Below are 115343 nucleotides of genomic sequence, written 5' to 3' on the forward strand. Positions count from 1 at the left end.
AACTTTACACAGTGCTGGATACGGTGAGTGGTACCTAAGCGATGCATCATCGCTATCGTTATTTGTCATTTAACCGAGCGTGCACAATCGGTTGTGCAATATGTAGGATTGATCTATTCCTTCATCACGTCAATGCTACTTTTATCTAATCGCAAGGAGCTGCCCCGTGGTTAGCGACTCTTCATCCAAGCGGCTGACTATTTACGACTTAGCGAGGTTGGCAGAAACGTCGCCTAGTACCGTCAGTGCCGTGCTCAACGGCACTTGGCAGCGCCGTCGCATCAGCAAAAAACTGGCTAGCAAAATTCTTTCCTCGCCCAAGCGGAAGGCTATTCAGCCAACATGCAGGCCCGTGCGCTGCGCCGGGAGCGTTCGGGGATTATTGGCATGATTCTGCCGCTCTACGACAACCGCTATTTCAGCTCGATTGCCAACATTTCGAAGCCCAGGCGAGGCGCCGTGGGCTGTTTGCGATTGTCGCTTGTACCAACGCGACCCGACCCAAGAGCGCGAGGCGGCGCGCATGATGCTCGCCTACCGGGTCGAATGTTTAGTCAGTACCGGGGCCACTGATCCCGACACGATTTCAGCGATGTGCGATGAGAGCGGAGTGGCGAGTATTAACCTGGATTTGCCCGGCGGTAAGGCCCCCTCGATTATTTCSAATAACAGGSAKGGCGCGCAACAGCTGACCCACSCATTCTCGATCAGCTAGCCAGCCAAGCGCCAAGTGACAACGCCATCCTGTTTATTGGTGGCCGTGCGGAGGATCACAATACCCGCGAGCGGATTGCCGGATTTACCCAGGCTCGCGCTGAACGCGGGCTTTCCACCTCGGAGGCAGACATCATTCCCTGCGACTATGCCGCCGATAAGGCCCAGGTCGCGCTAGAGGCGTATATGCGCCACCGCGCTACGCTTCCCAGCGCGATGTTCGTCAACTCAACGATTTCGCTTGAGGGAATCGTGCGCTGGCTACAGCGGGGCGGCTATCAGCTTGACGATATGATTGTTGGCTGCTTTGACTGGGACCCGCTGGCCGCTGCGTTTCACCCTCACCTGATCATGGCACGACAAAACGTGGGCGAGATGATCGACCGCGTCTTCGAGGTGATGGWACGCCATCGCCGGATGCCAGTCTGCTTATTGAGGTGCAGCCAGACATCATGGGTGTTTGATTTCCGTACTTTGGCTCAGTATTCAACGTATCGAATAAATAGACGCGTCAATTCAAAAAGAGTGTTAGCGAATGCTCTACACTTCCAACACGCTAATCTCTCTACAGGTTTTTCCATGACGCACAGCATGACTGCCTTCGCCCGCACCGAGCAGGCCGCCCCCTTTGGCACCCTGCAGGTCGAAATTCGCTCGGTGAATCAGCGTTACTTAGAGCCACATTTTCGCCTACATGAAAGCCTACGGGATTTAGAACCGGTGCTGCGCGAAGCACTGCGTACTCGCCTGGCCCGTGGCAAAGTGGAGTGCAGCGTGCGGTTCGAGAGCGCCGACACCGCTCAAGCGCCGGCGGTGAACGTCCAGCGGTTAAAAGAGATTGCCGACGCCCTAGCCGCCATTCAGCAGCAGGTGCCCAGCGCCGTGCCCACCACGCTCGCGCTTCTCAATCAGCCGGCGTAATGGAAACCCAGCACCTGGATCAAGACGCCATCAAAGCCGCCGCCAAAGCGCTGTTTGACCAAGCGCTGGATGAGCTGATTGACGCCCGCGCCCGTGAAGGCGACAAGCTGGCCGAAATGATCACCACCCGCCTGGCGGCGGCAAGTGAGCAGGTAGCCACAGTGCGCAGCCTGTTACCGCAGATCCTGGAACGCCAACGCGCCCAACTGCTGGAACGCTTGGAGGTTGCCAAAACTGAACTCGATCCCCAACGCCTGGAGGCCGAACTGGTGCTGGTGGCACAAAAAGCTGATGTGGATGAAGAACTAGACCGCCTGACCGCGCATATAGAAGAAGTGAGCCACCAGCTCGCCCAGAAAGGCCCCAAAGGTCGCCGCCTGGATTTCCTGATGCAGGAACTCAACCGCGAAGCCAACACGCTCTCGTCAAAATCCGTGGTGGCAGAGACGACCCGCTGTGCGGTGGAGTTGAAGGTGTTGATCGAGCAGATGAGGGAGCAAATCCAGAATATTGAGTGATGTTTTCAGCTACTAAAAACCGCTGTTAACCGCCAAGCAGACGAAAATCAGTATGGAGACGCTGCCAATGTTCACGCAGTGCCTGCTTATGAGGTTCATGCATTGGTAGCTCCGCCAGTGCTTGAGGCCACAAGGAGCGGGCTTTATCAAGCGTGTCATCTAGGTGGGGCTTGATTAAACGCCAAGGAATGTCGGCTTTTTTAGCCCACTGCTGATAGCTTTCCATGGAGGTTTGATACCACGCTTTTTGGCCAGCCAAATTAAGCGCAGTAGTACGTTCGTTGTCCATATATACGCTGGTGGTCACAATATCGTAAGCGGGTGATAGCCGTGGCGTGTAGCGATCAGAGTACAAAAGGCTCCAATTTTTTAAGTGAGCATCGCCGTTGGCAAGCAAAATGTTTACCAGCAGGCGTCGGGCAAACTGCTGGGCATCCGCAATGGCATCACCGGAAAACTGGTACAGAATACGGCCGATTTGATCATAGCTAGCCGAGCCATACTTTTCATGGGGATATTTCGCCAAGACTTGAGCAAAATCCTCCATGTGAACGCGCTCGGTACCCTGCAAGCCGCGCTGGCGATCAAAACGCTTGATACCAAACGCCATGGGCTCTTCTGGCAATCGGATAGCAGGCAGATTGTCTAACGTATCGAGTGCGACCAAGCGAGTTTCCGGCATATCGATGCCAGCAAGGGCCGCCAGTTGCATTGCCGAAAATTCGTTTAAGGGAACGTAAGCATGCTGGGTGGAGGGCGTTTTGATGATCCACTCACCCAACTCCTCATTGCCATCACTAACGGCGCTATGGATCAGGTTATAACGGCCATCTTTCTCCTTCATAGAGAACTTCATCTGTACGCCAGCCAACGAGAACTTATTACCGGACGCTAGTACCGGTGGATACTCAATTGTTTCAGGTCGTGCGTGTGGCAACCGAGACAGTACCTTCGCCGGGATGTTGTCTGGTGAGAGTGGGCGTGCGATGAGAGCGCCGGAAGGTCAAGACCAAGCCATGCTAGAAGAGAGAACTCATGGTCAATATGGGTTTTCAAACTATGCGCGAGCAGTTCACGCAGCGCACCTTCAGGCAGCAGATTAGATAACAGAGGATGCAACCGTTGGTGCCTCGACCAGTCTCTCGCTAAAATCTCTTCAGATTTAGGGAAATTAGGGTGCGTAATCAGACTAAGCGTTGGCCGCTCAGGGTTGTGGCGAAACTCATCATCGAACAGCAGGATATTCTTGCCATGGGAATAACCCGCAAGATGACCCACCACGCTCCCATGCAAAGAGAGCTGCAGAATGCTCAATCGATCCATTTAGCCCCCTTTGTACGGTTAATCATCCTCTAGTAAGCCTTTCCACGGGTCATCAATGACGCTATCGCCGTTATCCTCCATATCAGAGGAAGGTGTGCCCACCGTATGACCTGCGAGCAGGGCCAACACCGCGTCGCGCTTCTCTTGGGGGATCAACATAATCTCGCTGTTCAACCCCTTAGCCACCAGTTCTAACGTGTTAAGGCGCGGGTTGCCACTGGCTTCAAGCCGTTGATACTGCTGGCGCGACATTCCCACCCGCATCTGCATGTCACTTTGTTTGAAGCCTAGCGCAACACGGCGCTTTTTGATCTGATCCAGTAACGGCATGGCGGTGTCATCAAATAAGTTGCTTTTTAGTTTACAGCAACACATTAGTTGCTATTTTTATTAAAAGCAATTTATAAGACGACAAGCTCTGTGTGTCAGGTAGGGAAGGTCAAAGGGCTGGCCAGAGACGAGAGTAGATTCAGTTTGGACACAGAAATTGAGCAAAGCGCTCTATTTTACTAGGTTTGACCCCGCCTAGCAGGTCGCTCGCTTCGCGTAACATCAACTGACCACTCAGTGCTTCACTGACCACCGCCCTAGAAAATGATTGGCTGATTTGGGATTTCTTAGTCTGGTAGTAGGTTGGCCCGCCACTGCTCTCATTTGCTTTGTGCTGCGCCTGCTGTTCAGCAATATAATGGCCGTATTGCGCTTGAGAAATAAAATTGAGCGTCAACGCACGGCGCGCCAATGCCCAGGTGCTGACGTGAAAGTGGGCTTCCAACGTCGGTAAGTTATCTTGCCAGTGCACTAAATCGTGTTGCCAAAGAGAGCTGAATTCTTGTTCTGGTACTAAAAACTCTGCCGCGACGGCATTACAAAGCACTTCTTGTTGGCGGTGCGTATTAGCGTTTCCATCGGAAATGCCAGACTGCCCAATCCAAATATGACAAAGCTCATGGATCAGAGTAAATAAGCGCGCACCTAGCGCATCGCCATGATTGACGAAAATGATAGGCGCATAGTCATCTACAATGGCAAACCCGCGGAACTCTTCAACTCGCAAAGGGCGTGTGTAGTGGCCCATATCGCCTTGGCGCATCACCAGGATTCCCTGTGCTTCGATTCGCTGGGTTAAATCGCGGTAATAGTCATCCCATTTACCGCGCTTAGGGTGATCCTCAACGCCTAACTGGGAGCGCATGTCGGCGACGATTTCAGCGACAGAGTGATTGGCAGAAAAGCGGCCAACATTTGGATTGGGCTCGGCAAAGTGCTGCTTTAAATAGTCCCGGTACCACTCCTGGCGCTGAAGCATTAGCTTGATCAGATCAAGAAGCTCAGCGCTCGGCCGAGTAACACCTTGGCCTTCCAGCGTTCGAAGATCGGGAATGGGCAACACTTCTTCGGGCGGCTCTGTAAGAAACAGGTACCCAAAAGGGACGTAGGCTTTTTCGGCAAACTGCATCGCTTGGCGGAAGGTGATGGGCTTTTCACCCGCTTCCCATGCCAGCAGTTTTTCTTCATTCACCCCGCACTTATGTGCAAATTCAGGCACCGGGATGCCGGAGCGCTCGCGCGCCCAGGTCAGCATCTGGGTGTTGATATTTGCCTTGGTCATACGGGGGCTTTCCTAGTAACGATTTGCGTAGATCAAGTGAGTCTAGCAGCACCGTGCACAGCACCCAATATGTTATAGGCCGATCAATCGGCTATAGGATCGGGTTGCTTGCTAAACTGAACGGTGGGTAAAACCACTCGCGGTAAGCGCAAGCGTTCGCATTGTGAGCTCAAGAATTCGCGCCAATAGGGCCAAACGTGATAACTGGCGTTTTTAAGCGCGTACTCATCTATTGCTTCTTGCTCTATTGAGTCGGTTACTAGGTACTCTGCAATAAACTCCCCTTCTATAAGCGCTTTAATATCAGGCTCTTCATCCTCTTGTTGTTGTGAAACCCAACGAGCCCCAAGGCGAATATAGATGCGTACCAGTTGGCCGTCGCCATCCACTTGTATCACTTCACTTTTACGCACAATGTGCATTTGCTGCACCGACAGCACTTCTAAACTATCGGCTGACTTGGGATCAAAATCGTCTTCGCACTCAGCTTGCGCGGACTTGAGATAAACGTCGTTGATGACCAAGCTGTCAATCGCTTGTTGCAGCTTTTTGCTGACTTTAGCTTTAGCCATAACAGACCTCGCGCTCGATCTCATGAGACTGGATCACCTTAGTATTTACCTTGCGTGGGAGTGAGCGTAGCCCAACGATAGAGGTCGTTTTCCAAAGGCGAGTTTCTCTGTTTGTTACTCCAGCATCGGCTTTCAGCTTCTCCAGCGCGGCTGGCACCTGATCGGCGACGCGTAACAGCTTATCCATAGCATCAGATTGCATGACATCATCTGATTCGTACTTAGAGAACGCCACAGGGCCACCGCCAAAGATGCGAGCAGCGTCTTGTTGATTTAATTGCCAATGCTTACGTAATGCGAGCACTTCTGCGCCAGTGAGTAGCCCCTGCGCTTGTTTCTTAAAAGCAGTCATTGCGCGCTTATTATCACGTGCTTCTTTTGTTCCTGCCTGCTCGCTACCACAGCCATCACAAGCCAAAAAGTGGCTTTCAATGCGGCTATGTTTGCCCATGTGCTCAACGTCTATCCATTCGCTACGGGCATGAAGCTGCCCAGATTCGCAGATCGGACAAATGTGATTAGCCATGACACTCCTCGGTACTAAGTATGGCAAGAAACCAGCAGCAGTAGCTTGCCTGTTTTACCAATCGCAAATTTTACGTAGTATTCTATGTGCATTTCTTTGTGTGCATGCTCTATCCACTCGATTCGCTGCAAGCGGTAGCTATCGCATGCAGCCCATGGGCCTGTTGGCTTCTGCACACACCATTCAGATTTTAAATACTGACCACCGGTAAGCGCTTGTTTCAGCAATGCGCGGACGTCTGATATTTCATAAGCAAGCTGTTGAACATCTGCTATGCACTTGCGTGTCCATAGCACCGTCTGTTCGTCACCTGCGTCCAGCAGCGCTAGTACGTCAGTTACGGCGTACAGCGGCTCGTCTTCAATGTGAATTCGTTTGCTACCGGCCTCGCTAGGCGGTTGCCCTGAATAGACGCTAACGTTGGTTGTATTGTTTACCATAATGGTAATTTTTTCCAATCAATTTGATGTGCCCACCGCTTAAAAGTTCATGTTTCGCTTTCTTGCCTAACCTTTGTCACTTCTAATTGATAATGGAGTCAGCCGCTTATGCACTACGTTTGCGGCGTTTTGCTGGCGCTTTCACCGCCCGTTCTGCTTTGATCCTTTCCAGCAGCGCCTCTGCGCTGTTCTCGCCGGTGATCAGGTCAGGGTTGTCTTTACGCCACTGCTCGGTGAGTTCGCCTCGGAAAGCTTTGGCGAGAATGGATTGGGTGAGGTTGTTCACCCGCGCCAGCGATTGATTCACCTGATGCTCGATACGGTCGGCGTGGGCAAAGAGTCGATCCACGCGGCGGACGATTTCGATTTGTTCTTTGAGTGGCGGCAAGTATATTTCGTGGTCAATTATATTACTTTTCGTCAAGCCAGGGATTAACCCCTTAGCTTTTAAAACAACATCTGCGGCGGAAGCCTGAATGGCAAAAAGAATGTAGGTGTAGTTCATCTTTTCGTTAGGGACAAACGCATACACATCACGACCGATCGCTGCATAACAGCCCGGAAAAGTAGTTCCCACACCAGCACCTTTTACTGTGACAAATATCGAGCCATCCGGGGCCATACGTTTAGGGTACTCTGTCCACTTATTATGTAATATTTTTCTTCCATCCCATTGTTCAGGACCGGTTACATACGGTTCGCCTTTCCCATCAAAGTTAACCTCTGATCTACTGGGAGATTGTCCTGCAATTATTTTTCCTGCTACAGATAATGGCTTCACATCTCCAATGTTTTGGTGATTAGTGGCTCGCCACTCTTTCGTCAACCGCCCACTCATCGCCCCTGCCAGTACGGATTGACGAAAGCGCTTGAGGATCTTGGGAATAGGCTCAAGGCGGGCTTTGGTGTTGTCCACCTGCGCCAGCAGGGTGTCGAGTTTGTCGGCGATGATTTTTTGTTCGGCAAGGGGGGGAAGCGGAACCTTAAACCTAGACAGCTTCTTCTGATTTATGGACGATTGATTTACTGCATGCTGAGCATTTTGTGAGAAGATGCCAGCCTTCCTCGAAAACTTGCAATGATAATTAAAAAAGCGCGCAATCATACACTTTTTATTCACAACTAACCGAAGTAAGTTTATTCCATGATAAAGTTCGCGATTCTTATCGAAAATGGCAGTCTTTCCAAGGTGGGTCGGGCTGTTTATATGGCTAAATAAGATGTCGCCCTTATTAATTTTATATTTTTCAACTTTATTAGTATCGTATATCTCTATGAAACCAACCCGACTAAAGTTGATTGTTTCATGAGCAATAGTTTCAATACGACTAACAGGAATACCTGAGCCATCTTTGTTTTGTTTTCCTCCTATACCATTTGATACGGAGGTCAACACATCACCATATTCGATGACAGCCCATTCATCGGGGATCGATACTTCCATCATTTATTTATCCCCACCCATCATTTCCTTCAACAATACCCGTTGCCCATCGGCCTCTTCCTCAGCTCCTAGTTCACGCATCAGCCCGTCCAGCTCGCCCAGAGCTTGCACCAGCTCGCTCATGGCCTCGCCGGCCAGCACCTCGGGGTCAGGCATGTCAGCAGCATCCACGCTGTCCTTGTCCTTGAGCCAGCTGATATCAAGCGAGTCGCCCTTGGTGTCGCGAATCCACTCGCGGGAGAAGCAGCGCCAGCGGGATTTGGCGAGTCGGTCATCGATCACGCCCTGGTTTTCGTCCGTGGCGTCAGGATCAACGGCGATCTCGTCAGCGTTGAACGACCACTCGCCTTCCTGCCGCGGGCTTTGACCGTTGGGGTCGTCACCAAATACGGTCTCGAATGGTTCAAGGTATTTGTCAGTAAAGGGCGTGCGCTTGCCGAAGCTCGGCATGTTGGTGCGCAGGTCATAGACCCAGACGTTTTGCGTGTTGCCCTTGTCCTGGGTGGGGTCTTCAGGCTTGGAGAAAAACAAAACGTTGGTTTTAACACCCGCGGCATAAAAAATGCCGGTGGGCAGGCGGAGAATGGTGTGCAGGTTGCACTTCTCCATCAGGTCGTGGCGTMCCTGGGCACCCTGGCCGGCCTCGAACAGCACGTTGTCCGGCAGCACCACCGCGGCGCGGCCGCCGGGTTTGAGCATCACGTGATACATCAAATGCAGGAAGGCCTGCTGCTTGTTACTGCTGTAAAACAGCAGATCATCCCGGGTCGGGATACCGCCGCCTTGTTTGGTGCCAAAGGGAGGGTTGGCGAGCAACAGCGACGCTCTGGGGAGCTGCTTACCTTCATTACTAAGGGTGTCGCCAAACAGGATGCCAGCGTGATGATCATCGATGGCGATGTCGTGCAGCATCAGGTTCATCAATGCCAGACGGCGGGTATCCGGCACAAATTCCATGCCATAAAAGGTCTTGTGTTGGTAACGATCATAGGCCGCTTCATCCAATGCCTCGACATCGTTATTGGCACCAATATGATGGTGGGCGCTGATCAGAAACCCACCAGTACCGGCCGTCGGGTCCACAATCACGTCGTCCAGGGTCGGCTTCATCAGCTTGACCATGGCATTGATCAGTACACGCGGAGTGAAGTACTGACCTGCGCCGGATTTCTTCTCGCTGGCATTGATTTCCAGTAGCCCTTCATACATATCGCCTAGGCCTTCCTGGCGGGCGCTGTACCAATCGAGCTTGTCGATTTCAGTGATCAGTTTATCCAGCGTCGCTGGCTTGCGGATTACGGTGTGGGCATTGTTATAGATCGCCTGCGTGATCCTTGAGCCGTGGCCGCCAAGATCGACCAGCATTTTCTTGTAGAACTCCAGCCGGCTGGCCGAGTTCTGGTTCTCCAGATCCGTCCAGGTATTATTGGCCGGCAACAGTTCATCCTGCCCGGTCTCTTCCACCATCTTGAGAAAGACAAGATACGTCAGTTCGGTAATGTATTCGTGATAGGTCACGCCATCGTCACGCAACAGATTACAAAGGTTCCAGAGTTTAGCGACGAGGTTCGGGGTGTTCATGGTTGGTGTCTACTTCATGTGGTTGGCGCTCTGGGTCATGCCCAGAGCGCTTGGTTAAACTGTGTGAGGATATCGGTAACGGGCTGATCAAAGAGCTTGTTAGCGCGTTTGATACCGCCCTGGGCCTTGAACGGCCCCTGATTCAGCGCGGCCTCATCCACAATGATGGTGGCCTTCATCTGCTTGGCGATCAGCTTAAGCCAATCACGCTGGGGGGTCTTCCAAGGCTGGCTCTGGAGAATCGTTTCCAGCGCATTATCAACTCGTTGATCCCAAGGGACCAGAGGCTCGCCTAGCGCTGCTTGCCGAATAAACCCAATGATCTTGGCAGCGATCTCTTCCTGCGTCAGTTCACGCCAAGCGACCTGAAGGTCCTGCTCACGAAACTGATTGCGCTCAAGTTCGACGGCGAGCTCTCTCAGACTTTGACGGGTGAGCTCCCACGGGCGGTTGATCACGGTCTGAAGCGCCGCCAGACGGTTACTGTTGGCGTTGATATAGGCTTTGAAGGCTTTCAGATAATCTTCCGGTTTTTGCCCCTCGCCATAGCCCGTAGTGATACCCGCTATCTTATCACTGCCATCATGAATCACTACATTAGGTCTCCAGCCCCCACCACCATTGGTAACGGTGGTATCAAGCAATTCACCGAGTCCAGGATTGTTAGTAAACCATTCGGCGAGTTGCGAGACAGGCATGTTCTTGAGCTCACGAGCGAACTCACCGGGAGACTTGCCTGCAATGATTTCAAATTTGTCAGCCTGCTCTGGCAGCAGGTAGTTCTTTTTGACCTGAAGCTTTGAAATAAACTGCTTCCTGGCAAGGTCCTGGAGCTCTGGAGCGCTCTCTTGCTTCATGTCGTCTTCAAGACCCTTGAAGGCAAGGTCAACCTTGGTGACCACCGGTTTCATGGTGTTCACGTGTTCCAGCTGCGTGTAGATATCTACGGCGTCATAGATTCGGAATGGCCCCTTGCCGATATCAGGGCATAGCCGAGTGGCGCGCCCCAGCATCTGTTCAAATAGAATTCGACTGTTCACTCGACGTAGAAACACCAGATTACAGATGGCGGGAACATCTATTCCTGTCGTCATCAAATCAACGGTGACGGCAATGTTAGGCAGTCGATCGTTTTTATAGCTGCGAATCTTTTCCAGCGGCTTGTCACTGGCACCAGTGATCTTTTGTACGGCGTCGTCTTCAACTTCACCATGATAATGCTCAATGGCGGTCTTGAACGCTTCAACTACATCATCGGCGTGCTTGTCTGTTACGCAAAAGACCAGTGTTTTCGCCGGTGAATAGGGATTGATCGAATCGCTTTCGATCAACCATCGGGTGACAACGCTCGTGAACTCAGGAGCAATCACCTTGCGGTTGAAATCGCTAACATCAAAGTTCAATTCATCGGGCGTGTTATAGGTATCGATCGTGTTATTGGCGACGTCGTAAACCGTTACCTGTTCATTTACCTTGTAGGAGATACCCTCTTCAGAGAGCTTTGTACGTATCCGAATGGGTGGAAGATGGTCATTGAGATAGCCGTCCAGCACGGCTTCTGTGTAGCTGTAGGTAAAAACAGGGGCGCCAAAAATCTCGGTCGTGTGCAGGGCGGGCGTAGCGGTCAGTCCGATCTTGAAAGCATCGAAGTAGTCGATGACGCTGCGATACTTTGACTGGTAGTCCTTCTGGTCACGAAACATTTGCTCGGTATCGCTAAGCTCACGATCCAGCAGATAGCCCCGGTGGCATTCATCGACAATGATGCAGTCATACTGGCCAACGCCGGGCCGCGCCGTGCCATCAGTCGGGTAAAGGATTCGCTTGACCAGACCCTGCACGGTGGCAACGTGAACCTTGGTGGCATCATCCGGTGTCGCCTTGGGAGTCTTGTTTGGCGCCATACCGATGACATCAAAGGTTTCTGCAAAGGTATTGAGGTTTTCCAGCCGAACCTCACCGAAATCATCGGTTGCCTGTACGCCCAGTGCAGAGCGATCCACCAGAAACAGGATGCGGCGAAAACGCTCAGCCTTGAGAAATCGATAGACCATGGCGATGGCTGTTTTGGTCTTGCCTGTCCCGGTTGCCATGGCTATCAGGGCCGCGGTTTCTCCTTGCTTGATACGGGTTTCAGTCGCTCGAATGGCCTCGATCTGGTAGTCGCGCAAGGCAAGATGATAATCAAACCCCATGGCCTCCAGCTCATCTTCAGCTTGCTGAGGGGTTTGCCGGAGATAGGTTTTTATTTCCTGTGGCGAATACCAACCGTTTAGCGCTCGACGTCGGTTGGTATCGTCGCGCACGTCCAAAAACCAGATACCACTTTCCTGCTCCAGCTGTTTCAGGTAAGGACGGCCATTGGTTGCGAAGGCCAGCGGCACACGAAACTCTCCATAAAGCTCTTCAACGGTAAACGCACCTTTCTCCTGTAGACCCTTGGCATAACGCTTGGCCTGATCGATGCTGCCATAAACGTTTCTGGCGCTCTTTTTGGCCTCTACAACGGCTACAGGCATCAGGCCAATGAACAGGACATAGTCGGCGGGGCCGGAAGCTGTTGGCCATTCAGCAATAGCCCGGTTTTGATTGGGAATTGGCCGTGCGCCAGCGGAATATTTGAGATTGACGCTATCAGCTTCCCAGCCTGCCTCAATGAGTTGCTCGTCGATTAGGACACGTGTTTCCGCTTCGTTGAGCTGCAGTGTGGACTTTTCAACGTTACTGATTTGTACTGCCTGCGCTTCAGGGGCCTGCTGAGTAAATGATTGAAAATATAGAACGTTTGCTTCATTCATTTTGGCCCGATATTTCTCAAGGGTCGCTTCATGCTCGGTTGCCAACTCTTCCCACACCTTGCTTTCGGTCGACATACGCTCAGCACGCTGTCTTTCCGCTTCGGCTTTCAGAGCTTCGGCTTCTTTCAATGCTTCAGTCTTGGTAAGACGGTCTGTCGTTGAATGGTGCTGTTTGTGCAGCTCCAGAATCTTTTCTTCAAGATCACGGACTCTGGAAGAGGGATCTTCGGGCTTTATGAAAGCCTTGGTTTTAAAGCCCAGGGCCTTTGCACCGCCAAATTGGAGATGAAACCACATGGCCAGCGCATGTCCCAACTGAAGCGCTTTCAGCGCATCCCGGTGATTAGACGAGGTCAAATCGTGGGCAGCGCAATTACCCAGCTTTCTCAAACTGTGAAAAGCATCTTTTATCTGCTGATCCAGACGGAGAGTATTATCGAGCTCTCGCAGTAAATCGATCTGTTTCACATCACTTCCTGATGCTACCCCCAGACGTGAAGCGATGGTTCTCGCCAATTCTTCACCAAGCTGGCGCATTTTAATCAGCGTGGTGTTGGGATCAGAAACAAAGCAGGCTTCAGCGGTCTGTGCCAAACGCACCAGAAGCTCATCGTGATGTTTCAGGAAATCGAAGTTACTGCTGGCCACGTGTAATTACCTTTTGTCATTAAACAGTGTGACGCATGTTTCCGCTAGGCTACCTGAAATGACGAAGGGTAACTAATATTAGAACTCGTCATAAACTGTTTTCTAAAACTGCATATCTAGCGGCTTATAACACTTTATGGATCGCCGCACTGATGCCACTTAGCCTTCTCGCTTTTCCCTTCAGCATCCGGGGCTTCATCGCCTCCGCCACAGCCTGAAACACTGGCACGATCACCGAGCTGCCGAACTGGCCATAGGTTTGAGTGTCGCGAAGCGTCTTTCACCAAGGGCGTCAAAGTCCATCAAAGGTGGTGTCATCTGAACCTCACGGCCATAGCGCTCGGACTTGAACGTCAAGTTGACGTCCTCTTTTTGGCTTCCACCACGGCGATAGGCGTCAGGCCAATAAACAGCACGTAATCGGCATGCTCTTTTTTGCCCACGGGCTTGGTGCCGGGCGGTACAAAAGGGCCGGGGTTGAAGGCGGTGCCTGCCTTGCCAAACGAGCTGTGAAACCAGATAGTCAGTTCGCGGGCCAGCTTTATGCCATCCAAGGCTTCTTTGTCGCGAATGCTTTATTACCACCCATACTAATGAAATAGGGTGTGCTTAGCTAAGTCTACTTTTGGGTTGTGGCCTCGGTCACTCATTGCCCAGTGCTTGCTGCTGAAGCTGTTCCACTGCTTGAGCTCGCTCACGCTCTAGCTCGCGCTTGAGTTCATCCTCTGAGGGCAAATAAGGCAGATACTTCGCCGCAAACAGCTGCTTTTGTTCGGCCAGTACCGAGTACTTCACTACGGCCTCGCTTTTTTCACTGCACAGAACCAAGCCGATGGTGGGGTTATCGTCGCTGCCTCTGCGCTGTTCATCGTATAAGCGCACGTAGGTATCCATCTGGCCAATATCCTGATGCCTGAGCTTGCCGAGTTTTAGATCCACCAGCAAAAAGCACTTCAGTTTGAAGTTGTAGAACACCAAGTCGATGTAGAAATCTTCGTCGTCAAAGCGAATACGCTGCTGGCGCTCAACGAAGGCAAAGCCTTTGCCCAGTTCTAGCAGAAACTGCTGCAGGTTGCTGATAATGGCCTGCTCTAACTGGCTTTCTTGATAGGTTTTGTCTTGTAGATTTAGAAAATCCAGAATGTAGGGATCACGCAGATAGTCTTTGGCGGTTTCCGCCAACGGCTGAGTGTTTTCTTTTGCTTCCTGTTCAACCGGCGTTTTGTTTTGGCTAGCCAGCAGGCGCTCGTAGTAGAGGGTGCTAATCTGGCGCTCTAGAGCGCGAACACTCCAGCTGTGCTGTTCCGCCTCTTGTTGATACCAAGCTCGCGCACTTGGGTTTTCTACCTTAGCTAGCAGGTTGTAATGCGACCAACTCAATTCGAGAGACACTGTCTCCCGAATTGGAAAGGCTTGATAAAAGCGGCGCATATTGCGCAAGTTGGTGACATCAAAGCCCTTTCCCAGCCGCTCGGTAAGCTGTTTTGAGAGTTGCTGTAGCTGCTGCTTACCATACTCAGCACGACGATTGCCTTGCTGTTCGTGCTCGACAATTAAACGGCCTATTTCCCAGTAACTTTGTACCATGGCCGTATTCACGGCTTGGCGAACCTGCCCGCGTGCCTACTCTATCTGTTGGGTAATCGCGCTAACAAGGCTGCTAAAGGCGATTGGGTTTTGCTCCGTCATCGGCTTAACCCCTGGTGTCATAGAGTAGTAATGGCAGTTGGCTTAGGCCTAACGAAAGCAAATTTTGCCGATTTAAGGACGCCTCCCCATGCCCACCCTACGCCACATCACCTTAACCCTACTGCTCGCTGTGCTGAGCAGCCTGCCCATCAGCACCCAGGCAAACGAAACAACCTGGCAAGCACTGCAAGAAGGCAGCTTGGTAATTTTCATGCGCCACTCCCTGGCCCCTGGCATTGGTGACCCGCCGGGCTTTGAACGTGGCCGCTGCGAGACTCAGCGCAATCTTTCTGCGAGTGGCCGTGCTCAGGCGCAAGCCGTTGGTCGTGCATTTCGGGAGAGGGAGATCCCCATTGCGGCGGTGTATTCATCAAGCTGGTGCCGGGCAATGGATACCGCTGAACTGATGGCGCTGGGGCCTGTAGAGCCTACACCCTGGTTAGACTCCTTCTTTCGCGGGCGCGGTGATCAAGCGTCAATCACCCAAACCGCCCAGCAGCAGATCGCCGCATGGAAAGGGCCGGGCAATTTGCTGCTGGTTACCCATCAGGTGAATATCACCGCGTTGGTTGGCAGCGGCGTAGGCTCTGGCGAGATGATTGTGGTGCGTCCCACGGATAATTCGTTTCAAGTAGTGGGGCGGTTAAATGTTAGCGGTGACTAATTCGCTTCTTAACCCTTTAAACAGTTATAAAGTAAAAACAGCAATACGGTTTAGGAGACCTTGATGAAGGCCGTTGTTTTTGAGCAGTTTTCCGCCCCGCCGAGTATCCAGCAGTTGCCCGATCCGACGCCTGAACCTCACGGTGTGGTGGTGAAAGTGATGGCTAATGGGGTGTGCCGTAGCGATTGGCATGGCTGGGTGGGGCMTGATACCGATATCCAGCTTCCCCATGTGCCGGGCCATGAGCTGGCAGGCGTAGTCGAAGCCGTTGGTAAAGATGTAACGCAATGGCGCATTGGCGACCGCGTTACGGTGCCGTTCGTGGGTGGCTGTGGCACTTGCCCAGAGTGKCACTCGGGCAACCATCAGGTGTGCGATAGCCAGTTTCAGCCCGGCTTCACGCACTGGGGCTCATTTGCTGAGTATGTGAGTATTCACTATGCCGATGTGAACTTGGTTGCGCTGCCAGAGACACTCGACTTCGCGACGGCGGCCAGCCTGGGGTGTCGGTTTGTCACTTCCTTTCGGGCGGTCGTCGATCAGGGCCAAACATCGGCTGGGCRGKGGGTGGCCATTCACGGCTGCGGAGGTGTTGGTCTATCCGCCGTAATGATTGCCAACGCCATCGGTGCCAACGTCGTTGCCATCGATATTTCGGAGGAGGCGCTTACTCTGGCCCGTCAACTGGGCGCCGTTGCCACTGTGAATGCCGCCAAGGTGGCCAATGTGGTTGAAGCAGTTGCGGAAATAACCCGAGGTGGTGCTCACGTGTCGTTGGATGCGCTAGGGCACCCGACGACCTGCTTTAACTCGATCAGCAATCTGCGTAAACGCGGCAAGCATATTCAGGTCGGGTTGATGTTGGCTGAGAACAGCACACCAGCTATTCCCATGAGTAAGGTTATTGCCAACGAGCTTGAAATACTCGGCAGCCATGGCATGCAGGCGCATCGTTATGACGCCATGCTGGCGATGATTCAGTCTGGAAAGCTGGCGCCTGAGCAGCTTATCGGCAAACGAATCACCCTTGAGCAGTCGATTGATGCGCTGATGAACATGGATAAATTTGAAGGGGCGGGTGTGACTGTGGTGACCAAATTTTAAGGAAACCGCTGAGCCGTTTAATAACAATTTCCTGCAATGAAACGTGGCAAATTATTCGCTCCTTATCCGCGGCTGTAGGTTTTACGCTATACATTATTGATAAGGAGTAAATGATGACAATAGACACTACCCAGKCAGTGCGCCGCGTGATCGCCCAGCACCCGGCCAAGCGCGATGATATCGGTGATTTAACTACTCGTCGGCCGCTGCCAGGGCCTGGTTTGGATCAGCTCGACCCGTTTCTGTTTTTGAATCACCACGGCCCGCAAACGTACCCGGCCAACAACCGTGGCCTGCCGTTTGGCCCGCACCCGCATCGCGGGTTTGAAACGGTGACGTTTATCCTGGAAGGGTCGCTTGCCCACGCTGATAGCGCTAGCCATCAAAGCATCATCCACAAAGGTGGCGTGCAGTGGATGACCGCGGGCAGTGGCATTGTGCATGCGGAAATTTCGCCGCCGGAGTTTCTGCGCGACGGTGGCCCGCTGGAGATTCTTCAACTGTGGGTCAATCTACCGGCGCGTTTGAAGATGAGTGAGCCGCGCTACGTGGGACTACAGGAAGCGTCCATCCCCGCTATTGCACTACCGGGCGGCGGTGAGCTGAACCTGATCGCCGGGCAGTGGCAGGGTAGCGTTGGGCCAATTGACACGCTAACCGGCGTATTTATGTCGACCCTGCAGCTGCCTGCGGGCGCGTACGCGCATCTGCCCGTCTCACCTGGGCGGCAGGTGTTTCTTTACGTAGTGAGTGGTGACGTCGAGATAGGCGGTGAACCCGTTCAGCCTCACCATTTGATCGAAGTAGACCGTGATGGCGAGAGCCTCGAAATCGAAGCCAGCAGCGACGCACGCCTGCTGTTTGGCCATGGGGAAGTAATAGACGAACCTGTGTATTCCCACGGTCCCTTTGTGATGACTACCCGCGAAGAGATTGTCCAGGCGGTTGATGACTATCAGAACGGCAAATTTGGCGGGCTCGACGCCTAAGATTATTTAAAGACAGGGGTTGTTTAAAGACAGGGCTTGGGTAAAGAGAGTTGCTATAACGGCTCGCCGCGGTAGTAGTGCCACAAAAACAGTGACCCCACCGTGCGCCAGGGAGCCCAGGCTTCCACCAACTGACGGGCTTGCTTGGGCGTGGGCTTGTCGTCCATGCCTTTTAAACGGCCCAAGGCTACCCGTAGGGCAAGATCGTCGGCGGGAAAGATATCCGGGCGTTTCAGCGAGAACATCAGGTAGATTTCGGCGCTCCAGCGGCCAAAGCCGCGCAGCTCAGTAATCGCGGCAATCGCCTCGTCGTCGCTTAGCTGCTCAAGCCCATCAGCGCTAAATGTGCCTGCCAGCTCCGCTTCTGCTAGGCCCTTGGCGTACTCAATTTTACGCCAGGAGAGCCCAGCATCGCGCAGCGCTTGGCCCTCTATCTCCATGACCGCTTTAGCGTGCAGCTCGGGCAGCAACGTATTGACGCGGCCCATAATCGCACGAGCGGCCTCGGTGGAAAGTTGCTGGCTGACGATAGTGCTGAAGAACGTCGCAAAGCCCGGGTCACGTTCCCGGGGCTGGGGGGCGCCCACCAATGGGTATGCGCGCGCGATATCCGGGTCTGCCTTAGCCAACGCTTGCATGGCTTGGTCGATTGTTTCGGGCGTCATTATTGCCTCACGTGTCTTGGTAAAAGCGCCACACTAGCAAAGCGCGAGTGAAAGCGTGAAACCTTGACGACTAACTACTCGGGTGCCTTCTCAATTATCTTCTTTGCCCGCTAACTTTTTAAACACAGCTGGTTTCTACTTTCGTCTAATCCTGCGATCATTTAGCGCTAATCGAGATACCAACAGGGCGGTATCCCAAGGAGATAAGCATGCAGGATTCGACAGCACCGTCGTCTCAAGGGCTAGCGCGCAACCCGCGTTTGGCCGAATTTGTGTTGGCGCTGGGTGGCTTTGGGATTGGCACCAGCGAGTTCGTCATTATGGGCTTGATGAACCGTGTCGCGGGTGATTTAGACGTGACGGTGCCTCAAGTGGGTTATGCCATTAGCAGCTACGCCTTGGGTGTCGTGGTCGGCGCGCCGCTGATTTCAGCGCTGGCCGCGCGGGCGCCCAGGCGGATGCTGTTGATTATTCTGATGCTGGTGTTTGCCGTGGGTAATATCGCCAGTGCTATGGCGCCGGGTTTTTGGTCATTTGTGGGCCTGCGTTTTCTGGCGGGTCTGCCCCATGGCGCCTATTTTGGCATCGCGGCGCTAGTGGCGGCGGGGGCGGTACCGGTTGACCAAAGGGCGCGGGCTATTTCTCGGGTGATGATGGGTTTAACCGTGGCGATTTTGATTGGCGCACCGCTAGGCACCTGGACGGGCAATCTGTTTGGCTGGCAGATCGCCTTTGCCGGCGTTGGGGGCATTGCGTTGCTTACCGCCGCGTTGATTCGCCTATATGTACCGGTGCAGCCCGTTGATGACCTCGCAAGCCCAGTACGTGAGCTAACAGCGCTGCTTAAGCAGCGCGTCTTGGTCACGCTGGCGCTCGCCTGCATCGGCTGCGGCGGCATGTTCGCTATTTTTAGCTATGTGATGCCGACATTGACCCAGCAAGCCGGTATGAGCGAAGCCCTGGGGCCTTTGGTACTGGTGATCTTCGGCCTGGGCTCGATTGCCGGTAATTTAATCGGTGGGCGCATGGCTGATAAAAACCTGATGCGCGCGATTCCGACCATCCTGCTCTGGTGTGGGGTAGTTCAGGGGCTGTTTTACTTTGCCGCTAATAACGTTTGGACAGGGCTGCTGTTTGTTGGCTTGGTGGGCACCAGCATGGCGCTGGCGCCTTCGCTACAAACACGCTTAATGGATGTGGCAGAGGATGCTCAAACCATGGCGGCCTCACTGAACCACGCGGCCTTTAACGGTGCCAATGCGCTAGGGGCGTGGCTTGCAGGCCTGGCAATCAGCGCAGGCTTCAGCTGGTCGAGCACGGGCTTGGTCGGTGCTGGGTTGGCGCTCTGTGGCTTGGTGATTTTTGCCGCTGGGCGCTGGTTGGAAAAGCGCACCTATGGCGCCGTGGCCCAGCGCGCCTAGCGCTGTATCGCTATTGATCAGTTKCCTAGTTATCGAACAGTGATAATTAACATAGCTAAAAAGTCGAATTCTCTCTACTGTGTAAGAGTAGTAACCCATAAGGAGATGACCATGCACATTCAGGTATTGAATTCGACACGTATATTGACCCTCGGCGCGGTGGTGGCATTAACCATTGGCTTGGCGGGCTGCGGTACTTCCACGGGCGAGCGCGCTACTAGCGGCGCGGGTGTCGGGGCTGCCATTGGCGCGGGTGCCGCRGCCGTAACCGGTGGTAGCGTCGTTCAAGGCGCCGTCATCGGCGGTGGCGTTGGTGCTGCCACCGGTGCCGCCACGGATGCAGATGACATCAACCTCGAATAAGTAATGGTTGATCTCTTAGCGGCACAGCCTAAATCCGCGCATGCCCATATGAAAGTGATCGGCATGCGCGGCGTTGTAATCGGGGCCCAATACATTTCCGAAGGTGTCGCAGGCGCCATCCCGCGCAGCGCGTAAAAACTCCCTAGCCTTGCCTTCATCATCCCAATCATTGATTAGCGTGATGCGCTGGCCATTATCAAACTGAAACCCCACCACATCCAGCGCTTCGGCGGTGGCGTGTTCGCTGCGTCTGCCGGTTTCTCGGCCGTAAACGTTACGGCAGGCAAAGCTACCCACATGGTTAACCTGGCTTACCCGGCTGCCCATAATCTCCTCGGCGGCAGGCTGTAACGTATGCCGCTCATACATGACCCAGGCCAGCGCCATGGGGCAGGAAGCCACGAAGCTTTGGTTAAACGCGACGTCGCTTGATTGCATGCGCACGACATTGGAAAGTGGACAACTCGCCGTGGGGCTGTAATCGGCTAGTGGCGTGTAGCGTAATTCGCCTTCGGCAGCGGTATCTAACGCAGCTAAACAGCCTGCTCGGTCATCCGCCAAGCGGCTTAACTTAAGTTGCGTGACTGGCGTGATGGGGTCATCAATATGCAGCGGTGCCCAGGGCGCCCAGTGGCGGGGAATCTCTATAAGGCCTTTTTGCAGGGCTACGCCCAGTGCGATCAGGGCTAAAATAAATAGCGTACTGCGCATGTCTACCTCCCTGTATGTCACCGCCAACGCTACAGTCGTCGCGCTGGGTGTGCGATACTGCGCAGCCTTGCTGCTCTGCTGCAGTCACTTTACTAGCGTTTACTACGTTTTCCGCTGCTTATTTTCGCTAACTGAAGGGAAAGTACTTCATGTCCCAAGGTACGCTGTTTATCGTTTCTGCCCCGTCGGGTGCTGGCAAGACTAGCTTGGTGCGTGAGCTAATCGAAAGCCTGGATGGGATTCAAGTGTCGGTGTCGCACACTACGCGTGCCAAGCGCGAGGGTGAGGTGGATGGCGTGAATTACCATTTCACCAATGTGGCCGAGTTTGAAGCGATGATCGCGCGGGGTGAGTTCTTTGAGTATGCCAAAGTATTTGATAATTACTACGGCACCTCACGCCAGGCGGTAGAGGTATTGCTGGCGGCAGGGCAGGACGTGATTCTGGAAATCGACTGGCAGGGCGCTCATCAGGTGCGCGAGCAAATGCCGGATGCGGTATCGATTTTTATTCTGCCGCCGTCGCGCAACGAGCTTGAGCGACGCCTTGCTAGCCGCGGTACCGATGAGCATGCAGTGATTGCTCGTCGCATGCGCGATGCGGTTAGTGAAATGTCCCATTACCACGAATATGATTACCTCGTTGTTAACGATGACTTCACCACGGCGCTGCAGGAGKTACAGTCGCTGGTGATCAGTCGCCGTTTGAGTCGACCGGTAATGAGCGAGCGCCATGCGCCGCTGTTGGCTGCGCTCTTGTCACAGGCGCCTACGGTCGAGTAATCTATCTGGTTCTACATCTTTTTTTCACTGGGTCGRCGCCGTTTTCAACGTTTAAACGGCGTCGGCCCGGTTCCGTCATAACAGGAAGGCTCCCATGGCTCGCGTAACCGTTGAAGATTGTCTTGAAAATGTTGAAAACCGTTTCAAGCTGGTAATGATTTCCMCCCAGCGTGCTCGCCAGCTGGCGCGCGGCTCCCGCGATGCCCTGCTACCTTGGGAAAACGATAAACCCACAGTGATGGCGCTGCGTGAAATTGCCGCAGGTCTGGTCGATCACACCGTGCTCGACGAACCCGTTGAAGCCGCTGTCCGTCCGCGCCCGGCTATGGCGCCTACTCATATCGACGACTAACGTTTTCAACGAAACCGATAGAGGCGCGGTAGATGTTCACCATTGATGACCTGGCCGATAGACTCGGCGGCTATTTACCCTCGGATGAAATCCAGCAGGTCAAACGCGCCTTTTACTACGCTGAGCAGGCTCACGACGGCCAGCGGCGCCGTTCCGGTGAGCCTTATGTTACCCACCCGCTGGCGGTGGCGAATATTCTTGCCAATATGCACATGGATCATCAAAGCCTGATGGCCGCCATGCTGCACGATGTTATCGAAGACACCGGCGTTTCCAAAAAAGCCCTGGAGTCACAGTTTGGCAAACCGGTAGCCGAATTGGTGGATGGGGTATCTAAACTTACCCAAATCACCTTTGAAGACAAAGCCGTTGCTCAGGCGGAAAACTTCCAAAAGATGGTGCTGGCGATGTCGCGGGATATTCGCGTCATCATCGTTAAGCTGGCCGACCGGCTGCACAATATGCGCACCCTGGGCGCCCTACGCCCGGATAAGAAGCGCCGAATTGCCCGTGAAACCCTGGAAATATATGCCCGTATTGCCGGGCGGCTGGGTATTAACACTATTCGCGTTGAGCTTGAGGATCTCTCCTTTCAAGCGATCCACCCCATGCGTTCCGAGCGCATTAAGCGCGCTGTCGCAAAAGCGCGGGGGAACCGGCGCAGTGCCATGCGTGAGATTCAGTCGTCGCTGCAAAAAAGCCTCGACGACGACGCGCTTAATGGCACGGTAATTGGGCGCCAGAAGCATCTGCTGTCGATCTATAAAAAGATGCGCGACCAGCGTAAGCCCTTTACGGAAATAATGGACGTGTTTGGGTTTCGCATCATTACCGAAGATGTGGCCAGCTGCTACCGTATTTTGGGCGTGGTGCATAACCTTTATAAGCCAGTGCCCGGGCGCTTTAAAGACTATATCGCGATTCCCAAAGCCAACGGCTACCAGAGCCTGCACACCACCCTCTTTGGCTCCCGCGGTATGCCCATTGAAGTGCAGATACGTACCCGCGAAATGGAAGCCATGGCCAATAACGGCATCGCCGCCCACTGGCTTTACAAGGCGGGTCAGACCTCGCATCCGATTGCCGAAGGCAGCCACGCCCGGGCCCGCGCTTGGGTAAAAGGTCTGCTGGAAATGCAGCGCCACGCCGGGGATTCATTGGAATTTATCGAACACGTCAAAAACGACCTGTTCCCCGATGATATCTACGTGTTCACGCCTAAAGGCGACATTATGGAGTTGCCACAAGGCGCGACCGTGATCGACTTCGCCTACACGGTGCACACGGATATTGGTAATAACTGCATCGCTTGCCGTATTGACCGCCATTTGGCGCCGCTCTCGACGCGCTTAGAGAGCGGCCAGACGTTGGAAATTATCACCGCCCCCGGTGCCAAGCCCAATCTTGCCTGGTTGAACTTTGTGACCACCGCAAAGGCGCGTTCGGCGATACGCCACGCGCTGAAGTATCAGCAGCAGACCGAAGCGGTCATGTTAGGGCGGCGCTTGCTCAACAAAGCCCTGGCACCGTTTGATACCAGCCTGGAAGAGCTGGATGAGAGCGCCCTTAAACGGGCCTTCAAAGAGCTGGATGTCTCTTCCGAAGAGTCACTCTTGGAGTCGCTGGGGCTAGGTAACCGCATGACCCATGTGGTGGCACGGCGGCTAGTGGCTGCCGCTCACGGCGATACTTACGAGCATTCAGTGGACGTTGAAGGCAGCAAAGCCGTGATGATCAGCGGCAGTGAAGGCATGGTGGTCAACTTTGCTCGCTGCTGCCATCCGCTGCCGGGCGACCCGGTGGTCGGCCATCTCTCTACGGGTAAAGGCTTGGTGGTGCATCGCGCCGAGTGTAAAAACGTGATTGATAAGAACTTTGCCGATAAAAACGACCCCGATAAGCTGTTCGCGCTGGAGTGGTCGGATACCATTGATGAAGACTTCCCGGTTGCGCTGCGCATAGAAATTGAGAGCCGGAGAGGGCTGGTCGCAGAGCTTGCCGGGCTGGTTACCGATGCCGATGCCAACATTGAACGGATTGGCATTGAAGAACGCGATGCCCACCTTTCCACCGTTAACCTGACGCTTTCGGTGAAAGGCCGCGTGCACTTGGCACGCATCATTAAACGCATCCGTAATCTTCCCAACGTTGGCAAGATAACCCGACTCGCCAATTAACGGCGACTATCACGATATGCCGATAAAAATCGGCAGCGATCGCTATTTTTCAGTATCAAATAATTAAGTGTTACCTACTACAGGAGCGAACCAACGTATGAGCAATAAGGCTGTTATCAACACCAGCAAAGCCCCTGCGGCTATCGGCCCATACTCCCAGGCCATTAAAGCGGGCAACACGGTGTATCTTTCCGGCCAAATTCCGCTGGATCCCGCCACCATGGCGATTGTCTCTGAGGATTTTGAAGCCCAGGCGCGCCAAGTCTTCACCAACCTGCAAGCGGTATGTGAAGAAGCGGCGGGCTCACTCAGCGATATCGTCAAGCTGAACCTGTATCTGGTGGACTTGGATAACTTTGCAATTGTTAACCAAGTGATGGAAGAGTTCTTCACCTCTCCTTTCCCCGCCCGGGCCGCGGTCGGCGTGAAAGCGCTGCCCAAAGGCAGCCAGGTGGAAGCAGAAGCGGTCATGGTCATCGGTGATTAAGGTTGTTTCTTAAACCTTATTGAGCTCTAGAAAACCACCCTCTTTCAGCACCTGGGCATAACCTTCGCGGTAGCTGGGGAAGCGGAACTGATAGCCAGTGCTCAATATGCGCTGGTTATCGCAGCGCTTGCTAGTTCGCCGGCGTAAAGGTGACTGCATGGTCTCAGTAGCCTCTACTTTAAGCTGCTCGGCCAGCCACATCATGACGTTATGCATGGTGACCGGTTCGCAGTCGCTACCCAGGTAGATATCTGCCAGCGTTTCACCACTCTCCTGATAGCGAATCAGGTGGGCAAGAATGCCGGTGCAATCGTCGCGGTGGATGCGGTTGGAGTAGACCMCAGGCGTGATTGCAGCCACACGACCTTCAGCCACCTGATGAATCAGCCGGTCGCGGCCTGGGCCGTAAATGCCGGAAAAGCGCACCACTGTACCGGGTAGCGCATGATTGATCAGCGCCTGTTCGGCTTCGCACATTAGGGTGCCAGAGAAGCTGGTCGAATCGGGCGGGGTCTCTTCGTTGACCACTTCGCCTTCCTGCTGGCCGTGTACGCTGGTTGATGAGACAAAAAACACCCGACGCGGCGGCGTTTTGTGCTGCTCCATCACGCTCAACACGCGCTTTAAGCCGTCAGGATAAGCGCTTTGATAGGCGCTCTCTTCGAAACGGTCAGCGCTGACGGTATACACCACATAATCAGCTTGGGGCAAGCTTTTGGCATCGGCGTCTTCAAGGCTCTCCAGGTCTAACGCTAGCGGTTTAATCCCGGTGCCTTGTAAAGCTTCTACGTTGCGACGTAAGCCAATCACCTGGTGTCCTTCCTCAAGCAGTTCGCGCCCAAGGTTGATCCCAATATCGCCACAGCCGATAATCAGTACGGTTAGCTTCACCGTGCTTACTCCTCTTGATTAATATTCCCTATTAGATACAAAGTCTCTACCAAATATGAGATTGTCGATGAGAAGACCGACGGCAGAGCTTGCTTGTCCTTTTCCATCCCGCTGACGGTCATGATGCTAGGTCTTGCATACACATCCTATTTTATACAAACCCTAGTCACGAGCTGCTACGAGAGGATGCCACTGGCACCGCTATGACTTTAACAGAACTTCGCTACATCGTAACCCTTGCCCAGGAGCGTCACTTTGGCCGGGCGGCAGAACGCTGCCATGTTTCGCAGCCCACGCTCTCGGTGGCGGTGAAAAAGCTGGAAGAAGAGCTCGAAACGCCGCTATTTGAGCGCTCCAAGTCCACTGTACAGGTTACCCCGCTGGGTGAAAAAATCGTTGCCCAGGCCCAGCGTGTGCTGGAGCAGAGCAGCCTGATTTTTGAGCTCGCAAGCGCAGGTAAAGATCAGCTGGCCAACCCGCTGCGCATTGGCGCGATTTACACCATTGGGCCCTATCTGTTTCCCCATCTGGTGCCAGCCCTGGCTAACGCAGCACCGCAAATGCCGCTGTATATTGAAGAGGGTATGACCGGTACGCTGCGCGCCAAGCTGAGAAGCGGCGAGCTGGATGTGATTATTGTCGCGCTGCCGTTTACCGAAACCGATGTGGTAACCAAACCGATCTACGACGAAGCCTTTGAAGTATTAATTCCCGCCAACCACCCCTGGGTCGAGCGGGAAGCGATTAACAAAGAGGACTTGCTTGAAGAACGGCTGCTGCTGCTTGGCGAAGGTCACTGCTTCCGCGATCAAATTTTGGAAGCCTGCCCGGCGATTACCCAAAAGCTCAATAGTCCCAACAATACGCTGATCGCCGAAGGCGGCTCGCTGGAAACTATTCGCCATATGGTGGCCTCTCGTTTGGGTATCACGGTGCTGCCGCAGTCAGCGCTGGGCACCGACCAGTATGAAAATGCCATGCTGGTCAGTCGACCGTTTGTTGACCCAGCGCCGTCACGTACCGTGGCGATCGCCTGGCGGGCGAGCTTTCCCCGGCCCAAAGCCATTGAAGCGCTGATTCAGGCGATCAGCCATTGCCGCCAACCTACCAAAGCCGTGAAAAGCGCCCCATGAGCGATCTCTCCGCGCCAATAACCGCGCTGAAGGGCGTGGGCGAAGCGCTGGCGCTGAAACTTGGCCGGTTGGGGATCGAGCGGGTGAGCGATCTGCTGTTTCACCTGCCGCTACGCTATCAGGATCGTACCCGGCTGACGCCCATAGGCCTCCTTCGTGCGGGGCAGGAGGCGGTGATAGAGGGCGAAGTGACCGCTTGCGACGTGGTCAAAGGTCGACGCCGCAGCCTGCTGGTGCGCCTGCGCGATGCCAGCGGTATCTTAAGCCTGCGCTTTTTTCACTTCTCACCGGCCCAGCAGCAACAGATGCGCCCTGGCGCCACGGTGCGGGCTTTTGGCGAAGCGCGGGCTGGGGCGACCGGTTTAGAGATCTACCACCCGGAATACCGGCTCATTGGCGGTAGTGAAACCCCGGTGGAGGAGTACTTCACGCCCATTTACCCCACCACCGAAGGCTTGAACCAGCCGCGGCTACGCGCCCTGGCGCAGCAGGCGCTGGGTTTACTGGACGACGCCCCCGAGGCCTTGCCCGATGTAATACCCGATGCCCTACTTCAGCGCTTTCAGCTACCGGGCCTCCACGCCAGCCTGCATTTACTGCACCAGCCACCGCCCGATGTGAATATCGAGCAGTTAACCTTCGGTCAGCACCCGGCCACTCGGCGGCTGGCGCTGGAAGAGCTGCTCGCCCATCAATTAAGCCTGCGCGAAGTGCGCCTGCGTATCCAGGCGGATGGCGCGCCAACGCTGCCCTCTGGGCGCAGCCTGCAGGCGCGCTTCTTGGCCCAATTGCCGTTTGCCTTAACCGGTGCCCAGCGCCGCGTGTTGGAGGAGATCGGCCACGATTTAAGCCGCCCGGCGCCTATGCTGCGGCTGATTCAAGGCGATGTCGGCTCGGGCAAGACCGTGGTGGCCGCCATGGCCGCGCTGAGCGCCCTGGCGGGCAACTGCCAGGCGGCAATCATGGCGCCGACGGAAATCCTCGCAGAGCAGCATTACCGCTCGTTTAAAGCCTGGTTTGAGCCACTGGGCATCGAAGTGGCGTGGCTGGCGGGCAAGCTCAAAGGCAAAGCGCGGCTGGATGCCAAGGCGGCGATCGCCGATGGCCGCGCGCGCATGGTGGTGGGTACCCACGCGCTGTTTCAAGACGATGTGCACTTCCAGTGTTTGGGGCTGGCGATTATTGACGAGCAGCACCGCTTTGGCGTGCATCAACGCTTGGCGCTACGCGAGAAGGGCGAGGCGGGTGGGCTGACGCCGCACCAGTTGATTATGACCGCCACGCCGATCCCCCGCACTCTGGCCATGAGTGCCTACGCGGATCTGGATGTTTCAGTGATCGATGAGCTACCCCCCGGCCGTACGCCGGTAAAAACCGTGGTAGTGCCCGACGAGCGCCGCCCTGAAGTCGTGAAACGCATACAGTTAGCCTGCAGCGAAGGCCGCCAGGCCTACTGGGTATGTACCTTGATTGATGAATCCGAGGTGTTGCAGTGCCAGGCCGCCGAGGTCACCCGCGACGAGCTAACTGTTGCCTTGCCTGAGCTGGCGGTGGGGTTGGTTCACGGGCGGATGAAATCAAGCGAGAAAGCCGAAGTCATGACCGCCTTCAAAGCGGGCGAGCTAGACTTATTGGTGGCCACTACGGTGATCGAGGTAGGGGTGGATGTCCCCAACGCCAGCCTGATGATTATCGAAAACCCCGAGCGGCTGGGGCTTTCCCAGCTGCACCAGCTACGTGGCCGGGTAGGGCGTGGCAGCACAGAGAGCTTCTGCGTACTGCTCTACCATCCACCGCTGTCGAAAAGCTCCCGCCAGCGCTTAGCGGTCATGCGCGAAACCACCGACGGCTTCCGCATTGCCGAAAAAGACCTGGAAATTCGCGGCCCCGGCGAAGTCCTCGGCACTCGACAAACTGGCTTGGCGCAGATGAAAATTGCCGATTTGGAGCGCGATGCCGATTTGTTAGAGCGAGTCACAGCGCTCGCTCAAACGCTACAGGGCAACGCAGACATCACCGCTGTGCTGGTGCGTCGTTGGCTGGGCGAAGCGGCAGGGCGTTATGGGCAGGTTTAGGCGTTAGCGGTGGCACTGTTTGGCGTGTGATCTTCATTGCCGCTTCCCACCAATCGATTAGCGGCTTCGCCCAGCGGGGCCAATTGCTCGGTAATCAAACGTAGCTGGCTCTGGATAGGKCGGTAGAGAGTGACCGCTTGTTCGTCTGCTGCTACCGCATTCTGCTCTTCTAACTGGGCTAACAGTTCAGCGGCTTGATCCGTTAGCGCCTCAACCGGCTGGCGCTGGCGTAATCGTTCCGCAATCTGACCCAACAGCTCACCGATACGTTTTGCTACCGGCACCAGTGTGGCGTCGTCTTCATCGTCTGCTAACTGGTGGCGATGGGCGCCCAGGGCAGAGAGGTGGCTAAGCAGGGTGTTGGAGAGCACCAGAAAGCGTAGGCCGTTGTCTGCATCCAGCTTTCGGTAGTGTCCTGGTTCGTGGAGCATATTAGTGAGCAAGGTGGAGAGCGCCGCGTCGGCGTTATGGGCATTGCGCCGCGCTAGGCGATAGGCCAAGTCATCCTGCTTGCCCTCCTCGTACTGGTGGATGATCTCGTCCAGGTAGCGGCGGTGATTGGTCAGCGCGTTGGCGGCCTCCCGGTAAAGTCTCCGGCCCTGCCAGTCGGGTAGGATAAAAAACACCGCCAAGCCCGCAATCAGCGAGCCCAGCAGGGTATCGAGTAGGCGCGGCAGGATTAGGTTATAGCCGTCGCCCACTTGGTTGAAGCTGCACAGCACCAGCAGGGTGATGGACGCCGTGGCGATCACGTAGTGTTTTTCGCGGTTGGCGAAAAACGAAACCCCGGCGGCCACGGCGATTATGCTTTGCACTAGCGGATGCGGAAAGAGACTGATCGACGCCCAGCCCACCACCAGGCCTAATACCGTGCCAATAATCCGCTGTGACAAAAATCGTCGCGTGGTAGCAAAGTTGGGCCGACAGACAAACAGCGTGGTGAGCAGAATCCAAAAGCCCTGCGCCGGGTCGATCCACTGCATGATCCCGTAGCCGGTCATTAGCGCGATGGAGAGCCGCACCGCGTGACGAAAGGKGGGCGAGCCTAGGGTAAAGTTCAAGCGCACCCGCTTCCACGCTTCCAGCAAGCTCGACGGCGAGCGATCAAACAGCGAACTGTCACGCCGCTCATCGCTGACGCCAGGGTTGTGGGCGCTGGCGAGCTGGTTTTCCAGCGTGGCCAGGTTGTCAGCTAGGGCGCTTAAGGGGTATAGCAGCGGGCGCCATTCGGGCTTGCCCCGGTCGCGCAAGTTCTCAATTGAAGCGTGTAAATCAGCCAGCGCCTCTTCGCTCTGCTGGTGGTCGAACGGCCTATTGAGTAGCAGCGATTTGGCCAACTGACGGCATGAGCGACCCTGCTGATCCAGCAGCCGCTGACAGCGAAACAGTACATCGTGGTGAAAGAATGCTTTGCTGAGCGCGCTGTAGGGGTAGTGGGTGGAGCTGGCGCGTTCGTGAATATCTTGGGCGATAAAGTAGATGCGCAGGTAGCGGTTGAGTTTTTGGTCGCCGCGCTGGCCCTCTAAGCGTCTGAAAATCATCTCTTTAGCTTGGTTGAGCGCATCGACGACTTTGCCGTTCTGGCGCGCCAGGGCCACCCGGCGGGCTTCCACATCCACACCGCGTACCGGTTCAAATAGCGCTGATTTGAGTATCAGAAACTCGCCCAGCGCTTTGTACACCCGCGCCATGCTCTGCTTGACCGGCTGGCGGGAGAACAGCGCGCACCACACCACCGAAATTAACCCGTACCACACCGCACCCGCCAATAGCAGCAGTTGGCGTGCCGCCACGTCTTCATCGACCCCGCCGTGCTGCTCGATATTGATCATCGAGTAGATCGACAGTATCAGCGTGCCAGAGGCAATAGTGGCGTACCGTTGGCCGATGGCGCCGAGCATAATCAGGGTAAAGGTCGAAAGGCCCAGCCCGACTACAAACAGCCACGGCCAGGGAAACAGCCACTGGACAATAAATGATGCCGAGGTAAAACATACCAGCGTTACCAACAGGGCTTGCAAGCGGCCTTGCCAGCTGTCGTCAGTTTCAGACAGCGCGCAGGCAATAATGCCCAGGAAAAGKGGAATCACTAGCGCTACATCGCCCATCAAGCCGCTGAACAACAGAGCTCCGCTGAACGCTATAAAAACGCGCAGGCTATAGGCGAATTTATCCAGCGTCCAAAGGCGCCGTAGCGGCAAAGTAATCGGCATAGAGGCTCTTATGAATGGTTATTAGACTTTAGTATATAGGCGTAGGCGTTGGATGTCGCTACTCGGCTATCAACGCTTGACCACTTTGGCGGTGCTGCACAGATTCCTCTATAACCTACAACGTTTAAGTGTTCTAAAAAATAGCGCACTAAAGCCCTATGATTGAAACAGTAACCTTTCGATACTCAGAGTGACTCTAAAAAAAACAGGGACACTCCTATGGATCTCAAACTGCTGCTGGACTGGCGTCTTCATCTCACGGTGATTGTGACGTCAATGTTTGCCGAGTGGATCGGCATCGTGCGCATCCCCCTCGGGCCTGGAACACTACTGTTACTACCGCTGCTCTACGCCTTTGTGATTGGCGTTTTGTTTAACCCTCACCTTTTTTCGGCCATGGGTAAGGTCATTCCCAAACCGGTCAGCAATGCCGCAGGGCCTATCATTCTGATCGCTATCCTGCCGTTTATTGCCAAGTTCGGCTCCACCATTGGCCCCGCCATTGAGCAAATTATCGCCGCTGGCCCAGCGCTGATACTCCAGGAATTGGGTAATTTGGGCACCATGCTGATCGCGCTACCCTTTGCGGTATTAGTGCTCAAAATGGGCAGGGAAGCGATTGGTGCTACCTACTCTATCGCCCGCGAACCCAATATTGCCATTATTTCAGACCGTTATGGCCTCAGAAGCCCTGAAGGTATCGGCATTATGGGCGTTTACGTCGTGGGCACCATGTTCGGTACGCTCTACTTTGCCTTAATGGCGGGCTATATCGCCTCGCTGGATATTCTCGATATTCGTGCTCTGGCCATGGCCTGCGGCGTGGGCAGCGGCAGCATGGTGGCGGCGTGTTCGGCAGCCTTAGCCGAAGCGGTACCGGCTTCCAAAGATGAACTGCTCGCCTTCGCCGGGGCTAGCAACCTGCTTACCTATGCCACCGGCCTGTATATCTCGCTGTTTATCGCGCTGCCGGTCACTGAGTGGATGTACAAGCGCTTAAAAGGCTCACGTCAGGAGGTTAGCCATGAAAACTCATGAGAGCACGGTCGATCAGTTTGATGCCGAAGCGCTGAAAGAGCTGCGCCCGGAAAACCAACTCGGTAAAACAGCTTTAGTTCTGGCAGCGGTATGTATCGCTGCGTGGTTTAGCAATATCGTCAACGGTTCGCCGCTGCTAGACGCGCTGCCCGGCATGCTGATTTTGTATGTGATGGTCATCATCGGCTTGGTGATCGGGCGTTTTTGCCCCTTTTATTTGCCCAGCGTGGCGTGGGTGTCGCTGATTAGCATTATCGCCACGCTGCCGTTTTTTCCTGGCAACGGCTGGATCATTGCGCGATTAGCCGAGGTGGATTTCCTGGCAGTGGTAACCCCCGTGTTGGCCTATGCAGGGCTAGCGCTTACCGGGCGCGAGTTTGCTATGTTCAAGCAAACCGGCTGGAAGCTGGTGATTGTTGCCCTGCTGGTCTTCACCGGTACCTTTATCGGCTCTGCCGTTGTCGCCCATGTAATGCTTTAAGGATAGGCCGATGGCTACCCCAGTTCATTTACCGGATAGTTCAGAATTAACCGCGTGGCGCCACGATTTTCACCAACACCCGGAAACCGCGTTTGAGGAGCACCGCACCAGCGCGCGCATTGCCACGCTGCTCAATGAGTGGGGCTTTGAGGTGGCTAGCGGGATTGCCGGTACCGGCGTAGTGGCGACCTTGGATGGCCGCTTGGGGGAAGGCAAAACTATCGGCCTGCGGGCTGATATCGATGCCCTGGATATCCGCGAGGAGACCCAGCTGGCGTACGCCTCGCAAACGCCCGGCAAGATGCACGCCTGCGGCCACGATGGCCATACCACCATGCTATTGGGCGCCGCCTGGGCGTTAAAGCAGCAGCCGGATTTCAAAGGCCGGGTGGTGTTTATCTTTCAACCTGCCGAAGAGAACGCCGGTGGCGGGCGGGTGATGGTCGAAGAGGGCCTGTTCGAACGCTTCCCCATGGATGCGGTTTACGGGCTGCACAACTGGCCGGGCCTGCCCGTCGGTGTCGCAGCCGTGCACGATACCGACGTAATGGCTGCCTTTGATATCTTTAGCCTGACGCTGACCGGTAAAGGCTGCCACGCGGCGATGCCGCACTTAGGGACTGATACGGTATTGGCGAGCTGCCAACTGATCAGCCAACTGCAAGGATTGGTGAGCCGCGAAACGCCGCCGGATAAATCCGCGGTGTTGAGTATTACCAGCATTAATGCGGGGGATACGTTCAATGTGATTCCCGAACAGGTAGCGCTGCGTGGCACGCTGCGTTGCTTCGATATGGCGCTTAAAGAGCACTTAGAGGCACGCTTTAAGCAGGCGATTGCCAGCTTAGCTGAGTTCCACGGTTTAACTGTTGAGTTGGACTACCAGCGCTGCTACCCCGCCACTATCAATACGCCGGAACATGCTCAGCACTGCGCCACGGTGCTGGAAGACTTACTCGGTAGCGATAACGTGCGGCGTAACCCACCGCCGAGTATGGCCTCAGAAGATTTCTCGTTTCTACTTGCCGAGCGCCCAGGTGCTTATATCTGGATGGGCAACGGCGAGGAGTCCGCTTCGTTGCACAACCCGCGCTATGACTTCAACGACGCGCTGCTGCCACTAGGGGCGCGCTATTGGGTGGAGCTGGTAAGGGCGCTGCTCGCCTAAATCGAACGTTAAACCTAAACAACCAGCGTTATTCGCTCTCTGATGCCCAACGGGTAGGGGAGCGTCTACGCCAAATATCTATACCAAACATAGCGTCTCGTTATCAAAAAGGCGCTTAGGGAGTTTTAGGATGTCTTTAATAACTGAGCCTTTAACCATTACCGTCATCGGGCTGGGGCAGATGGGTGGCAATATGGCGCTCACCCTTAAAGCAGCAGGGTTTGAAGTAACGGGTAGCGATCTATTTGAGCCAGCGCGTTTGCGGCTTGCTGCCCAAGGCTTAGCCGTAGTGGCACCCGAAGAACTGCCTGCAAGCGATGTGTACCTGCTGTCGCTGCCTACTTCCGCCCATGTGCGCGAAGTGATTGAGAAATCACCGGGCTTACTTACGCTGGCGCCAAAAAGCAGCGTGATTGTTGATACGTCGACAAGTGATCCTCAGGTTAGTCGAGAACTGGCCGAAAAAGTAACCGCAGCGGGCCTTCAATGGCTAGACGCGCCGGTAAGCGGCGGCCCGAAAGGTGCTGCCAGCGGCAAGCTGGGCATGCTGTTAGGGGGCGATGAGGCCACTATTGATCGGGTGATGCCGATGCTAGAGGCGATGTCAGCCAAGCGCACCCATGTGGGTGGCCCAGGCAGTGGCCATGTGGTCAAGCTCGCCAATAATTACCTGTGTGCGGCGCACTTGCTGACCACCGCCGAAGCCGTTGCTATGGCAGCCAAGGCGGGCGTTGATCCCACTGCCTGTTTGGCGGGCATCAATAGCGGCTCGGGGCGCAGCGCGATAAGCGAGGTGAATTTCCCCGAGTGGATAGTGAACGAGCGTTTTGATTCAGGTTTTACCACCGGCTTGATGCGAAAAGACCTGCGCTTAGCGCGCGATGCCGCCGAGCAGTTGGGAATTCCGGCGATCCTGTTGCAAGCCGTAGTTGATGCCTGGCACGCCAACGCCGATAACCCCGCCGATAGCGACGACTTTAACCATATCACCACGCCGATTTTAGCGCGCGCCACTCAAGCGGAGGGCAACCAATGAACGCACTCAGCCAACACGCTAGTGATCATCTTACCGAACTGCTCGAAGGTTTCGGATTAGCCGCTGCCACGCCACTGAGTAATTGGGTTAACGGTGAATTAGTCGCGGGAGAAGGGGAATCGATCACCCTGACTAACCCGGCCACAGGCGAAACGCTGGTGAGCTACCGCGATGCGGGGGCTGCGTTGATTGAGCGAGCTACTCACGCTGCCCAGCGAGGCCAGCGTGAATGGATGACATTAACCGCCAGCGAGCGAGGGCGACGCATGAATGCGGCACTTCGCGGCCTTGAGGGCCATGAAGAGGCGCTGGCGCAGCTGGAAAGTGTCGTTGCCGGTAAGCCGGTTCGCGACTGTCGGGCCGAAGTTGGCAAAGTGCGCGAGATGTTTGAATACTATGCAGGCTGGTGCGACAAGCAGCACGGCGAAGTGATTCCAGTGCCCMCTTCGCATCTTAACTATGTGCGCCACGTGCCCTATGGCGTGGTGGGGCAAATTACCCCCTGGAACGCGCCGATGTTTACCTGTGCCTGGCAGCTGGCCCCGSCCATTGCCGCAGGTAACGCAGCCGTATTGAAGCCCTCTGAGTTAACCCCGTTCTCATCAGTGGTGATTGCCAAGTTACTTGAAAGCGGCGGGCTCCCTAAAGGGCTKATCAATATCGTCAACGGGCTGGGCAAAACGACTGGTGCGGCGCTGACCGATCACTCCACCATCAGCAAGCTGGTGTTTGTCGGCTCGCCCCAAAGTGGCCGCCTGATTGCCGAGGCGGGTGCACGACGGTTGGTGCCCAGCGTGTTAGAACTGGGGGGCAAATCAGCCAACATCGTATTTGCCGATGCCAAGCTGGATGAGGCCGTGGCAGGAGCCCAGGCGGCGATTTTTGCCGCGGCCGGCCAGAGCTGTGTGGCGGGTTCGCGGCTGCTGATTGAGCGCGCGGTATTTGAGCAGGTTACCACCCGCCTAGCGCGCGCAGCAGAACAGATTCCGGTCGGCCTGCCCAGCGATGAAGCGACGCGTATGGGCCCTCTGCAGAATCGCCGTCAGTTTGAGCAGGTAACGCGCATGATTGACGCGGCGGTAGCCGCTGGAGCGCGGCTATTGACCGGCGGCAAGCGCCCGGTAGGACTGCCTGACGAGGCCCAAGGCTACTTTATCGCCCCTMCCGTACTGGTCGATGTCACCGCAGATATGGAAATTGCCCAGCAAGAGGTGTTTGGCCCGGTGCTGGTAGCCATGGCCTTTGACGATGAAGCTGAGGCTATTCAACTCGCTAACGAAACACGCTTTGGTTTGGCCGGTGCGGTATGGAGCCAGGATGTGGCCCGGGCTCATCGTGTCGCCGGGCAACTGCGTGCGGGTACCGTGTGGATCAATAGCTATAAAGCAATCAGCGTCATGTCACCGTTTGGTGGCTTTGGCGATAGCGGCTTTGGTCGCTCCAGCGGCTTGGATGGCCTGCGCGAATATACTGTGCCACAAAGCGTCTGGGTGGAAACGGCGCCAGAGGCCAGCGTGGCGTTTGGTTACGGTAGCGGCGTTGGTTGATCGCTTACCGAACCGGGTTCTCGGAAGGCCTGCATCCAGCGCTGCAAGTGGCGTAGCAACAGTATGCAGGCCTTGGGCTGCTGGCGGCCTACGCGGGTGACCATATGCGCATGGGAACGCTGAAAGAGCGGGTTGTCCACCGGGCGTGCTACCAGTGTGCCGAGCTCTAAATCATGGGCGACGGCAAAGGCGGGGAGCAGCGTGATGCCCATCCCGCTGCGCACATACTGCGCCAACACCACCATGGAATTGGTGTTCATTGCCAGACGTGGGGCAATTCGAGCCTGCTGAAACGCTTGATCGACCATTTGGCGCACCCCGTGGCTGGGATCCCACATGGCCATCGGCTCGGCGCTCAGTTGGGTAAGCGTAAGTGGCGTGGCGTGGTTAGCCAAGGGGTGGTCGGGTGCCAAGATCGCCATCAGCGGCTGGGGGGCTGGAGGCCCAGAAGCGAAGCTGAGGGTGGGTTCGTTCGTGGAACATTAAGCCGATATGGCTGTGATCATCAACCACGGCTTCAATAATGCCCGAGGTGCCAGCGATATGAATATTGAGCTGGATGCCCGCATAAAGKTGGGTAAATTCGTGCAGCGGGGAAGCCACTAAATCACTGACAAAACCCTCACCTACGGTGAGTGATATTCTGCCGGTTTCCAGGCGTTGGTAGGATTCAAGCGAGGCGATAAAGCCTTCATCAAGGGCACCGCGCCGTTCGCAGTACTCAAGCAGCATTTCGCCTACAGGGGTAGGCGAAATGCCATCGCGCTGACGCTCCATGAGGGTGGCTCCCAAGGCTTCTTCCAGCAGCGCAATTTGCCTGCTCACTGCCGAGGGAGCAATGTCCAAGCGCGCCGCTGCGCGGCGCACTGAGCCAGACTCCAGGGTAACGCGGAAGTACACTAAGCGTTGATGAGGTATGTCCATCGATAGTGAGGCGCTACAAATACTTGAGCAGTTTTTGCAGCTTATTCATATCGGCGGAATCACCCACCAAGCGCACGCTGCCATTCATCATACCGTCGAGAAAGGCCTGCTGAGTTGGCTTTTTKAGCACTTTCAAGGCGGTATCCTGATCACGGAAACGTAGCTCTAGATCTAAGTCGACGGGCAGCCCTTTACCGGTACTGACACTTTTCGGTGTCATCCGGTAGTGGCGGGCAATACTTAGATCTTCCGTGGCMATCCCCCAGTCCAAGCCGCGCATGCGCTCTAACTGTTCACGAAAGCGCGGCTTKCGGCGCAGGGCACGTTTGAGCATTACGCCCAGCAGCCACAGCGTCAGCTTGAGCTTCATTAGGAAACGGCGTCCTTAAGTGCTTTGCCAGGCTTAAAGGCAACGTTTTTGCTGGCCGGAATTTGCAGTGGTGCACCGGTCTGCGGGTTTTTGCCGGTACGCGCTGCGCGCGCGCGAACGGTAAAGGTACCAAAGCCAATCAGAGCGACATCTTCGCCCTTAGCACAACTGTTGGTGATCTCATCCAGAATCACGTTCAGCACTTGGCCAGCTTTATCTTTAGAAAGGTCGGCATTTTCAGCGATGGCTGCAGCGAGTTCAGGTTTGCGCATAAAGGAATCTCCCCTTTTGAAAAGAAATCAAACATCAAATAAATGCATGTTGTTGAGTGCGTAGCCGATTAGGTTAGCTTTTCTAGCCTAGTCGTGAACGCGACGAAAATCAGCCTAGCAGCGTAGGGGCTGCTCTGGAAAGCTCCMCTTTCCTTCTCACGCAGCCCCCTGTCAACGCAAAACCAATCAAACGACCGTATTTATTTTCAGCCAAGGCACTGATATCACCGCCTTCGCCTTCAATTCGCCAACGCTCGGGGGTGGTCGCCGGTGGGTAGGCAACCACTGGCAGCAGCGGCGTTTTAACCACCACCGGCCAAGCGCCAAAGCTAACCGGGGTGTGGGTGCCTGAAAGGGTTGCCGCCAGCGCTTTAGCGCTGGCTTGCAGCGGCTGAACGTACATGGCATTAACGCCGTCTACGCAGGCTACATCGCCCAGGGCGTAGATATTGGAGTGCGAAGTCCGCAACTGACGATCAACCGCTATGCCGCTAGGCGACACGCTTAAACCAGCAGCTTCGGCGAGCGCTGTGCGGGGTGCGAGGCCGGTGGCCATTAGCACGAGATCAGCGTTGACGGCCTCGCCGCTATCCAACCGCAGAACAGTATTTTCACCGCTGCTGAGCGCTATAGACTCAATTGAGCGGCCAAGGTGAAGATGGATACCCGCTTCGCTAAAGGCATCACCCAGGGCGTTCCCTAAGGGTGGTGGCAGCAAGCGAGGAAGTAGGGATCCCTCGGGGGCGACGATGCTGACTTGATGACCGCCAGCGTGAAGATCATTGGCAAATTCACAGCCCACTAGTCCCCCGCCAATAATCGCTACCTGTGCGGGGCCGTGGCCTAACGCGGTATAAAAGCGGCGGTAGTCGTCTAGGTCGTTGATCGTAAAGCAACGTGGGGCCACGCTGGCGTCGATGCTGAAGGGCACCCGTGGCGCGGCGCCAGTGGCTAATACCAGTGTGTCGTAGCCGAGCACCTGGCCTTCTTTGAGCAGTATTGATTGGTTATCCACATCCAGAGCGCTTACCTGGGTGTGGATAACCACCTGGGCGTTGAGCTCTTCGCCAAGCTGCGCTGCGCTGCGCTGGGCTAATTGATCCGGCTTCAGGCCCTTGGCGAAGCCGGTGGAGAGCAACGGCTTGCTATAGTCATCGCCGCTGTCMGCGCTTACCAGCGKAATCGAGCGTTGGTCGCCCAGGCGGCGCAAGGCGCGGGCAAGGCCAACCCCTGCCATGCCAGTGCCAATAATCACCAGCGCAGCGTGTGAAGATGTTTTTTGTGCTTGGGTGGCGGGCATGCAGACACCAAAAAGTTGCTAAGAAAGAGGCGCTAAACTAGAGCTGCTAAAAAAGGTGTTGAAACAAAAGCCTTTCATTGCCCCATGTTACACTAGCTGACCCGTTTATTGCCCTGGAGAACTTGGTGACGCCTGCTGCTTTTCGGCAAACCCCTCTATTTTCGCGCTGGCGCCAGATTGATGCGGCCCGCCCGGCGATGAGTGCCCCCTGGTGGCAGTGGGTTGCCTCTACCGACTCATTAACCGCCCGTTTAATGGCCGCGGGGGGCGATAAGCCTTTTCGAGTACGGCTGCTACGCCAGGGCGTCGGTTGGCCGCGACAGGATGAGGCTCAGGCGCTGGGCATTGGTGCTAAGCGTTACGCTTGGCTGCGGGAAGTGGCGCTGTGTTTAGATGAAACGCCGTGGGTGGTGGCGCGCTCGGTCGCCCCGCTCACGCAGGTAAAGGGCCAACGGCTAGAGAGCTTGGGCGAGCGCTCGCTAGGTAGTTGGCTATTTCGCCAGCCGGGTTTAGTGCGTGGGCCATTGGAAGTAACGACGCATTCCCCCCAGTTTGCTAGCGTCAACGGCATACGGGAAGGCTGTGCCTGGGGAAGGCGCTCCGTTTTTTATCACGGCTGCAAGCACGGCAGTCTGTCGTTATTAGTGCAAGAGTATTTTTTGACGGCGATGGCGGATGATCTTGGCCTGCCTTCGCGCTAGGCTAGCGCCTGCATCTTATTCTTCGTGAGGTAAGCATGGATCGTTCACTGTTGCGGCCGAAGGGATGGGCTCGCGTGGCAGATTTTTTACAGCTGATGCGCTTGAATCGGCCGATAGGCACATGGCTTTTGATGTGGCCGACGCTGTGGGCACTTTGGGTCGCTGCAGAAGGCGTGCCCGGGCGAAATGTGCTGCTGATTTTCGTGGCCGGTGTTTACGTGATGCGTGCCGCGGGCTGCGTGGTCAATGACTATGCGGATCGCCMCTTTGACGGCCATGTGAAACGTACCAAAAACCGTCCATTAGCCACGGGCCGGATCAGCGAAACCGAGGCGCAGCTGCTGTTTATTGCCCTGGTGGCCGCGGCGTTTATTCTGGTACTACTAACCAACTGGTTTACGGTGCTGCTCTCGCTGGGCGGGGTGCTGCTGGCGATTATTTATCCGTTTATGAAGCGCTATACCCACTTTCCCCAGGTGGTGCTGGGCGCGGCTTTTTCCTGGGCAATTCCGATGGCTTTTGGCGCCGTGCTTGGCCACGTGCCGCTGGAAGCATGGCTGCTATTCTGCGCTAATGTGTGCTGGACAGTGGCCTATGATACCCAGTACGCCATGGTCGATCGCGACGACGATTTAAAAATTGGCATTAAATCGACGGCCGTGCTGTTTGGAAACGCGGATCGTTTGATTATCGGCCTGCTCCAGTTAGCCACTCTGGGGTTGTTGGCCTGGGTAGGCTGGCGGGTTGGTTTAGGTGGATTCTTCTGGTTAGGGCTTGCGGCCATGGCGGCGACTTTCCTGCATCAGCAGCGCTTAATTCGCTATCAGGAGCGGGATCCCTGCTTCCAGGCGTTTCTCAATAATCACTGGTCGGGGCTACTGATTTTTGCCGGTATCGCGCTAAGTTGGTGGCCTATCACTGGGTAATCTCGGCGGTTGKCATGTAACTGTCATCAAGTCATGGTGTTATCGTCATTGACATGTCATTKAACTGTTTTTCTTTGAATTCGCTTTCTTTGAACTAGTTTTTTCGAACACCGTGAGGCTCTGGTATGACCGCCAAGACCGTTCTGATTGTCGATGATGAAGCGTCGATTCGCGAGATGATCGCGGTAGCGCTGGAAATGGCTGACTATCGCGTGCTCGAAGCGGATAATGCCCAAGATGCTCATGCTATGGTGGTTGACCACCAACCCGATCTACTGCTGCTGGACTGGATGATGCCGGGCACTAGCGGAATTGAGCTGGCAAGGCGCTTAAAGCGTGAAGAAGCTACCGCCGAAATTCCTATTATTATGCTCACCGCTAAAGGCGAAGAGGATAATAAAATTCAAGGGCTTGAAGCCGGTGCCGATGACTATATCACCAAGCCCTTTTCACCCCGGGAATTGGTGGCTCGGTTAAAGGCGGTGCTGCGCCGTGCGACCCCGCGTGGGGTTGAAGACCCGATAGAGATTAACGGTCTGCTACTTGATCCGGTAAGCCACCGGGTCAGCGCCCACGGCAAAGCGCTGGAAATGGGGCCTACCGAGTACCGTTTGCTGCAGTTTTTTATGACCCATCAAGAGCGCGCTTACACGCGTAGCCAACTGCTTGACCAAGTGTGGGGCGGCAACGTCTACGTCGAAGAACGCACGGTCGATGTGCATATTCGCCGCTTGCGCAAAGCGCTGGGCGACGTGCATCAAAACCTGATTCAAACGGTTCGGGGTACCGGTTACCGTTTCTCTGCACGGGTGTAAATGTGCGTTTATGGAGTCGTGAGCTGTGGCGAATAGCGTGGCTGTCCACGCTGGGTACTTGCTTAGGTTGGCTATTGGGCTCGGCTGGGCTAGGGCTTTCGGCAGGGCTAGCGGTATGCCTGTTTTACCATTTACGTCAGTTGCGCGAGCTCTACCAGTGGCTCACCCTTCACCCACACGATGAGCCGCCTGCTGCTCGCGGAATGTGGGGCGAGKTATTTGACCGCTTATACCGCTATCAAAAAAGCCAGCGTATTACCCAAAGCCGTCTGCGCGCTACCTTAGCGCGTATTCAAGAGTCGTCTGAAGCGATGCGCGACAGCGTGGTCATGCTTGACCGTCACGGTGATCTGGAGTGGTGGAACAGCGCTGCCACCGCCATGCTAGGGCTACAAACCGCCCATGACCGTGGTCAGCACATTACCAATCTGCTGCGCGATCCAAGCTTTATCAGTTACTTTAATGCGCGTAACTACAGTGAGCCATTAACGCTAACCTCGCCGATTGATGAACGGCGAATTCTGCAGTATCAAATTACCCTGTACGGTGACGATGAACGCTTGGTGATGGCGCGCGATATCACCCGCTTGCATCGCCTTGAGCAGATGCGGCGCGACTTTGTTGCCAATGTCTCCCACGAGCTGCGCACTCCTTTGACCGTGCTCTCCGGCTATTTGGAAACCTACAGTGATATTGCCGATCAGTTGCCGCCGCGATTAGGTCGTAGTATCCAGCAAATGCAGGAACAGACCCAGCGGATGCAGAATTTGGTCAATGACTTATTGCTGCTTTCGCGTCTGGAGATTGATCAGGGCGGTAAAGATCATCACCCGCTGCCACTTGGGCCTTTACTACAAAGCGTTTGTGATGATGCGCTGGCCCTGTCGCATCAGCGGCATACCATCACAGTGGCGCTTGAAAGCGATGCGCGGCTGTTAGGTAGCGAACAGGAAATTCGCAGCGCCGTCTCTAATCTGGCCTTTAATGCGGTGCGCTACACGCCAGCAGGCAGCCAAATCACACTGCGCTGGAAAGCTAGCGCTACTGGCGGGGGCTATATAGATGTTGAAGACAATGGTGAAGGGATTGATCCCGTTCATATTCCCCGCTTAACCGAACGCTTTTACCGAGTCGATAAGGGGCGCAGCACTGCGACCGGTGGTACAGGCTTAGGCTTGGCGATCGTTAAGCACGTGCTATTGCGTCACGATGCACAGCTGCAAATTGAATCTCATCCCGGCAAGGGCGCGCTGTTTCGCTGCTCCTTCCCCTCCTCGCGTCTGGKTTAATTAAGCAAAGGATCCAACGCACAACATTTGTAGAAGTGTGCAATATTGGCATGCAAGGTTGGTAAAACTTACTCATGTGTCATTTTTATACAGCTTTAAGCGCCAATTGATGGCTTGGGTAGTATTTCTTTGGTATAGCGGTTATTTGTTAAGTCATTGATTTTATTTGTTTTATATTTTTATTGTGACTTTTGGCATGCCAGCTGCACTTTATTAAGTAAGGAAGATGACCGCAGGAATTGCTGGCTACTGGTTAGCCTTTCTTTCTTAACCAAGCGGTAACAAACAGCGATCGGAGGTGGAATATGATGTCCAAGGATTTTCTCAAGAAAGCTGGTATTTTAGGTGTATCTTTTGGCCTGATGGCAAGCCCATTGGCGTTTGCACAAACAGATGAAAACACTGCAATTGATGAGAACCAAGGCATCACGGCTGATGAGCAGCCAATGGATGCACAGGGTACTGGTAGCTCTAGCAGTGATAGCATGAGTAACGATTTAACCCATGACGAAGGCGATGATGCCAGCGACATGGAGCCTCAATCAAGCAGTCACTCAGATGACGCTGAATATGACGAAGATGAACTTGTTGAAGAAAATGGCGGTAGCTAATTATTGATGATTTTTTAGATATCATTGAATGCTTTTTCATAGGATGAGGAAGCGATCAACAGGATGTTATACAGACAAGGATGTGCTTCGGATTCAAGGATGAATCAATAGGAAATCAAAACGTTAGTCAGGGTAAATTCCAGGGTTGGAATCCCGCACAAGGAGTGGAAGCTAGCGTTAGTCATTACCTATAACCTATTCTGATATCGGGCCCCGCTGTGCGGGGCCTAATTTTTTGCTGTCTGCTTTTTCGCCTCCTGCTTTTTCCTTATTACTTCTGCCCACCCGCCTTCGCTGCCACTCCCTTTACAGTACTTTTTTCGTTTTTCTATAAACGCTAGCGTCTAGCGGCCTATTAGCTGTGCCTGGGTTGCTTTGCTGAGTGTGTCATAAAGGCACAGACAATTTTGCGCATGTGTCATTAGTGCACATGTAATTAGCGTGCTTTTGTTTTTATCGGCATATGATTGCGCGCAATTTAAATTGTTTAAGTATTTGATTTTTGGTTATTAACTTTTTAATTTTTGTTTTTGGCATTGCATATGCAATCTCAAGGCAGTGAAGCTAACCGCAGTGAGATATCAGCCACAGTGCCCCTCTCACTTCACTTCAGCGGTATCAAACAGTCGCCAGGAGTAAATAGTATGTTTAACGCATTTGTGAAAAAAGCAGCCGTTGTAGGTCTTTCATTTGGTTTGCTGGCCAGCCCGCTAGCCTTTGCCCATATCTCCATCGATGCCAATCAAGACTTCACGGTTGATGACGAGCCCATCCAGGCGCAGTCTCATCACACATCCGGCCAAGCAGATTTTAGCCCATCTGATCTAATGTATGACGAAGGCGACCGCCCTAATGTCGTCAAGGCAGAGTCTCATCGCACTAGTGGTCAAGCGGACTACACCGCTAAAGATTTGACCCAAGACGTAGGTGATGGAAACGTTTGGTAACAAAAGTTTGCAATTTCGAGAAAATATATTACGATTAGGTTGTGAGCTAAAAGCGTAAAAACGTGTCACACCGATAGGGATGCACGTCGATTCAAGGAATGAATCAAACGACAATCAGAGCGCTGGTCAGGGTTAAATTCCAAGGTTGGAGTCCCGCAAACGGAAAGGAAGCTAGCGCTAGTCATTGTCATAATCTTGTGTCCTTAGACCCTGCTGATGCGGGGTCTGATTTTTTGTGACACTTAAAACGCTCTTAAGCTACTATCCTCTTCGTTTGGGTGCTGTTTTCTAACGGCTCCTATCTCCATCAGCGCCGCTATTTTTCCATCAGCTCTCCGGAAGGCATGTCTGAACCAGCCGTATTGGCTATAAATAAATCGTCACATGTGTAATTGTTGCACAATTATATTTTGCAAAATAAGCTAGTGCTGCTTTTTTTTGTGCGCAATTTTATTTTTTATGTGACTGATTTGTAAGTTCTTATTGTTTATATATGAGCTTTGGCATTCAGTATGCCTTGTTAAAGCAGTAATGACCGTTCTTATTGTTATTGAGCGGTATCCAAAAATATTGAGGAGCACGTCATGTTATTGAAAGAAACGAGCAAGAAGGTTGCTATCGTAGCGACTGCTTTTGGTCTAGTCGCGAGCCCGCTGGCAATGGCGAACTCGTCCATTGAATTGAACCAAGACCGTTCCGCTGGTCAAGGKGTCATCGACAAGCCTGAAACGCATGCAACGTCACATGCAGCTCACGTATCGGCTGACGATTTGAACCGTGATGATGGCGATAGCCTGGATTTCTCGCCATCTAGCAGTGCTTCTGATAAAGGGGAAAGAGKGCAGCGTGGTGCTAATATCAGCCCAGAAGATCTGACCCGAGATGAAGGCGATAGCACTGACTGGTAACCGATAAAATAAGTGTAACTGCTAATTTAGCCGTTTCTCGTTGAAACCCCCGCTTCGGCGGGGGTTTTTGCTTTGCGTTAAAAGCAACGGTCATCAGTGGTGGTGCCCATCAGCGGCTTCACTGCCTTCTTGAGCGTTTTKGATCCAGACCTCAATCTCCACATCGCCTTGTTCAGCAAAGGTTAGCGTGAGGGGAAACTGCTCGCCCTCTTTTAGCGGTTCGGTTAAACCAAGCAGCATTAAGTGAAAGCCGCCGCCAGGACGCATGCTATAGGTTTCCTCAGCCTCGACACGAATCTCATCCMCATGCCGCATCTGCATCATATCGCCGTCCATTTGCATGTCGTGCAACTCAACGTTGCTGCTTGCCGGGCTACTGGCGCCAATCAGGGTAACGGAGTCTGAAAAGGCGGTGATATCTACATAGGCAGCGCCGTTTTCAGCACCCGGTGGGGTGGGTGTGGCGAAAGGGTGCGCAATGCGCAGAGCGTCTGTTTTTACGTCGTGGGCGAGKGCCCCAGACGCCATTGAAATAGACATGGCGCCAATCACGAGCACGCCACCCAGCCAAGCCATCGGTTTTAACATGCGTTTATTCCTTATTGTTTATTGAATGAAGGGAAATATAGCTAAAACGTAAAGGTAGCAAAGCGGCATAGCCTGGGTAATAAGCGTCTACTGCGGCGTGATGCCACGTGCCTCATTACATGCGTCATTACATGCCGTCCCTATAGTGGTCATCCCAAAGCAGCACGGCACCCGCTACAGCGCCGGGAATCAGAAATAGATTGGCGAGCGGAATCCAGGTGATTAGCGTGACCAGCCCCCCAAAACTGAGGCTTTGCCACCAGCGCTTAGCGAGTCGTTGCCGCATATCAACAAACGTTACCTTGTTGTTATCCATGGGGTAATCCAAATAGGTGATGGCCATCACCCAGGCAGAAAACAGCGCCCAGAGTAGTGGGGCAACGATATTGACGCCTGGAATCCAGCTGATCACAAACAGGCCAGCGGCACGCGGCAGAATATAGGCGAGCTTAACAAACTCTCGACCCAGGGCATCAATGGCTGTTTTAGCCAGATTTCGGTCATCAATAGGCTCACGGCCAGTAGCTTGGATTTCAACTTTGGCGGCCAAAAAGCCGTAAAAAGGGGCTGCAATCAAGCTGGTCACCAGCGTGAAGGTAAAAAACACTACTACCAACAAGCTAATCACAAACAGCGGCCAGATAAGCCAGGATAGCCAATCCAGCCAGGCGGGTACCATKCTCATCCAATGAGCTAACCAGCCATCGAAGCGGKTGAGCACAAAGCTGAACATACTCACGTAGACAATCAGGTTGACTAAAATCGGCAGGAAAATATAGCGGCGCATACCCGGCTGATACACACAGCGTGTACCTCGGCTAAGCGCAGTGACAGCATCCAGCATGTGGGGTGAACTCCTTGTGATTCAAACGTCCAGGCCGCTTGGCAGCCTGGACGTATTGCAGGAGGAAACCCTTACCAGGTCAAGACTTTTTTAGCACCTTCGGATCGAGGTCGTCGGTGTCGCTGTGGCGAATATCCAGGCCTTTGACGAGATAAACCACATACTCGGCGAGATTGTCGGCGTGGTCGCCAACCCGCTCCAGCGCGCGCAGTACCCACATAATGCTGAGTACTGAGGTAATAGAGCGCGAGTCTTCCATCATAAAGGTCATTAACGAGCGCATCGCGCTGCTGTACTCGTCGTCTACCAGCTCGTCTTCGCGCMCAACCTGCATGGCAAGGTCGGTATCGAAGCGGGCAAAGGCGGTTAGCGCATCGCGGAGCATTTTACGCACGTGCTCGCTGATGTGGCGCACCTCTACCAAGCCGCGAATAGTGCTGGAATTTTCGCTGAGTAGCAGCGCGTTGCGGGCAATTTTGCTGGCTTCATCGCCAATCCGCTCGAGGTCTGAGGTGGCGCGGATAACGGCCAGCACCAGACGTAAATCGGACGCTGCAGGCTGACGGCGCGCCAGTACCCGGGTGCATTCGTCGTCGATTTGCAGCTGCAGATCGTTGACCTGACGGTCATTATCACGCACCTGTTCGGCCAACCGGGTGTCGCCTTCCAGTAGGGCAAAGACGGCGTCCTGCACTTGCTTCTCCACCAGACCGCCCATGGCCATCAGGTGGGTTTTCAGCTCTTCCAGCTCCTGGTTGAACTGGCGAGAGATATGCTGGCTGTGGGTATCGCTCGTAATATCCATGGAGCACTCCTGACGTTTCAGTCGCTAAGGCCTAGGTGATGCGGCCGGTGATGTAGTTTTCGGTGCGTTGCAAACGGGGATTGGTGAAGACCTGATCGGTAGGCCCGTATTCAACCAGCTCACCTTGATGCAAAAAGGCGGTGTAATCCGATACACGCGCCGCCTGCTGCATATTGTGGGTGACCAGTACCAGCGTCAGCTCTGACTTGAGGTTACGGATCAACTCCTCAATTTTGAGTGTTGATATGGGGTCGAGCGCTGACGCAGGTTCATCCAGCAGCAGCACATCGGGCTGTACGGCTAAGGTGCGGGCAATTACCAGGCGCTGCTGCTGGCCACCAGAAAGCTGCCAGGCGGAGCGGTGCAGGCGATCTTTTACTTCATCCCACAGCGCGGCGGAGGTTAATGCCCACTCAATAATGTCGTCCCTTTTGCGCTTGGGCAGGCGCTGCTGCAGTCGCAGGCCAAAGGCCACGTTTTCATAGATCGACATGGGGAAGGGGTTAGGCGTTTGAAACACCATCCCGACACGTCGCCGCAGCTCAGTGACATTCATTTTCGGATCATGAATATCCTGCCCTTCCAGGGTGATTTGACCGCTGTGGGTCGCCGACTCATTGAGGTCGTGCAGCCGGTTAATCGCCCGTAATAGCGTCGACTTACCGCATCCCGACGGACCAATGAAAGCGGTTACACGATGACGCGGAACGCTGAGGGTTAAGTCGCGCAACGCCTCTTTCCCCGCGTAGGCGAGGCTAAAGTGATCGATACTCAGGCAGCTGTGCTCGGACGAAAAGTGCGCCACTGGTGCCTGAGAGGTATTGGCTGAATGTAATGACGCTAGCATTCGTTTCCCCGTTGACGCCTAAGATAATGACGCAGAAATATGGCAGTTAGGTTAAGCACCAGCACAATTAACACTAAAAGTAGCGCCGTAGCGTAAACCAGTGGAATGGCGGCCTGCACATCTTCGCCGTGAAAGGCGGTATCAAATAAATGATAGCCAAGGTGCATAAACTTGCGCTCTAAATGTAGGTAAGGAAACTCACCATCAATGGGCATCTGGGGCGCTAGTTTGGCGACACCCACGAGCATCAACGGCGCCACTTCCCCGGCCGCGCGGGCGACCGCTAAAATCACCCCTGTCAGCATGGCGGGGGCAGCCATGGGTAGTACGATGCGGGTGAGCATCTCTAAGCGCGTAGCGCCAAGGGCCACGGCACCTTCCCGTTGAGCATCGGGAAKGCGCGCTAGGCCCTCCTCGGTTGCCACAATCACCACCGGTAGGGTCAGCAGCGCGAGGGTGAGTGACGCCCATAGCAGGCCGCCGGTGCCAAAGGTGGGCGAGGGTAGCGTATCGTTAAAAAACCACTCATCCAGCGAGCCGCCAATGCCGTAAACAAACACCCCCAAGCCAAATACCCCATACACAATCGACGGCACGCCCGCCAGATTACGCACGCCGATGCGCACGAGGCGAGTCAGTCTTCCCTGGTGGGCGATTTCATTAAGATAAATGGCCGCCAGCACCCCAAACGGAGTGACGATCACCGACATTAAAATCACCATCAGAACGGTGCCAAAAATAGCGGGCCATACGCCGCCACCGGTATTGGCCGCCCGTGGGCCTTCGCTTAAAAATAGCCAAACACCCTCGCCCCAGGCGCGGGTTTTCTGCCATCCGCTCATGGCATTGGGTGCTTGAGCGCTAATCACGCTGGCGAGTGGTTGTCGCAGGGTTTGGCCGTCCACGGTACTAAGCAGCAGTTGTCCCGTCTGGCGCTGGTTAGCGGGAAGTGCCAAGAGAGCCGTCAGCTGCTGCCAGGCCGCATCTCCCGTCCAGCGCTGGTCGCCTTGCTCAATGGCCACCAAGCGGCCGATAAAATCCCCCCAGGGGCTGCGCTCGATGCGGATCAGGTCCTTGGGTTGGGTGCGCTCGACAATTTGCTCAATGGCCACCCAGTGCCAGCGAGCGCCATCGATATCCTGATTGCCGGTGAAGTAGAGGCGCTCATCTCCCGCCTGCTGTGGCAGTGCGACCTCGCGTACGGCTTGGCCTGCAAAGGTTTCACCCGAGCTAAGGGTGATCTCTTCCAGCGTGGCGGGCCAGAAGTGCCCTAGGCCGCGCACCAGCAGCAGCGTCAGTAGGGCGCCCAGCATCAGCAGGGAAAGCGCTACGCTGGCCGCACAGAGCCAAGGCCATAGCTCATTGAGCCGGCTAAAACGAGGGCGGCGAGAGGCGGCGTTGTGCAAGGCAGAGGTCATCCTGTACCCCCTATCTGGTGGTAACGGCGGCGCAAACGCTGGCGGACGACCTCGGCGAGGGTATTGACCAGAAATGTAAATATAAATAACACTAGCGCGGCCAAAATCAGCAGATGGTAGGTTTGTCCACCGGGTGACGCTTCAGGTAGCTCAATGGCGATAGCCGCGGCCATGGAGCGCATCCCCTCAAAGGGGCTGGCGCTAAACAGGGCGGTATTGCCGCTGGCCATCAGCACAATCATGGTTTCGCCCACTGCCCGACCGGCACCAATCATTACCGCCGAGAAAATACCTGGGCCCGCCGCCGCCAGTGCCMCTCTCCACAGTGCCTGCCAGCGGCTGGCTCCCAGCGCCTGGGCGCCCTCTATCAGGGTCGGGGGCACATCGGCCAGTGCGTCTTCTGCCAGTGAGTAGATACTGGGGATAACCGCAAACCCCATGGCAATGCCAACAATCAGCGCGTTACGGGTGGCGTAATCCATGCCAAAACGTTGGTCGAGCAATTGGCGCAGGTCACCCCCTAGCCACTGCTGCTCTATCCATGGCGCGAGCCATAGCGCTATCGCCACCATGAAGACAAGCCAGGGCACTAACCACAGGCCCGCCCAGGAAAGCGGTAAACGGCGACGAAGGTGTGTTTGAGCCCGCTGCCAGAGTAAGCCGGCAAGCGCGGCACTAAGCGGCAGCCAAATGATCAGCACTAAAGCGCTGGCGAGATGACGCTCTACCCAGGGTGCCAAAATAAGCCCGGCAATAAAGCCCACCACCACCCCGGGAATAGCCTCCATCATTTCGAGCGCGGGCTTGATACGCGAGCGCAGGCGCGCAGACATAAACAGCGCTGAGTAAATGGCGGCCCCCAAAGCAACGGGAATGGCGAACAGCAACGCGGCTAACGCGGCTTTGAGGGTGCCCCACGCCAGAGGAGAGAGTTTAGCCAGGGCAAAGGTATCGCCAATCGCCAGCAACGGGAGCGTTTCCCACACCAAAAAGATGCCGATAGCCAAAATTGCCAGCAGTACACCCACGCCGCCCGCGGTAATTAACCCGGTGGCCACGCGATCCTGCAGCAGCCGCAGCGGCTGTCGAGAAGAGGTTAAACGAGGTGGGATCATGTCGCTATCATGACAAAAATAGGCATGGCAAAACCGAGGTGATCATAGCGCTGACCGATAAGTAGTGAAAAACAGTGCATAGATAGGTTCCCTACCCTAAGACAATTATGTGTCAGTTAGATGACAGTGATTGACCACCTTTATTGAGCGTTAAGGGCGCTTTTGCTGCTCGCGAAGAACCTTCTGAGTTAACGGAACAAAGCCGGACGCACGAGCAATCTGTTGACCTTCCGCGGATAGAATCAGCGTTAAGAGTGCCTGCTCAGGTGGTGGCAACGCCTCGCCCGGCGGCAGGTTTACGTAGAGATAAAGGTAGCGCGACAGTGGGTAATCACCGCTTTGAATCGCCGCTTCATCGGGCGGTATGGCGGTGCCGTCATCGTTATAGAGGCTCACTGCGTGCACGGCTGGGGTGAGGTGGTTAAACCCGGCGTAGCCCATCGCATTGGCGGACTCCCCTACCGCGGCGACCACCGCCGATGAGCCTGGGTGTTCGCTGATATCGTTGCGAAATTGACCGCCGCATAATGCCCGCTCTTGAAATAGTCCGTGGGTACCCGAGGCAAGGTTACGCCCATGCAGCGCGATACCGCCAAATGACCAGTCACGGGTTGCTGGCAGTTGCTCCCAGCGCCTGATCGGTGCTTCGCCACCGCAGGCACGAGAGGTGGAGAAGATCGCGTCGACCTGCTGGCGGGTTAGTGCACGCAGTGGGTTATGGCGGTGTACGACAACGATAAGCGCGTCACGGGCGACCTTTAATTCCAGCGGCGGATAGCCATAGCGCTCAATAAAGTTATCACGCTCGTCAGCCGTCATTGGGCGAGACATTGGGCCAAGCCGTGTGGTGCCTGCTACCAGGGCGGTTGGCGCACTGGCCGAGCCGCTGGCTTGAAATTGCAGCTTTACATCAGGATAACGGGTGGKGAGGGTTTCGCCCCAGCGTAACATTAGCCCCGCCATGGTGTCTGAGCCCACAGCGCCCAAGGTGCCACTAATCGCGGCAGGTTGCCCCCAGGCCTGGGGCGCTATCAGCACCATAAGCAGCATTACCAAGCGTAATAAGAGGCGCTGTAGAGGTAAAGAGGCGCCCCTGTGAGTTGAAAGAGTATGCAAATGAGTATTCAAACAAGCGTCCTCTTATGGTTAACTGAATCCATTCTCTGGTGTTGCGATGCAGCAACAGCCATTAACAACGCAGGCGCCCTGCAACGTTTACAACAATAAACTGACTAAGCGACGAACTCATGACTCTTCTGGAAACCGATTTGGACGACGCTCCCGCCCCACAAGGGCAGCTTACTTTAAAATTACTGGCTTCCCGCCAAGATACCAATTTTTATGGCGATATACCCGGGGGGTGGCTGGTCAATCAAATGGATCAAGCGGCTGAGCTTGCTGCCGGGCGTGAAGCGGGTGGCCGCACGGCGACGGTGGCCATTGAGGCCATGGACTTCCTAAGCCCGGTGCGCGTGGGCTCGATGGTCAGTGTTTACACCCAGGTACAAGAGATTGGCCATAGCTCAATCAAAATTGATGTAGAGGTCTGGGTGCGCCCGCCCCATGGGCAGCGCATAGAGGAGCGCCAAAAAGTGACTGAAGCACGCTTTGTGATGGTCGCCCTGGACGATAACGGACGCATTCGCGCGGTGCATAGCGACTAGTTCATCCATCCAGATCCTGCCTCAAATAGCAAAAGGGCGCATAGTGCGCCCTTTTGCTGTGCTTGTCGTTTAGCCTAGCGCTTTAGCCATCGACGTTATCGCGGTTCTTGAGATAGGCGAATTCACCCACATCGCTGAACGGGCGCAGCAGCTTCTGGAAGGCCGAGTAAGACTCATACACGCGGCGAGACTCCTCGTCGCTGTCGACCTGGCGCTGGATGGCTTCCAGGGAAGAGGTGTAAAGCGCTGCCATGACGTCTTCGGGGAAAGTACGCAGTTGAACGCCATGCTCATCGACTAATGCTTCCAGTGCCTGGGCATTACGGAAGGCGAATTCGCTGATCATGGCAAGGTTAGACGCCCGTGCGGCCTCGCGGATCACGTCCTGCAGGTCTTCCGGTAGCTCATTCCAGGCATCCAGATTGATCGTGCCTTCCAGTACCGCCGAGGGCTCGTTCCACGCCGAGGTGTAGTAATAGTCAGCCACCTGATGCAAACCAAACGCCAAATCGTTATACGGCCCCACCCAGTCAGCGGCATCCAGTGCGCCGGTTTGCAGCGAGGTGAAAATTTCCGAGCCCGGCATATTCACGGTGCTGACGCCAATGCCGTTCATCGCCTCGCCGGCTAGGCCTGGCAGGCGAAGTTTTAGCCCCTGCATATCGTCTAGCGAGTTGATCTCTTTCTTGAACCAGCCTGCCATCTGGGTGCCGGTGTTGCCGACGGCAAACGGTTTCAGGTTGTGATTGGCGTAGATCTCATCCCACAGCTCCTGGCCACCGCCATGGTACAACCAGGCGTTCATTTCGGTGGTGGTCATGCCGAACGGCACGGCGGTAAAGAACTGCGAGGCAGCCACTTTGCCGCGCCAGTAGTAAGAGGCAGAGTGGCCCATTTCAGCGGTGCCAGCAGCCACCGCGTCGAACACTTCCAGGGCGGGAACCAATTCACCCGCACCGTGGACGCGAATCTGCATGCGGCCATTGGAAAGCTGCTCTACCCGGCGGGCGAAATCATTCGCACCGGTGCCCAGGGCGGGAAAGTTTTTTGGCCACGAGGTGACCATGTCCCAGGTATAGGTCTCTTGAGCGCGCGCGCTAGAGGTTGTGACAAAAGGGGCAGCAGCGACACCGGCGGCACCCAGGCCGACGGATTTGAGAAAGTTACGGCGTTGCATAGTGAGCGAAACTCCAGAGTTAAACGTACTGTTGTTATAAGGCGCTGAGTGCGCGGTATTCGCTAGTTAGTATGCTGTATAGCGAATTTAGCCCGCAAGCTTGATTAATCATCTGCTGCGTCTTTCATGCTGTTGCCATGGCGTACCAGCCAATAGCAGCCGCCTAACGCTAAGACCGCCATCGAAAGCGCGCCAATTTGCCAGGGGTCGATGACTTCCATATCCAACACCATAAACTTACGCACCAGCGCCATAATGGCAATGAGTACGACGATCTCAACGTGAATGAAACCTTTACCACTGGTCATCGTGCGGATGATGGAGTTGTTGAACTCCATGGCAATCAAGACGGTAAGAATCATGTCGAATAAAGCTTGAAACACCCGGTAGTCAAACGGGTCGCGGCTTTGAATAAACAGCAGTTGCACCACATGAATGACCAGATAATACATGGCGACGAGCACAGCGCCGCCAATGGCGAGCGTCAGAACCATCGATACCAAGCGTTCAAAACGCTGGTAACCGCTGAGTGTCTGCCAGCCGTTACTAACTTCGGGGAATAGGCGTTTTAAGCGTTGTTTCATGATCGTCTACCTGTTGAGTGACAGCGTTGGGCTTAAAGCGGCGTCAACTTGGCAAAGCCGAGGACTAGCCATTTGACGCCTTCGCCTTCAAAGCTGACCTGAACCCGGGCACGCGCGCCTTCGCCTTCCGCGTTAAGGATAATCCCTTCGCCGAATACCGGGTGCTCAACCCCCTGGCCGACGTGCAGGCTGGGTATGTCGCCGTCGCTTTCGACGCTTTGCTGAGCAAAGGAAGTGCGCGATGCCGTCACCGGGCGGGAAATATGCCCGCGCAGGCGGACTTCTTCCAGCAGGTGCGGGGGCAGCTCGCGCAGAAAGCGCGAGGGGCGTGGAAACACCTCTTTGCCGTGTAGGCGGCGGGTTTCGGCGTGGGTCAGGTAGAGCTTCTGCATGGCGCGGGTGACACCGACGTAACACAGTCTGCGTTCCTCTTCGAGCCTGCCCGGTTCCTCAAGGGACATCTTATGCGGAAACAGCCCCTCTTCGACACCGGCAATAAACACCACGGGGAATTCCAGGCCTTTGGCGGAGTGCAGCGTCATCAGCTGTACGCTGTCCTCAAACTCTTCGGCTTCATGGTCGCCAGCATTAAGCGCGGCTTCTGAGAGAAACGCTTCCAGTGCGGCCATGCCTTCGCCCGCTTCAGGGGCTTCAAAAACGTCGCCTTGGGTAAAGGCGCGGGCAGCAGTGACGAGCTCTTCCAAGTTTTCGACCCGCGCCTGGCCTTTCTCGCCGCGCTCACTCTTGTGATGTTCGATCAAACCGGTATGAACCGTGACGTGATCGATAATCTCGTGCAGCGCCATGCCGGAAGCATCGTTATCGAGCTGCTCAATCAGGTTGGCGAAGGTTTGCACTGCATTGGCCGCTCGGCCTTTCAAGGTGCCGTCGTTAATTGAATCGTGGAGCGCCTGCCACAGCTGAATGCCTTGTTCACGGGCGCGCAGGCGGACAATCTCCACGGTGCGGGTGCCGATGCCGCGGGTGGGCACGTTAATCACCCGTTCTAGCGAGGCGTCGTCATCGCGGTTAAGCATCAGGCGTAGATAGGCCAGGGCATTTTTGATTTCCAGGCGCTCATAAAAGCGGTGACCGCCGTAAATACGGTAAGGCATGCCTTGGCGAATCAGCGTCTCTTCCAGCAGCCGCGATTGGGCGTTGGAGCGGTAGAGAATGGCGACATCGCGGCGGTTGAAGCCTTCGTCGACCTTCTCCTTGATGGTATCGACGATATAGCGCGCTTCTTCCAGGTCGTTAAACCCGGCGTAAATCGAGATCGGTTCGCCTTCGATGCCGTCGGTCCAGAGGTTTTTACCCATCCGCTCGCTGTTGTGGCTGATCAGCGTATTGGCAGCTTCAAGAATCGCGCTGGTGGAGCGATAGTTCTGCTCAAGCCGCACGGTATGGGTTTGCGGAAACTCCTGCTCAAAGCGGCTGATATTCTCCACTTTGGCGCCGCGCCAGCCGTAGATCGACTGGTCATCATCGCCTACTGCCGTCATCGGCGTCTGCATGCCGGTCAGCAGTTTTAGCCATGCATACTGCAGGGTGTTGGTATCCTGAAACTCATCCACCAGTACGTGACCAAAGCGCTCCTGATAGTGTTTCAGCAGCGCGGGGTTATCGCGCAGTAGCTCCAGGCTTCTCAACAGCAGCTCGCCGAAATCGACCAGTCCGCCCCGCTCGCAGGTGAGCTGGTAGCGTTCGTAGAGCTCGACCATCTGGCCCATGTAGGCATCGCCATCCACATTGACCTGATGCGGACGCAGTCCCTCTTCTTTACAGCCGGAAATAAAGTGCTGCACTTGGCGCGGCGGGTAGCGTTCGTCGTCGATGGAGTAATCTTTCAGCAGCCGTTTGACCAGGCGTAGCTGATCGTCAGAATCGATAATCTGGAAGTGTTGCGGCAGCTTGGCATCCTGCCAGTGGGTGCGCAGCAGGCGGTGGGCGATGGAGTGAAAGGTGCCTACCCACACATGGCGCATCGAGATGCTAAGCAGTGCCTCAAGGCGGGTGCGCATCTCTTTGGCGGCTTTGTTGGTAAAGGTAACCGCCAGCAGAGCGTAGGGAGACAACCCTTCGGCCTGCATCAGCCAGGCGATGCGATGCACCAGCACGCGGGTTTTACCGGAGCCTGCGCCTGCGAGCACCAACAGATTACCTTGAGGGGCGCTCACTGCTTCGCGCTGGGCGGAGTTGAGCTGATCGAGAATCGCCGTGACGTCGTCCATAATAGCCGCTGCCGGATCAAAAAATAGGCGGCTAGTCTAGCACAGCCAGCGAACTGGCTGTGTATACAGGTGTAGTGATTGCAGTTATTCGCAACTGCTACCTTTAAAAACTTTCTAACAGGGGACGAGGGCAGGCTGAAGCGAGGGTCTTTTGCCATGGATGGCAAAAGTAGCGCCCAAGGACGGGTTTACAGCGCCCTCGCGTAAGCCTGTCCTCGGCACCGAGGCTTATAGCTATGGCAGCGCTAAGAAGCTAATTATTCTTCAGGAAAGCGCAGCGTATTAAGGCTCTTTTTAACCGCTTTGAGCTGTTCGGCGAGTTTCGGCCCGCGGGTTTTGGCCACGCCGACGGCAAGTACGTCAATCAACACTAGATGGGCAATCCGCGAGCTAAGCGGGGTGTAAATCTCGGTGTCTTCATGGACATCGATATACAGCGGCAGGCTAACCTCTTCGGCGAGCGGCGAGCCGCTGGGGCACAGGCCAATGACTGTCGCGCCCGCTTCACGAGCCAGGCGCACACTGGCGACTAACGCTTTGGTACGGCCTGTTTGTGAAATTGCCACCACCACGTCGCCATCATTCAACGTCACTGCCGACATATTCTGCATATGTGGGTCGGCGTAGGCAGAAGTGGAGATCTGCAGGCGGAAAAACTTGTGCTGGGCATCAAAGGCCACGGCACCGGAAGCCCCAAAGCCATAGAACTCGACCCGGTTGGCCATCGCCAGGGCGTTAACTGCACGGCCCAGGGCGTCGTTATCAAGCCGGTCGCGCACTGAGAGCAGCGTGCCCACGGTCGAGTCAAAAATACTGTGGGAAAMCTCAGCGACCGAGTCGCTATCATTCATGGAAAACTGCGCGAACTGACTGCCGCTGGCCAGCATTTGCGCCAGCTGTAACTTGAAGTCCTGAAAGCCATTGCACCCCAGTGCACGGCAAAAGCGCACCACGGTGGGTTCGCTCACGGTGGCTTCGGTGGCTAAATCCACAATACGCATGTGGATAACCTCTTCTGGGTTGCGCAGTACAAACCGCGCCACTTTTTGCTCGGAGCGTCGAAAGTGCTCCATGCGGCGTCTCATTTCATCGAACAGGGCGCGACTCACGTTCAGCTCCTTGGGTGCTCAGCCAGCAGGTAGTCAACAGTACGCCAATATACGATCGTTTTAAACGACCGTTTCTGCCTATCTGCTCACTGTAATGCTTCGTAGTGCTTCAATGTGGTATTTACAGTATGCCTCAATGAGTCCATAGGGCCACGAACTATTAGGCAGCGTTCCAACAGCGTTTAAAGGTCGTTAGTCAGTTTTTTTAAGATTGGTCATCATTTTGTCAAGTAGGGTATAGTAATAATTGAAGTGCCGCACTGCATCATAACAGTCGTCACGGATGCAGGTGGACGAAGGCATATTCATCTGGAGGAACGTCGATTATGAGAAACGTCGAACGAATCACCTCGGTTAAAAGCGAATTGCTCGACATCTTTATGAGTATGGAAGTCGATGAGCACGCTCAACGCCAGCGCAGCGCTGCCCAACGCAGCTTAAGAGCGCGGCGAGGTATTGAGCTTCATCGTGAGTTTCAAAAGTTATCGCGGGATATCGCCCCCTTGCCCGATGAAGATCGGCAAGAGAGCGAATTGCACTAAGTTTTAGGATGCCAAGAGGTTAGGGGCGCAACTATTATCTGCGCAGAACCACGCTGCCCTGCCGGTTAGTTAGCAGGGCCTTGGTGGCTTAGATTAGCCCTGTTACGAACACAGCAATAACGCCAGCGGGCGCTACATAGCGTGCGATGATGTTCCATACACTCTTGCCGGTCGCTGAAAGGCCCAGCTCGTCTTCCACGCTGTTGCGCTCCAAGCACCAAGCGGTGAACAGAATCGCCCCCAGCCCCGTTAGCGGCAGCATAATTTTKCTGGTCAGCGTATCCAGTAGGKCAAACACACCTAATCCAAACAGCAGCGGTTCGCTCCACACGTTAAACGATAGCAGCGCCGCAATACCCAATAACCAAGCACCCACACCGGCCACAATGGTTGCGGTGACACGGCTTAGCGGCGTACGCTCTTCAATAAACTCCACCACTGGCTCCAGCAGTGAAATCGCCGACGTTAATGCCGCAAACGTCAGCAGTAAAAAGAACATCAATCCCAGCAGTAAACCTCCATCTATATTGCCAAAGGCCAGCGGCAGGGTCACAAAAATCAGCCCAGGGCCCGAAGCGACATCCAAATTATTAGCAAATACAATCGGGAAGATGGCTAAACCAGCGCCTAATGCGATCACGGTATCCATAATGATGACCGTGCGGGCGGTTTGTAGCAGGTTGATATCTTTGCCCAGGTAAGAGCCGTAAGCCATCATGATGCCCATGCCCAGCGAGAGCGTGAAAAAGGCATGGCCCAAGGCGGCTAGCACGGTTTCTGCTGTGAGCTTGCTCCAGTCCGGGTTGAACATATACGTCAACGCCTCGCCAAAGTGGCCGGTTGTCATGCCGTAACCGATCAGCACGACCAACAGCAGTGCGAGGACTGGCATCAGAATGCGTACAGCGCCTTCAAGGCCTTTGGTAACGCCGCGGGCGACAATGCCAATGACCAGCAGCATAAACACGGAGTGACCCAGCAGTAGCAACCCAGGGTTACTCAACATGCCATTAAACAGCGCACCAATGCCATCGGCATCTTGACCGCTAAAAGCGCCACTCACCGAGTTAACGGTGTAATAGAGCGACCAGCCACCAATTACGCTGTAAAACGACAGGATCAAAAAGGCCCCAACAATCCCGCTGATGCCCACGATGGCCCATGCTTTAGGCTTTTTCGCCGCGCGTGCCAGTTCAGACATGGTGCTGGCGGGGTTCTTCTGGCCGCGACGACCCAATAGCCACTCGGAGACGAGAATGGGCAAGCCAATCAGCGCGATACAGAGTAAATATACAAATACGAAAGCAGCKCCGCCGCTTTCACCCACCATATAGGGAAACTTCCAGATATTCCCCAGACCCACCGCTGAACCAGCGGCGGCCAGCACAAAGGTCATCCGCGATGACCACTGCGCATGTGCAAGCTTCGCCATACATCACCCATTAAGTCGATTGTTGTGTAAGTCACTGCGTGCGGTGCACGCTAGTTTTCGGAAAGAAGCGTTATTGCCAGCGTACTTTTCCGAAAGTAAGCGCAATTTATCCGATCAAAAGCCTGCATGCCAGTTAGCTGACCTAAAAAGGTGGGTTAAAACAGCTGGCTTTGCTTTTCTTCGGCGAAGGGGCCAAGTGGGGGTAAAGGCGTCACTTCTCCGAGCGCGTTATAGAGTAAACGGGCCAAGTGGGGAGACTCGCGATTATCCGCAGTATGCACAAATAAGAAAGGGGTTTTCCCCTGATTTATCCACAGCTTTAGGCGGGCTTTCCAAGCAGTGAAGTAGCTGCTATTAATCGTTTTGTCAATATGGCCAATAAAGCGAATCACCGGATAATTTGCCGTGGAAAGCACGTGTAGCGGGAGTTTCGGCTTTTCTTGCTGAGCGTGGGCCAGGCCCATATGACTATTGGCCGGGGTTGAGAAGAGCGGGCGCACGTCGAGCATTACGCGGTTGGCCGAATAAGTTATCAACAGGCGGTTAAGGGCTGTTTCGGCGGCTCCTTTGTGGAAAAACTCAGGGTGGCGAACCTCGACTGCACAAGGTAGATGGGCAGGCCAAGCCGCGAGCAGCGCTTCAAGCTGAGGAAGCTCTTGGGGGCCGAAATCCCGCGGTAGCTGCACCATGGTTGGCCCCAGGCGATCATGAAGCGGTTCAAGCGCGGCTAAAAATGCCCAGGCATCCGCTAATCGCGTTAGCCGTTGATCGTGGGTTACGCTGGCCGGTAATTTAAAACAGAAACGAAAGTGGGGTGGAGCCTGGCGCGCCCAGGCGGCAATGGTCTCCGGCTTTGGGGTGCCGCTATAAAAGGTTGTATTGCCCTCAACGCTGGAAAACACAGCCGCGTAATCGCTTAACAGCTCGGTTTTGGCATGGCGTGGGKAAAGGTTGCCCAGCCAGTCTTGATTGGCCCACATGGGCAAGCCTAGGTAAAGTGGAAGCGTCATGGGAGCCAGCCTACGTCAACAAAATCAAGCACTAATGTAACAGGTTCAGAAGCTTGCCCGCTAAGCGCAGAGGGGGCTTTTGAGCAGTTAAAGATGCGCCAGTAAGCCTTGCGTGAACAAGCGCTGGCGCACTAGGCGAGTTAGCAGCTAATAGTGGTGCGGATAAGACGTGCTTTGGACTGAAGCAGCGGTAAGTACTCTTTGAGCAGCGTGTCTAAATCGATACGTGCCGCATTGGTACTAATGTTGATGGCGCCCAACAGTTTGCCGTTGGCATCAAACGCCGGTACCGCCAGTGAGCGCAAGCCGGAATCAAGCTCTTGATCGGCAATGGCGTAGCCTTGCTGGCGCGCCTTGTGAATACACTTTTTAAGCTCGATTTTAGAGGTAAACGTTTTACTGGTATAGCGTTCTAACGTTAGACGCTCTAAGTAGGCATCCAGTTCTGCTTCTGGAAGCTGAGCGAGCAGAACGCGGCCCATTGAGGTATGTGCTGCTGGCAAGCGCGTCCCTACCGATAGCGTAATGGCCATCAGTCTATGGCGCGCCGCTGAACGGGCTACATAGATAACTTCATCGCCATCCAGTACGCCTAAGGAAGATGACTCACCACACTCGTTGGTGATCTCCTCCAGATACTGCTGAATAGCGCTGCGGTAATTATTAGCAGACAAAAATGAGTAACCCAGTTGAAGCACCCGCGGCGCTAGCTCAAAGTAGCGCTGCTGTTTGCGTACATAGCCTAACGCGTGCAGCGTGAGCAGAAAGCGCCGGGCCTTGGSCCTGTTCATGCCAGTGCGCGCGGCCACTTCGCTAAGCGTCATGCGTGGATGGCTTTCATCAAAGGCTAAAATCMCTTCCAAACCGCTTGCCAGCGCTGTCACGAAGKCGCGGTCATCGGGGGTTAACATTTCATCCAGAAGCTGCTCTTCCATCGGTGTCCACTCATCGGAATAGGCGTAAATTTAAAAGACCAATATAGCATATTGTTCGAATAGCGAACATATATGCGCTGATCGCTATAGTAGGTTGAGAGCTTGAACCAATGTGCAGAGGTCTTTAATCGTGACAACATCGTTTGGGAAGGGAGATTGAGCGGGATTCGCCGTGACACCAACAAACAGCGTTCCATTTGATCGTGCGGCGCGATAGTCATTATACGAATCGCCAATCATTACGGCGGCTTTCGGTGCCAGTTGGTGCCGGGTTAGTAAGTTGCGCAAGCCTGTGGCCTTGTCCGGGGGCGCCCCCACTACCTCTTTAAAGTAAGGCGCCAGCTGACGCTGCTCCACAATGGCCGTGAGTTCCTGCTCGGGTGTGGCAGAGAGTAGATATAGCAATCGGCGGTGGTGCCAATCGCTTAAAAATTCTAGCGCTCCAGGAATGGGCGGTGCGGCCAGTAAGCGCTCTTCGACACTATCTTTAAATTGCCTGCAAAGCGCCTGAATACGCGCGTCACTGGCTCGTTTGCCCAGGATGTGCTCTTCAATATGGCGAAACTTGACCTCTCTAGGCTGGCCGCCGCGACGGCTAAGGTAGGCCACGATGGCACGGTAATCAGCTTCCGGCGCTTGACAGTATACGTCGGCAAACGCCTGGCGTTTTAGGGTTGCTGAGTCGAGAACAACACCATCGAAGTCAAACACCAATGCATAAGAAGGGATCGTATTGTCATCACTCACGGAACTACTCCGCTGGCTCGGTTCCAAGCAAAAAACGGCACTATACCCAGGCGGTAAGTACCGTTATACGAACGTTAGCTACGTTTGAAGCGTGAATATAACCAACTTTTGAGGGGAGTATTACCTAGTAAAACCAGCACAATAACGGAGGTAAGTACCAACGAAAGCGGATTGATCACCAGCGCGAGTAGGAAGTCTGCACTGCTGTCACCGACCGATGACATGGCCTGCCGGTAAGACTCATCCAGCAGCGGGCCAAGGATGACGCCTAGAATAATCGGGCCCATCTGAAAGCCAAACATCTTCAGCCAGTAGCCCAATATGCCAAAGCCTAGCATCCAATAAACTTCTGTCATGCTGCTGTTAAGCGAGTAGGTACCTACCACACACAGCACCAATATCAGCGGGATCATAATCGCTTTGGGCACTTCAACAATCTTTGAAAAAAGCTTAATACCGGTTAGTCCAAAGATGAGCAAAAAGATATTGGCCAATGCCAAATTGCCGACGGTAAACCAAAAGATATAGGGTGTTTCGATCATCAGCATCGGACCTGGATTCAGGCCATGAATAACCAGGGCACCGATAATCACGGCGGTGACCGCGTCACCCGGCATGCCGAGGGTAAGCATAGGTACGTAAGCGCCACCCACTGCGGCGTTATTGGCGGTTTCAGGTGCCACAAGCCCTTCATAGGCGCCTTCGCCAAAAGGCACTTCAGGGTTTTTAACGGTGCGCTTGGCGTGATCATAAGCAAACAGTGACGCAATATCGCCACCGGTACCGGGGAGCGCGCCAACCACGACGCCGATAATAGAGGTACGTAAAGAGAGCGGTAAGAACTTGAGCACCATATTAAGAGGCGGAACGATCTTATCGACGTTCTGTTTAACGGGCACTTTGGCCATATTGTGCAGCTGGTAAAACGCTTCCGCGACGCCAAACAGGCCAATCATGACCACCACGTAATGAATCCCGCCCAGCAGTTCCATACTGCCCATGGTGAGGCGTGGCTGGGCGGTTACCATGTCCATCCCGACCAACCCAATAGTGGCACCCAGGGCGACAGAGAAAATACCCCGTGCGAGCGATTTACCTGATAGCGAGCTGACCAGTAGCAAGCCCATGACGGCGATTAAAAAGTAGTCGCGGGGGGCAAATTTAAGCGCAAGGTCGGCAAGGTGTGGGGCCGTGGCTGCGAGTACGGCAACACCAATCAAGCCACCGATCACCGACATTACGGTACTCAGGCCGATTGCTTTGCCCGCTTCACCTTTTTGGGCTAGCGGGTAGCCGTCGAAAGCAGTGGTGACCGCTGATGGGGCACCAGGAATATTGAGCAGGATGGCCGTGCGCGAACCGCCGTAAACGCCGCCGACGTAAATGCCCACCATCAGCGCTAGCGCGTTATTAATGTCCCAGGAAAACGTAAATGAAATCAGAATGGAGACGGCCATCGTAACCGAGAGGCCGGGAATAGCGCCGATGTAAATACCGGCGATAACGCCCAGGGCAGTTAAGCCCAATAGACCTGGATCAAGCCAAGCCATGAGCAGATAGGAGAAGGTATCACTCATTGGATGCCTCGGGGTTCATTATCAAGGAAGATAGACACGAAACACTATCGTGAAAAGTACATAAATTACCGCAATGGCAAGCGAAGCAATCACTAAAGAACTAATGATTTTTCCTTGACGATAATAAATGAACATAGCGGCTAAAAAGATAAAGGTGCTGACATAGAAGCTTGTCCATACGATAGCTACCAAATAGAGCATCGATACTATCGAGAACACCACAATATGAGTTTTAAAATGCTCATGTAAAAACACTTTAAACTCTTGGCTAGCGCTGTGAATTTGGGGATCTCGCTGCTTGCGCCGATGGCTGAAGAGAATGGCTATTGAGGAAGCGAGCATTATCAAGGCGAGCCCGACAGGAAATGAGCCAGCGGAGTTCAGCTGCACCCCATTATCGATACGATAAGCCTCGTAGAGGACGCCGACACTAAACAGCAGAAGCAACCAGTCAAAGACCTTTTCTCCCGCCCGAACGCGCTCAATTTTTTTAGTCATACAGAGACTCCAAGGGGACAGGTGGTAATCCTGTCCCCTAAGTCATAGGAAGATAGCGTTAGGGGCGTGGAATACCTAACTCTTCTGGAGATTTTTCGACCGCATCCGCTTCGAACATTGACCACGCTGTGACGGATTGCCAGTTATCCAGGTATTGCTGCGCTTCTTCGCCGTTGAGGTTGAGCGATTCGCCACCAAAATTAGCCAAGAACTCTTGGAAACCATCGCTGGCAACGGCCTGCTCGTAAGCATCTTCCAAGGTAGCTTTTACGTCATCGGGTGTATCTTCACGCACAAAGACACCCCAGAACGGGCCCCAAGGCAAGAATGAATCAAGCTCTGGGATAGCATCGGTGATCGGCGGAACGTCCGGCAGATCCTCCAGTTCTTCACTACCCAGCACGGCCAGGCCCTTCAGGCGGCCCGCGCGGATTTGTTCGGCCACAGCAGAAAGACTTAGCGGCATAAAGTCGATATGTTCACCCAGCAGTGCCGTAACACCAGGTCCATCTCCACCGAAGGTCACTGTGCGAACATTAAGTTCGTCGACAGAGTTGATCATTGCGTGAATCGTACTGGGCAAGCCACCGGCACCGGTACCGCCCATTTTGAGCTCGTCGGGGTTTTCGTGGGCGTACTCAAGCAGCTCAGCGAAAGTATCGAATGGGCTATTAGGATGGGTAGCGATGACAACCCGGCCCTGGCCGATAATGTTGATAGGGTACATATCATCGTAGGTGAAATCGGCTAAGCCCATCAGTGGGTAGAGCTGGGGGTTCTCCGCACCAAAAAGGAGGTTATAGCCGTCAGGGCGCTGGCGCATGACATGGTTCATGCCAATCACGCCGGTACCACCAGGGCGGTTGGTGAGAACAATAGTGGTATCCAGAACCTCTTCAACATGGGGTGTCAGGCTGCGTACCACGTTATCGGTGGCGCCCCCGGCTCCCCACTGAATCGTGCCTTGAATGTTACGATCAGGGKAATCGGCGAGGGCTCCACTAGCGACTGCCAAAGAGCCGATAGCGATGGCCAACTGGGTGAAAAGTGGCTTAGTCATTATGTTTATCCTCCAACAAATTATTATATTAGTGCTGCTATTGGCGATATTAGTTCGCCTTACGAACTTAAGTGCTTAGGGCGAACACTAGAGGTCGGTATGGCGGCTGTCAATCAACAAGCCTTCGTATAAGACCAAGGTTGAATAGTGTGCGATGGCTGATACAAAGCAATGTGAAGCGTGCTTATTTAGCCGGTGGCAATAGCAGTATGAATGCATTAGCCGTTGTGTCTATTCACAATAAACCCCTCTAGCATTCGCATAGTAAAGGAGTGCGCTAGGCGTATTATTAGTAGTATAGCGAACAGGTTGCCACACACCCTACGTTATCGTGCATAATGCGAACTAAAGAACGCTATGCGAACAATTGGCACCTGCACTGAAAGCCATTGGCTCAGTTATAGCGACACATAATATCGTCGTAGTGCTAGAGCGCATTTGCTTGAGAGCACTACCTGGGAGGATGCTATGCGCGCAATTGCTACTGTTTGTCTAAGCGGGGACCTGCGGACGAAGCTGGAAGCCATTGCCCGTGCCGGTTTTGATGGCGTAGAAATATTTGAAAATGATCTGCTCTCCTTCGATGGCTCACCGCAAGAAGTACGTGCGCTATGTGAGCGTCTTGGGCTGGCGATTGTTGCCTTTCAACCGTTTCGCGATTTTGAGGCAATGCCAGAACCTCAGCGCAGCCGTAATTTGAAGCGCGCCGAGCGTAAGTTTGAACTGATGGAGCAGCTAGGCACGGATTTTTTGCTGGTGTGTAGCAATGTATCCCCCCAGGCCATGGACGATATGGATCGCGTAGTGGCCGATTTGCGCGAACTTGCTGAACTGGCAGCAAAGCGTAATATTCGGGTGGGGTTTGAAGCGTTGGCCTGGGGGCGCCACATCTCGGACTATCGCGATGCGTGGGAAGCCGKGCGCCGCGTTGATCACCCTAATTTGGGCATAGTGCTCGATAGCTTTCATATTCTCTCCCGTGGTCACGATCTCTCAGCCATCGGCAAAATCCCTAAACAAAAAATCTTCTTCGTCCAGGTGGCCGATGCGCCGCTACTGGATATGGATGTACTCCAGTGGAGTCGCCACTTCCGCTGCTTCCCCGGMCAGGGGCGCCTGCCGCTGAAAGCCTTTATGGCTGAGCTTGCCAAAACCGGTTACGACGGCCCGCTGTCGCTGGAAATTTTTAGCGACGCCTTCCGCGCAGCGCCAACTGAAATCACTGCTCTAGATGGTCTTCGCTCGCTAATTTTGCTCGATAACCTTATTGAGGATGGCCCCTGGGCAAGCCCTATTCCCCCGGCACCCAGCTATAACGGCATCCATTTTATTGAGTTTACCCTTGATGAAGAGAGCGCCGCGCCGCTGGGCGAGTTTATCGATGCACTGGGCTTTCGCCATGTGGGCCGCCATCGCTCCAAAAATGTCGAACTCTGGAAGCAGGGCGAAATTCACTTAGTGCTCAATTTTGAAACGGACAGCTTTGCCCATACTTTCCGGCTGCTTCACGGTACCTCGGTGTGTGCGGTAGGTTTCCGTGTTGATGACGTTGAGCGCGGGCTGGCCCGTGCCAAAGCCTTTAAGGCACAGACATTCCGTGGCCAGGTGGGCGAAGGCGAGATGGAAATCTCAGCGCTTCGGGGTATCGAAGGCAGCCTTGTGTACCTAGTGGATGACCAGGCCGCTGAAGACTTGCAGTGGCGAACCGATTTTGAACTGTTTGACCAAGAGAGCCGCAATGAGGCTGGTCTTGCCCGGGTCGATCACCTCTCTTACGTACTCCCCGCGACGCAGCTACTCAGTTGGCAGCTCTTTCACCGCACTGTGTTTGGTTTCAATGCGGCCACGGAGAACGAGATTATCGACCCAAGGGGCATGATGATCAGCCAAGCGGTGATTAGCCCAGAGCAGAGTATTCGCATCCCGTTGACGGTTTCACAGGCCCAGGATACCCAGCCAGGGCGTTTTCTGAGCGAGTTTCGCGGTGGCGTGCAGCAGATCGCCTTTGAGAGCCACGATATCTTCGCCACGGTGGATGAACTCCAAGCGCGGGGTTTGCCGCTGCTGAAGATTCCGCAGAATTACTACGACGATCTTGAAGCGCGTTACGGGCTGGAAGAAGAGCTGTTAGAGGCAATGCGTAAACGCAATATTCTGTTTGACCGCAACGACGAAGGCGACTTCTTCCACGCCTATACGGAAACTTTCTCGGGCCGATTTTTCTTCGAAATCGTTGAGCGGCGTGGCGCCTATCAGCAGTTTGGCGCCGCTAACGCGGGCATTCGCTTGGCCGCTCAGGCCGCCCAGCGCTAATTAGCAACACGAAATCATCGTGGAGAACAGTGACCGAATTTATTTGCGCGGTAAAGCAAGCGGGCACTACGGCGGTTAGCGGTGTTAGCCTATTTGTGTTTCAAGGCGTCGACGCCTCCAAGCGCGCAGCGGCTGATCAGCAGTCCGCTACGCTATTTGCCCACTACCATCGTGAACTGCTCAAGGAAAACGATACATGAGCCAAGGTAAAGTGTTAGTGCTGCACGGCCCTAATTTGAATCTGCTCGGCACTCGCCAGCCGGAAATCTATGGCTACGAGACCCTGGAAGACGTCAATAACGCGCTGCGGGAAAAAGCCGTTATGGCTGACTGGGAGCTTAACTGCCTGCAGAGCAACCATGAAGGCGCGCTGATTGACGCTATTCATGCGGCACGGCTGGATGGCACTCAGGCGATTATCATCAATCCCGCTGCCTATACCCACACCTCGGTGGCTATTCTGGATGCGCTTAACGCTTTTGAGGGCCAGGTTATCGAAGTGCATATTTCTAATGTGCACAAGCGCGAAAGCTTCCGCCACCACTCCTATGTATCGCTGCGCGCCGATGGCGTTATCGCTGGGCTGGGAACACAGGGATATCAGGCGGCTTTAGACGCCCTTATGAAGTCGGCAAGCACTTCATAAGGTGAGACTTCAATAACGGGGAAAGTTGTTATGGCGTAGCCGGAAGCTGTCAGCGATGAGAATCCTGCTGCGCCCTATGAACATCTGCCAACTCTAATATATAAAGCAGTGTCTGTTGATTAGCCTATTAAGTTAAATACACTTTAGTTTCAGTTATTTATACTAAAGTCGTGTTTTTTATGACTAAAGTAAAAGAGTAATCTCGTTGTATGTAGCGCGAATAGATGTACGAAATGCGAACATAAAAACAAAGCAATAATAGGAAGTTAAAATGAAAAAAATCTTTGCCGCAMCCTGTCTCGCCGTTTGCAGCAGCGCCTTGGCTCTCGGTCTCACTGTTTCCTCCGCTAGCGCCAATGAGTGGCCGACTAGCGATATTCGCCTGGTCGTTCCTTATGCGCCGGGTGGCACTACCGACGTCTTGTCCCGTCGTGTTGCTGATCTCCTTCAGCAAGAACTCGATGCCAATGTCATTGTAGAAAATCGCCCAGGCGCGGGCTCCACTGTCGGCACTGGCAGGCTGGCCCGCGGTGGCCGTGATGCTGACCACACCATCCTGATGGCATCCCCAGGACACACGATTGGTGCCGCGATTTACCCAGACCTGGCCTATGACCCCGTTGAAGATTTTGTCTTTCTACAAAATATGATCGATATCCCCAATGTCATGGTGGTGCCCGCAGACAGCCCCTATGAGAATGTTATTGAGTTTATCGAAGCTGCGAAAGAAGACAACATGACCTTCAGCCACAGCGGTGTAGGTAGCTCCATTCATATGTCGGGTGAGTTATTCAAAACGCTGACCGAAACGAATATGACGGCAGTGCCTTTTGCGGGTAGCGGCGCGGCGCTTCCTGCGTTGCTGAGCGGCGATGTGGATGTTTCGTTTGAGAACATGCCAGCGGTGCTCTCGCACATACGTTCAGGTGATCTACGTGCGCTGGCGGTTACTTCTGCCGAGCGTTCCGAGTACCTTCCCGATGTCCCGACGTTGTCAGAAATCGGTGAATATAACCTCGACCAGTTCATCACGACTGCCTGGTTCGGCCTGATTGCGCACAGCTCCTTCCCTGAAGAGGCCCAGAGCACAATGCGAGAAGCGCTAGCCAATGTCATGGAGCGCGAAGAGTTTCTGGATTTCGCCGAACAGCTGGGTGCTGAGCCGGGCCAAGTGGCCGGTGATGAGTTCAAACAGTTTATCGCCGATGACCTGCAGCGCTGGGAAGAGGTTGCCGAGCAGGCTGGTATCAGTCAATAAGTTCAGTAACCCCCAATAAGTTAAGGCGAGGGCTATGTCCTCGCCTCTCTTATTTGTTAGGAGAAGGCAGCGATGACGACATCGGATTCCCATCGCAGGGTGAAGATAAAGGACATCGGCGATGTTATAGCAGGCGTTGTCCTGCTGGGATTTGCCCTTGTGCTGGTCTTTTACCTGGTACCCAACTACATCAATGAGCCGCCCATTCTGCAAAACCCGATGATGTCGCCCCGCTGGCTGCCTACGATCGTGGGTTGGTTGATTTTGCTGTTTTCCATTCTGCTCATCCTCCAAGGCTTACTGGTAACAGGTGCTCGCGAGGAAGATGAGCGAGCGATTGAAAAGGGCTCGCCGCGGCGTTTCTTTATGATGGTCGTTGCGTTAGTGATCTACGTTGCCCTGTTTGAAACGATGGGCGCGGTGTTCTGTGGCATCCTTGCAACGCTCGTCTTGTTTGTGGCCCACCCTGTGCGCACATGGTGGGTGTATAGCTTGGCCTTCCTGTTTCCCATCGTCGTTACATTCTTATTTGTTGAAGTGATGAATGTACCGCTTCCGATAATGCCGTTTTGGCTCTGATTGACTGATTCTCGTACTAGGTGAGCTATGGAAAATTTTTCGGAAGTCATACACCTATTCTTTACCCTGGAGAACTTCCTGGCGATCGCCGTGGGGGTTGTCATCGGTGTGGTGGTGGGTTCGATCCCAGGATTAACCGCGACAATGGCGGTGGCATTAGCGCTGCCCTTTACCTTCTCAATGCAGCCGATTGCCGCCATCTTGCTGCTGGTGGGGATTTACAAAGGGGGGATGTACGGTGGTTCGATTACGGCGATCTTGATACGCACGCCAGGCTCTCCTGCTTCTGCCTGTACGCTGCTTGACGGCTATCCCATGGCCCAGCAGGGGCATGCGAAGAAAGCCCTCAAGGCGGCGCTATACTCTTCGGTTATCGCCGATTTTATCTCCAACATCGCGCTTATCTTCTTTGCCGCTTATCTGGCTAAGATCGCGCTTAATTTCGGCGCCCCGGAATTTTTCTGGCTGATCTGCTTCTCGCTGACCATTATTATTTCCTTGGCCAGTGGCTCGATGATTAAAGGCTTAATGGCGGCTTTGCTGKGCATTCTGCTTTCCATGGTAGGGCTTGACGATGTCTTTGGCTCTCAGCGGTTGACCTTTGGCAGCTACAACTTAATGGATAGCATCTCCTTTATTCCTTTGTTGATTGGCCTGTTCGCCATACCGGAGATTATTGAGTTTTATCGCAAAAAAGCGGTGCCGCATATTAAAGCTAAGGCCAGTGGTGCTGGCTTGGCGTTTTCCGAACTGAAGCGCTGCATGTCGAGCATCGTACGGGGCAGTTTAATTGGGGTCATCATCGGCGCGATACCGGGTACTGGCGCCACCGCGGCGGCGTTTATTTCTTACAGCGATGCGCGTAGGCGCTCGCCTAATAAGGCTAATTTCGGTAAAGGTGAAGTCGAGGGTGTTGCGGCCGCGGAGGCGGGCAATAATGGCGTCGCGGGCGCTMCCATGATCCCTCTGCTCTCGTTAGGTATTCCTGGTGATGTGATTACCGCGATTATCCTCGGCGCCTTTATGGTGCATGGTTTGACGCCTGGCCCGCTGATGTTCCAAGAGAACCTATCACTGATCTATGCGCTGTTTATGGGCATCATGCTCAGCTCCGTTATTTTGCTGGTGGTGGGTAATGTGGCAATTAAGTACTTCTCATTAATTGCTGATATTCCAAAGCCGATTCTGTTTCCCATCGTCCTGATGTTTTGCGTATACGGCGCCTATGCGGTCAATAACGATACCTTCGATGTTGGGTTGATGTTGGCCTTCGGTGTGCTGGGATATATCTTCAATCGGGCGGCGATACCCGCAGCCCCTTTTCTGATCGGTTTTATCCTGGGTCCGATGTTTGAAGATAACCTGCGCCGCTCCCTTTTAATCGGCTCCAATGACCTATCAATTTTTGTACGTGGCCCGATTACTTGGTTCTTTATCGCCCTGACAGTGGGCTCGATTGGCTTGGCGTTTTATCGCTTTTGGGAGGCGCGCAGGAAGCGCCCTATAACGTCTAAGACCTCCTAAACCGCTAAGGCTTTACAAACATTTGAATGTGACAAGAGAACAAGTCAATGAGTGACCACTTTTATAGTGCCGATCGTATCCGTGACCGCTTTTCCCAAGCGATGTCCGATATGTATCAGCAAGAGGTACCCCAGTACGGCACGCTGCTCTCGCTGGTGGCGGACGTTAATCGAGAGGTCATTGAGCGCGATGTCAGGCTAGCGGACACGCTCACTGCAAACGGTGAGATGGAGCGGTTGCACGTTGAGCGACACGGCGCTATCCGGGTGGGCAGCCCCGAAGAATTGGCGCTGTTGCGCCGCATGTTTGCCGTTATGGGCATGTTCCCGGTGGGTTACTATGACCTTTCAGTCGCTGGCGTGCCTGTTCATGCAACGGCGTTTCGTCCCATTGACGATGAAGCCCTGAAGTTAAACCCTTTCCGTTTGTTCACGTCGTTACTCCGGCTTGAGCTCATTGCGGATGCCGAGCTGCGCGATCGGGCGGCGGCGATTATAGCGTCGCGAGAGATCGTCACCCCGCAGGCCGTCGCCCTGATCGAACGCTTTGAGGCTCAGGGTGGGCTCAACGAAGCCGAGGCCGAAACCTTTGTGGTTGAGGCGCTGGAAACCTTCCGCTGGCACCGCGATGCCACTGTCGATTTAGCGACGTATCAAGCGCTACACCAAGAGCATCGCCTGATCGCGGATGTGGTCTGCTTCCGCGGGCCGCATATCAACCACTTGACCCCGCGAACCCTGGACATAGACGCGGTGCAGCAGCGTATGCCGACAAAAGGTATTACCCCGAAGGCGATTATTGAAGGGCCGCCTAGGCGCCACTGCCCGATTCTATTACGGCAAACCAGTTTTAAAGCACTGGAGGAGTCCATCTACTTTGCGGATGAGGCAGAAGGCCAGCATACGGCGCGCTTTGGTGAAATCGAGCAGCGCGGGGTTGCCTTGACCCGTAAAGGGCGAATGCTTTACGACCAGTTGCTGGCTGCCTCACGTCAGGGCGAGCCAGCCGTTTCTAATGCTGACCATCAAGCTCATTTAGCCCAAGCGTTTGTTGAGTTTCCTGATGATCAAGACGCGCTGCGCCGCCAAGAGCTGGCCTTTTTCCATTACCGTGCAGTGCCGGGGGCTACCACGGCAGAGGACGCCACTAGCGATAACATCGAACGGCTTTTAGCAACGGGTGCGCTGGTGGCAACGCCCATGATCTACGAAGATTTTCTACCGGTGAGTGCGGCGGGCATCTTCCAGTCTAACCTGGGCGATGGGACGCGCGATGAGTACAGCAGCCATTCCAGCCAGCAGACGTTTGAGCAGGCCCTGGGCACCGCCGTGACGGATGAAATTGCGCTGTATGAGCGTCGCCAAGCCAACTCGCTGGCCCAGGCGCTTGCCGAGCTGGGCGGCGCATAAGGGGGAGTATTCCTGCGCTGAGCGCGCAGCCCTTGGTTGGCCTATCCGACCGTAACACCGCCGCAAACAAACAGCGTTTGGCCGGTCATAAAGCCGCTTCGGTCGTCGCAAAAGAAGCTGACGGCCTGGGCTACGTCTTCGGGCTGGCCCATACGCTTTAACGGAATATTATCGATGATGCGACGGGCGCGCTCAGAATCGGGAGGATTATTCTCCCAAAAGGCACTGGTAGCGATGGGCCCTGGGGCAACGCAGTTAACCGTAATGCCGTGTTCCGCCAGCTCCAACGCCCAGGTTCTCGCCATAGACTGCAGCGCTCCTTTCGTGGCGCTGTAAATGGTGCGCGCCTCTTTGCCGAGCACCACGCGGCTGGCATTGATGACGATGCGCCCCATACCGGCTGCTTTCATGGAAGGCAGCAGTGCCTGTGTGCATATCMGCGCCGAGCGGACGTTCAGGTGCATTAATGTGTCGAAGTCTTCAAGCCGCGTCTCTTCAAGCAGCGCGGGGGCGACAATGCCTACGTTATTGATCAACCGGGTCACCGTATGGCGCTCGGCTATTTTCGCCATCACCCGGCGAGAGGCATCGGCATCGGCAAGGTCGACCAGGACGGCATCAGCTTGCAAAGACGCTGCTTCCGGCTCAACAATATCCACCACGATAACCTGGTAACCCTCCTGCTGGAGACGCAGGGCAATGGCTTKGCCGATGTTTCTAGCCCCGCCGGTCACCACGGCGCAGTGATGCTGAGATGTTCTGCTTTGATCAGAGTGTGGATGCATTTTTGTTATCCTTGGCGGTCATCAATCTTTGTTTTTGTATAAACCCAAACGTTAAAACGTCATCAGTCCCGACATCGTCATCAACCAAATTATTAGGCTAAGCGTAAAGAAGGAGGCGATAGTCGCCACCAGCAGAGCCGCCGCGCTCACCCCGGCTAAGCCATAGCGCTGGCCGAGTAGGGGGTAAATGCTGATCAACGGTGCGGCAGCAAACAGCAGCGCACCGGCCATATAAAGTGGGTCGATACCTGGGACAAGATAAAAGGCGATGAATATAGCCAGCGGGTGAAAGAGGAGTTTGCCGGCCACTATTTGGCCAACGTCCCTGGCCATTCCTTTTACCTGCAGGCCAAATAGCGCCCCGCCAATGACGAAAAGCGCCGCAGGGCCAGCTGCATCGGCTAGCATATCAATGGCTTTAAACAGCGGGCCAGGTATCTGTACGTGGGATACCGCGAGACTAATGCCGACCAGTAAACCAATCAGCACCGGATTTTTGATTAGGCTAAGCGCTGTGTGTTTGACCGTCTTCCATACGCTGGAACCTTGATGGCTGCCCATTTCAGCTAAAATCAGCGCGGCGGGAATAATAAGCAGGTTTTCAATGACCATATTCAGCGCCAAGAGTACCGCCGCTGGGGAGCCAATGACCATGGCCGCCACCGGGTAGCCGACAAAGCCACTGTTGGACGCAGCCATACCTAGGGCCTGCATGGCACTGGCGTTAAGGGGCTGGCGCTGTCGTTTTAAGCAGAGCAGCAATCCCCCACTGAACACGGCGATAGAGCCCAGGCCGTAAGCCACCAGGTAGTTGAGCTTGAAAATCTCTTCCAGTGATTGCTGGTTTAACGCACGAATCACTAGCGCAGGCAGTGCGCAGTAGAGCACGAATACGCCGACTCCCTGCATCTGCTCACGCTGGATAATGCCGCTCCATCTCGCTATATACCCTAAACCAATCAGTAGGAATATGGGGGTGGTAATACTAAGAATAGCGAGCATCTGTGCCTCTTCAGCGCATGAAGACAAATAGTTATGTTCGAATGGCGAATAACTGTACGTTATTTTGCCAGAACTTTACGATAAGAGCTTCACGATCAGAACTTCACGACAAGCGCTTCGAGGCCCGAACGTTATGATACGGAGCGAGCAGAAGGCGTGACGAGCTGTTCTATGTAGTGTGTACGTAGCGGTATCACATGCGGGTCGATCTGTTCGGGGGCGATACAATCCGCGGTGAAAAAGCGAAATGCATCCACGCCCTGAAACACAAACAGATCAACACCCGAAAGCGTTTTGGCGCCCGCCTGGTGGGCGGCGTTTAACAGCTCGGTGKGAGCGGGGATGTAAACCGCATCAAAGACCCAGTGCTGATCGCTAAGCCCGCTGGTATCAATGGGGCAGCCAGGGTGGTTGATGTGGCCAATGGGTGAGCAGTTGACCACGCCCTGCCAATGCGGCAGTTCTCGCTGTGCCTGTTCAGCCGTTACGCATGCCGCGTTAATACCCATGGCGTTAAGGTCATGGCAAAGGCTTTCTGCTCGCGAGGCATCGTGTTCGAGAATGTGGATATGACTCACGACAAGCTCCCCCAGCGCACACGCCACTGCGCGGCCCACGCCCCCGGCGCCGATCAACAGCACATCGCCTGCGGACTGACTGCCGAAGGAGTGACGGTAGGCGCTGATGAAACCGGTGTAATCGGTGTTTTCAGCGCGCAGACCGTCAGCGTCAAACAGCAGTGTGTTGGCGGTGCCTACCCGTCGTACGCCTTCGCCGCGAATATCAGCCAACTGCGCGGCTTGTTCCTTGAAGGGAAACGTAACGTTGGTTCCCCGGTAGCCCTCGGTACGCAGCTTTTGTATGGCGTTGGGAAAGTCAAAATCTGCTACCCCCAGGCTATCAACTAAATCGTAGCGTACTGGCTCGCCTAACGAGGCACCCAGGCGTTCGTGTAAATCCGGGGATTGCGATTTGGCAATKCCTTCCCCTACCAGKCCGAGTTTGATCATGCTTGGCTCTCTCCTGTGTCATGGTTTGGCGTTTTTTGAGCAATGCCATCAATTTCTGCTTCTAGACGCTGCTGCGCGGTGACGCGCACAAAGGCATTTGGCGCGCCAAGCCCTTGGTAGCCATCACGCTGCACTAGCTCAAAGAAGAACGCCTGGCGGCCGGGCTGGGTATATAACTGATAGAAGTCGCCGTTGCTGTCTTGATCAAAGAGTATGTGGTGCGCCTGCATCCATGCTTGGGTTTGCGCAGGAAGGTCAACGCGTGCGGCCAGGTCGCGGTAGTAGTTACCGGGAATCGGCAGCACCGGAGTGCCCGCCTGCTGAAGCGCTGCACTGGTGTCGCGCATGGAGTTGGTGCGCAGGGCGACATGGTGAATCCCCGAGCCGCCGTACTGGCGCACGAAACGGTTACTGGCAGTATCCGGCGAGGCACTGGCGTTAAGTGCCAAGCAAAAGCGGCCATTGTAGTTTTGCAGCACCTGGCTCTGGATCAACCCGCGGGGGTCGGTGACATCGAAGGAGGGCGTTGGCGCCAGCTGAAAAATAGCGCGGTACTGCAGCATCAGCGAGAGGTAGTCGTGGTAAGAGAGCGCTACGCTGATATGGTCGATATCCACCAACGCCCCCTGGGGGACGGGCTGAACATCGACAGTGAACTCACGATCCCAGGTACGGCTTATTTGTGAGTCGTCAATAATATAGGAGAGGCTGCCATCCACATTGCGCAGTGCACTCATACGGTGGCTGGCACCCACCTCTTCGGGCTCGACAATATCGTAGCCCAGCTTGTCTGCCCGCTTAAACGCTTCATAGGCGTTGCCCACACGCAGGCCAATGGCGGTGATGGCAGTGGCATCGCGACCCGGTACTCGGCCAGTGAAGTTCGACTCGGTGTTGAGCACCAGATTAACGTCGCCCGCGGCCCAACGCTCGGCGTTGAGCGTATGGTGGCGCCCCACGCAGGCCATACCCAGTGCGCTGAGCAACTCGCGCAGCGGTGCTAAATCGGCAGGCTCAACGGCGATTTCCAGAAAGGCGACCGACTCAATCGGCTGGGGCGCGGGAATGCCGCTTTCACTCTGCATGCTGCGCAGCAAATTGTACGAGCGCAGACCGTCGCGGGCGGTCTGGTCGCTGTGGCCCATGCGGAAGACATCGTTAAAGATTTCGTGGGAGAGCGGGCCGTCGTAACGGGTCTCCTCCAGCATGGCCATAAACTTATCCATCTGCAGCTCGCCCTGGCCGGGGAAGCAGCGGTAATGGCGGCTCCACGACAGGTGATCCATAGAGAGACGCGGCGCATCAGCGGTCTGAACTAGAAAGATGCGATCCCCGGGGATGCGGCCAATGGTGCCCAGCTCCGTCTGGCGGGAGAAAATATGGAAAGTATCCAGTACCAGCCCCACATTGGGGTGTGCAGCGCGGCGCACCACTTCCCAGCTGTCGCGGTAGTCGTGAATGTGGCGGCCCCAGGCCAGCGCCTCATAGGCCACGCGCAGGTTACGCCGCGCGGCACGCTCGCCGAGCTCATAGTAGTCATCGGCGGCGCGGCTTAAACCCGGGAGTGAATCAGGGTGGACGGTACTGCACGCCATAAGTAGATCTGTGCCGAGCTCCTCCATCAGGTCAAACTTATGCTCGGCTCGGTCGAGSGCCCGCTCCCGGGCGCGCCCCTGCAGGCCTTCAAAGTCCCGAAACGGCTGTAGGGTGACCAGCTTAAGGCCGCGGGAGCGAATCAGCTCGCCGGCCTCCCGTGGAGTGCCAGTAAATGCCGTTAGGTCGTTTTCAAATAGCTCAAGCCCCTCAAAACCAGCCTGGGCGATGGCGTCTACCTTCTCTTCCAGCGAGCCGCTTAGGCAAACCGTAGCAATGGATGAGTACATGGCATCACGCTCCTTGCATTGAGGAATATCAGTARCCCGCCAGACGCGGCAGGAAGGTGACCAGCGCGGGGACGAAGGTAATCAGCAGCAGGATCAAAAACTGCACGCCCAGCATCGGCAGAATGCGGCGGATAATCGGCCCCATACCCACGCCGGAGACGGAGTCGGCGACAAATAGGCAGAGTCCCATGGGCGGCGTGATCAGCCCCATCATCAGATTGAAGATCACCACGATGCCGAAGTGCAGCGGGTCGATACCCAGCGCCATGGCAATGGGGTGGAGGATCGGCACGAGCACCAAGATGGCCGCTATACCCTCTAAAAACAGTCCCACCACCAGCAGGAGCAGAATCACGGCGATCAGGAAGGTCCACTGGGTATCGATGCTCATCAGCGCCCACTCGGTGAGCATGTTGGGTACGCGCTCGAACGTTAACACCCAGTTGGCCGCAGCGACCGCGCCCATGATGACCATAATCACCGCGCTATCGCGCATGGCGCGGGCGAAGATAGCGGGCAGATTAACCAGTTTGATATTGCGGTAGAGCACCACACCCAGAAGCAGCGCGTAGACTACGGCAAAGGCCGCCGCTTCAGTAGGCGTGACAATACCAGCAAGAATCGCCCCGACCACAAATACCGGCATGAGGGCCGGCAGCAAACCATGCAAAAGGGCATGGCGGCGTGACTGTTTCTTGGTTTGTGCAGCGCCAAGGTCACCGGCAAAAAAGTAGACGTAGATGGAAAGCCCCAATGCCAGCAAAAAGCCCGGCACGATACCAGCCAAAAACAGCCCCGGTACCGACACCCCCGACACCGTCAGCGCGTAGATAATCACCGGAATACTGGGTGGAATAATCGGGCCAATGACCGAAGAGGCAGCGGTGAGCGCAGCAGCAAAATCCCGGGGATAGCCCTCTTTCTCCATTGACGGTATAAACACCCGCCCAAGCGCGGAGGTGTCGGCAATCGCCGAGCCGGAAAGGCCAGCAAAAATCACCGAGGCCCAGATATTCACGTGTGCCAGTCCGGCTTTAAGACGGCCGACAATGGCGGTGGCCAAGTTAATAATCCGGTGCGTGATACCCGCCTCGTTCATCAGCTCGCCAGCCAAAATAAACAGCGGTATGGCCAGCAGCGGGAAAGACTCCATCCCGCCGAAAAACTGCTGAGAGACGATACGGATGTGGTAGGGCAAATCGCCGGTGCTCATCAGCACCGTTAGCGAACCGAGGATGGCAAAGGCAAACGGCACACCAAGCAGAATAAGGGCTAGAAGCAGTATAAAGATCATGCGGATGTCTCCTCGTCCTGTTGATTGCTCAGACGCAGGCCCGCCATCACCAGTGCAGAGAGGCTGAGCAACCCGCCGCCAATTAGCATGGAGGCTTGAAACAGCCACATCGGCATCCCCGTGCTTGATGAGGTGCGGCCTCCGCGGGAGGCGAGGAATTCAACGGCTGACCACATCAAGCCAATGCCCACCACAAGCACTACTAGGTCAACGGCCACGGCCTGCCAACGCACCCAGCGCGGCGGCAGTAGACGACGAATAAGGTCAAAGCCGATATGTTTGTCCTGCAAGTACGCCCAGGACATGCCAAACATTAGGCCGTAAATCATCAAATAGATGGCGGTATCTTCTCCCCAGGTAATGGAGCCGCCATAGGTGTAGCGCGCAAAGGCATTGCCCGCGACCAGCAGGAAAATAAGCACCATGGCAAGCCCTGCCAAGCTGCCATTGAACAGGATCAGGCCGCGGTGTAGCCGGGCGAGAAGATGAGACATAAGAGCACCTTCGATCGATAGTCAGGCACGCAGGGTCGCGAGTGGGCCACCTAAGGCCCACTCGCAACGCGCTTTGTTTAGGCAGGGGTTAGAAGCGCGCGGACGCCTCTTCCACAGCGGAAGAGAGACGCTCGATCCACTCTGCATCATCGCCAAGCTCTTCGGTCAGGTACGCCTGCACCGGCGGCTGGGCGGCTTCGCGGAAGGCCTCCATCTGCTCAGCGGTGGGCTGGGTGATCTCCATGCCCTCTGCTTCCAGTTTGGTGATCCCCTCAGCCGAGTTGAACTGCTGAATGGCACGGCCGGTGGTACCCGCAACCACGGCGGCACGCTTAACGGCAGCTTGCTCTTCCTCGCTTAGCGACTGAAAGATCTCATCGTTAATCAGCAGGTGATCGACGCCGTAAACGTGGCGATCCAGGGTCAAATAATCCTGAAACTCATAGAAATTATTGCCGTAGATCACGGAGATCGGGTTCTCCTGGCCATCGACTACGCCGGTAGCCAGCGCTGTGGGTACTTCACCCCAGGCAATACCCTGGGGCTCGCCACCCAAAGCGCTAACCATTTCCAGGTAGAGCGGAATGGTTTGAACGCGGAACTTCAGGCCTTCCATATCCTCAGGCGAGTTGATCGGGCGCACGGAGTTGGTGAAGTGGCGGAAGCCCGTTTCGCCGTAAGCCAGCGTGCGTAGGCCGGTTTCCTGCAAGCAGTGTTCGGCGAGTGCGGTACCGAACTCGCCGTCCATTACTTGCCAAGCAACGGGCGCTGACGGAAAGGTGTACGGGATATCCGTGACAGCGACCGCCGGGCAGAAGTTGGCGTAGGCACCGGAGACCATCGCAATGCTGATGGTGCCATCCTGAGCACCTTCAATAAGCTCGGTTTCACCGCCGAGCGAGCCAGCGGGGTAGAGCTCTACGGTGAGATCCGTTTCGGCTTCCACCAGATTTTTAAACACCTGACCCGCTGCGCCTTTTTTGGAGGTGGTCCAGTCATCGGGGTCGACGTGGGCAAAGCGTAGCGTTTGGGCAGAAGCATTCGCTGCGGCAACCAGCGTAGCCGTCGCGAGGGCCGCCGTCAGCGCGCGTTTCAAAGGCAGTTGCTTCAATGTAAACCTTGGGGTCATAAACTTGGGGTTGGTAAACATAGGGCTTGTAAACATAGGGCTTGTAAACATAGGGGTCAGAGACATTGTTGTTGTCCTCTTGTCGGGCCGTTGTTATAAGGTTTGGAAAAGCCTAAAGCAGTGGCGTGTTTAGCCGTTCCATCCTGTCACAATCAACAATGTACGAAATGGTACGTTCAGTCAAGCTATGGCATACTAGACCAAAGACGACCACGACAATAAAAGGCATGCTCTATGACAGCTCCTTCTACCAAGGCCAGTCCCCCTGCCGCAGGGCGACGGCGTAAAAATGACCCCGAATCCGTACGCGCCGATATTCTTGCGGTGGCCACTCGCGAGTTTTCCGAAAAAGGCCTCTCAGGGGCCCGGATTGATGAGATCGCCGAAAAAACACGCGCCTCCAAGCGCATGATTTACTACTACTTTAATGATAAAGAGACGCTCTATCTGCACACCCTGGAAGCCGCCTATCAGAAAGTGCGCCTTCAGGAAGCCGAGCTTGATCTTGACCACTTAGCCCCCCTTGAGGCGCTTAGCCGACTAGTGCGGTTTACCTTCTGCCATCACGCCAAAAACCCCGATTTTATTCGCCTGGTAATGATCGAAAATATTCATCATGGCCGCTTTTTGGCGCAGTCAGAGTTGATTCAATCACTCAACGCCGGGGTGATTGATGCGCTCACCAACGTCTATGCTCGCGGTTTAGAGGTGGGCTGTTTTCGCGAAGGCTTGGATCCACGGGAACTGCACTGGCTGATTAGCGCGCTGTCGTTTTTCAATGTCTCAAACCAGCACACCTTTTCGCGGATTTTTGATTGGCAACAAGCCGCGCCTGAGAACCAGCGCAAACTAGAAGATCACGTTACCGAGATGGTACTGCGCTACGTGGGCACTGACGCTACGCTGTCGCAATCGTAAGTACCGGCCTATTTAGCGTATGGTTCGAATGACGAACATATGTACAATTCTGTTCTGAGTCGTGCCTTTATGAACTGTTTTGCTGGTTCTGAACAACGTTAATAGGAGGCGTAACGCCCATGCCTGCTGGATTTTTAAAGCATCCTTTTATGAGCCAGCGCGCCGTCGCTGAGTGTGACGATGACGCCATGGTGAATGCCATGCTGGCCTTTGAATTAGCCCTGGCCGAGGTACAGGAAACCAGCGGCGCGGTACCTGCTGGGGTTAGCCAGCAAATGCACGAACAGTTGGAAAATGCGGCTTTCAATAACGAAGAGATCGCGGCGGGCATTGCCAGCGGTGGCAATGTGGCGATTCCGTTTGTAAAGCAGAGCCGCTCGCTGCTTTCCGATGACATCAAGCGTTACTGGCATCAAGGGGCGACCAGCCAGGATGTCGTCGACTCCGCGCTGATGCTCCTACTTAAACCACGCTTGGCAGCGCTGGATGAACTGTTGGTGCGCTGCCGTTCAGCGGCGCTCACGTTGATGAACGCTCACGCTGATACGCCCATGGTGGGTCGAACGTTAATGCAGCAGGCACTCCCCATTACTTTTGGGGTGAAGGTGGCCCACTGGGCAATCGGCTTGGAGCAGAGCCGCCGCCGTTTGGGTGAGGTGGAACTGCCCGTTCAGTTTGGTGGCGCGGTGGGCGTGCACTCGGGCTGGGACACTCTAGGGCTTGAGTGGATGGACGCCTTGGCTGCGCGGCTAGGATTGGCGGTGCCAGTGCTGCCCTGGCATACCGACCGCTACCCCATTCATGCCCTTGGCACGGCGTTAGATGCCGTCGCGGGGGCCGCTGAAAAAATCGCCCTGGATGTGTCGCTGCTCACCCAAACCGAAGTCGGCGAAGTGGCGGAACCCTCGGCGCCGGGAATGGGCGAGTCTTCCTCCATGCCGCATAAGCGTAACCCGGTGCGCTGCGCGCTGATTCGCGGCGCCGCTCGGCAAGTGCATGGGCATGCGAGCGTGTTGATCAACGCTGCCGCCCAGCCCCTTGAGCGCGGGTTAGGTGAGTGGCATGCGGAGTGGGCACCGCTAATGGAGAGTGCTCTGCTGGTGGAGGGTGCCTTGGAGCAAGTGGCCGTGCTGCTCGAAGGGCTTGAGGTCTATCCCGAAAAAATGCAGCGCAACTTAGCCGCTACCGGCGGTGGCATTATGGCCGAGCCTGTCGCACGTTTGCTGGCGCCTAAACTAGGCGTTGAGAGAGCCAAAGCGATTAGCGCGGAAGCGGCAGAGACCGCACGCCGGGAAGCACGCCCCTATTCAGAGGTGCTTGCCGAGCATCCTGATGTGAAAGGAACCGTAGACCCTGATGCGCTGTGTAATGCCTGTGACCCTGCTTTATACCTTGGTAGCAGCGCAGCCCAGGTAACGCGTGGCAAAAAATGGCTGGAAGCGCAGTAACCCTATTTAAAAACAAAACGTTATGTTCAGCTTTGGAGTGGGTAGTGGGCTCGGCAGGGGCGTTTGGTGGTCGTCGATGCGTTTGACCCCAATAACGTTCAGCAGTAGATTGTTCGTATAGAGGATCTATGTTCGCTTAACGAACATCCTGCTAACCGTTAAGAGGCACCCATCATGGCCGAGTTTCTCAGCTTGCATGACGCGGTAGCGCGCTACGTCGAAGACGGCGCCACCGTGGCCATGGAAGGTTTTACCCACCTGATTCCGTTTGCTGCTGGTCACGAAGTGATCCGCCAGAAAAAGCGCGACCTGACCCTGATCCGCATGACCCCCGATATCATCTACGATCAAATGATTGGTGCAGGCTGCGCGAAAAAAGTCATCTTCTCTTGGGGCGGTAACCCCGGAGTGGGCTCGCTGCACCGCCTGCGCGATGCGGTTGAGAAGGGCTGGCCGCGCCAGATCGAGATTCTTGAGCATAGCCACGCGGCGATGGCCTGCGCCTTTGAAGCGGGCGCCGCGGGGTTACCGCTGGCGGTTTTTCGCGGCTACATCGGTAGCGAACTGCCCAGCGTTAACGATCAAATCAAATTCATCGAGTGCCCCTTTACCGGCGAGCGCTTAGCCGCAGTGCCCTCAGTGCGCCCGGATGTCTCGATCATTCACGCCCAGCGCGCGGATCGCCAAGGCAATGTACTGGTAGAAGGCATTGTTGGCGTACAGAAGGAAGCCGTACTCGCCGCCAAGCATAGTATTGTCACGGTGGAAGAGATTGTTGATGACCTGGGGGCTACCCCCAACGCCTGCGTGATTCCTAGCTGGGCCATCAGCGCCGTTGCGGTAGCGGAGAAAGGCGCGCTGCCTTCCTACACCCACGGCTACTACGGCCGCAGCAACCGCTTTTATAAAGAGTGGGATGCGATTGCTCGCGACCGCGACACCTTCACCCAGTGGCTCGATGACAACGTCTTTAACGTTGCCCAACATCATGCAGGGGAGAAAGCCTAATGAATCTGGAATATACCTCTTCTGAAATGATGTCGGTGACCGCTGCGCGGGCACTTGAAAATGGCATGACCTGCTTTGTGGGCATCGGCCTGCCCTCGGAAGCCGCCAACCTGGCGCGGCTGACTCACGCCCCTGATGTGGTGCTGATTTATGAGTCCGGCACGCTGCAAACCAAGCCCGATACGCTGCCGCTCTCCATCGGCGATGGTGAGCTGTGTGAGTCAGCGCTGACCACCGTGGCAGTGCCCGAAATGTTCCGCTACTGGCTACAGGGCGGCAAAGTGAGCGTGGGCTTTTTAGGCACCGCGCAAATCGACCGCTTTGCTAACCTTAACACCACGCTGATCGGCGATTACAAAGCGCCTAAGGTGCGCCTACCGGGCGGCGGCGGCGCGCCGGAAATTGCCACCAATGCCGGTGAAGTGTTTATCACCTTGAAGCACTCCAAGCGGGCCTTTGTGAAAGATGTCGACTTTGTCACCACGCTAGGCTTTGGCCGCGACGGCAAAGGCCGCGACAACGTGCCCAATATCGGCAAAGGCCCCACCCGGGTGATTACCGACCTGTGCGTGATGAAGCCTGATCCGGAGACTAAAGAGCTGGTGGTGGTATCGCTGCACCCTGGCGTTACCCGCGAAGACGTTATTGACGCGACCGGCTGGGAAATCCGCTTTGCCGAGCAGCTTGAGAGCACCCCAGAGCCCAGCGAAAACGAGCTGACGATTTTGCGCGAGCTCAAAGCCCGCACCGAGCGGGCCCACGCGGGCGAATAAGGAGTTTGCTATGAGTGACGTTTATTTATGTCATCCCCGCCGCACCGCAGTAGGCCGCTTTGGCGGCACCCTGGCCAGCGTGCGCCCGGATGATTTCGCCGCGACAATCTTTAAAGCCGTATTAGCCGAAGTGCCGAATCTTGACCCAGCCGCCATCGAAGAGGTGTTTATGGGCTGCGCCAACCAGGCCGGTGAAGATAACCGCAACGTGGCGCGTATGTCGTCGCTGCTGGCGGGCATCCCGMCCTCGGTACCTGGCACCACCATGAACCGCCTCTGCGGCTCAGGTATGGACGCCGTCGGCACGGCGTTTCGCGCCATTAAAGCCGGTGAGATGGAGCTGGCACTGGCAGGTGGCGTGGAGTCCATGTCACGTGCGCCCTATGTGATGGGCAAGGCCGACAGCGCCTTCGCCCGCGGGCAAAAAATTGAAGACACCACCATTGGTTGGCGCTTGGTCAACCCGCTGATGAAGAAAACCTACGGCATTGATTCCATGCCGGAAACGGCAGAAAACGTCGCCGAGCAGTTCGCTATCTCGCGGGAAGATCAGGACGCTTTTGCCCTGCGCTCCCAGCAGAAAGCCGCGGCCGCTCAAAAGGCTGGGCGCTTTGCCCAAGAGATCACTGCCATTGAGATTCCCCGCCGCAAACAGGATCCACTAATCTTTGATCAGGATGAGCATTTACGGGAGACCACTCTCGATAAACTGGCAGGTTTGCCTACGCCCTTCCGTGAAGGCGGCAGCGTGACCGCAGGCAACGCCTCGGGCGTTAACGACGGCGCGGCGGCGATGTTGGTGGCCAGCGAAGCGGCGGTTAAACAGCACGGTCTTAAACCGATGGCGAAAATCATCGGCATGGCGACCGCAGGCGTAGAGCCGCGCATTATGGGCTATGGCCCGGTACCGGCGGTGCAGAAACTGCTTAAGCGCACCGGTATCGCCATGGACGATATCGATGTGTTTGAGTTTAACGAGGCCTTTGCCGCCCAGGCGCTGGCCTGTATGCGCGACCTCGGCCTTAAAGACGACGACCCCCGAGTGAATCCTAACGGCGGCGCGATTGCCCTGGGTCACCCGCTGGGCATGTCCGGTGCGCGTCTGTTAATGACCGCTGCTCATGAGCTGCAAAACAGCGGCAAGCGCTACGCGCTGTGCACCATGTGTGTAGGTGTTGGCCAAGGTATCGCAACGCTGATTGAGCGGGTTTAACGGAGGCTTTATGGCATTTCACACAATCAATGGCCGCAGCGTGGCCTACCGGCTGCTCGGCGCTGAAAGCAATCCTCTGGTGGTGCTGGCGCACCCCCTGGGCATGAGCCAAGCGGTGTGGGATGACGTGATTCCCGCGCTGCTGTCTCGTTACCGGGTATTGACCTGGGATCTGCCTGGCCACGGTGCCAGTCAAGCGGTAAGCGGTGAACAAATCACTCCCCCAGACCTAGCCGCCGAGGCCTTGGCATTGGTGGAACTTGCGGGCGCACAGCGCTTCCACTTTGCCGGGACTTCAATCGGTGGCGTTGTAGGCCAGCAGTTGATAGCCGAGCATAGCGAACGCCTACTCTCAGTCACGTTGACCAACACTGGCGCGGTGATCGGCAACCCGGATCTCTGGAACACTCGCGCAGGGCGGGTGCGTCAAGAAGGCTTGGCGGCGATGTCCCAAGAGATCGTGCCGCGCTGGTTTGCTCCCGCGGCCTTTGAGGCAAGCCCCGCGCTGAAAGCAGGCTGGTGCACCCAGATGGGCCGTGGTGACGATGAGTCCTACGCCCAACTGTGCGAAATGCTTGGCCGAGATACCTTCACTGGCAAATTAGCTGCTAAGCAGGCCAAAGTGCAGCTATTTGGCGGCAGTGAGGATATGGCCACGCCGCCCGCAACGTTGGAAGCCCTGTCTGCGGAACTCGACGGCGCACCTTTGGAGATATTTGACGGTGTGGGTCATGTGCCTGCGGTAGAAGCCCCAGGGCTATTTGCTGAAAAACTACTCGCCGTATTGGCGGCTGATTTAGGCGATGTGGCGAACCACGGTGTGGCTTACGCCACCGGTCTTGAGACCCGCAAACAAGTATTGGGCGAGGAGCATGTGGCGCGCTCCACCGCCAACGCCAACAGCCTGGATGCTCCCTTCCAGCAGATGATTACCCGCTTAGCCTGGGGCGAGCTGTGGAGCAATGATGATCTCACGCGGCGTGAGCGCAGCATGATCACCACCGGCATTCTCGCCGCGCTTGGCCGTGAAGAGCTAACGCTGCACTTGAAAACCGCCAAGCGGATTGGCCTAACCCAGGCTGAGCTGCGCCAAGTGCTGATGCATGTGGCGATTTACGGCGGCGTTCCGGCTGCCAATCACGCCTTTGCCCTCGCCAAAGAGCTTGGCTGGGGCGAGTAGCGAATCAACATAATTGATAAGAGGTAAGGGCGATGACCCACGATAAMAAACGCTTTGTGGCACGCGACCGCAACTGGCATCCGCCCGCCTATGCGCCGGGCTATAAAACCTCGGTAGCGCGTTCCCCCCAGCAGGCGCTGGTAAGTATGCAGCAACCGACAGTGTCTGAACTGACCGGCCCGGATTTTAGCCACCTGCGCATGGGCCCCCACGATAATGACCTGCTGCTAAACTTCCGCCAGGATGCGAGCCTGGGCGGGTTACCCCAGGGCGAGCGGATTATGATGTTTGGCCGAGTCGTCGACCAGTTTGGCAAGCCAATACCGCACACCCTGGTAGAAATGTGGCAGGCCAATGCGGGCGGGCGCTACCGGCATAAAAAMGACAAGTACCTAGCACCGTTAGATCCCAACTTCGGTGGCGTTGGCCGCTGCTTGACCGATGACCAGGGCTTTTACCGCTTCCGTACTATCAAGCCTGGCCCTTATCCCTGGCCGAATGATATGAATAGCTGGCGGCCTGCGCATATTCACGTCTCGGTAACTGGTCCTTCAATCTCCACCCGGTTAATCACTCAGATGTACTTTGAAGGCGACCCGCTGATCCCGCTTTGCCCGATCGTGCATACACTGAAAGACCCGCTCGCGGTTGAGACGATGATTGGACGGCTGGATATGGCCCACAGTAAGCCGATGGACTTCCTTGCCTATCGTTTTGATGTGGTGGTGCGCGGTGAGCTGCAAACCTTCTTCGAAAACCAATAAGGGCAGGGGATAAATCATGAATCAGCCTAATAGCCAGCCGACCAGCGACCTGATGCTGCGGGAAACCGCCTCGCAAACCGCGGGCCCCTACGTGCATATTGGTCTTGCCCTGGCCGCTGCCGGTAATCCCGTGCGGGACGAAGAGATCTGGAATGAGATGGCCAAGCCTGACGCCGAGGGTGAGCATATCGAAGTGGTCGGCATTGTCATCGACGGCAACGGCGATCTGGTGCGCGATGCCTTTATTGAGGCGTGGCAGGCCGATGCTAACGGTGACTACCAAGCCGATTACGACCTTAGCAAACCGTTCAATAGCTTTGGCCGCACCGCGACGACGTTTGATCACGGCAGCGAGTGGTCGTTGACCACCCTCAAGCCCGGTGCGGTGAAGCACCCCAGCGGGCATTTAATGGCGCCGCATATTAACCTGACGCTGTTTGCCCGGGGTGTGAATATCCACCTGCAAACGCGGCTCTATTTTGACGACGAGACAGAAGCGAACGCCCAGTGCCCGGTGCTCACGCGCATCGAATCACCGGCACGCCGCCAGACCCTGATCGCCAAGCGCGAAGAGGTCGATGGTAAGGTGCGTTATCGCTTTGATATCCGCCTGCAGGGCGAAGGCGAGACGGTGTTTTTTGATTTTTGATCTGAGCATGCAGGGKTTTTAACACAGCTATAAAGGCAGCCAATCGGTTGCCTTTATAGTATGTCGATAGCGATGGTTACTTCTATTTCTTAACCTAAGCCGAGCAGCTTTGCTGTAAATCCATCGCGGCTTTGTAGATGTCGTTGGCAGAGCCGCCAATGTCATCTAAGTAATCATCAATGGTTTGCTGCAACACAGGGCCCCATTCAGGATCTTCGAGCGCGTCTTCGATGACGACGAACTCATGTCCGGCTTCGACGGCTTCTTCACGGCCTTGGCGTATCATCTCGTCGTAAACCTCCGCCGCGCGAAGCGACCACTCCAAGCCGCTGTGGTCATCAATCMCCTGCTGCAAATCGGCTGGCAGGCTGTCGTAGCTGCGCTGGCTCATGGTGGCGAACAGGGAAAGGTCATACAGGGGGACTTCGGTGTGGTACTGCGCCAGTTCATTCAGCCGGAAGGTCTTCATGCCTTCCCAGTTGAAACTGAGACCGTCGACGACACCACGCTGCATGGAGGTAAACACATCCGGCGCTGGCATACCCACCGCTTGTGCGCCAAGGCGCTCGAACATATCGCCCACCACCGGCGTGGGGCGGCGTAGGCGAAGGCCCTCAAGATCAGCTGGTGTTTCAATCAGCTGATCTTTGGTATGCAGATAACCTGGGCCGGTAGTGAACAAGAACAGAGGGCGCGTGTCGGCGTACTCCTGTTCAAAGTATCCCTGATCGTAAAGCGACTGGAGTATGCAGGCTCCTTGGCGGGCGCTGGATGACACSCCCGGTAGCTCGACGACTTGCGTGAGGGGAAAGCGGCCCGCCGTATAACCTTGGGCAGAGGCGCCAATATCGGCGATACCGCTGACAGCMCTTTCGTAGGTTTGAGCCGATTTCGCTAGCGTCTGGCTGGGAAAAACTTCTACTGTCAGCTGCCCATCTGACGCCTTCTCGACGCTTTCAGCCCAGGCTTGAAACAGCTCACGATCTATCATTGAGCCACCCGGCCAAACGTGCGCCACTCGAAGTGTGGTACTGGCTTCCACGGCGGGGGCCGCGAATGAAACGGCGAACACGCCAAATAGAGTCGCCTTGGCTAGATGTGTGGGTATTTTATTCATTGTCGTTATCCTGATGGCTAGTCAACGGGGTACGTTTTTGTAACTGTTTTTATGTTTATTTAAAGATCCAACACAAGGGTTTTGCTCTTGGCTCTGGAGCAGCAGGGCGTGAACTGGTCGTTGGCCGCGTGCTCATCGTCATCCAGGTATAAATCCCGATGGTCGGGTTCGCCTTCGAGCACACGGGTGAGGCAGGTGCCACAGACCCCCTGCTCGCAGGACACCATGATGTCGATGCCGTTTTCAGCCAGCACTTGGTAAACCGTTTTGTCGGCGGGCACGGTAAAGGCAGCGCCGCTGCTGGCGATACGCACCTCGAAACTGCCGTCGTCTTCGCTGGCTGTTTCCGCGCCTGCAAAGTACTCGGTGTGAAGTTGGTTGGCTGACCAGCCACACTGCTTGCCGGTGGAAAGGACGGCGTTAATAAATCCGCTAGGGCCGCAGACGTAGACCAGGGCGTCAGCCTCTGGCTCACTAAGCAATTCTTCCAGGTCGAGAGTTGGGGCCGCGGTGTCGTCGTCCAGGTAGAAGTGCGCTCTATCGGCAAAACTTGATGTCTTGATACGTTCGCGAAAGGCCATGCGCTCGGCGGAGCGCGCACAGTAGTGCAGCTCGAAGTCTGCCTCAGTGCGCGCTAAACGCTCTGCCATGCACAGCAATGGGGTTATACCMATCCCACCCGCCAGCAGATAAGTTCGTTTAGCTGGCTTGAGCGGGAAGTGATTTTTAGGGGCGCTAATGAGTAAGAGGTCACCCTCTTGAACCTCATCGTGCATGGCGATGGAGCCTCCTCTGGAGGCCTCATCACGCAAAACGCCGATCAAGTAGCGATCCCGCTCTTCAGAGTGGTTGCACAGCGAGTATTGCCGGATTACCCCCTCTTTCACCTGCACGTCAATGTGGGCGCCAGCGCTAAAGGGGGGCAGCGGTCGACCATGCGGGTCGGCAAGTTCAAAGGTGGCAATGCCAAGCGCCTCCTCATGGCGAGCTTTTACCTCGACAATAAGCGATAGAGAGGGGTGGCTCATGCCGTTGCCTCCTGGGGTTGCTCGGCCTGCTCCTCTTTTAAGATGCGATCAATAATGCGGCGCGCTTGTACGCCGCCGCCGTCGATATTGAGCTTCAACAGTTGGCGGTCGGGATAGCGAAGTAGGTTACGCTGCTGTGCCTCGAGCATCTCAAGGTCTTCTTCGAAGATCTTTCCCTGGCCCTCGCGGATCTTGTCGGTGAGCGCCTGGTCTTCTGGCTTGAAGTTGCGGGCCATTCCCCAGAAGTACCAGATAGAGGTGTCGCTCTCAGGAGKGATAAAGTCGACCACGATGCTGGACGCTCTCACATCCGCCGGTGCTTTAGCGCCGCCATTGCCCGCGTGGGCCACGCCGACTTCGATTAAGACATGGCTGGGRGGGGTAAAGCGGCAGATCTGCCAGCGGTCTACAGGGACGTCGTCGGCAAGCCCGTTCCCCCTAAGGGCGGCCTGCCAGAAAGGCGGTGCAGAGATATTCTCCATCTCGCGGCTGGTGATCACTTCGCTACCGTTAACCGCCGTTTCCGGTGCGGCTTCCTCTATTTCTGGCTGGCCAATGCTGGAGGCATGCACATAGGTCTCATGGGTAAGATCCATGAGGTTGTCGATCATCAGGCGATATTCACACTGAATATGGTAGAGGCCGCCGCCATAAGCCCAATCGGGGTTGTTGGCCCAGTGCAGCTCGGGAATCAGGTCGGCGTCAGCTTTATCGGGGTCTCCGGGCCAGATCCAGATAAAGCCGTGGCGTTCTTCAACGGGGTAGGCGCGATTGCTTGGAAAACCTCGAACCCGCTGGCCGGGCATGCTGTCGCATTTGCCGCTGCAGTTCATTTCAAGGCCGTGGTAGCCGCAAACCAGCTTGCCATCACGTACAAAGCCCAGGGAAAGTGGCGCGCCACGGTGGGGGCAGAAATCCTCCACGGCGGCCACGCGGTTTTCGTCACCACGGAAGAAAACTAGTTGCTTGTTGCAAATAGTTCGCCCGAGTGGCTTTTCGGTAAGCTCATCAGGGGTGCAGGCGACGTACCAAGTGTTCATTGGAAAGGGTGTTTGTTGAGTCACGGTTAACTCCTTTTTGGTTTAGTGTTGTAATTATGATTATTGGATCCAAAGTAAAGGCTAGGAAGGKTTTTGCAGTCAACCTATACTTTCGTAGAGCTCGTCAATGAATAGCAACACAGTGTTGATATGAGAGAAAAATAAATGAGTAACAACGATAAAAGTGTCGTCAGTAGGCTGCGTAAATTGATCAGTGAGGGTGCATACGCTCCAGGGGAGCGGCTTGGTGAAGTCGCGGTTGCGGAGCAGTTGAGTGTGTCGCGRACGCCGGTAAGGCTGGCTTTTCGCACTCTGGAGCAGGAGGGGTTGCTGCAGCAGGCGGGCAAACGCGGGTTTATGGTGCGTGAATTTACCCAAGCAGACGTGCACTGCGCGGTTGAGGTTCGTGGGGTGCTGGAGGGGCTGGCCGCTCGGCATCTGGCGGAGCAAGGGCTGCCGTTTAGTGTCGATAAGGAATTGATGTTTTGGATCCAAAAAGGGAAAAAGCTAATCGCCAAAGGATATCTTGTAGAGTCCGATATCAATCAATGGAGTGAGCTTAATGCTCATTTCCACGGCATTATTATTCATTCTATCGGTAGCGGTGTCGTGGCGGATGCTATTGCAAGAAATAATCACCTGCCCTTCGCTKCCGCCGACTCAATCATTATTGATAGCGATGATTTAGAGCGAGAGTTTAAAAAGCTGCAGATAGCACAGTTTCATCATGAGCTTATATTTCAGTCACTTAAACGGGGAGAGGGGGCGAGGGCAGAAATGCTGATGCGCGAGCATGCTCTGATCGGGCTGCGATACCCTGAGCTCCTGGCCGATTCGGAATAAAAATACCTGATAATTTAGTTATATTGTGTAATTAAACCAAAGTATTAACTTAATAAAATTGTTTATATTCAGTATCTTGTATTATTAGTGCGATGCATATCCTCCAATGTAATTGACAGATGGAGGTTTTTTTTGCAGCTTTAGTACGTAGTGCGGATCAGAGTTCGCATTGAGAACAATTACAACTAGCCACTACGACCAAAAGCAGAGACAAACAATGAAAATTAACCACTTTGTTGCATGCGCCCTTCTCGCTCCCTGTGCGCTTGCTGCCCAGGCCCATGCGTTTGATGTTGTAGAAGCCGGACAGCCTGTCGTGACCGGTGAGCCAAGCCGAGTCGGCCCACCCTGGAATCATCGCTCAACGATTAATATTCCAGGCACCAAAACCGATATCGCTTTTGGTGGGTACGTTAAGCTCGATGCGTTTTACGACTTCGACTACGACCTGGGCACATCAACGGATCCTTATGCCGTTATGAACCCAGGCAATCGAACCGATGGTCGAACCAGCTTTACGGCCTATGAGTCCCGCCTGAATTTCCGCACCCACACCGCCACTGACTATGGGCGTTTAACCACTTACTTCGAAGGGCATTTTGTGCCCGATGGTAAGTTCGGGCTGCGCCATGCGTATGGCGAACTGAACGGTTTTCTCGCTGGGCAAACGTGGTCAAATTTTATGAGCTTCGTGGGCGGCACACGCACCCTGGCACTAGGGGATCCTAAGGGCTACGCCTTCGAGCGGCAGGCTCAGTTGCGCTATACGCAGCCTGTTGGGGAAGGGAGTTTCTCGGTTGCATTGGAAAACCCCACTACGGTTATTGCCCGCAATGATGCTTCAGTGGCCGATGGGGAGAGTCAGCTTCCAGATTTGACGCTGCGCTACGAATATAAGCGTTTATTTGCGCTATCGGGGATAGCGCGTCAACTTTCGACCAATAACATCACCAATACCATTGATGACGAAGTCACTGGCTATGGGGTGCAGGCGCAGTTTAATTTGCCCTTTAATGCCTCCACCAGTTTGCGCGGCAGTGCCACCTTCGGTGAGGGTATCGGTAACTATATGGGTAACCCTGGCAACGTAGGTCACCGTAACGCACCTGACGTCTATGTGCAGGGTAACAGTCTTGAAGCTATTGAAACCCGGGCGTTTGGTCTCTCGCTGAATCMCTACTGGACGGATAGCTGGTTCAGCTCTGTGGGCGTTTCGCGTCTTGAGCAAGACCTACCCGCAGGCTATGGCGACCATTTCGAAACGCTCGACTATGGGTTTGCCAATGTGATTTGGGATGTTACCGAGCGCATGTCAGTCGGTCTTGAGTACCAGCATGCGGATATCGAACAGGTGAATGGGGTCTCCAATGATGCGAGTCGCCTCCAGGCGAGTGCCACCTTCCAGTTCTAGCGTTCTACGTTTTGCAGTGATGTGGATGTGTAAGTGATTTACCGCTGTTTCGATCACGTTTTAGGCTGGCGCTTTGCCAGCCTTTTTTGGGTCACGTATGGAAGAGAGTGCTTCCTCAGGCAGGCACAAAAGGGAGTAGATTAAAGACGTGAACGAGCGGTTTATTCGGCTGAGTGCTCAAGCAGAATGGCCATGCCTTGACCGCCGCCAATGCAAGCTGCTGCTATGCCATAGCGCAAGCCATCTCGCTTGAGTTGTCGGGCCAAGGACATTGCTAGCCGCAAACCCGTTGCGGCCAATGGGTGGCCAATGGCGATAGCTCCGCCATGAACGTTGAGCTTGGTTAGGTCGAGATCCAGCTCACGGGCGACTGCGAGCACCTGTGCACCCTGAGCCTCGTTGATTTCGAGGCGGTCGATATCATTGAGAGTGAGGCCGCTGCATTCTAGCAGTAGCCGAATGGCGGGGGCGGGCCCGATACCCATGATTTCGGGCGCTACGCCAACCACGGCCGTGGCGCAGAGGCGCGCCAGAGATGACTTGGCTGCGTGCGAACCTGCCATCACCAGCGCTGCTGCTGCGCCGTCGACAACGGCGGCGCTGTTACCTGCCGTTTGAAGGCCCCCATCGTATACCGGCGATAATTGACTCAACACCTGCCGAGGCGAAGGCCGAATATGGGTATCCTGGTCTACGCGGATGATTTTACGCGGTAGCTGAATGCGCCTATCGCTATAGCCGGCGAGGGAGAAGGTTTCGTTTCCAACCGCAATGATATCCGCAGAGAGGACACCTTGCGATTGGGCTTCGACCGCTAGGGAGAAGCTGCGCTCGGCGTAGGCATCTACCTGCTCGCGAGTGATGACGTAGCGCTGCGCTAAGGTTTCGGCGGTCTGAATCATCGATACATTGGGTGCCGGATCCATTAGCGCCTCCCATAGGAAGTCTTTGAAGGCCACCGGTGCGCCAAGCCTGAATCCGCCGCGATGCGTGTAGGCTGCAATCGGGTTGCGGGTCATGGATTCCGTGCCGACACACAGCACGCACCTGGCTTGTCCGAGCGCAATCTGTTCCGCGGCTTGTTTCAACAGTTCAAAGCCGGTGCCGCAGACGCGCTGCGCGTGCAGGGCAGGAACCTCCTGGGGGACGCCCGCATACAACCCAATATGACGAGGAAGTAAATAGGCATCGAAACTCGCTTGGGCCACGGATCCAGCGATCACTGAATCAACGTCTGTCGGTGCCACACCGCTCACGTTGAGCACTTCCTTGGCGACCTTGATGCCCAGGTCAGTGGGCGAGATCGCCCCCAGCGCACCGTTCAGGTCGGTGAACGGTGTGCGTACAGCGGCAACTAAATGGGTATCCTCAAATGCCGTGTAGTGCCCGCGTGTCATAGTTATTCTCCCAGAATAGCGTAGCGAGCGGCATAGGGCCGCCCATGCGCTCCAGTGGTAATGGCTGCTGTCTTGATGTTAAAAAGTCCCGCTATTAAGACGCTGAGTTAGTCGAGGGTAGGATGATGCGTGGATCGTGGGGTGGCTCAGCATAGAGACAAGCCACGAGATCCGAGTAGCGCTCGCGAACTAGGCGCTGATTCACCGAGCCCTTATCGGTCAGTTCGCCACGATCAACGGAAAGTGGTTGATCGAGCAGTAATAGGTGCTCTAAACGCATGGAGCTTGACTGGCCGCGGCAGTGGGTCGCCAGGCGTTGGGCGAACCACTGATGCAGGCTGGCGTCTGTGGCCAGAGCGTCAAGGGTGGGCTTCGCTTTGCCAAACTGATGTTCACAGGCAGGCAGGTTCAACACGACGATGCCCGTCAGGTAGTCGCGCCCTTCGCCGACTACCACGATGTCCTGTACCAGCGGGGCGAAGTGTTCCACAAGTTGCAGGCGCAGGGTGCCCACATTGACCCAGGTGCCGGTCACCAGCTTGAAGTTCTCGCTTAGTCGGCCATCAAAGATTAGCCCACGCTCGGGGTGGTCGGGGTCAATTAGGCGCATAGCATCCCCGGTGCGGTAGTAGCCTTCGTGGTCAAACGCCTCACTGGTTCGCTGTGTGTCGCGCCAGTAGCCTGGTGTGATATTGAGGCCCTTAAGGCGCGCCTCCCATTTATCGTCCGTCGCCACTAGCTTCAGCGTCATGCCTGGCACGGGCTTCCCGATCAGTCCCGGTGTATCGCTGGGTTCTTCGGTGCAAAATGCCAGGCATGCTTCGGTGGAGCCCAGGCCCGTTAACATGGGAACGGGGGTGCCGCGAGTCTGTTCGCCTAACGCTTCCAGAGCAGCGCGTACATGGGCGGGTAGCACGGCACCACCGAAGTGCAGCATTTCCAGATCGCGGAAAAAGGCCTCGCGCAGGGAGTCATCGTTGCGCAAATGCTCGACCAGCGCCTCGAACCCCTTGGGGACATTGCAGTAAAACGTGGGCGACACTTCGCGTAGGTTCTCGATGGTTCGCTGCACCCCTTGAGCGGTGGGGTTGCCATCATCAATATATAAAGCGCCCCCGTTGTGGATCGCCATCCCCAAAATGGTATTGCCACCGAAGGTGTGGTGCCAGGGTAGCCAGTCGACTAACACCGGGGTGTGCTGCTCTAGAAAGCTTAGCCGTTTCGCTAGCATGGCTTGATTGCTACACAGCATGCGGTGGGTATTGATCACTGCCTTGGGCAGCCCTGTCGACCCTGAGGTAAAGAGTAGTTTGGCGATAGTGTCAGGCGTTACGCGGGCGTGGGCACTCTCCACATCGGCAGTCGCTGGCGCCGCGGCGAGTGAATCAAAGGCCAGGGCTCGCTGCGCGGGTATCTTGGCTACACAGGTAACGCCATCATCGCAAACGGCCGTCAGTGCCCGGATAAAGCGCGCCTCCTCATCGACAAATAGCATCCCTGGGGTCACCAGTTCCACCACATGCTGCAGCTTAACGAAATCTTCCGACAGCAGGGCGTAAGAGGGCGACACCGGCACGTAAGGAATACCCACATGCATGGCGGCACAGGCAAGGAGAGCATGTTCGATGCTATTTCCCGACAGCACCATCAGCGGTCGCTCCGTCGACAGACCATGATCAATCAGTGCTTGTGCCAGGCGGATCACTTGTGGCATTGCTTCGCCGAAGGTTAGCGTTCGCCACCTGTGTCGGCCCTCTTCTCGCTCAGCTAAAAAGGGGCTCAGTGGTGTTTCGCTTGCCCAATGGGTTAGGCGCTGGGTCATGCTGCTGGGATAACTGGGAACATCGCCCCCGTGTAGCCGGTACTCATGGAAGGTGGTGTTAGTCAGCGGAGGGGGGAGTGACATGAATAGCTCCATAGCGAAAAATCTTGGATTTGTTGTGTGCTGTCATCTTGGCGAATATAGTTATAGTTGTTAACTAGATGATTGGCTAGGATGCTGATTTAAGACCATAGTTGTAATTATTTAAATGAGATAGGAATTAACGCATGGCCATATCTAAAAAGGGTACGTCTATTCAGCAAGTTGAGCCTGACGAAAAAGAGCCGACTTCTGTCGCCGGTCTGGTGCTTGAAAATCGCCTTGGTTACGCCTTGAGAAGGGCTCAGCTTGCTGTTTTTAAACATTTTAATGAGGCCATGCAGGAGCATGAGATACGCCCTGCCCAGTTCTCTTCGCTCGTGGTGATTGAAGGCTATCCTGGCATCACTCAAACCAATTTAGCCAAGGTGCTGGACATTGATCCGCCCAGAATCGTTAGCTTAATTAATAATCTAGAGGAAAGAGGGCTGGCTTTGCGGGTGCGCTGTAAGCGAGATAAGCGCTCCCACGGGATTTTTCTTAGCAAAAAAGGCGAAGCCTTAACCGAACAGCTAAAGGAGCTGGCTGAGCAGAGCGATATCAATGCAACTCAAGCACTTAGTGAGATTGAACGGCGTCAGCTGCTATCTCTGTTAGTGAAAATATACGCAGCGGACACCATCGAGGAATAAAACTTTAGGCGTATTTTTGTCGGCAACGCTTGCATGCTCTCTCAAAGACAATTACTTATATTAAGTAACTAGTTTGGTTGTGACGGTCTCGCGGTGTATAGCGCAAGGTAGGTTTCAGCCATACAGCGAACTCCAAAAACAAGAGACGAAACGATGAGCAGCTTAGCGACGGTACCGACAATCGGCACTGCATTGATGCGCCGTAGCCTTGAGATACCCTGTAGGGTTGCCGCGATAAGCGGCGGATTATTGATCACAGCACTCGCTATCATCACCGTCGTTAGCATTCTTGGCCGGTGGGTAGCCAGTGCACCAGKGTTAAGCGATACAACCATGCTGGCGTGGGTGGGCCCCATCACTGGCGATTATGAGCTGGTGGAAATGGGGACTGCCATTGCCGTTTTTCTGTTTTTACCTTACTGCCATCTTCGCGGTGGGCATGTCACGGTGGATTTACTGGTCATGCACGCGCCGGCCATGGTTCAACGCCTGCTCGCCGTTGTCGCCGAAACGCTCTTTTTGGTAGTCGCAGGGTTAATGACCTGGCGCCTCTATCACGGCTTGCTCGATAAACGACGCTATATGGAAACCAGCATGCTGCTGGATATACCGCTCTGGTGGGGGTATGTCGGCGGCCTGGTGGGTTTCGCGCTGTTGACGCTTGTCTGCTTGTATCGCACCTGCGATGCGTTTACTTACAACCCGCAACAGCCCGATTCGACTCAAGCTCAAGTTAAAGAAAATTCCGCCCAAGGAGACCTGTGATGACACCTCTCACTTTGGGCGCTAGCGGCTTTGTGGTGCTGCTGTTCATGATGGCGACGCGTATTCCTATCGGCCTGGCCATGCTGGTGGTGGGTGCCGTAGGGATGATGCTGATCACCGGCCCGATGGGCATTTTAAATGGCTTAAAGTCACTTCCTTACGAGCACTTTTCCAGCCATACGCTATCCATCATTCCGCTGTTCCTGCTTATGGGGCAGTTCGCGGCGAGAGCGGGGCTCTCCCGAGCCATGTTCCAGGCGGCCAACGATTGGCTGGGCCACCGTCGTGGTGGGCTGGCGATGTCCACGATTGGCGCCTGTGGTGCGTTTGGGGCCATTTGTGGTTCTTCGCTGGCGACCGCCGCGACCATGACCCAGGTAGCGCTGCCCGAGATGGAACGCCAGGGCTACCGCGGCAGCCTGGCGACCGGTGCCTTGGCAGCTGGCGGCACCCTGGGTATTTTGATTCCCCCCTCTGTGGTGCTGGTTATCTACGCCATCCTGGCCGAACAGAACATTAACGAAATGTTTGCCGCCGCCCTGGTGCCGGGGTTGTTAGCGGTGTTCAGTTATATGCTGGCCATCTCGCTTTACGTGCGATTTTTTCCTGACAGTGCGCCGAGTAAGGCAAAAGCATCTCGCGGTGAGCGCTGGCGTTCGCTGCTGGAGGTGTGGCCAGGAGCGGCGATCTTTATCGTGGTGATTGGGGGCATCTATACCGGCATCTTTACGCCTACCGAAGCCGCCGCCGTCGGTGCGGCCTCCACCGGTGCCCTGGCAATAACGCGAGGCGGGCTGCGTTGGAACGGCCTGCGGGACTGCGTCCTTGAAACCGCTGTGACCTCGGCGATGATCTTCTTCATCGTGCTCGGCGCTAGTGTTTTCAATAGCTTCCTTGCTCTGACTCAGCTACCCCAGATTACCGCTGGTTGGATTGTGGGGCTTGAGATCAGTCCCTGGGTGGTTCTGGCGGGCATTCTGTTCTGTTATTTGGTGCTTGGCTGCTTTATGGACAGCCTCTCGATGATCCTGCTTACCGTGCCTATCTTTCTGCCCATCGTCACCGGGATGGACTTCGGCATGCCCGCCACCGATGTGGCGATATGGTTCGGCATCTTAGCGCTGGTGGTCGYCGAGGTCGGCATGATCACGCCGCCGGTAGGGCTGAACATTTTCATTATCCACTCCATGGCTCCCCGCATTCCCTTAACGGAAACCTTTAAAGGCATTCTGCCTTTTTTAGCGGCCGATCTTATTCGCATTATTTTGCTGGTGCTCTTCCCCGCCATCTCGCTTGGCTTCGTTTACTTAATCAATTGACCAAGGGAGTTGGACATGTCCCAAGACGCGACTCAACGAATGCCGACAGCAGCTTTTATCGCGCGCTTAACGGTTGACGTCGATGCCCCGCTGGAGCTGGGTGAAAACGCTCAAGGCAAGCGTCGCTTCATTGCCATCACCGGCGGCCAAGTGTGTGGTGAACGGTTGAAGGGCGTGGTACTGCCTGGCGGTGGCGATTGGCAGACCCTGCGTACCGATGGGGTGGCCGAACTGCATGCCCGCTACTTTCTAGAAACCGATAGTGGCGAGCGCATCGAAGTGGAGAACACCGGATTTCGGCATGGTTCGGCTGAGGTTATGCAGCGCCTTCAGCGCGGGGAGCCCGTTGCTCCTAATGAGTATTACTTTCACACCACGCCGCGCTTTTATACCTCCAGCCCGGACTACGCCTGGCTAACACGCACGATCTTTATCGGCGCTGCCGAGCGTACCCGTGAGAACGTTTTGATTGATTTATTCGCGGKGAATTAAGGCTCCGTGCTCAGTCGTTTAGCCATTGGCCACAGCAAACATAACAAACACAACGAGGTACTTTTTATGACACAGCAAGCAACCCCAAAGCTACGCCAGCGTTTACTCGCCCTTGCCATCTCCATACCTCTTGTCTTGGGCGTTGGGCAGGCCAGCGCCCAGGAGGCCGAGTATACGCTTAGGCTGCATCATTTCTTCCCATCTTCAGCGCCCGTTCACCAGGAGTATTTTATTCCCTGGAAAGAGGCCATTGAGGAGGAGTCCAACGGGCGCTTGGAGGTTGAGCTCTACCCCTCAATGCAGCTGGGCGGTACGCCCCCGTCGCTCTATGACCAAGCGAAAGATGGTCAGGTGGATATTATCTGGACGGTGCTGGGCTATAACGCTGGTCGCTTCCCTAGGGCAGAGGTCTTCGACTTGCCGTTTATACCCACCACCGGTGCGGCAACAAGCCAGGCCGCCCATGAGTATGCAATGACGTACATGCAGGATGAGTTAGCCGGTGTCTACCCCATCGCCGTCCATACCCATAGTCCTGGCGCACTGCACACCAAAGAGACACGTATTGAATCACTCGACGACATAGAGGGGCTCAAGATGCGTGGCCCTAGCCGGTTGGTGAATCGCTATCTAGCCAAGTTGGGTGCTGAGCCTATTGGTATGCCCGTTGCCCAGGCACTGGAGGCGTTATCACGGGGAGTGCTGGATGGAACGGTAATCCCTTTTGAAGCGATTACCGCCATGGGGTTAGCTGATATTACGACAGAACATACGGTCTTCAGCGGTGATCATGCGCTCTATACCACGATGATGATCGTCGCCATGAACCAGCGTAAATATGACGCGCTGCCCGCCGATCTACAAGCGATTATCGACGCTCACTCCGGCATCCAAGAGGCCCGCAAAATAGGTCAAATCATGGATGACGCTGACCAGGTGCAGATCCAGGCCATTCAGGATGGCGAACAGCCCGGCACGATTACCCAGCTGGATAGTGAAGAGACAGCCCGTTGGCAAGCCGTGGGTCAGGAAGTGGCTGATGAGTGGATCGCCGATGCCGAAGAGAAAGGGCTCGATGGTGAAGCGCTATATAACGACGCCCGACAGTTAATCGACAAGTTCACCGCCGAGTAGGCGTTTAAACATTAACGTTTGAATAAGCCGTTTGATAAACCCAAGGAGCAAGAGATGAGTAACTACCAAGATCGCTGGCAAACCGTAAAAGTTAACGTCGAAGAGGGCGTTGCCTGGGTGACGTTGAATCGCCCTGAAAAGCGCAACGCCATGAGCCCAACGCTTAACCGTGAAATGATCGATGTGCTGGAGACTATTGAGCTGGATCAAGAGGCTCATGTACTAGTGTTGACCGGCGAAGGCGAATCCTTTTCGGCCGGTATGGATCTCAAAGAGTACTTCCGCGAGATCGATGCCAGCCCCGAGATTGTGCAGGTCAAGGTGCGCCGCGACGCCTCTACCTGGCAGTGGAAGCTACTGCGCCACTACGCCAAGCCCACCATCGCCATGGTCAATGGCTGGTGCTTTGGCGGGGCTTTCTCGCCSCTGGTGGCCTGTGATTTGGCGATTGCCGCCGATGAGTCGGTTTTCGGTCTCTCCGAAATCAACTGGGGTATCCCTCCCGGCAACCTGGTGAGTAAAGCCATGGCCGATACCGTGGGCCACCGGGAAGCGCTCTACTACATCATGACCGGGGAAACATTTACCGGCCCCCAGGCAGCCAAAATGGGGCTGGTTAATAAAAGTGTACCGCTGACCGAGCTACGCGAAGCCACCCGCGAGTTGGCCGCTACGCTGCGTGACAAGAACCCCGTTGTGCTGCGTGCTGCCAAGATCGGCTTCAAAATGTGCCGCGMACTGACCTGGGAGCAGAACGAAGAGTACCTCTACGCCAAGCTCGATCAGGCGCAGCAGCTTGATCCTGAGCAGGGTCGCGCCCAAGGGCTTAAACAGTTCCTCGATGAAAAGAGCATCAAGCCGGGGKTGGAGAGCTACCAGCGGTAAGGGCTTTATACCAATATTCGACCMCCCTTTTGAGGAGAGTCAGATCATGGATCTTAATCTTTTAATTGGTAGTGAGCAGTGTGCTGCTCACCAAGGCGCGACCTTTACTCGAACTAACCCTCTCACCGGTGATGTTGTCACCCAGGCCGCGGCGGCATCCGCTGGCGATGCGGTTCGGGCGGTTGAGGCGGCTGCACAGGCATTCCCTGCCTGGTCAGCGACGGGCCCCGGCGAAAAGCGCGCCAAGCTGCTCAAGGCGGCAGAGATTATGGAGGCGCGGCAAGCCGACTTTATCGAACGCATGGTAGATGAAACCGGCGCTACGCCAGGCTGGGCAGGCTTTAACGTCATGGTCGCTGCCAGCATTCTGCGCGAGGCGGCGTCGTTGACTACGCAGGTAGGCGGCGAAGTAATTCCCTCTAACGTGCCCGGCAGTTTAGCGATGGGKGTGCGGGTTCCCTGCGGCGTGGTGGTGGGGATAGCTCCCTGGAACGCGCCGATTATTCTGGGCACGCGTGCCATTGCGACGCCGCTGGCGTGTGGTAATACGGTGATTCTTAAGGCCTCTGAACAGTGTCCCGCGACGCATCACCTGATTGGGGAGGTACTGATTGAGGCGGGCCTGGGCGATGGCATCGTTAACGTGGTGACCAATGCGCCCCCGCAGGCCGCCGAGGTCGTCGAGGCCTTGATTGAGCACCAAGCCGTGCGCCGTATTAATTTCACTGGCTCGACTCCGGTGGGGCGCATTATTGCCGAAAAAGCGGCGCGCCATCTTAAGCCGGTTTTGCTGGAACTTGGCGGCAAGGCGCCGTTCGTGGTGCTTGAAGATGCCGACCTGGATGCTGCCGTAGAGGCCGCTGCCTTTGGCGCCTTCTTCAATCAGGGTCAGATCTGTATGTCCACCGAGCGACTGATTGTGGTGGATGCGGTCGCCGATGCCTTCGTCGAAAAACTGGCCCGCAAGGCGGAAACGCTGCGCGCGGGCGATCCACGTGGTGAAGGTAACGCGCTGGGTACGCTGATCAACCGCGAATCGGGCGAGAAGCTCAACACCCTGCTTGACGACGCTCAACAGCATGGCGCTCGCTTAGCCTGTGGCGGCAAGGCCGAAGGCGTCATTATGCAGCCTACCGTGGTGGATGGTGTTACTAAGGCGATGCGTTTGTATGGCGAAGAGTCGTTTGGCCCGGTAGTCGCGATGATGCGTGTTAAGGATGAAGAGGAAGCGCTGCGCGTGGCAAACGATAGCGAATATGGTCTTTCGGCCGCCGTCTTCAGCCGCGACACCGCCCGCGCAATGCAGTTTGCACAGCGCATTGAGTCGGGTATTTGCCACATTAACGCCCCCACTGTGCACGATGAGCCACAGATGCCCTTTGGCGGCGTTAAATCAAGCGGCTATGGACGCTTTGGCGGTAAGGCCGGGATTGAGGAATTCACCGACCTACGCTGGATGACCATGCAGCTTGGCCCGCGCCATTACCCTATTTAGATAAGCGCCTGACACTATTTCTTTTAATAAGGCTATAAGTAAGGAGGTTACTACAATGACAATAAAACCCMCACTCGCCAGCCTCACGTTGTTAACTGGCATGCTCCTCAGCAGTAGTGGCTACGCCCAGGACACGGTGACCCTGCGTTTGCACCATTTTGCTGCCCCGGCCACGCCTGTGCAGACCGAGTATTTGGAACCTTGGGCTAAGCGTATTGAAGAGCAGTCCGAGGGGGCTATCAAGGTGGAAATATTCCCTGCCATGCAACTAGGGGGCTCAGCACCATCGCTCTATGATCAAGCCAAGGACGGGGTGGTGGATATTGCCTGGACCTTGCTCAGCTATACGCCTAATCSCTTCCCGGAATCCGAGGCATTCGATCAACCCTTCCTGCCCACAACGGGGGAAGCCACCAGCATGGCAGCCCATGAGTTTGCGACAACGCATATGCAAGACGCCTTCGAGGGTGTTTACCCCATCGCCGTATTCGCGCATACGCCGGGTAAAATCCATACCCGAGACGTGGCGATTGAGAGTGCTGATGAGCTGGATGGGCTGGCTATTCGTGCCCCTTCGAAAACCATGAATCGATATCTGGGGCTTCTGGGGGCGCAAGCGGTGGGTATGCCGATGCCGCAAATTCCAGAAGCAATTTCGCGCGGGGTAATCGATGGCCTGACATTGCCCTTTGAAAGCGCTGCGGCTTTGGGCGTGCTGGATGTTGCCCAGAACCACACCTTTTTCGAGGGCGATCATGGTTTATATACGGCAATGATGGTGCTGGCCTTAAACCAAGCTAGTTACGATGCGCTTTCACCAGAGCTGAAACAGGTAATCGACGATAATGCGGGGCTTCAAGAGGCGCAACGAATCGGCCAGGTCATGGATCAAGCGGAAGTAGCCGCGATTGAAGCTATTGAAGCGACGGGTGAGGGTGAAATGTTCTACATCGCTCAAGATTCACTGGCACCCTGGCAGGCAGCAGCTGAGACGGCCACGGCTCAGTGGATTGACGACATGGGTAACCGAGGCTTTGATGGTCAACTGCTTTATGACGATGCGACTCGATTGGTAGAGAAGTATACCGAGCAGACAAAGTAATCGTATTTTTCACTCTGAAGCCGCCTGGGTGTATTTGAAGGCGGCTTTTTTCTGGGTGCTTCAGACGGTCGTTGATTGCCCTATTGGTCGCCGATTCGACCATAGTGGCGAGTGAATATTGGAAAAGTCCAATTTTTTAATGCCATTGTACCTTTTTGAGAATGCCTTCTAGCCTGCAATACTGGAGACTCTAAGCATGGGGTTAGAATGTCGCGTTGCTATGCTTAAACATAGACGAATGTCGATTAGCTCTACGCCTGATAGTGGACTAATGTGGTGACTTAGAGCGAACTAGTATTCGCTATACGAACTTATAATAATCCAAGAAAGTCCTGGAGACTCCTATGAAAATGTCCCTATCCCGGTGCGTGTTGGCAGCTGCTATTGCAGGCCTTGCCGTTAGCTCGGCTCAGGCAGAGACCACCCTACGCATGGCCCACTTTTGGCCTGGCCCTTCAGGCGTTAATGAGGATGTTTTGCAGGCATGGGCCGACACTATTGCCGAAGAGTCCAATGGCGATTTAACCATTCAAATGTTTCCCGCGGGTACCTTAGCCAAACCAGATTCCATTTATGAGGCCGCCGCCAACGGTATTGCCGATATTGGCGCCACTGCGCAGGGGTATACGGCAGGCCGGTTCCCGCTCTCACAGATCGTTGAACTACCCGGGGTCGCGGGCACGGCAACGCAAGGTGCTTGCGTACTTCAGACGCTTTTTGATGATGGACATTTAGATAGCGAATACGAAGATACTCGCCCGCTATTTATGTTCACCACTGGGCCTGGCGGTATTCATACCATCGACACCGATGTGCAAACGCCTGCTGATCTCGAAGGGCTGCGCATTCGTCGTCCCACTGCGGTCGCGGGTGAAATGCTGGAAAATATGGGCGCAAGCCCCGTGGGTATGCCTGCGCCCGATATTTATACCTCCATGCAGCGCGGCGTTATTGATGGCCTGAGTTTCCCCTGGGAAGGCCTAAAAGGCTTCCGTATCAACGAACTCGTCAACTATCACACCGAAGTACCGTTCTACACGTTGATCTTTGTCGCCACCATGAATCAGCGTAGCTATGACAGCCTGTCCCCTGAACAGCAGGCGGTGATCGATAATAACTCCGGTATGAAATGGGCTGAAAACGCCGGTGCGGTGTTTGATCGGCTTGATGTGGAAGGTAAACAAGAGGCGGCCGACGCYGGCCATACCATTCGTGAAATTGCCAATCCGTTAGAGCATCCTGACTGGCAGGAGCCGCTGGAAACGGGCATTGAGAACTACCTAACGCAGTTGGAAGAGCGCGGTCTGGATCAGGCGCGCGACGTCTATCAGGCGGCGTTGGCGGCTAGCGAGTCTTGTGGCGCCCAATAGGGGTAATGTGTCATGCAGTCTACTTTTTACCGGGCCAGCCATTGGTTGGCCCTTGTTTGTCGCTTGGTGGCCGGGGTCGCTTTGATTGGCCTGCTGGCGGTTACCATTGCGGATGTCAGCACTCGCTATCTTTCCCGGGTAACGGAGGGCGCAATTGCTCTGCGCGTGTCAGGAAGCGTGGAATTGGTTAGCTATTTGATGCTGTTCGCGCTACTGGCGGCGATGGCGGCGAATGTCGAAAAAAGCCAAGTGGTGGTAGAGGCGTTCTCTCACGGCTTGCCGCAATCGATTAAGAACCGTTTACAGGGTCTCTTTTTCCTCGGTTTTACGGCGCTGGGGCTGATTCTATTTGTGGGCTTGCTGGATTCGGCCGCAGCGGCCAGTCGGCACGGCGAAATAACCCAAGATCTGCGACTGCCCATGGGGCCGATTTACCAGTTGGCAGCGGTGCTCAGTTTGCTATTGGGAATACGCAGCTTTATTCACGCCTTGTTAGGCGTTATTTATGCGGCGGGTGAGGAGGCGACTCATGGGGAGTGAAGTAATCGGTGCCATGGGGCTAGGGCTTTTATTGGTACTGATGATTCTGCGTGTACCGGTCGCCTTAACCATGCTCATTGTAGGGGTGGTGGGATTTGCTCAAATCATCAGTTGGGACGCGGCTGTAGCACAGTTAAAAACCGTTCCGGTCGAAGTGCTTTCCAATTACAGCTTCAGCGCCGTGCCCATGTTTATTTTAATGGGCGTACTGGCTGCCCACTCGGGGATGGCGGGTAAGCTATTTGATTCCACGCGTATTATTTGCGGGGGCTGGAAGGGCGGCCTGGCGATTGCCGCGGTGGGCTCATGCGGCATTTTCTCCGCGATCTCCGGTTCATCGCTGGCGACGGCGAGCACCATGACCCGCGTGGCGTTACCAGAGATGGAGCGTTACGGCTATAACCGTGGCTTAGCCACCGGCGCGCTGGCTGCTGGCGGCACACTGGGTATTATGATTCCGCCCAGTATCGCACTGCTTATCTACGCCATTCTTACCGAACAGTCCGTTGGCGATATGTTTATGGCGGGGCTGATTCCTGGCTTGCTAGGGTTGGTAATGTACTCTCTGACCATTACGGTAGTGATGTACCTACGCCCCTCCCTGGCGGTAGCGGGCGAACCTACTGCCTGGAAAGAGAAGCTGCTCTCGTTGACCGGCTTAGTGCCGTTCTTTGGCGTTTTTCTGGTGATGATTTTAGGTATCTATTTTGGTGCCTTTACACCCACAGAGGGGGCAAGTGTCGGGGCATTCGCCACCCTGATTTACGCCCTGGTAAAAGGCATGCGTGGTGCCCAGCTATGGCACAGCGTACAGGAGACGTTGGCGCTGTCTGCGGTAGTCTTCTTTATGCTGGTAGGGGCAGAAACGCTGGGGTATTTCATCTCGGTGTCGCGCATTTCGTTCTCTATCACTGACCTGCTTTACGGCATGGATCTCACTCCTATTGTCGTGGTGCTGTGCATTCTGGCGCTCTACTTTGTGCTGGGAATGTTTATGGACTCCATCGCCATGCTGGTAATCACCGTACCGGTGGTTTATCCGATTATTCAGGCGATGGGTATCGACCCGGTATGGTTCGGTATTTTGACCGTACTGACCGTTGAGCTGGGACTGATGACCCCGCCGGTGGGGATGAACGTGTTTGTGATTAAAGCGATGGCGCCGCATGTCGGGCTGGGGGAGATTTTTAAAGGGGTAACTCCCTTTGTGGTGTCTGACTTAATACGTCTGGCGCTGTTAATTCTCTTTCCGGTGCTCTCGACTTTTTTCCTGTTATAAGTAGATAAGATGTCGACATTACCAATGCTGATTGTTGGAGCGGCTAGCGCTGCCGTCTAGGCAGCGGTTCAGGCCTTTGCCGCATGGCCACTATGGCGCGCTAAATCGCTCAAAGCTGCTGAGTTGATGGACGCGCGTCAGTACGAATGCATCAGTCTGGACAGAGGTCGTAAGTTATATTTTAAATCAATATTTTTTGGATGTTGGTTCTAGAGGGCGTTTGTCTGAACAAGAAAGGAACTGTTAAGATTGATATTGGTGATATTTTTAACATGAGGAAAATGATTTAGGTGCAATCGCCTTATTAGTAACTTTCTAAGTTTAAGTAGAAGAAGACTTGAAAAAATGATGCATTCGATTAATTTTAATATTAGCAGTAATTATGTCGCGTATTAAAATATAAGTCGTTAAGTAAAGAGAATTTTTATGGTTTTGTTAAAGTTTTTTATGTTGGTTGTAGTTGTTCTTTCTATTAGCTTTTTCTTAGAGTTTGCAAGGGTTGAGTATGGGGTGCCAGTTACTTTAATGGATTTAATTTTTTTAGTGGCCATTTTTTTGATGTGCTTTTATATTTTAAGAAGTTTTTTTCCGAAAAGTGATAAAGAAAATTATGCTGTGGGGATATCGACAAAAAAACTGCTGAAATACCTATTTTTTTTCTCGTTTATAGCTATCCCATTCGGTTTTTGGAGTGTTTGGGGGGGTATTTGGGCAGGAAAAGTGGGGCCTTTCGATTATTTTTCTGGGGGAAGTAGGGGCGCTGTTCATGGTTATACTCTCATATCTTTGGGACTTTTGTTTTTAATAATGTGGGCGTGTGTTTTTTTTAAAATAATAAGAAAATTGCTCATCAAAAAAGGAGTATAAAAAATCATCACGTTTAATGTTTATAACACTCCATTCTTTGTTAATTCACAACTATTTTCTTATGTCTTTAGGATTTTGGCTTCAGTGTTGGTTATCTCTCATCGCTGCTATGATTGCTTTTGTTGTTTCCTATATATGCAGTAAAACAGTTTCCTCCTATGACTGAGCATGTTGGCGAACCCGAAACTCCCGCGGCGGAAACGTGGTATTACGCTTAAAAAAGCGCGTGAAGTAAGCCGGTTCAGAAAACCCTAAGCTGTCGGAGATCTGGCCAATGGTCATATTGGTATAGGTGAGCTGGCGCTTGGCTTCCAGCAGCAAACGTTCATGCAGCAATTGCAGGGCGCTGCGCCCGGCGAGCTGTCGGCAGAGCAGGTTCAAGTGCGCGCTACTCACCCCGATCTGCTCGGCTAACTGCTCAATACTCGGCTGTTCGCGGTAGTGCGTCTCGATCAGCGCTTGATAGTGTTCTAAATGCTGCCGCCCTTTGTCGCTTTGGTGGGGGCCATAGCGTTTTGCCATGCTGCCTGTATAAGCATAAAGACGTGATAGCTCTACCACCAAGGCTTGGATAAGCGCTTCGAGCAGGCTGTTGCGTCCGGGGGCGGGTTGGCGGTACTCCTGGTCGATCTGAGCCACCAGCGTGGCAATTCGTTCAGCCTGATTTGCCTGGGATAGAGAGTAGAAGTCGGCTTTTTTTAGCGTACTGCTCTCACCCATTAGTGCATGTAAGTGGTCGGCCAGCGGCTTKGCCAGAGTAATAATGTGTCCTTCCACATCCGGTGAAAAGAGAAAGCCGTGAATAGCCATTGCGGGCACAACGATAGCGCTAGCGCTTTGCAGCCGGTGGCTTGTTCCCTCCAGCTCTAACTCAACGCTACCGTGAGAAATAAACAGAATATGCACGAGGTCGGCATGGCGGTGCGGCCGGATACGCCAGTCGTGCAGACGACTGCGCTCGGGGATGGACTCACAGTGGAGCAAGTCGGGCGTGGGCCAGTGCTGTGTCTCGCCATAGAGCTTAAATACCGGAACGGAGGTTGCCGACGAGGCTGTCATCACCTATATCTCCTCTACGACTAAGGTTGGGTAATAAAACGCTAAATGTCCAATAATTGATCTAGATCATGCCTTATTATGCGGCGTGTTTCATTGAAAAATACAAGTCATAAGTTTTAGATAATGACAATGATGAGGCATCCCCTATGAAGACACAGGTCGCGATTATTGGCGCAGGGCCTTCAGGCCTATTGCTGGGGCAGCTACTCCATCGCCAAGGCATTGATAATGTGATTGTTGAGCGGCGTAGCGGTGAGTATGTATTGAGTCGTATCCGCGCCGGTGTGCTTGAGCAAGGCATGGTGGATTTGCTGCGCGAAGCGGGTGTTGACCAGCGCATGGATGAAGAGGGCCTACCCCATGACGGTTTTGAGCTTGTTTTCGACAACCGTCGTGTGCGGGTCGCACTGGATGAGCTGACCGGTGGCAGCAAAGTGATGGTATACGGCCAAACCGAGGTGACGCGGGATCTGATGGAGGCCCGCGCTGCCGCTGGCGCGACAACGCTCTACGAGGCAGAAAACGTTCAGCCCCACGACCTGGATAGTGACCACCCCTATCTAACCTTTGAGCACATCGGCGAAACGGTCAGGCTGGAGTGTGACTACATCGCTGGGTGCGATGGCTATCATGGTGTCTCCCGCCAATCGATCCCTCAAGAGCGCATTAAAGAGTTTGAAAAGGTTTACCCGTTTGGCTGGTTGGGGGTGCTCTCGGACACGCCCCCGGTCTCTGATGAGTTGATTTACGCAAGCCACGAGCGTGGTTTCAGTCTGTGTAGCATGCGCTCCGCCACCCGCAGCCGTTACTACCTTCAAGTACCCTTGGATGAAAAGGTAGAAGATTGGTCGGACGAGCGTTTTTGGGAAGAGCTCAAACGCCGCCTGCCAGACGAGGTGGCCGCCAAGCTTGTCACCGGGCCTTCCATCGAGAAGAGCATCGCACCGCTGCGCAGCTATGTGGTCGAACCAATGCAGTACGGGCGGCTGTTCCTGGTCGGCGATGCGGCGCATATTGTACCGCCCACCGGTGCCAAAGGGCTTAACCTGGCCGCCAGCGATGTGAACACGCTCTATCGGCTAATGGTGAAGGTTTACCAAGAAGGCCGCACGGATTTGATCGAGCGCTATTCGCAAACGTGCCTGAAGCGTATCTGGAAGGCGGAGCGCTTCTCCTGGTGGATGACCTCCATGCTGCACAATTTCTCTGATGAGGAAGATTTCAACAGCCGCATGCAGTTGGCCGAGCTGGACTACGTAACCAGCTCAAAAGCGGGGCTGACGACCATTGCGGAAAACTATGTGGGTTTGCCCTACGAACCGTTGGAATAGCCTCTACCCTTTGTCCATTTATCCTCCTTGCCCMGGCTGACGCTTGGGCTTTTTTTATTGTTTGCCATGCCTGAGCAGGCTCTCGTGAAGTTCTGTCAGGGAGTAAGTGGGTAGATCCAAATGCAGATTGGGTATTTTTATTTGAAATTTCATGTGATATTGATAGTAGATGGTCGCTTGTGTCATACCGGTTGAGCGGAAACCGCCGCTTTATCTCTGTGTTTTACCGCAACCATGCTGTTGGACAAATAAAAATTAAACCCCTGCTCAGGTTGATAATATGAAATTCAAATCCCTCCGTACATTTGTCACGTTGCTGGCTGGCATCTCAACAATATTGGCGGTGTTTTCTTTGTCTGCCTACTTCGTAATGGCAAATACAAGGTCGCAGGAAGCCACTCAGGTGGGAGCACAGCACATACTGCTGGACGAGACTGAAGGCCGTTTACATGCCATTGCGTCCTATCAAGCCGAGAGCATACAGGTTCAATTTACTCAGGCACTTGAGATGGCCAAGGGGTTGGCAGCTGTCAATTCCATGCAGGGTGACGTGGCTTATAAAGGTGGGCCCACTCTTGATTTTAATCGCCAGGAGATAATCGGTGCCATTCGAAAGTACCTGGAAGTCAATCAGGATGTTTCTGTCGCTTATGTTGCCTGGGAGCCTAATGCCTTCGATCAGGATGACGTTTACTCGGGCAGTGGCCTGCCGGGACATAGCCCGCAGGGGCGCTTCATGCCCCTGTGGTATCGAGGAGAGAACGGAGATCTCGACATCATGGCTCAGGAAGCAGCCATCATGGAGAGCGAGGTTATTCAGCCCAATGGGGTGCGCGAGGGCGAGTATTACCTCTGCCCACGAGAAACGTTGAGGCCATGTATTACAGACCCTGACGTTTATCAGGTGGGGGAGGAGGAAGTGATGTTGACTTCTTTCGTCGCCCCGATCGTTGTCGACGGCGGGTTTCGCGGTATTGCCGGCGTTGATCTGACGGTAGATTTTATCCAGTCCATGCTTTTGGAGGAAAATAGAGAACTCTATGAGGGATCGGGAGACATGGCCTTGGTGGCGCCGAGAGGGGGGCTGGTAGCGTATACGCATGAGGGAGCCACGCTGGGGGTGCCTTTTAATGAGGCTTTTGATGCCACCTTGCAGCAGCGCATACAGCAGGCTCAAGGAGGCCAGCCTATGTATATCCATGATGCCGAGCGGGGCGTAATCGAATTGTACTGGCCGTTCACTATTGGAGGGGGCGGCGACAACACTTGGGTGCTGATGATCCGACAGCCTGAAGATGCGGTGCTTGCTGGTATGCATGGACTGCAGCGGCAAACAGAGGAACAGCTTGATAGAGACATTCTAGGCATGACGCTGATCGGGCTTTTCATTGCAGGCCTGGGGTTATTGGCAGCATGGTTGGTGGGGGAGAGTATTGCTCGTCCGTTGCGTCGGTTGGCTGAGCGCATGCATGACATCGCTGTCGGCAATGGCGACTTGACCCGCCGCCTGCCCGCCAATGGCCGCGATGAAAGTGCCAGGTTGGCGATCCAGTTCAATGCCTTTGTAGATAAAATAAACGATGTACTGCTCGATGTGCGTGACAGCAGCGACTCAGTGCGTGCCGCGGCGAGTGAAATTGCCGTGGGAAGTCAGGATCTGTCGGCCCGAACTGAGGTGGCGGCTTCCCMCCTGCAGGAGACGTCGGCTTCCATGGAGCAGCTGACCCATTCCGTTGAGCATACCGCTGCAGCGTCTCGGCAGGCAGAGGAGCTCTCCCACTCTGCTTCGCAAGTCGCCTCCCAGGGCGGTAACGTGGTGTCGCAAGCTGTGCGAACCATGAATGACATTGATAGCGCGTCGCAGCGGATTGCAGAGATCGTCTCAGTGATGGATAGCATTGCCTTTCAAACCAACCTACTGGCGCTCAACGCCTCGGTTGAGGCGGCTAGCGCTGGAGAGCATGGTCGAGGCTTCGCGGTAGTCGCAGACGAAGTGCGTCAATTGGCTGGTCGCAGCGCCGCCGCTGCTCGGCAGATTAAGGAACTGATTGAGGATGCCAACGCCAAGACCCAGGCGGGTTCAGAGCTCGTGCGCGCAGCCGGTGCTACCATGAGCGAAATCGTTGCCAGTGTATCGAGGGTCTCCGATGTGCTTGGCGAAATTAGTGCGGCAACCAGCGAGCAGAGCCAGGGTATCGGTCAAGTCAATCAAGCAGTGGCTGGGCTCGACCAAATGACCCAGCAGAACGCCGCACTGGTCGAAGAGTCCGCAACGGCGGCTGATAGGCTCGAGAGTCAGTCACTGCGTCTGGCTGAGACGGTAGGTTCGTTCGTGTTGCTCGAACGGCAGCAGCGATTGGTGACGCTGGATCCTGTGCAGTAAGCCATCTCTCGCGGTGAGTTCTCATTGTGACTAATGAGGCTGTTGCATTGCTTGAATTTTCATGTGATATTGAATGTATTAGGTGATGAGAAGCACCTAACAACAACGATAAAGAGAGACAAGACCCATGACGACGAAGAAAAAAGTGTCAAGCATTCGGCGCTTGGCGGGTGCCATTGGGCTAGCAGGCATGCTGATTAGTCCGCTCGTATCTGCCAGCGATATCACCCTTAGTTATGCGTTCATTTCGCCTGCCAGCACCTTCCCAGGTGTGCAGATGGAGCGTTGGGCGGAAGAGCTCCATCGCCGCACTGATGGACGAGTGACCGTCAACACCTTCCCCGGCGGTACGCTTCTGACGGCAAACAATATGTATGACGGCGTGCTGAGCGGCGTTGCGGATATCGGACTCTCGATCACTTCCTATGAGCCGGGCCGTTTCCCGCTGCTCAATCTGGCCGGTAGCCTGACTGGGATGGACGTCAATTCGACCGTCGCAAGCCAGTCACTCTATGACTTGATTCAAGAGTTTCCCCCCGAGCAACTGGGCCTTGAGAATTTTAAGGTCATCACCGCGTTTACTTCTGAGCCCGGTTATTTACAGACCAAGCAGCCAGTTACTTCACTGGAAGAACTGGAAGGCCAGGAGATTCGTGTGCCTGGTGACAGTACCGAGGTGATGGCAGCGCTGGGCGGGGTGCCTATAGCGCTCTCCCAGGCGGATACGGGCGAGGCACTGCAGGCGGGAGTCGTTGATGGCTACGTGAGTTCCCGGGAAGTGCTGATGGATCTGGGCTATGCGCGCACCGTTAAGTCCATCACTGACTATCCATTGACCAATGCGGTGCTGGTGGCGGTTATGAATCGTCAGCGCTGGGAGTCGCTGCCCGAAGACGTTCAGCAGATTATCGATGAGTTGGGTGCTGAAATGGCCTTTTTCGCCGGTGACTATCTCGATTCTCACGTTGAGGAGTCTATGAAGTGGGCGCATGAGCAAGAGGGGGTGGAGGTCGTAGCGCTGAGCGACGAGGAAGCAGCGCGTTGGACCGAACGCCTGATGCCGCTTAATGAGGGGCGTCTGGCCCGCGCTGCCGAGCTAGGTCTTCCCGCCTACGAGTTTAATGAACGAATGCATGAGCTTTTCGAGCATTACCAACAGCCGTAATAGCTGTTGGTAATTAGGGAATTGGGTCGGGCAGGTATTCGGCATTAAAGAGAGAGCATCCATGAATAGATTCACACTCCTAATCAGTCGGCTGTTGCTTGTACTCGCTGGTATGAGTTTGCTGGCGATGATGTTCTTGGTGGTGTCCAACATCATTATG

114 protein-coding genes and 2 pseudogenes (1 of these 116 running past the window's edge) are annotated in these 115343 nt (G+C 55.0%); 63 read left to right on the forward strand and 53 right to left on the reverse strand.

The window, feature by feature from the left end:
* Window positions 1-166 precede the first annotated feature (166 nt).
* From HALO_RS23680 to HALO_RS23390, 4 genes and pseudogenes are all read left to right on the forward strand, one after another.
* Complete coding sequence (locus HALO_RS23680) at window positions 167-391, forward strand: LacI family DNA-binding transcriptional regulator (RefSeq protein WP_197671959.1); 225 nt, start codon at window positions 167-169, stop codon at window positions 389-391.
* Complete coding sequence (locus HALO_RS23260; RefSeq protein ID WP_197672021.1) at window positions 343-573, forward strand: hypothetical protein; 231 nt, start codon at window positions 343-345, stop codon at window positions 571-573. Before HALO_RS23680 ends, HALO_RS23260 begins: the two co-directional genes overlap by 49 nt.
* On the forward strand, window positions 482-715 hold the full coding sequence (locus HALO_RS23685) for a hypothetical protein (RefSeq protein ID WP_197671960.1): 234 nt from the start codon (window positions 482-484) through the stop codon (window positions 713-715). The genes HALO_RS23260 and HALO_RS23685 overlap by 92 nt, the downstream gene beginning before the upstream one ends.
* 82 nt (window positions 716-797) lie before the next feature.
* A pseudogene (locus HALO_RS23390) lies at window positions 798-2150 on the forward strand (YicC/YloC family endoribonuclease); the annotation flags it as partial.
* 28 nt (window positions 2151-2178) lie between these two features.
* Here the strand turns inward: HALO_RS23390 and HALO_RS23275 are convergent.
* From HALO_RS23275 to HALO_RS23590, 13 genes and pseudogenes are all read right to left on the reverse strand, one after another.
* On the reverse strand, window positions 2179-3090 hold the full coding sequence (locus HALO_RS23275; protein WP_442906036.1) for a type II toxin-antitoxin system HipA family toxin: 912 nt from the start codon (window positions 3088-3090) through the stop codon (window positions 2179-2181).
* On the reverse strand, window positions 3045-3476 hold the full coding sequence (locus HALO_RS23280; RefSeq protein WP_197671962.1) for a HipA N-terminal domain-containing protein: 432 nt from the start codon (window positions 3474-3476) through the stop codon (window positions 3045-3047). The genes HALO_RS23275 and HALO_RS23280 overlap by 46 nt, the downstream gene beginning before the upstream one ends.
* Window positions 3477-3494: 18 nt before the next feature.
* Window positions 3495-3806, reverse strand: a complete 312-nt coding sequence (locus tag HALO_RS00020; RefSeq protein ID WP_035582308.1) for a helix-turn-helix transcriptional regulator — start codon at window positions 3804-3806, stop codon at window positions 3495-3497.
* Window positions 3807-3945: 139 nt separating this feature from the next.
* A complete protein-coding gene (locus HALO_RS00025; RefSeq protein WP_035582305.1) occupies window positions 3946-5088 on the reverse strand; it encodes an ImmA/IrrE family metallo-endopeptidase in 1143 nt (380 codons plus the stop codon).
* An 83-nt stretch (window positions 5089-5171) separates the two neighbouring features.
* Entirely contained in the window at window positions 5172-5660 is a 489-nt protein-coding gene (locus tag HALO_RS00030) for a hypothetical protein (protein WP_035582302.1), read from the reverse strand.
* Window positions 5653-6186 (reverse strand): type II toxin-antitoxin system MqsA family antitoxin, encoded by a 534-nt coding sequence (locus HALO_RS00035; protein ID WP_035582299.1) that lies wholly within the window; start codon window positions 6184-6186, stop codon window positions 5653-5655. The genes HALO_RS00030 and HALO_RS00035 overlap by 8 nt, the downstream gene beginning before the upstream one ends.
* A gap of 14 nt (window positions 6187-6200) precedes the next feature.
* Window positions 6201-6644, reverse strand: coding sequence for a hypothetical protein (locus HALO_RS00040; protein WP_197671955.1), 444 nt, complete (start codon window positions 6642-6644; stop codon window positions 6201-6203).
* Window positions 6645-6732: 88 nt separating this feature from the next.
* Window positions 6733-8073 carry a restriction endonuclease subunit S gene (locus HALO_RS00045; protein WP_050712775.1) on the reverse strand — a complete coding sequence of 447 codons (1341 nt, stop codon included), beginning with the start codon at window positions 8071-8073 and terminating at the stop codon, window positions 6733-6735.
* Window positions 8074-9651, reverse strand: coding sequence for a class I SAM-dependent DNA methyltransferase (locus tag HALO_RS00050; RefSeq protein ID WP_050712776.1), 1578 nt, complete (start codon window positions 9649-9651; stop codon window positions 8074-8076).
* Between the two features lie 35 nt (window positions 9652-9686).
* Entirely contained in the window at window positions 9687-13097 is a 3411-nt protein-coding gene (gene hsdR, locus HALO_RS00055; RefSeq protein WP_035582292.1) for a type I restriction-modification system endonuclease, read from the reverse strand.
* Between the two features lie 353 nt (window positions 13098-13450).
* Window positions 13451-13651, reverse strand: coding sequence for a hypothetical protein (locus tag HALO_RS00060; RefSeq protein ID WP_035582290.1), 201 nt, complete (start codon window positions 13649-13651; stop codon window positions 13451-13453).
* An 88-nt stretch (window positions 13652-13739) separates the two neighbouring features.
* On the reverse strand, window positions 13740-14279 hold the full coding sequence (locus tag HALO_RS23585) for a PDDEXK nuclease domain-containing protein (RefSeq protein WP_268746298.1): 540 nt from the start codon (window positions 14277-14279) through the stop codon (window positions 13740-13742).
* 72 nt (window positions 14280-14351) lie between these two features.
* Window positions 14352-14708 (reverse strand): annotated as a pseudogene (locus HALO_RS23590) (DUF1016 N-terminal domain-containing protein); the annotation flags it as partial.
* A gap of 166 nt (window positions 14709-14874) precedes the next feature.
* Here HALO_RS23590 and HALO_RS00070 point away from each other — a divergent pair.
* The 3 genes from HALO_RS00070 to HALO_RS00080 all read left to right on the forward strand — a co-directional run bounded on the left by HALO_RS00070 (window position 14875) and on the right by HALO_RS00080 (window position 17543).
* Window positions 14875-15450: a histidine phosphatase family protein gene (locus tag HALO_RS00070; RefSeq protein WP_035582288.1), complete on the forward strand. Its 576-nt coding sequence runs from the start codon at window positions 14875-14877 to the stop codon at window positions 15448-15450.
* Between the two features lie 63 nt (window positions 15451-15513).
* On the forward strand, window positions 15514-16554 hold the full coding sequence (locus HALO_RS00075; RefSeq protein WP_050712777.1) for a zinc-dependent alcohol dehydrogenase family protein: 1041 nt from the start codon (window positions 15514-15516) through the stop codon (window positions 16552-16554).
* Between the two features lie 113 nt (window positions 16555-16667).
* A complete protein-coding gene (locus HALO_RS00080) occupies window positions 16668-17543 on the forward strand; it encodes a pirin family protein (RefSeq protein ID WP_050712778.1) in 876 nt (291 codons plus the stop codon).
* Window positions 17544-17596: 53 nt separating this feature from the next.
* On the opposite strand, the gene HALO_RS00085 is transcribed toward HALO_RS00080, so the two are convergent.
* The gene (locus tag HALO_RS00085) at window positions 17597-18208 is read right to left on the reverse strand and encodes a DNA-3-methyladenine glycosylase family protein (RefSeq protein WP_035582281.1); all 612 of its coding nucleotides are present in this window, start codon (window positions 18206-18208) and stop codon (window positions 17597-17599) included.
* A 209-nt stretch (window positions 18209-18417) separates the two neighbouring features.
* Here HALO_RS00085 and HALO_RS00090 point away from each other — a divergent pair, with 209 nt between their 5' ends.
* Both HALO_RS00090 and HALO_RS00095 read left to right on the forward strand, forming a co-directional pair.
* Window positions 18418-19629, forward strand: coding sequence for an MFS transporter (locus tag HALO_RS00090; protein WP_035582278.1), 1212 nt, complete (start codon window positions 18418-18420; stop codon window positions 19627-19629).
* Between the two features lie 111 nt (window positions 19630-19740).
* On the forward strand, window positions 19741-19992 hold the full coding sequence (locus tag HALO_RS00095; protein ID WP_035582276.1) for a hypothetical protein: 252 nt from the start codon (window positions 19741-19743) through the stop codon (window positions 19990-19992).
* 15 nt (window positions 19993-20007) lie between these two features.
* On the opposite strand, the gene HALO_RS00100 is transcribed toward HALO_RS00095, so the two are convergent.
* Complete coding sequence (locus tag HALO_RS00100) at window positions 20008-20703, reverse strand: extensin-like domain-containing protein (RefSeq protein WP_050712779.1); 696 nt, start codon at window positions 20701-20703, stop codon at window positions 20008-20010.
* Window positions 20704-20852: 149 nt separating this feature from the next.
* Here HALO_RS00100 and gmk point away from each other — a divergent pair, with 149 nt between their 5' ends.
* From gmk to HALO_RS00120, 4 genes are all read left to right on the forward strand, one after another.
* Entirely contained in the window at window positions 20853-21485 is a 633-nt protein-coding gene (gene gmk / locus HALO_RS00105; protein ID WP_050712780.1) for a guanylate kinase, read from the forward strand.
* 94 nt (window positions 21486-21579) lie between these two features.
* A complete protein-coding gene (rpoZ, locus tag HALO_RS00110; RefSeq protein ID WP_050712781.1) occupies window positions 21580-21837 on the forward strand; it encodes a DNA-directed RNA polymerase subunit omega in 258 nt (85 codons plus the stop codon).
* 32 nt (window positions 21838-21869) lie between these two features.
* Window positions 21870-24014, forward strand: coding sequence for a RelA/SpoT family protein (locus tag HALO_RS00115; RefSeq protein ID WP_035582272.1), 2145 nt, complete (start codon window positions 21870-21872; stop codon window positions 24012-24014).
* Between the two features lie 97 nt (window positions 24015-24111).
* Window positions 24112-24501: a RidA family protein gene (locus tag HALO_RS00120; protein WP_035582271.1), complete on the forward strand. Its 390-nt coding sequence runs from the start codon at window positions 24112-24114 to the stop codon at window positions 24499-24501.
* Between the two features lie 9 nt (window positions 24502-24510).
* Here the strand turns inward: HALO_RS00120 and HALO_RS00125 are convergent, their stop codons facing one another.
* On the reverse strand, window positions 24511-25392 hold the full coding sequence (locus HALO_RS00125; protein ID WP_050712782.1) for an SDR family oxidoreductase: 882 nt from the start codon (window positions 25390-25392) through the stop codon (window positions 24511-24513).
* A gap of 203 nt (window positions 25393-25595) precedes the next feature.
* On the opposite strand from HALO_RS00125, the gene HALO_RS00130 reads away from it, so the two are divergent.
* Window positions 25596-26525 carry a hydrogen peroxide-inducible genes activator gene (locus tag HALO_RS00130; RefSeq protein WP_035582267.1) on the forward strand — a complete coding sequence of 310 codons (930 nt, stop codon included), beginning with the start codon at window positions 25596-25598 and terminating at the stop codon, window positions 26523-26525.
* Entirely contained in the window at window positions 26522-28600 is a 2079-nt protein-coding gene (recG, locus tag HALO_RS00135; protein ID WP_035582265.1) for an ATP-dependent DNA helicase RecG, read from the forward strand. Before HALO_RS00130 ends, recG begins: the two co-directional genes overlap by 4 nt.
* Here the strand turns inward: recG and yccS are convergent.
* On the reverse strand, window positions 28597-30813 hold the full coding sequence (gene yccS / locus HALO_RS00140; RefSeq protein WP_050712783.1) for a YccS family putative transporter: 2217 nt from the start codon (window positions 30811-30813) through the stop codon (window positions 28597-28599). The two genes, recG and yccS, sit on opposite strands and share 4 nt — an antisense overlap.
* A gap of 219 nt (window positions 30814-31032) precedes the next feature.
* Here yccS and HALO_RS00145 point away from each other — a divergent pair, with 219 nt between their 5' ends.
* The 5 genes from HALO_RS00145 (at window position 31033) to HALO_RS00165 (ending at window position 36083) form a co-directional block, all read left to right on the forward strand.
* On the forward strand, window positions 31033-31851 hold the full coding sequence (locus HALO_RS00145) for a DUF3100 domain-containing protein (protein WP_035582261.1): 819 nt from the start codon (window positions 31033-31035) through the stop codon (window positions 31849-31851).
* Window positions 31838-32332 carry a hypothetical protein gene (locus tag HALO_RS00150; protein WP_081899118.1) on the forward strand — a complete coding sequence of 165 codons (495 nt, stop codon included), beginning with the start codon at window positions 31838-31840 and terminating at the stop codon, window positions 32330-32332. The genes HALO_RS00145 and HALO_RS00150 overlap by 14 nt, the downstream gene beginning before the upstream one ends.
* A 10-nt stretch (window positions 32333-32342) precedes the next feature.
* The gene (locus HALO_RS00155; protein WP_035582258.1) at window positions 32343-33500 is read left to right on the forward strand and encodes a M20 aminoacylase family protein; all 1158 of its coding nucleotides are present in this window, start codon (window positions 32343-32345) and stop codon (window positions 33498-33500) included.
* Window positions 33501-33630: 130 nt separating this feature from the next.
* A complete protein-coding gene (locus HALO_RS00160; protein WP_035582256.1) occupies window positions 33631-34536 on the forward strand; it encodes an NAD(P)-dependent oxidoreductase in 906 nt (301 codons plus the stop codon).
* On the forward strand, window positions 34533-36083 hold the full coding sequence (locus HALO_RS00165) for an aldehyde dehydrogenase family protein (RefSeq protein ID WP_050712784.1): 1551 nt from the start codon (window positions 34533-34535) through the stop codon (window positions 36081-36083). The genes HALO_RS00160 and HALO_RS00165 overlap by 4 nt, the downstream gene beginning before the upstream one ends.
* Here HALO_RS00165 and HALO_RS23400 read toward each other — a convergent pair.
* The 5 genes from HALO_RS23400 to HALO_RS00185 all read right to left on the reverse strand — a co-directional run bounded on the left by HALO_RS23400 (window position 36062) and on the right by HALO_RS00185 (window position 38949).
* Window positions 36062-36505, reverse strand: a complete 444-nt coding sequence (locus HALO_RS23400; protein ID WP_231896775.1) for a substrate-binding domain-containing protein — start codon at window positions 36503-36505, stop codon at window positions 36062-36064. The two genes, HALO_RS00165 and HALO_RS23400, sit on opposite strands and share 22 nt — an antisense overlap.
* Entirely contained in the window at window positions 36471-37007 is a 537-nt protein-coding gene (locus tag HALO_RS23405) for a LysR family transcriptional regulator (RefSeq protein WP_231896776.1), read from the reverse strand. Before HALO_RS23405 ends, HALO_RS23400 begins: the two co-directional genes overlap by 35 nt.
* A gap of 13 nt (window positions 37008-37020) precedes the next feature.
* Window positions 37021-37377, reverse strand: a complete 357-nt coding sequence (locus HALO_RS00175; protein WP_050712785.1) for a hypothetical protein — start codon at window positions 37375-37377, stop codon at window positions 37021-37023.
* Window positions 37377-37649 carry an HU family DNA-binding protein gene (locus HALO_RS00180; RefSeq protein ID WP_035582245.1) on the reverse strand — a complete coding sequence of 91 codons (273 nt, stop codon included), beginning with the start codon at window positions 37647-37649 and terminating at the stop codon, window positions 37377-37379. The genes HALO_RS00175 and HALO_RS00180 overlap by 1 nt, the downstream gene beginning before the upstream one ends.
* 109 nt (window positions 37650-37758) lie before the next feature.
* On the reverse strand, window positions 37759-38949 hold the full coding sequence (locus HALO_RS00185) for an NAD(P)/FAD-dependent oxidoreductase (protein WP_050712786.1): 1191 nt from the start codon (window positions 38947-38949) through the stop codon (window positions 37759-37761).
* A gap of 77 nt (window positions 38950-39026) precedes the next feature.
* On the opposite strand from HALO_RS00185, the gene HALO_RS00190 reads away from it, so the two are divergent.
* The 7 genes from HALO_RS00190 (at window position 39027) to HALO_RS00220 (ending at window position 45146) form a co-directional block, all read left to right on the forward strand.
* Window positions 39027-39650: a chorismate--pyruvate lyase family protein gene (locus HALO_RS00190; protein ID WP_035582241.1), complete on the forward strand. Its 624-nt coding sequence runs from the start codon at window positions 39027-39029 to the stop codon at window positions 39648-39650.
* Window positions 39651-39685: 35 nt separating this feature from the next.
* Window positions 39686-40576: a 4-hydroxybenzoate octaprenyltransferase gene (gene ubiA / locus HALO_RS00195; protein WP_050712788.1), complete on the forward strand. Its 891-nt coding sequence runs from the start codon at window positions 39686-39688 to the stop codon at window positions 40574-40576.
* Between the two features lie 125 nt (window positions 40577-40701).
* Window positions 40702-41391 (forward strand): phosphate regulon transcriptional regulator PhoB, encoded by a 690-nt coding sequence (gene phoB / locus HALO_RS00200; RefSeq protein ID WP_007112280.1) that lies wholly within the window; start codon window positions 40702-40704, stop codon window positions 41389-41391.
* 2 nt (window positions 41392-41393) lie between these two features.
* The gene (gene phoR / locus HALO_RS00205; protein WP_050712789.1) at window positions 41394-42680 is read left to right on the forward strand and encodes a phosphate regulon sensor histidine kinase PhoR; all 1287 of its coding nucleotides are present in this window, start codon (window positions 41394-41396) and stop codon (window positions 42678-42680) included.
* A gap of 305 nt (window positions 42681-42985) precedes the next feature.
* On the forward strand, window positions 42986-43291 hold the full coding sequence (locus HALO_RS00210; RefSeq protein WP_035582233.1) for a hypothetical protein: 306 nt from the start codon (window positions 42986-42988) through the stop codon (window positions 43289-43291).
* Between the two features lie 644 nt (window positions 43292-43935).
* A complete protein-coding gene (locus tag HALO_RS00215) occupies window positions 43936-44238 on the forward strand; it encodes a hypothetical protein (RefSeq protein ID WP_035582232.1) in 303 nt (100 codons plus the stop codon).
* A gap of 584 nt (window positions 44239-44822) precedes the next feature.
* Entirely contained in the window at window positions 44823-45146 is a 324-nt protein-coding gene (locus HALO_RS00220) for a hypothetical protein (RefSeq protein WP_050712790.1), read from the forward strand.
* Window positions 45147-45239: 93 nt separating this feature from the next.
* Here the strand turns inward: HALO_RS00220 and HALO_RS00225 are convergent, their stop codons facing one another.
* From HALO_RS00225 to HALO_RS00255, 7 genes are all read right to left on the reverse strand, one after another.
* Entirely contained in the window at window positions 45240-45734 is a 495-nt protein-coding gene (locus HALO_RS00225; protein ID WP_050712791.1) for a copper chaperone PCu(A)C, read from the reverse strand.
* 127 nt (window positions 45735-45861) lie between these two features.
* The gene (gene cysZ, locus HALO_RS00230; protein WP_050712792.1) at window positions 45862-46578 is read right to left on the reverse strand and encodes a sulfate transporter CysZ; all 717 of its coding nucleotides are present in this window, start codon (window positions 46576-46578) and stop codon (window positions 45862-45864) included.
* Between the two features lie 79 nt (window positions 46579-46657).
* Window positions 46658-47383 carry a phosphate signaling complex protein PhoU gene (gene phoU / locus HALO_RS00235; RefSeq protein ID WP_050712793.1) on the reverse strand — a complete coding sequence of 242 codons (726 nt, stop codon included), beginning with the start codon at window positions 47381-47383 and terminating at the stop codon, window positions 46658-46660.
* A gap of 31 nt (window positions 47384-47414) precedes the next feature.
* Window positions 47415-48230 (reverse strand): phosphate ABC transporter ATP-binding protein PstB, encoded by an 816-nt coding sequence (pstB, locus tag HALO_RS00240; protein WP_035582222.1) that lies wholly within the window; start codon window positions 48228-48230, stop codon window positions 47415-47417.
* A complete protein-coding gene (pstA, locus tag HALO_RS00245; RefSeq protein WP_050712794.1) occupies window positions 48224-49648 on the reverse strand; it encodes a phosphate ABC transporter permease PstA in 1425 nt (474 codons plus the stop codon). The genes pstB and pstA overlap by 7 nt, the downstream gene beginning before the upstream one ends.
* Window positions 49645-50763: an ABC transporter permease subunit gene (locus HALO_RS00250; RefSeq protein ID WP_050712795.1), complete on the reverse strand. Its 1119-nt coding sequence runs from the start codon at window positions 50761-50763 to the stop codon at window positions 49645-49647. Before HALO_RS00250 ends, pstA begins: the two co-directional genes overlap by 4 nt.
* Before the next feature lie 150 nt (window positions 50764-50913).
* On the reverse strand, window positions 50914-51813 hold the full coding sequence (locus tag HALO_RS00255; protein WP_050712796.1) for a PstS family phosphate ABC transporter substrate-binding protein: 900 nt from the start codon (window positions 51811-51813) through the stop codon (window positions 50914-50916).
* A gap of 197 nt (window positions 51814-52010) precedes the next feature.
* Between HALO_RS00255 and HALO_RS00260 the strand changes: the two genes are divergently transcribed.
* Entirely contained in the window at window positions 52011-52427 is a 417-nt protein-coding gene (locus HALO_RS00260) for an acyl-CoA thioesterase (protein ID WP_035582212.1), read from the forward strand.
* Window positions 52428-52509: 82 nt separating this feature from the next.
* Here the strand turns inward: HALO_RS00260 and HALO_RS00265 are convergent, their stop codons facing one another.
* From HALO_RS00265 to hexR, 4 genes are all read right to left on the reverse strand, one after another.
* Complete coding sequence (locus tag HALO_RS00265) at window positions 52510-53604, reverse strand: TRAP transporter substrate-binding protein (protein WP_050712797.1); 1095 nt, start codon at window positions 53602-53604, stop codon at window positions 52510-52512.
* Between the two features lie 104 nt (window positions 53605-53708).
* Complete coding sequence (locus HALO_RS00270; protein WP_035582211.1) at window positions 53709-54188, reverse strand: phosphate-starvation-inducible PsiE family protein; 480 nt, start codon at window positions 54186-54188, stop codon at window positions 53709-53711.
* A gap of 32 nt (window positions 54189-54220) precedes the next feature.
* The gene (gene uvrD / locus HALO_RS00275; protein WP_035582209.1) at window positions 54221-56419 is read right to left on the reverse strand and encodes a DNA helicase II; all 2199 of its coding nucleotides are present in this window, start codon (window positions 56417-56419) and stop codon (window positions 54221-54223) included.
* A gap of 257 nt (window positions 56420-56676) precedes the next feature.
* Window positions 56677-57528, reverse strand: a complete 852-nt coding sequence (gene hexR / locus HALO_RS00280; RefSeq protein WP_050712798.1) for a transcriptional regulator HexR — start codon at window positions 57526-57528, stop codon at window positions 56677-56679.
* Window positions 57529-57854: 326 nt separating this feature from the next.
* Here hexR and HALO_RS00285 point away from each other — a divergent pair, with 326 nt between their 5' ends.
* A complete protein-coding gene (locus HALO_RS00285; RefSeq protein WP_022521120.1) occupies window positions 57855-58070 on the forward strand; it encodes a PA3496 family putative envelope integrity protein in 216 nt (71 codons plus the stop codon).
* Between the two features lie 88 nt (window positions 58071-58158).
* On the opposite strand, the gene HALO_RS00290 is transcribed toward HALO_RS00285, so the two are convergent.
* The 7 genes from HALO_RS00290 to HALO_RS00320 form a co-directional block, all read right to left on the reverse strand.
* The gene (locus HALO_RS00290; protein WP_050712799.1) at window positions 58159-59502 is read right to left on the reverse strand and encodes a sodium-dependent transporter; all 1344 of its coding nucleotides are present in this window, start codon (window positions 59500-59502) and stop codon (window positions 58159-58161) included.
* 155 nt (window positions 59503-59657) lie between these two features.
* Window positions 59658-60512 (reverse strand): DUF72 domain-containing protein, encoded by an 855-nt coding sequence (locus HALO_RS00295; protein WP_050712800.1) that lies wholly within the window; start codon window positions 60510-60512, stop codon window positions 59658-59660.
* Window positions 60513-60652: 140 nt separating this feature from the next.
* Window positions 60653-61447: an IclR family transcriptional regulator domain-containing protein gene (locus tag HALO_RS00300; RefSeq protein WP_050712801.1), complete on the reverse strand. Its 795-nt coding sequence runs from the start codon at window positions 61445-61447 to the stop codon at window positions 60653-60655.
* Window positions 61448-61531: 84 nt separating this feature from the next.
* The gene (locus tag HALO_RS00305; RefSeq protein ID WP_035582200.1) at window positions 61532-62194 is read right to left on the reverse strand and encodes an HAD family hydrolase; all 663 of its coding nucleotides are present in this window, start codon (window positions 62192-62194) and stop codon (window positions 61532-61534) included.
* Between the two features lie 74 nt (window positions 62195-62268).
* Window positions 62269-63771: a tripartite tricarboxylate transporter permease gene (locus tag HALO_RS00310; RefSeq protein WP_035582197.1), complete on the reverse strand. Its 1503-nt coding sequence runs from the start codon at window positions 63769-63771 to the stop codon at window positions 62269-62271.
* 21 nt (window positions 63772-63792) lie between these two features.
* Window positions 63793-64269, reverse strand: coding sequence for a tripartite tricarboxylate transporter TctB family protein (locus HALO_RS00315; protein WP_035582195.1), 477 nt, complete (start codon window positions 64267-64269; stop codon window positions 63793-63795).
* Window positions 64270-64327: 58 nt separating this feature from the next.
* Window positions 64328-65329, reverse strand: coding sequence for a tripartite tricarboxylate transporter substrate binding protein (locus HALO_RS00320; protein ID WP_050712802.1), 1002 nt, complete (start codon window positions 65327-65329; stop codon window positions 64328-64330).
* A gap of 468 nt (window positions 65330-65797) precedes the next feature.
* Here HALO_RS00320 and HALO_RS00325 point away from each other — a divergent pair, with 468 nt between their 5' ends.
* From HALO_RS00325 to hglS, 7 genes are all read left to right on the forward strand, one after another.
* Window positions 65798-67642 (forward strand): bifunctional sugar phosphate isomerase/epimerase/4-hydroxyphenylpyruvate dioxygenase family protein, encoded by a 1845-nt coding sequence (locus HALO_RS00325; RefSeq protein WP_050712803.1) that lies wholly within the window; start codon window positions 65798-65800, stop codon window positions 67640-67642.
* 29 nt (window positions 67643-67671) lie between these two features.
* The gene (locus tag HALO_RS22990; RefSeq protein ID WP_197671963.1) at window positions 67672-67842 is read left to right on the forward strand and encodes a hypothetical protein; all 171 of its coding nucleotides are present in this window, start codon (window positions 67672-67674) and stop codon (window positions 67840-67842) included.
* A complete protein-coding gene (aroQ, locus tag HALO_RS00330) occupies window positions 67839-68288 on the forward strand; it encodes a type II 3-dehydroquinate dehydratase (RefSeq protein ID WP_035582188.1) in 450 nt (149 codons plus the stop codon). Before HALO_RS22990 ends, aroQ begins: the two co-directional genes overlap by 4 nt.
* A gap of 271 nt (window positions 68289-68559) precedes the next feature.
* Window positions 68560-69546, forward strand: a complete 987-nt coding sequence (locus HALO_RS00335) for a Bug family tripartite tricarboxylate transporter substrate binding protein (RefSeq protein ID WP_050712804.1) — start codon at window positions 68560-68562, stop codon at window positions 69544-69546.
* 72 nt (window positions 69547-69618) lie between these two features.
* A complete protein-coding gene (locus HALO_RS00340) occupies window positions 69619-70125 on the forward strand; it encodes a tripartite tricarboxylate transporter TctB family protein (protein ID WP_022521134.1) in 507 nt (168 codons plus the stop codon).
* A gap of 27 nt (window positions 70126-70152) precedes the next feature.
* A complete protein-coding gene (locus HALO_RS00345; RefSeq protein WP_050712805.1) occupies window positions 70153-71649 on the forward strand; it encodes a tripartite tricarboxylate transporter permease in 1497 nt (498 codons plus the stop codon).
* A gap of 47 nt (window positions 71650-71696) precedes the next feature.
* A complete protein-coding gene (hglS, locus tag HALO_RS00350) occupies window positions 71697-73058 on the forward strand; it encodes a 2-oxoadipate dioxygenase/decarboxylase HglS (protein WP_035582185.1) in 1362 nt (453 codons plus the stop codon).
* A 41-nt stretch (window positions 73059-73099) separates the two neighbouring features.
* Here the strand turns inward: hglS and HALO_RS00355 are convergent, their stop codons facing one another.
* The 7 genes from HALO_RS00355 to HALO_RS00385 all read right to left on the reverse strand — a co-directional run bounded on the left by HALO_RS00355 (window position 73100) and on the right by HALO_RS00385 (window position 80622).
* Window positions 73100-73843: an SDR family NAD(P)-dependent oxidoreductase gene (locus HALO_RS00355; protein ID WP_050712806.1), complete on the reverse strand. Its 744-nt coding sequence runs from the start codon at window positions 73841-73843 to the stop codon at window positions 73100-73102.
* 51 nt (window positions 73844-73894) lie between these two features.
* Window positions 73895-74845, reverse strand: a complete 951-nt coding sequence (locus tag HALO_RS00360) for an AEC family transporter (RefSeq protein ID WP_035582182.1) — start codon at window positions 74843-74845, stop codon at window positions 73895-73897.
* Window positions 74846-74976: 131 nt separating this feature from the next.
* Window positions 74977-75855 carry a shikimate dehydrogenase family protein gene (locus HALO_RS00365; protein WP_050712807.1) on the reverse strand — a complete coding sequence of 293 codons (879 nt, stop codon included), beginning with the start codon at window positions 75853-75855 and terminating at the stop codon, window positions 74977-74979.
* Entirely contained in the window at window positions 75852-77738 is a 1887-nt protein-coding gene (locus HALO_RS00370; RefSeq protein ID WP_050712808.1) for a bifunctional sugar phosphate isomerase/epimerase/4-hydroxyphenylpyruvate dioxygenase family protein, read from the reverse strand. The genes HALO_RS00365 and HALO_RS00370 overlap by 4 nt, the downstream gene beginning before the upstream one ends.
* 28 nt (window positions 77739-77766) lie before the next feature.
* On the reverse strand, window positions 77767-79032 hold the full coding sequence (locus HALO_RS00375) for a TRAP transporter large permease (protein ID WP_035556110.1): 1266 nt from the start codon (window positions 79030-79032) through the stop codon (window positions 77767-77769).
* Window positions 79029-79526, reverse strand: a complete 498-nt coding sequence (locus HALO_RS00380) for a TRAP transporter small permease (RefSeq protein WP_022521152.1) — start codon at window positions 79524-79526, stop codon at window positions 79029-79031. Before HALO_RS00380 ends, HALO_RS00375 begins: the two co-directional genes overlap by 4 nt.
* Window positions 79527-79614: 88 nt before the next feature.
* A complete protein-coding gene (locus HALO_RS00385; protein ID WP_231896777.1) occupies window positions 79615-80622 on the reverse strand; it encodes a DctP family TRAP transporter solute-binding subunit in 1008 nt (335 codons plus the stop codon).
* Here HALO_RS00385 and HALO_RS23690 point away from each other — a divergent pair.
* The 9 genes from HALO_RS23690 (at window position 80513) to pcaG (ending at window position 88608) form a co-directional block, all read left to right on the forward strand.
* A complete protein-coding gene (locus tag HALO_RS23690) occupies window positions 80513-80788 on the forward strand; it encodes a hypothetical protein (protein WP_152561144.1) in 276 nt (91 codons plus the stop codon). The genes HALO_RS00385 and HALO_RS23690 overlap by 110 nt on opposite strands.
* Window positions 80789-80889: 101 nt before the next feature.
* On the forward strand, window positions 80890-81573 hold the full coding sequence (locus HALO_RS00395) for a TetR/AcrR family transcriptional regulator (RefSeq protein ID WP_035556106.1): 684 nt from the start codon (window positions 80890-80892) through the stop codon (window positions 81571-81573).
* 149 nt (window positions 81574-81722) lie between these two features.
* A complete protein-coding gene (locus HALO_RS00400) occupies window positions 81723-83021 on the forward strand; it encodes a class-II fumarase/aspartase family protein (RefSeq protein ID WP_327050259.1) in 1299 nt (432 codons plus the stop codon).
* 174 nt (window positions 83022-83195) lie between these two features.
* On the forward strand, window positions 83196-84029 hold the full coding sequence (locus HALO_RS00405) for a CoA transferase subunit A (protein WP_035582176.1): 834 nt from the start codon (window positions 83196-83198) through the stop codon (window positions 84027-84029).
* Complete coding sequence (locus tag HALO_RS00410; protein WP_035582173.1) at window positions 84029-84802, forward strand: CoA-transferase subunit beta; 774 nt, start codon at window positions 84029-84031, stop codon at window positions 84800-84802. Before HALO_RS00405 ends, HALO_RS00410 begins: the two co-directional genes overlap by 1 nt.
* 10 nt (window positions 84803-84812) lie before the next feature.
* The gene (pcaF, locus tag HALO_RS00415) at window positions 84813-86015 is read left to right on the forward strand and encodes a 3-oxoadipyl-CoA thiolase (protein ID WP_050712809.1); all 1203 of its coding nucleotides are present in this window, start codon (window positions 84813-84815) and stop codon (window positions 86013-86015) included.
* A gap of 10 nt (window positions 86016-86025) precedes the next feature.
* Entirely contained in the window at window positions 86026-87195 is a 1170-nt protein-coding gene (locus HALO_RS00420; RefSeq protein WP_035582168.1) for an alpha/beta fold hydrolase, read from the forward strand.
* Between the two features lie 32 nt (window positions 87196-87227).
* On the forward strand, window positions 87228-87959 hold the full coding sequence (pcaH, locus tag HALO_RS00425; protein WP_050712810.1) for a protocatechuate 3,4-dioxygenase subunit beta: 732 nt from the start codon (window positions 87228-87230) through the stop codon (window positions 87957-87959).
* A gap of 16 nt (window positions 87960-87975) precedes the next feature.
* Window positions 87976-88608 carry a protocatechuate 3,4-dioxygenase subunit alpha gene (gene pcaG, locus HALO_RS00430; protein WP_172821645.1) on the forward strand — a complete coding sequence of 211 codons (633 nt, stop codon included), beginning with the start codon at window positions 87976-87978 and terminating at the stop codon, window positions 88606-88608.
* 94 nt (window positions 88609-88702) lie between these two features.
* Here the strand turns inward: pcaG and HALO_RS00435 are convergent, their stop codons facing one another.
* Genes HALO_RS00435 through HALO_RS00445 form a run of 3 tightly spaced genes read right to left on the reverse strand, consistent with a single transcriptional unit; the run spans window position 88703 to window position 91817 of the window.
* Window positions 88703-89725: a TRAP transporter substrate-binding protein gene (locus HALO_RS00435; RefSeq protein ID WP_050712811.1), complete on the reverse strand. Its 1023-nt coding sequence runs from the start codon at window positions 89723-89725 to the stop codon at window positions 88703-88705.
* 59 nt (window positions 89726-89784) lie between these two features.
* Entirely contained in the window at window positions 89785-90753 is a 969-nt protein-coding gene (locus HALO_RS00440) for a PDR/VanB family oxidoreductase (RefSeq protein WP_050712812.1), read from the reverse strand.
* Window positions 90750-91817, reverse strand: a complete 1068-nt coding sequence (locus HALO_RS00445; protein WP_231896778.1) for an aromatic ring-hydroxylating dioxygenase subunit alpha — start codon at window positions 91815-91817, stop codon at window positions 90750-90752. Before HALO_RS00445 ends, HALO_RS00440 begins: the two co-directional genes overlap by 4 nt.
* 141 nt (window positions 91818-91958) lie before the next feature.
* On the opposite strand from HALO_RS00445, the gene HALO_RS00450 reads away from it, so the two are divergent.
* Together HALO_RS00450 and HALO_RS00455 are read left to right on the forward strand one after the other, a co-directional pair.
* The gene (locus tag HALO_RS00450) at window positions 91959-92636 is read left to right on the forward strand and encodes a GntR family transcriptional regulator (protein WP_050712814.1); all 678 of its coding nucleotides are present in this window, start codon (window positions 91959-91961) and stop codon (window positions 92634-92636) included.
* A 217-nt stretch (window positions 92637-92853) separates the two neighbouring features.
* Window positions 92854-94047 carry a DcaP family trimeric outer membrane transporter gene (locus tag HALO_RS00455; RefSeq protein ID WP_050712815.1) on the forward strand — a complete coding sequence of 398 codons (1194 nt, stop codon included), beginning with the start codon at window positions 92854-92856 and terminating at the stop codon, window positions 94045-94047.
* Window positions 94048-94208: 161 nt separating this feature from the next.
* Here the strand turns inward: HALO_RS00455 and HALO_RS00460 are convergent, their stop codons facing one another.
* The gene (locus tag HALO_RS00460; RefSeq protein ID WP_035582150.1) at window positions 94209-95444 is read right to left on the reverse strand and encodes a thiolase family protein; all 1236 of its coding nucleotides are present in this window, start codon (window positions 95442-95444) and stop codon (window positions 94209-94211) included.
* A gap of 94 nt (window positions 95445-95538) precedes the next feature.
* Window positions 95539-97350, reverse strand: coding sequence for a feruloyl-CoA synthase (locus HALO_RS00465; RefSeq protein ID WP_231896779.1), 1812 nt, complete (start codon window positions 97348-97350; stop codon window positions 95539-95541).
* 143 nt (window positions 97351-97493) lie between these two features.
* Between HALO_RS00465 and HALO_RS00470 the strand changes: the two genes are divergently transcribed.
* The 12 genes from HALO_RS00470 to HALO_RS00525 all read left to right on the forward strand — a co-directional run bounded on the left by HALO_RS00470 (window position 97494) and on the right by HALO_RS00525 (window position 109245).
* A complete protein-coding gene (locus tag HALO_RS00470) occupies window positions 97494-97997 on the forward strand; it encodes a MarR family winged helix-turn-helix transcriptional regulator (protein WP_035582148.1) in 504 nt (167 codons plus the stop codon).
* Window positions 97998-98150: 153 nt separating this feature from the next.
* Window positions 98151-98762 (forward strand): TRAP transporter small permease, encoded by a 612-nt coding sequence (locus tag HALO_RS00475; protein WP_092490792.1) that lies wholly within the window; start codon window positions 98151-98153, stop codon window positions 98760-98762.
* On the forward strand, window positions 98762-100081 hold the full coding sequence (locus HALO_RS00480) for a TRAP transporter large permease (RefSeq protein WP_050712817.1): 1320 nt from the start codon (window positions 98762-98764) through the stop codon (window positions 100079-100081). The genes HALO_RS00475 and HALO_RS00480 overlap by 1 nt, the downstream gene beginning before the upstream one ends.
* Window positions 100082-100096: 15 nt before the next feature.
* Window positions 100097-100573, forward strand: coding sequence for a DUF3237 domain-containing protein (locus tag HALO_RS00485; protein WP_050712818.1), 477 nt, complete (start codon window positions 100097-100099; stop codon window positions 100571-100573).
* A 66-nt stretch (window positions 100574-100639) separates the two neighbouring features.
* Window positions 100640-101707 (forward strand): TRAP transporter substrate-binding protein, encoded by a 1068-nt coding sequence (locus HALO_RS00490; protein ID WP_035582140.1) that lies wholly within the window; start codon window positions 100640-100642, stop codon window positions 101705-101707.
* 54 nt (window positions 101708-101761) lie between these two features.
* Entirely contained in the window at window positions 101762-102592 is an 831-nt protein-coding gene (locus tag HALO_RS00495; RefSeq protein ID WP_050712819.1) for a p-hydroxycinnamoyl CoA hydratase/lyase, read from the forward strand.
* A 46-nt stretch (window positions 102593-102638) separates the two neighbouring features.
* Window positions 102639-104087 carry an aldehyde dehydrogenase gene (locus HALO_RS00500; protein ID WP_172821646.1) on the forward strand — a complete coding sequence of 483 codons (1449 nt, stop codon included), beginning with the start codon at window positions 102639-102641 and terminating at the stop codon, window positions 104085-104087.
* A gap of 55 nt (window positions 104088-104142) precedes the next feature.
* The gene (locus tag HALO_RS00505; protein WP_050712820.1) at window positions 104143-105189 is read left to right on the forward strand and encodes a TRAP transporter substrate-binding protein; all 1047 of its coding nucleotides are present in this window, start codon (window positions 104143-104145) and stop codon (window positions 105187-105189) included.
* A 344-nt stretch (window positions 105190-105533) separates the two neighbouring features.
* Window positions 105534-106559, forward strand: coding sequence for a TRAP transporter substrate-binding protein (locus HALO_RS00510; protein WP_035582132.1), 1026 nt, complete (start codon window positions 105534-105536; stop codon window positions 106557-106559).
* A gap of 12 nt (window positions 106560-106571) precedes the next feature.
* Window positions 106572-107099, forward strand: coding sequence for a TRAP transporter small permease (locus HALO_RS00515; RefSeq protein ID WP_035582130.1), 528 nt, complete (start codon window positions 106572-106574; stop codon window positions 107097-107099).
* On the forward strand, window positions 107089-108378 hold the full coding sequence (locus tag HALO_RS00520) for a TRAP transporter large permease (RefSeq protein ID WP_035582129.1): 1290 nt from the start codon (window positions 107089-107091) through the stop codon (window positions 108376-108378). The genes HALO_RS00515 and HALO_RS00520 overlap by 11 nt, the downstream gene beginning before the upstream one ends.
* 426 nt (window positions 108379-108804) lie before the next feature.
* Window positions 108805-109245, forward strand: coding sequence for a hypothetical protein (locus HALO_RS00525; protein ID WP_035582128.1), 441 nt, complete (start codon window positions 108805-108807; stop codon window positions 109243-109245).
* A gap of 156 nt (window positions 109246-109401) precedes the next feature.
* On the opposite strand, the gene HALO_RS00530 is transcribed toward HALO_RS00525, so the two are convergent.
* Window positions 109402-110304, reverse strand: a complete 903-nt coding sequence (locus HALO_RS00530) for a helix-turn-helix domain-containing protein (RefSeq protein ID WP_035582127.1) — start codon at window positions 110302-110304, stop codon at window positions 109402-109404.
* A gap of 146 nt (window positions 110305-110450) precedes the next feature.
* Here HALO_RS00530 and pobA point away from each other — a divergent pair, with 146 nt between their 5' ends.
* The 4 genes from pobA to HALO_RS00550 all read left to right on the forward strand — a co-directional run.
* On the forward strand, window positions 110451-111635 hold the full coding sequence (gene pobA, locus HALO_RS00535) for a 4-hydroxybenzoate 3-monooxygenase (protein WP_035582118.1): 1185 nt from the start codon (window positions 110451-110453) through the stop codon (window positions 111633-111635).
* Window positions 111636-112038: 403 nt separating this feature from the next.
* Window positions 112039-114018, forward strand: a complete 1980-nt coding sequence (locus HALO_RS00540; protein WP_331710093.1) for a methyl-accepting chemotaxis protein — start codon at window positions 112039-112041, stop codon at window positions 114016-114018.
* A 127-nt stretch (window positions 114019-114145) separates the two neighbouring features.
* A complete protein-coding gene (locus HALO_RS00545) occupies window positions 114146-115183 on the forward strand; it encodes a TRAP transporter substrate-binding protein (protein WP_035582112.1) in 1038 nt (345 codons plus the stop codon).
* A 61-nt stretch (window positions 115184-115244) separates the two neighbouring features.
* On the forward strand, window positions 115245-115343 hold the 5' end (the start) of the coding sequence (locus HALO_RS00550; protein WP_035582110.1) for a TRAP transporter small permease. The gene runs 378 nt beyond the window's last position; the window shows 99 of its 477 coding nt (coding positions 1-99); it begins with the start codon at window positions 115245-115247; its stop codon lies off the right edge, out of view.

The sequence above is a fragment of the Halomonas sp. R57-5 genome, from assembly GCF_900070345.1.
In the GTDB taxonomy this organism is placed as follows: Bacteria; Pseudomonadota; Gammaproteobacteria; order Pseudomonadales; family Halomonadaceae; genus Vreelandella; species Vreelandella ventosae_B.

Coding starts and splice junctions, on each gene's coding strand:
- HALO_RS23260 (WP_197672021.1), top strand. CDS start 343: ATGCAGGCCCGTGCGCTGCGCCGGGAGCGTTCGGGGATTATTGGCATG.
- HALO_RS23280 (WP_197671962.1), bottom strand. CDS start 3,476: ATGGATCGATTGAGCATTCTGCAGCTCTCTTTGCATGGGAGCGTGGTG.
- HALO_RS00020 (WP_035582308.1), bottom strand. CDS start 3,806: ATGCCGTTACTGGATCAGATCAAAAAGCGCCGTGTTGCGCTAGGCTTC.
- HALO_RS00025 (WP_035582305.1), bottom strand. CDS start 5,088: ATGACCAAGGCAAATATCAACACCCAGATGCTGACCTGGGCGCGCGAG.
- HALO_RS00030 (WP_035582302.1), bottom strand. CDS start 5,660: ATGGCTAAAGCTAAAGTCAGCAAAAAGCTGCAACAAGCGATTGACAGC.
- HALO_RS00035 (WP_035582299.1), bottom strand. CDS start 6,186: ATGGCTAATCACATTTGTCCGATCTGCGAATCTGGGCAGCTTCATGCC.
- HALO_RS00045 (WP_050712775.1), bottom strand. CDS start 8,073: ATGATGGAAGTATCGATCCCCGATGAATGGGCTGTCATCGAATATGGT.
- HALO_RS00070 (WP_035582288.1), top strand. CDS start 14,875: ATGCCCACCCTACGCCACATCACCTTAACCCTACTGCTCGCTGTGCTG.
- HALO_RS00085 (WP_035582281.1), bottom strand. CDS start 18,208: ATGACGCCCGAAACAATCGACCAAGCCATGCAAGCGTTGGCTAAGGCA.
- HALO_RS00090 (WP_035582278.1), top strand. CDS start 18,418: ATGCAGGATTCGACAGCACCGTCGTCTCAAGGGCTAGCGCGCAACCCG.
- HALO_RS00100 (WP_050712779.1), bottom strand. CDS start 20,703: ATGCGCAGTACGCTATTTATTTTAGCCCTGATCGCACTGGGCGTAGCC.
- HALO_RS00115 (WP_035582272.1), top strand. CDS start 21,870: ATGTTCACCATTGATGACCTGGCCGATAGACTCGGCGGCTATTTACCC.
- HALO_RS00120 (WP_035582271.1), top strand. CDS start 24,112: ATGAGCAATAAGGCTGTTATCAACACCAGCAAAGCCCCTGCGGCTATC.
- HALO_RS00130 (WP_035582267.1), top strand. CDS start 25,596: ATGACTTTAACAGAACTTCGCTACATCGTAACCCTTGCCCAGGAGCGT.
- recG (WP_035582265.1), top strand. CDS start 26,522: ATGAGCGATCTCTCCGCGCCAATAACCGCGCTGAAGGGCGTGGGCGAA.
- HALO_RS00145 (WP_035582261.1), top strand. CDS start 31,033: ATGGATCTCAAACTGCTGCTGGACTGGCGTCTTCATCTCACGGTGATT.
- HALO_RS00150 (WP_081899118.1), top strand. CDS start 31,838: ATGAAAACTCATGAGAGCACGGTCGATCAGTTTGATGCCGAAGCGCTG.
- HALO_RS00155 (WP_035582258.1), top strand. CDS start 32,343: ATGGCTACCCCAGTTCATTTACCGGATAGTTCAGAATTAACCGCGTGG.
- HALO_RS00160 (WP_035582256.1), top strand. CDS start 33,631: ATGTCTTTAATAACTGAGCCTTTAACCATTACCGTCATCGGGCTGGGG.
- HALO_RS23400 (WP_231896775.1), bottom strand. CDS start 36,505: ATGGCGATCTTGGCACCCGACCACCCCTTGGCTAACCACGCCACGCCA.
- HALO_RS00180 (WP_035582245.1), bottom strand. CDS start 37,649: ATGCGCAAACCTGAACTCGCTGCAGCCATCGCTGAAAATGCCGACCTT.
- phoB (WP_007112280.1), top strand. CDS start 40,702: ATGACCGCCAAGACCGTTCTGATTGTCGATGATGAAGCGTCGATTCGC.
- HALO_RS00210 (WP_035582233.1), top strand. CDS start 42,986: ATGATGTCCAAGGATTTTCTCAAGAAAGCTGGTATTTTAGGTGTATCT.
- HALO_RS00215 (WP_035582232.1), top strand. CDS start 43,936: ATGTTTAACGCATTTGTGAAAAAAGCAGCCGTTGTAGGTCTTTCATTT.
- pstB (WP_035582222.1), bottom strand. CDS start 48,230: ATGCTAGCGTCATTACATTCAGCCAATACCTCTCAGGCACCAGTGGCG.
- HALO_RS00260 (WP_035582212.1), top strand. CDS start 52,011: ATGACTCTTCTGGAAACCGATTTGGACGACGCTCCCGCCCCACAAGGG.
- HALO_RS00265 (WP_050712797.1), bottom strand. CDS start 53,604: ATGCAACGCCGTAACTTTCTCAAATCCGTCGGCCTGGGTGCCGCCGGT.
- HALO_RS00270 (WP_035582211.1), bottom strand. CDS start 54,188: ATGAAACAACGCTTAAAACGCCTATTCCCCGAAGTTAGTAACGGCTGG.
- uvrD (WP_035582209.1), bottom strand. CDS start 56,419: ATGGACGACGTCACGGCGATTCTCGATCAGCTCAACTCCGCCCAGCGC.
- HALO_RS00285 (WP_022521120.1), top strand. CDS start 57,855: ATGAGAAACGTCGAACGAATCACCTCGGTTAAAAGCGAATTGCTCGAC.
- HALO_RS00310 (WP_035582197.1), bottom strand. CDS start 63,771: ATGAGTGATACCTTCTCCTATCTGCTCATGGCTTGGCTTGATCCAGGT.
- HALO_RS00315 (WP_035582195.1), bottom strand. CDS start 64,269: ATGACTAAAAAAATTGAGCGCGTTCGGGCGGGAGAAAAGGTCTTTGAC.
- aroQ (WP_035582188.1), top strand. CDS start 67,839: ATGAGCCAAGGTAAAGTGTTAGTGCTGCACGGCCCTAATTTGAATCTG.
- HALO_RS00340 (WP_022521134.1), top strand. CDS start 69,619: ATGACGACATCGGATTCCCATCGCAGGGTGAAGATAAAGGACATCGGC.
- hglS (WP_035582185.1), top strand. CDS start 71,697: ATGAGTGACCACTTTTATAGTGCCGATCGTATCCGTGACCGCTTTTCC.
- HALO_RS00360 (WP_035582182.1), bottom strand. CDS start 74,845: ATGCTCGCTATTCTTAGTATTACCACCCCCATATTCCTACTGATTGGT.
- HALO_RS00380 (WP_022521152.1), bottom strand. CDS start 79,526: ATGTCTCATCTTCTCGCCCGGCTACACCGCGGCCTGATCCTGTTCAAT.
- HALO_RS00395 (WP_035556106.1), top strand. CDS start 80,890: ATGACAGCTCCTTCTACCAAGGCCAGTCCCCCTGCCGCAGGGCGACGG.
- HALO_RS00400 (WP_327050259.1), top strand. CDS start 81,723: ATGAGCCAGCGCGCCGTCGCTGAGTGTGACGATGACGCCATGGTGAAT.
- HALO_RS00405 (WP_035582176.1), top strand. CDS start 83,196: ATGGCCGAGTTTCTCAGCTTGCATGACGCGGTAGCGCGCTACGTCGAA.
- HALO_RS00410 (WP_035582173.1), top strand. CDS start 84,029: ATGAATCTGGAATATACCTCTTCTGAAATGATGTCGGTGACCGCTGCG.
- HALO_RS00420 (WP_035582168.1), top strand. CDS start 86,026: ATGGCATTTCACACAATCAATGGCCGCAGCGTGGCCTACCGGCTGCTC.
- pcaG (WP_172821645.1), top strand. CDS start 87,976: ATGAATCAGCCTAATAGCCAGCCGACCAGCGACCTGATGCTGCGGGAA.
- HALO_RS00460 (WP_035582150.1), bottom strand. CDS start 95,444: ATGACACGCGGGCACTACACGGCATTTGAGGATACCCATTTAGTTGCC.
- HALO_RS00465 (WP_231896779.1), bottom strand. CDS start 97,350: ATGTCACTCCCCCCTCCGCTGACTAACACCACCTTCCATGAGTACCGG.
- HALO_RS00470 (WP_035582148.1), top strand. CDS start 97,494: ATGGCCATATCTAAAAAGGGTACGTCTATTCAGCAAGTTGAGCCTGAC.
- HALO_RS00490 (WP_035582140.1), top strand. CDS start 100,640: ATGACACAGCAAGCAACCCCAAAGCTACGCCAGCGTTTACTCGCCCTT.
- HALO_RS00515 (WP_035582130.1), top strand. CDS start 106,572: ATGCAGTCTACTTTTTACCGGGCCAGCCATTGGTTGGCCCTTGTTTGT.
- HALO_RS00520 (WP_035582129.1), top strand. CDS start 107,089: ATGGGGAGTGAAGTAATCGGTGCCATGGGGCTAGGGCTTTTATTGGTA.
- HALO_RS00525 (WP_035582128.1), top strand. CDS start 108,805: ATGGTTTTGTTAAAGTTTTTTATGTTGGTTGTAGTTGTTCTTTCTATT.
- pobA (WP_035582118.1), top strand. CDS start 110,451: ATGAAGACACAGGTCGCGATTATTGGCGCAGGGCCTTCAGGCCTATTG.
- HALO_RS00545 (WP_035582112.1), top strand. CDS start 114,146: ATGACGACGAAGAAAAAAGTGTCAAGCATTCGGCGCTTGGCGGGTGCC.